The following is a 113,062-nucleotide window of genomic DNA, read 5'->3' as shown; positions in this document are numbered from 1 at the left end:
CGCCCGCGCGGCTGCGGAAGATCTCCTCCATGTCCGTCATCCGCTCGCCCAGGATCCGGCTGCCGGGGGCGATCAGGACCATCCGGCTCAGCCGCTCGCCGTGCCGCGCCGCGTACGCCAGGGCGGTGGTCGCCGCCGCCGAGTGCGCCAGCAGGGCGAACCGCTCCAGCCCCAGATGGCGGCGCAGCGCCTCCACGTCCTCGGCGAGACGGGGGAACGCGTAGCTGGAGGGGTCCGCGGCGGCAGCCGACCCGCCCGTTCCGCGGTTCTCCAGGACGACCAGGGGCCGACGGGCGTTCAGTCCGCCGAGGTCCTCGAGGTAGGAGGCGTCACGTCCCGGGCCGCCCGGCAGGCAGACCAGGGGAGCGGTGGCCTCGCCGCCGCCCGGCTCCAGCACCTGGTAGGCCAGTTCGGTTCCGTCGTACGAAGTGAAGGTCGGCATGGTCACCGATCCTCGCCCGTTCCGGGTCCGCGCGCCCGTGCGACACGCGCCGTGGATCCGGTGCCGGAAGCCGGGCAAACCTGGTGATAAGTTCACAAAACCTAACCTGGCCTGACGTCGTATCAGGCCGCTGGGCCGCTGGATCAATGGGCCGTCAGGCCGCCCCGCCATGCCGCCGCCACGGGAGCTCCGCGTGAACGCACCAAGACGACGACTTCTCCTCGCCCTGCTGGCCGCCACGGCCCTCCTCGCGCCCCCCGCCATGGCCGCCGTGCCCGTACCCGCCCCCGAGGCCGAGCAGAGCTGGCGGTTCGACCTGGCCAGCCCCGAGGCCAAGCAGGCCAACATCGCCCATGGCACGCAGGGCATCACCATCAACGACCCCAAGCTGCGCACGCCCTCCGTCCGCGGCTCGTTCGGCGTCTACACCGCGCCCGCCAAGGACCTGGGGCGCCCGCTGACCGCGTTCACCGTGGAGAGGCGGGCCACGCTCCCGGCCGGCTCCAGGCTCCTGGTGGAGTTGCGCGGCCGGAACGCGGGGGAGCCGTGGACCGAGTGGCGGGAGGCCGCGGGTCCGGGAGAGGTGATCCTTCCCCACGCGGTCACCGAGCTCCAGGTGCGCCTGACCCTCGAGGGGGCCGAGCAGGCGAGCGCGGCCGAGGCCCCCACCGTCTCCGACGTCGTGGTCCGGGCCGCCGACAAGCAGCCCACCTCCTCCGGCGGCCCCGGCGGCGCCATGGCCGAGCAGCGCACGTACCGGATCTTCGCCACCCGCGAGGGGCTGGTCGGCGGAGTCACCGCCAATGGCCATGTCATCCAGGAGCGCGACCACTTCGTCGCCCTGCCCTCGCGCCGCATGCTGGCCGGTGACGGGGGCGACGAGTACCGGGTGCGCGTGTGCTACCAGGGCCGGTGCGAGACCGCCCCGGTGTGGGACGTCGGCCCGTGGAACACCGCGGACGACTACTGGAACACCGCGTCGCGGCGTGAGAACTGGAACGACCTCCCCCAGGGCACCCCGGAGGCGGAGGCCGCCTACCTCGACGGCTACAACGACGGCCGGGACGAGTTCGGCCGCCGGGTGCAGAACGCGGCCGGCCTGGACCTGGCCGACGGCGTCTTCTGGGACGGCCTCGGGATGACGGACAACGACTGGGTGGACCTGACCTTCCTGCCCACCGTGGACGACGTGGACTCCGGCGGCGGCAAGTAGGGCGGCGGGGGCGAGTAGGGCGGCGGCGGCGAGTAGGACGGCGGTGAGTGGGCCGACGGGGGCGAGTCGGACGGCGGTGAGTGGGCCGACGGGGGCGAGTCGGACGGCGGCAAGCAGGGCGGCGGCGGTGAAGTGGGACGGCGGCGGGCAGGGCGTGGAATCCGGCCATGCCGACCGGTGCGTCGTACGTCCTCGGACCTGGTCTGTTCGACGGATGTAGTGGGCGCGGCCGGGCCCGTACTCTTTCCTGGTGACCGCCCTCGACGAACCTCGCGACGACTCCCGCGAAGCGATATCCGCACCGCCCCAGCCCGTTCCCGAAGGCGGGGCAGGCGCGGTCGTCGCCGCGGTCCCGCCCTCCGCCGAGGGCGCCGAGCGGGAGCGGCAGGCGGAAGGTGTGCTCGGCCGCACCTACCGGGCGCTCACCCTGGGCATCGTCTCCTGCGTGGTGCTCATCGCCTTCGAGGCCACCGCGGTGAACACGGCGATGCCGGTGGCCGCCGCCCATCTGCACGGGCTCTCGCTCTACGCGTTCGCCTTCTCGGGGTTCTTCACCACCAGTCTGTTCGCGATGGTGGTCTCCGGCGAGTGGTCCGACCGGCGCGGGCCCCTGGCGCCGCTGTTCGCGGGGATCGGCGCGTTCGGCGCGGGGCTCGTGGTCTCGGGCACCGCCCAGAACATGTGGACCTTCGTCGGCGGGCGCAGCATCCAGGGGCTCGGCGGCGGGCTGGTCATCGTCGCGCTCTACGTGATCGTGGGGCGCCTGTACCCGGAGCGGCTGCGCCCGGCCGTCATGGCCGCCTTCTCCTCCGCCTGGGTGGTGCCCGCGATCGTGGGGCCGCTGGTGTCGGGCACCGTCACCGAGAACCTGGGCTGGCGGTGGGTCTTCCTGGCCATCCCCGTGCTCATCCTCCTGCCCGTCGCCGTGATGCTCCCCGCCCTGCGCAGGCTCGGCCCCGCCGAGGAGCCGCCGTCGAAGGCGGTCAACCAGCGGCGCGTCCTGCTCGCGCTCAGCGTCGCCCTGGGCACCGGACTCCTGCAGTACGCGGGGCAGGAGCGCTCCTGGATCGCCCTGATCCCGGCCGCGGCCGGCCTCGCGCTGCTCATCCCCGCCATCCTGCGGCTGCTGCCGCGAGGCACCTTCCGCGCCGCCCGGGGGCTGCCGGCCGTGATCCTGCTGCGCGGTGTCGCGGCGGGCTCGTTCCTGGCGGCGGAGAGCTTTGTGCCGCTGATGCTCGTGACCCAGCGGGGGCTGTCCGCGACCCTGGCCGGACTCTCGCTCACCAGCGGGGGGCTGAGCTGGGCGCTCGGCTCGTTCGTCCAGAGCCACCCGCGCGCCGACCGGCACCGGCACACGCTGATCCGGGGCGGAATGCTCCTCGTGGCGCTGTCCATCGCGGGCGCCGCGCTGGCCCTCGTCGAGGCCGTGCCCGCCTACGCGGTCGCCGTGGCCTGGGGCGTGGGCGGCCTCGGCATGGGCCTGACGATCTCCAGCGCCAGTGTGCTCCTGCTCAAGCTCTCCCCGCCGCAGGAGGCGGGCAACAACTCCGCCTCGCTCCAGGTGAGCGACGCCCTCGGCAACATCGTGCTGGTCGGTACGTGCGGTGTGGTCTTCTCGGCGCTCGGCGGAGGCTCGGTGGCCGTGCACACGGCGGCCCCGGCCGGCCCCGCGAACCCGGGCGCGTTCGCCGGGGTCCTCCTCTCGATGACCGCCGTCGCGCTGCTGGGCGCCTACGTCGCCACCCGTCTCAACCCCCGTACTTGAGGCGGCAGTCGGGCCCGCCGCGCACCCGGGCCCGCCCTCCACGACACCCCGGCCGGCCTCGGAGGACACCCCGGCCCGACCGCGCGTGACACGGGGAACGGTAGGCTGCTCCGGTCGCTCTGCCCCCAACCGCCCCGCCGGAGACCGTGACTACTACCGCCTCCCACCATCTCTCCCCGGCCTTCCCGGGCCGGGCGCCCTGGGGCACCGCGGGCAAGCTCCGCGCCTGGCAGCAGGGTGCGCTCGACGCGTACGCGCGGCGCGAGCCGCGTGACTTCCTGGCGGTGGCGACCCCGGGCGCGGGCAAGACGACCTTCGCGCTCACCCTGGCCTCCAAGCTCCTGCACCAGCACACGGTCCAGCAGATCACGGTGGTCGCGCCTACCGAGCACCTGAAGAAGCAGTGGGCGGAAGCGGCGGCCCGCATAGGCATCAAGCTGGACCCCGACTACTCCGCGGGTCCGGTCAGCCGGGAGTACCACGGCGTGGCCGTCACCTACGCGGGTGTCGGAGTGCGGCCGATGCTGCACCGCAACCGCTGCGAGCAGCGCAAGACCCTCGTCATCCTGGACGAGATCCACCACGCGGGCGACTCCAAGTCCTGGGGCGAGGCGTGCTTCGAGGCGTTCGACCCCGCCGCCCGGCGGCTGGCGCTGACCGGTACCCCGTTCCGTTCCGACACCAACCCCATCCCGTTCGTCACCTACGCCGAGGGCAGCGACGGCATCCGGCGCAGCGTCGCCGACTACACCTACGGCTACGGCAACGCCCTCGCCGACCATGTGGTCCGCCCGGTGATCTTCCTCTCCTACAGCGGCAACATGCGCTGGCGCACCAAGGCCGGGGACGAGATCGAGGCCAGGCTCGGCGAGCCGATGACCAAGGACGCCATCGGCCAGGCGTGGCGCACCGCGCTGGACCCGGCGGGCGACTGGATGCCCAATGTCCTGCGCGCCGCCGACCAGCGGCTCACCGAGGTCCGCAAGGCCATCCCGGACGCCGGCGCCCTGGTCATCGCCACCGACCACACCGCGGCCCGCGCCTACGCCAAGATGCTGCGCGAGATCACCGGCAAGAGCCCGACGGTGGTGCTGTCCGACGACACCGGGGCGTCGAAGAAGATCGAGACGTTCTCGTCCAGTGACGACCGCTGGATGGTGGCGGTCCGCATGGTCTCCGAAGGCGTGGACGTGCCGCGCCTTGCCGTCGGCGTCTACGCGACCTCGATCTCCACTCCGCTGTTCTTCGCCCAGGCAGTGGGCCGCTTCGTGCGCTCGCGCCGCCGCGGTGAGACGGCCTCGGTGTTCCTGCCCTCCGTTCCCATGCTGCTGAGCTTCGCCAACGAGATGGAGGTCGAGCGCGACCACGTCCTCGACAAGGCGAAGAAGAAGGAGGAGGGCCTGTACGACGAGGAGGACGCGCTCCTCGCCGAGGCCAACAAGGCGGACGACGAGGCCGACGGCGAGCAGGACATGCTGCCGTTCGAGGCGCTGGAGTCCGACGCCGTCTTCGACCGCGTCCTCTACGACGGCGCCGAGTTCGGAATGCAGGCCCACCCCGGCAGCGAGGAGGAGCAGGACTACCTCGGCATCCCGGGCCTGCTCGAGCCCGATCAGGTGCAGTTGCTCCTCCAGAAGCGGCAGGCCCGGCAGATCGCCCACAGCCGCAAGAAGCCGGACAACGAGGCCGATCTGCTGGAGCTGCCCGCCGACCGCCGCCCGGTGGTCACGCACAAGCAGCTTCTGGAGATGCGCAAGCAGCTCAACACCCTGGTGGCCGCCTGGCACCACCGCACCGGGAAGCCGCACGGGGTGGTCCACAACGAGCTGCGCCGGGTCTGCGGAGGCCCCCCGTCGGCCGAGGCCACGGCAGGCCAGCTCCAGGAGCGCATCGCCAAGATCCAGGAGTGGGCGACCCGGATGGCCTGAGCTGCCGAACCAAGGGCGTGAGCGTCGCACGCTCGGCTGCTCGTCCGGAGTCGACGAGGTGGCGGGACTGTCGCCGAGTGGGCGGAGAAGCGAACCTGGAGTTGCTGCGTGAGCGTCGCACGCTCGGCTGCCCGGCTGGAGTCGACGAGGTGGCGGGACTGTCGCCGAGTGGGCGGAGAAGCGAACCTGGAGTTGCTGCGTGAGCGTCGCACGCTCGGCTGCCCGGCTGGAGTCGACGAGGTGGCGGGACTGTCGCCGAGTGGGCGGAGAAGCGAACCTGGAGTTGCTGCGTGAGCGTCGCACGCTCGGCTGCTCGTCCGGAGTCGACGAGGTAGCCGGACTTCCGCCGAGCGGGCGGAGGAGCGAACCAAATTCCCGCCGAAGTCGGGATCAAGTGGAGCGATCCTCCACTCCTGATCATCCGGATTCTGGACGAGGTCTTCCGCTGACCGGTACACCCTCATTACCTTTCAAGCACTTCACACCGTGGCAGCGCCGCCGCGGGATCCAGCTGGTGCGCACTGAGCCATGCCACCGGCAGCCACCCGCGTGGGCGATGAGCCGCCGCCCGGGGAGGCCGCCATTCACCGAAGAGGGGGGCGTCGTGACTGCGGAGACCTCCCAGACACTCGACCGAGGACTGCGTGTCCTCAAGCTGCTCGCGGACACCGACCACGGCCTCACCGTCACCGAGCTCGCCAACAAGCTCGGGGTGAACCGCACGGTGGTCTACCGGTTGCTCGCCACCCTGGAACAGCACGCGCTGGTGCGCCGCGACATGGGCGGCCGCGCCCGCGTCGGCCTCGGAGTGCTGCGCCTGGCCCACCGTGTCCACCCGCTCCTGCGCGAGGCGGCCCTGCCCGCGCTGCGCAGCCTGGCGGAGGACATCGGAGCCACGGCGCACCTGACCCTCGTGGACGGCAACGAGGCCCTCGCGGTCGCCGTCGTGGAGCCGAGCTGGACCGACTACCACGTCGCCTACCGCACGGGCTTCCGCCACCCGCTGGACCGCGGCGCCGCGGGCCGGGCGATCCTCGCCGGGCGGGCCGCCTTCGTCGGAGGGGAAGCGCCGGCCGACGGTGCCGAGGAGCGATGTAGCGACGGCCACCGCCCCTCCTTCGTCCTCACCCATGGAGAACTCGAAGCCGGCGCCAGCGGGGCTGCCGCGCCCCTGATGGGTGTGAGCGGTGTCGAGGGCAGTGTGGGTGTCGTGATGCTCGCCGACACCATCCCCGAGCGGGTCGGCCCGCGTGTGGTCGACGCCGCCCTCGAAGTCGCCGATGCGCTGCGCTGACCACCGTCGGCGGCCCCCCGGATTGCCTCCCGCCGCGGTCACCACGTTTTAATGCCTAACGTGCCTTCTCGTGTCTCCTCCCGGGTCCGGGCCCTCGCGGTCTGCGCCGCCCTGGTCGCCGCCCTGCTCGCCGTGGCCGCGTTCGCGCCGCTGCCGTACTCGATCGTGCTGCCGGGCCTGACCGCCGACACCCTCGGCAAGGACCGCGGCAAGCCCGTCGTCGTCGTCTCGGGAACGGGGACACGCCCCACCACGGGCAAGCTGCTCCTGACGACGATCGCCGCCACCCAGCCCAATGCCACGGTGAGGTTCACCGACGTGTGGCACGCCTGGTGGGACGACCAGGAGGCGGCGATGCCGCGCAGCTCGGTCTACCCCGAGGGCGACTCCGTCAAGGAGATCGAGAAGCACAACACCGCGGAGATGGCGAAGTCCCAGAACGCCGCCACGGCCGCCGCGCTCAAGCATCTGGGACTGTCCTCGAAGCAGATCCAGGTGAAGCTCAACCTCGCCGACGTCGGCGGCCCCAGCGCCGGGCTGATGTTCACCCTCGGCATCATCGACAAGATCGACGGTGACGGACGCGGCGGTGACCTCACCGGTGGCAGGACCATCGCGGGGACCGGCACCATCACCCCCTCCGGCCAGGTCGGCCCCGTCGGCGGGGTGCCCCTGAAGGAGCAGGCGGCCAAGAGGGACGGCGCCACGGTCTTCCTCGTGCCCCGGGCCGAGTGCTCGGAGGCGAAGTCCGAACAGCCCGCGGGGCTGCGCCTGGTGCCCGTACGGGGCCTCGACGACGCGATTGCCTCCCTGAAGGCCCTGAACGGGCACGGGGGCAGCGTCCCTTCCTGCTAGGCGGCGGTGCCGCCGGGGGCGTCCCGTTGGGGGGCGTCCCGGTGCGCGCCGGTTTCCGCTAGCCGCCCGAGGTGTCTGCCGCCTGGCGGACGAGGGGGAGGACGCGGTAGGTGACCGGGTTCTCCATCGCGATGGCGGTGGCGGCGCGGACGATCCCCTCGAAGACGACGACCCGGTCGATGACGCGCTGGAGGTCGGCGTTGGAGCGGGCGACGATGCGGCACAGCATGTCGCCCTGCCCGGTGGTGGTGTGCATCTCCAGGACCTCGGGGACCGTCGCCAGATGCGCGCGAACATCCGGCCCCTGACCCTGTTTGATCTCCAGCGTCGCGAACGCCGTGACCGGGTAGCCGAGGGCCGCCGGGTCCACCTGGGGGCCGAAGCCGCGGATCACCCCCCGCTCGCGCAGACGGTCCAGCCGCGCCTGGACCGTGCCGCGCGCCACCCCGAGCCGCCGCGAGCACTCCAGTACACCGATGCGCGGCTCATTGGTCAGCAGTTCGATCAGCTGTCCGTCGAGCCCGTCGATCCCCATGGCCTCTCCTGTCCCCGCCCGATCGCGTGCGAGCCGTGTGCGAGCCGCCTTGCCGGCCGGTTCCCACCGGTCCCGCCGGACGATGGTCACCCTGTACAGCCGGACGGCGAAGGACGCCCTCCCGCTGTACAGCTTGTTCAGTGATTCTGCCAACTATTGCGCACCCTGGCCGCTGGGGTGACGCTTTTGTTCAACGACGTAGCGAGCAGACGCAGCGACCAGGGGAGCCCACGATGACCGACACCGCCCAGCCCGCCACGGTCCACGCGAGCGACGCCGACCCGTTCCCGGTCAAGGGCATGGACGCGGTCGTGTTCGCCGTGGGCAATGCCAAGCAGGCCGCGCACTACTACTCCACCGCCTTCGGAATGCGGCTCGTCGCCTACTCCGGCCCCGAGACCGGCGACCGTGAGGCCGCCAGCTACGTGCTCGTCTCCGGAGGGGCCAGGTTCGTCTTCACCTCCGTGGTCAAGGCCTCCACCGAGCGCGGCCGCTTCCTCGACCAGCATGTCGCCGCCCACGGCGACGGTGTCGTCGACCTCGCCATCGAGGTGCCGGATGCCCGGGCCGCCTACGCCTACGCCGTCGCGCACGGCGCCAAGGGCCTGGCCGAGCCGTACGAGCTCGAGGACGAGCACGGCACCGTCGTCCTCGCGGAGATCGCCACGTACGGCGAGACCAAGCACACCCTGGTCGACCGCTCCGGCTACGACGGCGCCTACCTGCCCGGTTTCGTCGAGCGCGCGCCGATCGTCGAGCCCGGCCCCCGCCGCTTCCAGGCCATCGACCACTGCGTCGGCAATGTGGAGCTCGGCCGGATGGACGAGTGGGTGGCGTTCTACAACAACGTCATGGGCTTCACGAACATGAAGGAGTTCGTGGGCGACGACATCGCCACCGAGTACTCGGCGCTGATGTCGAAGGTCGTCGCGGACGGCACCCTCAAGGTGAAGTTCCCGCTGAACGAGCCCGCCATCGCCAAGAAGAAGTCGCAGATCGACGAGTACCTCGAGTTCTACGGCGGCCCCGGCGTCCAGCACATCGCCCTCGCCACCAACGACATCGTCGCCACCGTCCGGGCGATGCGCGCCGCGGGTGTGGAGTTCCTCGACACCCCCGACTCCTACTACGACACCCTCGGTGAGTGGGTCGGCGAGACCCGGGTGCCGCTCGACGAGCTGCGCGAGCTGAAGATCCTCGCCGACCGCGACGAGGACGGCTACCTGCTCCAGATCTTCACCAAGCCGGTCCAGGACAAGCCGACCGTCTTCTTCGAGATGATCGAGCGGCACGGCTCCATGGGCTTCGGCAAGGGAAACTTCAAGGCGCTGTTCGAGGCCATCGAGCGCGAGCAGGAGCGGCGCGGGAACCTGTAGCCCACACGTAGCGCCGCCGCCGCCGGGGTGGCACGCTGCGGATATGGGCGATCTCGTCGAACAGCTCCGCAGCGGCCTCCCCGCCGAGGCCGTGGTGACCGACCCGGACATCACGGCGTCCTACCGCAATGACATGGCCAGCTTCTGCGAGGCGGGCGACCCCGCCGTCGTGGTGCTGCCCCGCACGGTCGAGCAGGTCCAGCATGTGATGCGGACGGCGACGGCCCTCAGGGTGCCCGTGGTCCCGCAGGGCGCGCTGACCGGCCTGTCGGGCGCGGCCAACGCCGTCGAGGGATGCATCGCGCTGTCGCTGGTCAAGATGGACCGCATCCTCGACATCGACCCCGTCAACCGCATCGCGGTGGTCGAGCCGGGCGTCGTCAACGCCGTGCTGTCCAAGGCCGTGGCCGAGAAGGGCCTGTACTACCCGCCGGATCCGTCGAGCTGGGAGCAGTGCACGATCGGCGGCAACATCGGCACGGGCTCGGGCGGCCTGTGCTGCGTGAAGTACGGGGTCACCGCCGAGTACGTCCTCGGCCTCGAGGTCGTACTCGCCGACGGGCGGCTGATGACGACCGGCCGCCGCACCGCCAAGGGCGTGGCCGGATACGACCTGACCCGGCTGTTCGTCGGCGCCGAGGGCACCTTGGGCATCGTGGTCCGCGCGGTGCTGGCCCTGCGCCCTACGCCGCCGCCCCAACTCGTCCTGGCGGCCGAGTTCTCCTCCGTGGAGGCGGCGAGCGACGCGGTCTGCCGGATCATGGAGGGCGGCCATGTCCCCTCGCTGCTCGAGCTGATGGACCACACCACGATCCGCGCGGTCAACGCGCTGGCGAACATGGGCCTGCCCGGGTCCACCCAGGCGCTCCTGCTGGCTGCCTTCGACACCCCCGAGCCCTCCGCCGACCTGGCCGAGGTCGGCCGACTGTGCGAGCAGGCGGGCGCGGTGGCGGTGGTCCCGGCCGACGACGTCGCCGAGTCCGAACTTCTCCTGCAGGCCCGCAGGTTGTCGCTGGTCGCCCTGGAGACGCTCGGCACCACGATGATCGACGACGTGGCCGTGCCCCGCTCCAGGCTCGGACGGATGCTGAGCGGTGTCTCCGCGATCGCCGACAAGTACGGCCTGACCATTGGCGTGTGCGCCCACGCGGGCGACGGCAACACCCACCCGGTGGTGTGCTTCGACGCCGGCGACCCGGACGAGACCCGTCGCGCCCGGGAGTCGTTCGACGAGATCATGGCGCTGGGCCTGGAACTCGGCGGCACCATCACGGGTGAGCACGGAGTGGGGGTGCTGAAGAAGGAGTGGCTGGCCAGGGAGCTCGGACCCACGGGAGTGGAGCTCCAGCGCGGCATCAGGTCGGTCTTCGATCCGCTGGGCATCCTCAACCCCGGGAAGGTCTTCTGAGCGGCCCGCGGCCTAGGCGCACCCGTCGGGGCCCTCGTCCCTGCCCCCGCGACCGTCGCGCAGCCATGGATCGTCCGGGGCGCACGGGGCGAACAGCTTGTCGAGGTGTTCGTCAAGCGCCAGCCGTTCCCCCTCCTCGCCCGCGGACACCACCCGCAGGGTGCGCTCCAGCCAGGAAGCCACCGGGGAGGCGGGAGCCTCCAGCAGTGCCTCGCCGTCGGAGGAGCTCAGCGCCACACAGATGACACTCCTGCCGCTCACCTTGGCCGGCCAGATCCGGACATCGCCGTGGCCGCAGGGGCGGAAGACGCCCTCCGCGAGGAGTTCGCGGGAGAAGGTCCAGCTCACGGGGCAGGCCGAGCCCAGGTGGAAGAGGATGTGGACGGCGTAGGGGTCGTCGGCGCGGTAGCTCAGCCGGGCGGGCACCGGGATGCTCCGCTCGGGGGAGAGCACCAGGGCCAGCTCCAACTCGTGTTCGATCACACTCTCCATGGCGGTGTGGTTCCCTCCTGTGGGTGATTCCCTGAAGTGGAGAGCGACTTCACGGGATTCCCTTACGCGGGTTTCGGGCAGGGCTCGGCGGGGCCGCGCATCTGGTAGATGTGGAGCCTCAAACTCACAGCCCAACAGATACGGGATGCAGTGGACATGAGTGGCCACCCCTCCGCTTCCTCCGGCTCGAACCCCGCCCCCGGCTACTACGCGGATCCCTCCATTCCCAAGTACATCCGGTACTGGAACGGCTCGGCATGGGTGCCGGGCACGAGCCGTCCCGAGCCCGGGCCCGGAGAGGTGCTGGCGCCGCCCGCGGGCGTCGTGCCGGAGCCCAGATCCGCACCGGGCACCGCCCCACCTCCCGCGCCCGCCCCTGCCCCTGCTCCGCCTCCCGCGCCCGCTCCCGCCGGGACCCCGGACGTGGAGGAGTCGGGGCCGGTCTACCTGGACGAGGAGGAGCCGTTCGCCGAGCCGCCGTCAACCCAGTGGGCCGCGGACGCCCGTCGGCAGGGTGGAGGTCTCTCGGTCTCCTGGGGGCAGGTGGACACCACCGACTCGGCCCCCGCCGACCCGCGCGTGCGGCCCCCGGCCGAACATCCGGAGTCCACCGGGCCCCGGATGCCCGACCGTTCGGGACAGCCTGCCGGGCCCGGGACGGACGGCCGTCCGGGGCAGCCCGCGCAGTCCTCCCCGCCCTCGGCCCAGGAGGGGGCCGCGGGACCCGCGGCCGTGCCCTCCCAGCCGCTCTCCGCGCCGGCCGGCTCCCGGGCCGCCGACACCCGGGCCGCCGACGCACAAGCCGCCCACTCGCAAGCCGCCCACTCGCAAGCCGCCGGCTCCGACACCGCCCGTGCCGGGTCCGCCCAGCAGGCCCCCTCGGCGGCGGCCCAGCCGATGCCGTGGGCCCAGCAGGTGCAGCGGCTCGCCCGCCAGGAGCCCGAGTCCCAGGGCCAGGGCCAGGCGGTCGGGCAGGCCTTCGGGGAGAACGCCCTCGCCTGGCGCCCGCCGCCCCCGGACCCCTTCCTCAACGCCACCCGGGAGCCCGGCCGCCCGTCCTCCCTGGGCCGGCGCCTGGCCGCCCGGGTGATCGACTCGCTGGTCTTCGGCGCCGTTGTGGCCGCCGCCGCCGTGCCGCTGTCGGGCGCGGCCATCCAGCACGTCCAGGACAAGCTGGACGAGGCGAAGGCCACCGGCGAGACGGTCCAGGTGTGGCTGATCGACGGGACCACGGGCATGTACCTGGGGCTGCTGGCGGCCGTGGTGCTGCTGTTCGGGTTCCTCTACGAGGCGCTGCCCACCGCCAAATGGGGCAGGACCTTGGGCAAGCGGCTGATGAGGATCCGGGTGCTGGACATCGAGGGGCACGACGTCCCGGGGATCCGCCAGTCGCTGCGACGCTGGCTGGTCTACCACGTGCTCGGTCTGCTCGTGATCGGCGTGCTCGATGTGCTGTGGTGCCTGTTCGACCGGCCGTGGCGGCAGTGCTGGCACGACAAGGCGGCACGCACCTTCGTCGCCGCGGAGGGCTGAACGGGTGAAATCGGCGCCGTCCCTCTAACGGGCCGCGCCCGGGGGCGTGCCGTCGCCACCGGTGCTTCACTCCGGATATGAGCAACAACCAGCCGCCGCCGGGTGAGGACGATCCGTATCGCAAGAAGGATCCGGGCGCCCCGCAGCCGCCCCCGGACGCTCCCGCGCCCGGGGGCGGCTCGCCCTACGACCAGCCCCCTCCGGGAGCTCCGCCCCCTCCCGGCGGCGAGCCCCCGCCGGGGTGGCGGCAACCGCCGGGCGGGCAGCCCCCGCCCGAGTCTTCGCCGCAGCCCCCGCCCTCGTACGGCGGTGGGCCCTACGGGCAGCCGCCACCGGCCTACGGGCACGATCCCGCGGGCGCGTACGGGGCGCCCGACCCCCGGCTGCTGGGGATGCCCCCGCTGGGCAAGAGCTGGCGGCGGCTGCTCGCCCGCATCATCGACGCGATCATCGTGGGCATTCCGGTCAGCCTGGTCCTGTCGCTCGTCGGGCTGATCAAGTGGAGGACGCAGAACGAGGACGCGGGAACGGCGTTCACCGGCAACTTCGGCGCCGAGGTCATCTACGTCGTCGTGTACTTCGTGTACGAGGGGCTGATGCTCGCCCGCAGCGGCCAGACGCTGGGAAAGATGGCGATGAGGATCCGGGTGGCGATGCTGGACACCGGCTCCACACCCACCGAGCCGGCGGCGTGGAAGCGCGCGGGTGTCTACAGCCTTCCCACCGTGGTGCCCTGCTGCGGCGGCCTCTTCTGGCTCGTCAATGTGCTGTGGCACCTCGGGGACAAGCCCTACCGGCAGTGCCTGCACGACAAGGCGGCCAAGACCGTGGTGGTCTCCACGCAGTAGTGTCCCGCCCGGCCGGTGGCCGGGACGGGACAGACCGGTGCTCGGGGGCAGGGAACACAGGTGGGGGAAATCGGCCTAGCGGCGCAGCGAGGGCTCGCTGACCCGGGACTGCGCACCGCCGCTGCTCGGCACTGATGATGTCGGGACTGTCGTGGTACGCCGACGCTTCGCCGATGCGCGCCGGGGGGAGGGCGCAGCGGAGATGGCGACAAGCGTGCCCAGAGCGAGGCCGACGACGGCTATGACGACGACGCCGACTCCGGATCGGGCTTCTGACAGCAACAGCATCGCAAGTGTCGAGAAGACGACGGTGGCCGTACCGTAGGCAAGTTGTGCTGGGGTCGGACGCGGCATGGCGGGCTCCGTCCTGAAAAACGGGGGGAGTTGTTCGGTCAGGTCCACATGGCGGCGCCGTCTACTGACTCTACGAGGCCTGATGCCCGAGTGGAACCACAGGTAAGCGTGACCTAACGCACGGTGCCGTCGCACAGGGGGGCGCATGGGTTCACGGCACCGGAGGACGCCAAGACGGACATCTCGAATGATGGACAGTGCCCGGAGGGTCGGCGAGCCGGTGGAACCCTCGGCTCTCACTCTGGGCAGTCACGCCGGTCCTGGATCCGGTACGTACCGGGCGGGCGGTCACCCGATGTAAAGGTGCGCCGGTGAGGTCGAAGGGGCGCGCGATGGGGAGTGCGCCCCACCCTCCGATCCCCTGGCGTGATCTCAAGCGCCCCTGGGACGCGCCTCGCTGATGGCTCGAATGGCACTGGTGTCCGATAGTTGTATGGAGGCGACCGCTCACCGTACTGGCTTGGTGTGTTCAAAACAAGATCTGGCTTTTCGAACCCTCCTTCGGTCGAATAGGGCGACTCGGTCCGAAGGGGAGGACGACTCGCTTTGAACAGCCAACGGAGGATCCACAGACCCGCGCTCATGGCAGCGGCGCTGGTGGCGGCCCTCGGTGCGGCAGCGCTGCCGAGCACGGCACTCGCGTCCGCGGCACCGGAAGGAGCGGCCCACCGCGACCCGGCTGCCGCACCGGCCGACCACGGCAAGCACGTCGAGCACAACCTGCCGGGCCCGCTCACCAAGCGGGAGAACGCCAGGCGGCAGGCGGCCGTCGAGAAGCTGGTCTCGGGCGACGCCCGGATCACGCGGCGCGGCGCCTCGAAGAGCGTGAAGCTCGGCAAGGGCAAGTATGTCGAGTTCGACCGGCAGAAGACGGACAAGATCTTCACCGTGCTCGTCCAGTTCGGCGACACGGTGGACAGCACCACCATGTACGACCCGGACGGCGACGGCCCGCAGCCCCCCGTGGTCAAGTACGGCGGCGAGCCCGGCCCGCAGCACAACCAGATCCCGAAGCCGGACCGCAAGACGAACAACACCACGATCTGGCAGAAGGACTTCAACCGGAAGCACTTCCAGGACCTGTACTTCGCCAAGAAGGGCACCAGCTCCGTCGCGAAGTACTACGAAAAGCAGTCCTCGGGCCGCTACTCGGTCGACGGCGAGGTCGCCGACTGGGTCAAGGTCAAGTACAACGAGGCCCGCTACGGCTCCAACTACTGCGGCCAGTCCAACTGCTCCAACGTCTGGGACCTCGTCCGCGACGGTGTGAACCAGTGGGCCGAGGACCAGAAGGCCCAGGGCAAGACGGACGAGCAGATCAAGAAGGCGCTCGCCGCTTACGACAAGTGGGACCGGTACGACTTCGACCACGACGGCGACTTCAACGAGCCCGACGGGTACATCGACCACTTCCAGATCGTGCACGCCGGCGAGGACGAGTCCGCGGGCGGCGGCGCCCAGGGCACCAATGCCCTGTGGGCCCACCGCTGGTACGCCTACGGCAGCGACGCCGGCAAGACCGGCCCCGCCGACAACAAGCTCGGCGGCACCGAGATCGGCAAGAGCGGCATCTGGGTCGGCGACTACACCCTCCAGCCCGAGAACGGCGGCCTCGGCGTCTACGCGCACGAGTTCGGCCACGACCTCGGCCTGCCCGACCACTACGACACCACCTACAAGGGCGAGAACTCCTCGGGGTTCTGGACCCTGATGTCGAGCGGCTCATGGCTGAGCGAGGGCAAGACCGACATCGGCTCGCGCCCCGGCGACATGTCCGCCTGGGACAAGCTCCAGCTCGGCTGGCTGAACTTCGCCACCGGCAAGGCGGCCACGAAGTCCACCCACACCCTGGGCGTGGCGGAGTACAACACCAAGAACAAGCAGGGCCTGGTCGTCAAGCTGCCCAAGAAGTCGGTCACCACCACCATCGCGAAGCCCGCCGAGGGCACCAAGCAGTGGTGGAGCGGCTCGGGCAACGACCTGAAGAACACCCTCACGCGCTCCGTGGACCTCACGGGCAAGGCGAAGGCGGACCTGTCCCTCAAGGGCTGGTTCGACATCGAGCAGGACTACGACTTCCTGTACACCGAGGTCTCGACCGACGGCGGGAAGGACTGGACAGCGCTCGACGGCACCGTCGACGGCAAGGCCCTTCCGCGTGACGGCAGCGGCGCCCCGGCGCTGACCGGCGTCAGCGGCAAGTACACCGACCTCGCCTTCCCGCTGGACGCCTACGCGGGCAAGAAGTTCGACCTGCGCTTCCGCTACACCTCCGACGGCGGCGTGGCGGGCAAGGGCTTCACGGCCGACGCCATCAAGCTCACCGCCGACGGCGGCGCGGTGTTCACGGACGGCGCCGAGGGCGGCGACAACGGCTGGACCGCCGCCGGGTTCTCCCGCATCGGTGAGTCCTTCACCAAGAAGTACGCCGAGTACTACATCGCGGAGAACCGCCAGTACGTCTCCTACGACAAGGTGCTGAGGACCGGCCCGTACAACTTCGGCTGGGCGAGCACCAAGCCCGACTGGGTGGAGCGCTTCGCCTACCAGAACGGCCTGCTCATCTCGCTGTGGGACACCTCGCAGACCGACAACAACGTGGGCGACCACCCCGGCGAGGGCCTGATCCTGCCCATCGACGCGCACGCCAAGCCGCTGCACTGGAAGGACGGGACGCTGCTGCGCACCCGCATCCAGGGCTTCGACTCGACGTTCAGCCTCAAGGGCACGGACGCGCTCACCGTCCACAAGGAGGGCGTGGCCAAGAGCTGGAAGGCGAAGAAGGGCAACCCCACCTTCGACGACCGCACCGGCACCTACTGGTACCCCGAGACGCAGTACGCGAGCGTCAAGGTGCCGAACACCGACACGATCATCAAGATCCTGTGGGAGTCGAAGACCGGCCAGACCATGAAGGTCCGGGTCGACAAGTCCAAGAAGTAGGCCCGGCACAGCTCGCGCCGTGCTGAAAGCGGCCCCGGAGGGATCCCCTGGTCCCTCCGGGGCCGCTGCCGTGCCGGGCGCGGCGTGCCGGGGCAGCGGCGCGCCGCAGGGCTCGGGCGGCACCGCCGGTCACCGCGCGGTCACCATTTGCAGCGAAGCGGTGGCGCTGCGCGCCCGGCCGCCGGATCATTGGTCCATGGCCACTGGTGGAGGGTTCGTCAGGCGCCCGGACGGGAGCGTGGTCATCGCGCTGTCCCTGCCGCATCCGGGCGGGGAGGCCGGTCGGCTGCGGGTGATCGTGCACGCGGCCAACCGGCAGCGCGGACTCACCCGGCTGCGCAACCTCGGCTTCCGGGCCGTCCACCTGCGGGGCAACTCGGCCCCGCCCACCCCCGACGAGGTCAGCGCCGTGCTGTACCACCCGGAGGGGCTGGTCTGGCGTCCGGTCGACGCCGGGCCCACCGATCTGTGGCAGCCGGTCAGCACCCTCTTCCGCCCGGCCCGCTCGCACTAGGGCGGAGGACCGGGGCGAGGACCATGGCCCGGGCCGAGGGCCAGTGGCCGGGGCCGAGGCCGAGGGCCAGTGGCCGGTCGGGCGGCCGCCGGTCGGGCGGGGGTCAGGATGTCGGGCGGGGGTCAGGATCGGGTCACAACCGGGGCCGGTCCTCCATGACCGGCTCCCCGGAGAGCTTCACGCCCGCGTCCCGCATCTCGTCCAGGGCGCTGTCGGTCGTCTCCCGGGCCACGCCCGCCGTCAGCTCCAGCAGCACCTGCGTGGTGAAGCCCTCGCGTATCGCGTCCAGGGCGGTGGCCCGCACGCAGTGGTCGGTGGCTATGCCGACGATGTCCACCTCGGACACCCGCCGCGCCTTCAGCCAGTCGGCGAGCCCCACCCCGTTCTCGTCCAAGCCCTCGAAGCCGCTGTAGGCGGCCGCGTAGGCGCCCTTGTCGAAGACCGCGTCCACCGCGCCGGAGGTCACCGCGGGGGCGAAGTTGGGATGGAAGCCCACGCCCTCGGTGCCCGCCACGCAGTGAGCGGGCCAGCTGTGCACGTAGTCGGGGTGCTGGGAGAAGTGGCTGCCCGGCTCTATGTGCCGGTCGCGTGTGGCGACGACATGGGAGTAGCCCGCCGGCGCCTGGGCGACCAGGTCGGTGATGGCGGCGGCGACCTCCGCGCCGCCGGCGACTGCGAGGCTTCCGCCCGCGCAGAAGTCGTTCTGGACGTCGACGACGATCAGAGCCCGGTGCATGGTGCTTCCTTCGGGTCAGGAGCGGAAGGTGCGGGGACGGGTCGGAGGACTCGGGGCGGGGAGCCGGGCGCGGATGCCCCGCTCACGAGACTAGAGACTGGGGCCCCGGTGCGGGAGAGGGCCCTGTCCCCTGCCTCACACCACCTCGGTGGGGATGACCGGCTCTCCCTTGGAGAGCATGGTCGCGGACAGCGGCAGCGCGCCGCGGGCCTCCACGTGCCGTCTGCGTGCCGCGTCCAGGGGCTCGCGCCCGGCCGTCCCACCGCCCACCACCAGCGGTACGAGCAGCTGCTGGTCCGCCAACTCCGGCGGCACCGGCCCGGTGCCGATGACCTCCGCCTCGGCCACCCCGTGCTCGTCCCGCCGCCGCGCCGCCCATTTGCGGCCCCCGAGGCTGGTCTTGGGCCCCAGGGACTTCTTGGCCACCGGCTCCAGGGGCGCGTCCGGGTCGGTCGAGCGCGCGCGTGCCACCAGCTTGTAGACCATCGAGCACGTCGGGTGCCCGCTGCCGGTCACCAGCGCGGTGCCGACCCCGTAGGCGCCGACCGGCGCCGAGGCCAGCGAGGCCATCGCGTACTCGTCCAGGTCGCTGGTCACGACGATCTTCGTGTTCGTGGCACCGAGCTCGTCCAGCTGCTGCCGCACCCGGTGGGCGAGCAGGACCAGGTCGCCGGAGTCGATGCGGACGGCGCCGAGCTCCGGCCCCGCCACCTCCACGGCGGTGCGCACCGCCTCGGACAGGTCGTAGGTGTCGACCAGCAGGGTGGTGCCGCTGCCGAGGGAGACCACCTGCGCCTTGAAGGCGTCCCGTTCGCTGTCGTGCACAAGGGTGAAGGCGTGGGCGCTGGTGCCGATGGTGGGGATGCCGTAGCGGAAGCCGGCGGCGAGGTTGGAGGTGCTGGAGAAGCCGCCGATGTAGGCCGCCCGCGAGGCGGCGACCGCCGCCAGCTCATGGGTGCGCCGCGCGCCCATCTCCATCAGCGGCCGGTCCCCGGCCGCCACCGCCATCCGGGAGGCGGCGGCCGCGATGGCCGAGTCGTGGTTGAGGATCGACAGGATCACGGTCTCCAGCAGCACCGCCTCCGCGAATGTGCCCTCGACCCGCACGACCGGCGAGCCGGGGAAGTACACCTCTCCCTCGGGGTAGCCGTGGATGTCGCCGCTGAAGCGGTAGCCGTCCAGCCAGGCCAGCGTCTCGTCGTCCACGATGTGCTCGGTGGACAGGAAGCTCAGCACGGCGTCGTCGAACCGGAAGTTCTCCACCGCGTCCAGGACCCGGCCCGTGCCGCCGACCACGCCGTAGCGGCGCCCCTCGGGCAGACGGCGGGTGAACACCTCGAACACGGACCGCCGGTGAGCCGCCCCGCTTCGCAGCGCGGCCTGGAGCATCGTCAGCTCGTACCGGTCGGTGAACAGCGCCGTGGAGGGAACGAGGACCGGAAGCCCCAGCGCGGAGGCCGCCTCCCGTCCCCGTGCCTCGGAGAATTCGAAGCCTTGGGAGTCCATACGGTGATGCTACCCCGAATACTCGTCAGAGTGACGATTTCTGCGGTCGAGCACTGCTGGACCAACTCCTGGAGCAACGGCGGTCGGCCGCCCATGGACCAAGTGGCGGATCGTGTTGATGGATCCTCGGATCGGGCGGGGCCCGCGTCGCATCGGCGTTGCGCAGGTGGCAGCATGGGGCGTGTGAGTGTCGCCCCCATCGAGATCGAGCGCACGGAGTCCGAGCAAGCCCCGTTCGAGGTGCCGAGCCCGGACGTGCCCTGGGTGACGATCGTCCACAACGACCCCGTCAACCTCATGAGCTACGTGACGTACGTCTTCCAGGCGTACTTCGGCTACCCGAAGGACAAGGCCCACCGGCTCATGATGGACGTGCACAACAAGGGCCGCGCCGCTGTCTCCAGCGGTACGCGTGAGGAGATGGAACGAGACGTGCAGGCCATGCACGGGTACGGGCTGTGGGCCACGCTCCAGCAGGACCGCTGACGCGCGGCCCCGAAGCACGCTGACGAAACGTGGGGCGGGGCGTGCCGACGCCGCACCGCCGACCCCCATCCACGACCGGGAGACCAAGGGCCTCATGGCCGGATACTTCGAAGCCGCCCCTGGCGGCGGAGCCGCGATCGCCCTCGACGAGGTGGAGATCTCCATCCTGCGCTCCCTCGCCGTGCAACTGCTGGAGCTCATCGGGCCCGGCCCCGGCGGTGAGGGCGAGGGCGAGCAGGACCCGCTCGCCGGGCTCATGGCGGACGGTCCGAGCGCCCCGCCGTCCGATCCCGCGCTCGCCCGCCTCTTCCCCAGCGCCTACAGCGACCCGGAGAAGGAGGAGGACGAGCAGGCGAAGGCGGCCTCGGCGGAGTTCCGCCGGTACACCGAGAACGACCTGCGGGCCCGCAAGCGTGACGACGCCCTCGGCGTCGTGCGCAGCCTCGACCGCCTCACCCCCGCGGGCGACGGGGGAGCGGTGCTCCGGCTGGACGCCGAGCAGTCCCAGCGCTGGCTGGGCGCCCTCAACGATCTGCGGCTGACGATCGGCACCCGCCTCGAGGTGAGCGACGACGAGGCCGACGACCTCTTCCGGCTCCCCGACAGCGACCCGCGCAAGCCGATGGTGCTCGCCTACCTGTGGCTCGGCGGCCTCCAGGAGTCCCTCGTCGAGACCCTCATGTGAAGCGTTCGGGTGAGTTCGCCCCCTGGTCTTCACTTCGATTTGAGGTTGCTCTGAGTAACCGCAGCTGCCCCGCCGTACGGTTCCCGGTGTCCGTATAACGATCTCGGCGGACTCTCGGTAGTGAATGTCCCGGTATGGTGCGGCCGTTTCGTTATAAGCGCGCCTCGACCCACACCATGATCGTCGCTCTGCGTGGTACGAATCCCGGATCCGGTTCCCAGGGACAGGGAACAGGTCCGGCTCGGACGCCCCGGGTCGCGCATGGATGGATGAAGGGCGCTCCCCATGGCCAACAGGCCTTCGCACCACGCTCCCCCCGCGACGCACCAGTCCGGGACGACCAGTGACAGTACGGCGGAACCCGAGGAGGGCTACCAGCGAGGACTCGGCAGCCGCCAGATCCAGATGATCGCCATCGGCGGCGCCATCGGCACAGGCCTCTTCCTGGGCGCGGGAACCGCGATCTCCAAGGCCGGCCCCAGCCTGATCATGATGTACGCCATCGCCGGTGTGATCATCTTCTTCATCATGCGGGCGCTCGGCGAGCTGCTGACCTACCGCCCCGTGTCGGGCTCGTTCGCCGACTACGCGCGCGAGTTCCTCGGCCCCTTCTTCGGGTTCGTCACCGGATGGACGTACTGGCTGATGTGGGTGGTCACCGGCATGGCCGAGGTCACCGCCGCCGCCACGTACATCAAGTACTGGTGGCCGCACATCCCGCAGTGGTCCTCGGCGCTGGCCTTCCTGGTCGTGCTGTTCGCCGTGAACCTGATCTCGGTGAAGCTCTTCGGCGAGGTCGAGTTCTGGTTCTCCATGATCAAGGTCACCGCCATCATCGGCATGATCCTGATCGGCCTGGGGGTGATCACCTTCGGCTTCTCCGCCGCGGGCGACACGGCCTCGTTCAGCAACCTCTGGTCGCACGACGGCTTCTTCCCGACCGGCGTCGGCAAGTCCCTCATGACGCTCCAGATCGTGATGTTCGCCTATCTCGCCGTCGAGCTCGTCGGCGTCACGGCCGGTGAGGCGGAGAACCCGCGCGAGACCCTGCCGAAGGCGATCAACACCCTGCCGTGGCGGATCGGAGTGTTCTACATCGGCGCGCTGATCGTGATCCTCGCGGTGGTCAGCTGGACCGACTTCGAGCCCGGCGTCAGCCCGTTCGTGGCCGCGTTCGCCAAGATCGGCATCCCGGCCGGAGCCGCGATCGTCAACTTCGTGGTACTCACCGCCGCGCTGTCCTCCTGCAACTCCGGTATGTACTCCACCGGCCGGATGCTGCGCGACCTCGCGGTCAACGGCCAGGGTCCGAGGGTGTTCGCGAAGCTGAACTCCCGGCAGACCCCGGCGGTCGGCATCCTGGTCTCGGTCGCGCTGATGGGCTTCGGCGTGTGGATCAACTACGTGGACCCCGAGGGCGCCTTCACCTACATCACCTCGTTCGCCACCGTCGCCGGTGTCTGGACCTGGGCGATGATCCTGCTCTCCCACATCCGCTACCGCGCCGCCGTGAAGGCCGGGCGGGCGCAGGAGGCGTGGTTCAAGGCGCCCGGCGCCCCCTGGACCAGCTGGATCGCTCTGGTCTTCCTGGTGGGTGTGTTCGTCCTCATCGGTCTCGACAAGGACGCGCGGATCTCGCTCTACAGCGCTCCGGTGTGGTTCGCCGTCCTCGGTGTCGGCTACTACGTCCTCAGGGGCCGCAACCCCGACGCGTTCGCCCCCAAGGAGTCGATCCCGCCGGTGAAGGACCGCGAGCCCGAGTTCGCCCAGTCGTAGACCGGCGAGGACCCGGCGGCGAGGACCCGGCGGCGAAGACCATCCGCAGGACGCGCACGGCCCGTCTCACCCAGCCCCCACACGGTGAGACGGGCCGTCCGCGCATCGGAACGCGGTGCTTATCCTTTGGCCATGCTCACCATCACCCAGGCCCTCCACGACGCGATCGTCGCCCACGCCCGCGAGGACCACCCCGACGAGGCGTGCGGGGTCGTCGCGGGCCCCGCGGGCAGCGGCCGGCCCGAGCGGTTCATCCCCATGCTCAACGCCGCGCGCTCGCCGACGTTCTACGAGTTCGACTCCACGGACCTGCTCAAGCTCTACCGCGAGATGGACGACCGCGACGAGGAGCCCGTGGTCATCTACCACTCGCACACCGCCACCGAGGCGTACCCGTCGCGCACCGACATCTCCTACGCCAATGAGCCGGGCGCCCACTACGTGCTGGTCTCCACCGCCGACTGCGGCAACGACGAGGGCCCCTTCCAGTTCCGGTCCTTCCGGATCGTGGAGGGCGTGGTGACGGAGGAACCCGTCGAGGTCGTGGACGCCTACCCGGTGTGACCACCGCGGTGTCCGGATCGTGGTACGCGGCGCCTGGGCGGCGGACGGGAATCGATAGGATGACCCCATGTGTTCCCCCGACGTGAGCCACGACAGCCCGGGCAGCCTCCTGCTCGTCGCGCGCCTTCACGTCGACCTGTGCCGCCTCGCCAGCTCGATGTGTCGCTGACCGACGTCGCACGACGGACGCCGTAGAGCCGCCCGGCGCCGCACGGGCCCACTCGGAACCCCTACCTTTCCCTTCCTGGAGCACACCCATGGCCATCGAGGTCCGCATCCCGACCATCCTTCGCACCTACACCGACGGCGCGAAGGCCGTCGAGGGCAACGGCAGCACGCTGGAGGAGCTCTTCGTCGACCTCGAGGCCCGCCACCCCGGCATCCGGGAGCGCCTGGTCGACGGCGGTGAGCTGCGCCGCTTCGTGAACGTCTACCTCAACGACGAGGACGTCCGCTTCCTGGAGGGCATCTCCACGGCGCTGGCCGACGGCGACAACGTCACCATCCTCCCCGCCGTCGCGGGCGGCTGAGCCACGCCATGCGCTACGACTCCCCGCTGGCCGCGGTCGGCAACACCCCCCTGGTGCGCCTGCCCCGGCTGTCGCCGTCGCCGGAGGTCCGGATCTGGGCCAAGCTCGAGGACCGCAACCCCACCGGCTCCATCAAGGACCGCCCGGCGCTGCACATGATCGAGCAGGCCGAGGCCGAGGGCCGCCTGACCCCCGGCTGCACGATCCTGGAGCCGACCTCCGGCAACACGGGCATCTCCCTGGCCATGGCGGCACGGCTCAAGGGCTACCGCATCGTGTGCGTGATGCCGGAGAACACCAGCGAGGAGCGGCGCGAGCTGCTGAAGATGTGGGGCGCGGAGATCGTCTCCTCCCCGGCCGCGGGCGGCTCCAACACCGCCGTTCGCGTCGCCAAGGAGATCAGCGCCGAGCACCCGGACTGGGTGATGCTCTACCAGTACGGCAATCCGCACAACGTGGGCGCGCACTACGCCACCACCGGCCCCGAGATCCTCGCCGACCTGCCCACCGTGACCCATTTCGTGGCGGGCCTGGGCACGACCGGCACCCTGATGGGCGTGGGCCGCTACCTGCGCGAGAAGGTCCCGGGCGTCGTGATCGTCGCCGCCGAGCCGCGCTACGACGACGTGGTCTACGGCCTGCGCAACCTCGACGAGGGCTTCGTCCCCGAGCTGTACGACGAGTCGGTGCTCACCACCCGGTACTCCGTCGGCTCCGAGGACGCCGTGCGCCGCACCCGTGAGCTGCTGCGTGAGGAGGGCATCTTCGCCGGAGTCTCCACCGGCGCCGCCCTGCACGCGGCCATCGGCGTCGGCCGCAAGGCGGTCAAGGCAGGGGAGAGCGCCGACATCGTCTTCGTCGTGGCGGACGGCGGGTGGAAATACCTGTCCACCGGCATCTACACCGCGGAGTCCACCGAGGCGGCGGTCGAGGCACTGCACGGCCAGCTCTGGGCGTGAGGCCCGGGCCTCTCGGGCGGGCCGACCGGATGGCGTGCGGGGTGCGCACGCCGGTTCGCCCTGCCCGCTCGTACTGGTGATTCCGCCCACAACCGGCCACCCGAACGGGAGCGGGAGCGCGTCGGCGGCATACCCTCGTCTGACATGGCGGCCCGCACCCGTCGCCATCGGCTGACCCGGCCGCCCGGAATCCCCGACCGGCGCCCAGGCCGGATCCTTGGGCGCGCGCACGCGACGCAGCGCCGTGCCCCACGGGTGTCCGTCCGCGCAAGACCCCCGGACCGCCCCTGGAGGTTCTCGCACATGAAGCTCACCGTCGTCGGCTGCGCGGGGTCGTTCCCTTCTGTGGACTCGGCCTGCTCGAGCTACCTCGTCGAGGCCGACGGCTTCCGGCTGCTGATCGACATGGGCAATGGCGCCCTCGGCGAGCTGCAGCGACACTGCGGACTCTACGACCTCGACGCCGTGATGCTGAGCCATCTGCACGCGGATCACTGCATCGACATGTGCAACTACTGGGTGGTGCGCTACTACCGCCACGACGGCGCCCCGGTGGACCAACTGCCCGTGTACGGTCCCGAGGGCACAGAGGAGCGGCTGTGCAGCGCGTACGGCGGCGACCTGCCGAAGGACTCGGCGATGCGGGAGGTCTTCGACTTCCGCACGCTGCGGCCCGGCACCTTCTCGGTCGGTCCCTTCACGGTGCGCACGGTGCGGGTGGCCCACCCGGTGGAGGCCTTCGCCTTCCGGATCGAGCACGGGGACAGGTCGCTGACCTACTCCGGCGACACCGGCCCATGCGAGGCGCTGGTCGCCCTCGCCGAGGACACCGACCTGCTGCTGTGCGAGGCGTCGTTCACGCACGGCAAGGAGGACATCCCCGAGCTGCACCTCAACGGGCGCGAGGCCGGCGAGCACGCCGACCGGGCGGGGGCGGCGAGCCTGGTGCTCACCCACATCCCGCCGTGGACGGATGCCGAGCGCAATCTCGCCGACGCCCGCGCGGTCTTCGACGGCCCGGTGCACGTGGCCAGGGCGGGCGCGGTCTACGAGCTCTGAGGGGCCCGTGTGCTCCGCGAGGTCCATCGGCTCCGAAGGGTCGGCGCGCCCCGGCCGCCCTAGTATTGGTGTAGACCACGGAGCGGAACGGGAGCTGTGACATGGCCACCAAGGCTGAGAAGATCGTCGCGGGACTCGGCGGCATCGACAACATCGTCGAGGTCGAGGGGTGCATCACCAGACTGCGCACGGAGGTCCGCGACCCCTCCCTGGTCGACGACGCGGCACTCAAGGCCGCGGGCGCGCTCGGCGTCGTGAGGATGGGCAGCGCGATCCAGGTCGTCATCGGCACCGACGCCGACCCGGTCGCCGCCGACATCGACGACCTCATGTGACGGGGGACCTCAAATGGGGACCTCATATGGGGACCTCGTATGACGGGGGATCCCGGGTGAGCGGGGACACCAGGTGAGAGGGGACACCAGGTGACCGGGGACACCACGTGACCGGCGATCCCGGGTGGCATGGGGACTGCGGGGGAGATGGGACCAGGCGAGAGGGGACCTCGGGTGACCGGGGGTGCGATGACGGGTGTTCGCCCGGAGCGCGGAGCCGTCCCCGTCTATCGGTAGGGTCGTCGGCATGTCTCGTATCGACGGCCGTACGCCGCAGCAGCTCCGCCCCGTCACCATCGAGCGGGGATGGAGCAAGCACGCCGAGGGCTCCGTCCTCGTATCGTTCGGCGACACCAAGGTCTTCTGCACCGCGAGCGTCACCGAGGGAGTGCCCCGCTGGCGCAAGGGATCGGGCGAGGGCTGGGTCACCGCCGAGTACTCCATGCTGCCGCGATCGACCAACACCCGCGGCGACCGCGAGTCCGTGCGCGGCAAGATCGGCGGCCGCACCCACGAGATCTCCCGGCTCATCGGGCGCTCGCTGCGCGCCGTGATCGACTACAAGGCGCTCGGGGAGAACACCGTCGTCATCGACTGCGACGTCCTGCAGGCCGACGGCGGCACCCGCACCGCGGCGATCACCGGCGCCTACGTCGCCCTCGCCGACGCGGTGACGTGGATGCAGGAGCACAAGCTCGTCAAGGCCAAGACCCAGCCGCTGTCCGGCACCCTCAGCGCGGTCAGCGTGGGCATCGTGGACGGCGTCCCGATGCTCGACCTGGCCTATGAGGAGGACGTGCGCGCGGAGACCGACATGAACGTCGTCTGCACCGGCGACGGCCGATTCGTCGAGGTCCAGGGCACCGCCGAGGGTGAGCCCTTCGAACGCCACAAACTCAACGCGCTCCTCGACCTCGCGGTCGCCGGATGCGCCGAGCTCGACAGCATCCAGCGCGCCGCGCTCGCTGGCTGACCGACACCCCAGGGGGGGAATGATCACCATGCGTACCACCGCTTCGGCGCTCGTGGCGGGAGCCGCGGCACTGCTGCTCCCGCTCACCGCGGGCTGTTCCGCCGTCCAGACGGCACTGGACTGCGGGCAGTTGGCGGTCGATGTGACCAACGACGTCCAGCAGCTCCAGCAGGCGCTCAGCAACGCGGGCGACAGCCCGCAGGACGCCCAGAACGCGCTGAACACCCTGTCGAACGACCTCGACAAGCTGAGCGACAAGACCAGCAACGCGGATCTGTCGAAGGCCGTGGGCGATCTGCGCACACAGGTCGACAAGACCGGTGACCAGCTCGACGCGGGCAAGGTGCCCAGCGCCGACCCGCTCGTGGACGCCGCGGGGAAGATCAGCAAGGTCTGCACCGGTGACTGAGAGACCAGGGGGCCGACAGGGAGGGCAGGCGGGAGAGCGGCCGGGAGACCATGGGGGCATGACCACCCGACTCGTCCTCGCCACCCGCAACAAGCACAAGGTCGGCGAGCTGCGCTCCATCCTCACCGCGGCGGGGCTCGACGTCGAACTCGTGGGCGCCGACGCCTACCCCGAGATCCCCGACGTTCCCGAGACCGGCGTCTCCTTCGCGGAGAACGCCCTGCTGAAGGCCCATGCCCTGGCCGAGGCCACGGGCCTGCCCGCCGTGGCGGACGACTCCGGGCTGTGCGTGGACGTCCTCGGCGGCGCCCCCGGGATCTTCTCCGCCCGGTGGTCCGGCAGGCACGGCGACGACCGGGCCAACCTCGACCTCCTGCTGGCCCAGCTCGGCGACATCGCCGCCCCGCACCGCACCGCCCACTTCGCCTGTGCGGCGGCCCTGGCCCTGCCGGACGGCACCGAGCGCGTCGTCGAGGGGGTCCTCGAGGGCACCCTGCGCCACGAGCCCACGGGATCGGGGGGCTTCGGCTACGACCCGGTCCTCGAGCCCCTGGGGGAGTCGCGCACCTGCGCGGAGCTCACCGCCGAGGAGAAGAACGCCATCAGCCACCGCGGCAAGGCCTTCCGGGCGCTGGTCCCGGTGGTGAAGGAACTGCTGGGCTGACGTCGCGTACGGGCCCGTACCCAAGGTCCGTACAGAGATCCCGTACAGAGAACCCGTACAGAGATCCGTACGGAGCTACGGACAGAGAGTCCGGACGGCACAGGAGGCGCTTCCCGCCGCGAAGCGCCTCCTGTGCCGTCCGCCGTGTCCCTGTGCGCGAGGGGGGATTCGAACCCCCACGTCCGAAGACACCGGCACCTAAAGCCGTCCCGTCTACCAGTTCCGGCACTCGCGCGCCCCGTCATGCTACTGCCTGGGGCCCGCCGGGGCGCGGGCGTTCGAGCGCCGTGCCGAGGCCCGAAGGCACTGAGACCGGCGCGGCCACCGGAGAGTTGGCGCCCTCCTCGATGAGGCGCTGCGCCGTCCGCGGACGTATGTAGGGGCGGGCAGCGCTGTGGAGCGGTGCCGGACCCAACGGCCGGACGGGATGTTCGTCACATCCCGGAGGGAGTGATTCCCAGGCGGGCCAGGCGTCACAGACGTGTCACAGCTGCGTGCCGAGGTCGCCTATTTGATTGATCATGCGAAAGTGTGCGCTAGTAATGACTAGGAACGTTCTGGGCGAAACGCCCGTTGGAGGCGTCGAGTCGCCGCGGCACAACCTTCGGCTGCGGCCGAGGAGTCTGTACTGACATGAGTGACCAGGCGAAGCAGAGCAGCGCCGGCTCCGTCGCGGGACCGCCCAGGCCCGCGAAGAGCGGGCGGCCGAAACGGACCGGGTGGCGGCGCGCGCTGCCGACATGGCGCACGGTGCTGGTCGGCACCCTGGTGTTCGCCACGCTCTGCATTGGCGCGTTCGCGGCCGGCTACATGCTCGTGCACATCCCGCCGGGCAACGCCGGCGCCAAGGCCCAGAGCAATGTCTACCTCTACAACGACGGCACCGAGATCGCCCGGACCGGTCAGATCAACCGCGAGAACGTCCCCCTGAGCAAGGTCCCCAAACACGTCCAGCAGGCCGTGCTCGCCGCCGAGGACCGCAACTTCTACTCCGAGTCCGCGGTCAACCCCCTCGCGATGGGCCGCGCCGCCTACAACACCGTACGCGGGCGGGAGAGGCAGAGCGGCTCGACGATCACCCAGCAGTATGTGAAGAACTACTACCTCAACCAGGAACAGACCGTCTCCCGGAAGGTCAAGGAGTTCTTCATCGCGATCAAGCTGGACCGCGAGAAGACCAAGGACCAGATCCTCGAGGGCTACCTCAACACCAGCTACTACGGACGCAGCGCCTACGGCATACAGGCCGCCGCCCACGCCTACTACGGCAGGGACGTCGGTGACCTGACCGTGGGCCAGGGCGCCTACCTGGCGGCCCTTCTCAATGCCCCCGGCCTGTACGACGTCAAGGCCAACCCCGACAACCGCCGCGCCGCCGTCGCCCGCTGGAACTACGCCCTGGACGGCATGGTCAAGTCCGGATGGCTGTCGCAGAGCGAGCGGGACAGGCAGAAGTTCCCCGAGCCGGACGACGTCAAGCCGCCGGGCAGCCTGGCCGGCCAGGACGGCTACCTCGTCGAGGCGGTCAAGAAGTACATCATCGACAACGACATCGTCGACGAGCGGACCCTGGCCGCGGGCGGCTACCGGATCACCACCACGATCGACCGCAGGAAGCAGGACGCCTTCGTCAAGGCCGTCGACGACCGGCTGATGAGCAAGCTCAGCAAGCAGCGCAAGGTCGACAAGTTCGTCCGGGCCGGCGGTGCCTCGGTCGAGCCCAAGAGCGGAAGGGTCGTCGCGCTGTACGGCGGCGTGGACTACCTCAAGCAGTACGTGAACAGCGCCACCCGCCGGGACTACCAGGTGGGCTCGATCTTCAAGCCGTTCATCCTCGCCTCGGCCATGGACAACCTCGCCAGGACCCAGGACGGCTCCGCGATCACGCCGAACGCGGTCTACGACGGCACCAACAAGCGCCCGGTCGTGGACGGCGAGGGCACGCCCGTCGGCTTCGCCCCCGAGAACGAGGACCAGCACAGCTACGGAGACATCACCGCCGCCCAGGCCATGAACTCCTCGGTCAACTCCGTGTACGGGCAGATGGCGCAGGACGTCGGTCAGGACAAGGTCAAGAAGACAGCGATCGACCTCGGCCTGCCAGAGAAGACACCCAACCTCAACTCCTCTCCCTCCATGGCGCTGGGCGTCGCCACCCCCAGCGTGCTGGACATGACCGGTGCCTACGCCACCCTGGCCAACCACGGCAAGGCGATCGAACCCTGGCTGGTCTCGAAGATGACCAAGTCCGGCCAGCCCGTGCAGCTGCCCAACCACAACGGGCGCCAGGCCATCGACCGCGAGGCCGCCGACGCCACCACGCAGGTGCTCGAGGGCGTCATCAACGGGCCGGGCGCCACCGGCTCGGCCGCCCTCGGGCTCGGCCGCCCCGCCGCCGGCAAGACCGGCACCGCGGAGGAGGACAAGGCGGCCTGGTTCGCCGCGTACACCCCGCAGCTGGCCACGGTGGTCGGTGTGCTCGGCCAGGACCCGAACCCGCCGTACAGCCAGAAGAGGCTCTACGGCGCCGCGGGGCTCACCCGTGTCAACGGAGGCGGTTTCCCGGCGGAGATCTGGACCTCGTACATGACCTCCGCGCTGCGGGGCAAGCAGGTCATGGACTTCGACCTGCGTACCGGGGACGGCGACTTCTCCGAGGTGCCCACCCCGCAGCCGCCCAGCACCCCGGACGACTCCACGCCTCCGGACACCTCGGGCGGCACCACGGACGGCGGCTCCGGCGAGACTCCGACCACCGACGGCGGGACCACCGACGGCGGCGGCACGGACGGAGGGAGCACCGACGGGGGCACGGCAGACGGCGGGACGGCGGACGGAGGCACCACCACCGACGGCGGGACGACCGACGGAGGCACCACCACCGACGGCGGGACGGCGGACGGAGGCACGGCGGACGGCGGTACGAGCACCGGTGGGTCGAGCACCGGCGGCACGTCGAGCGGGAGCACCGGTGGCGGGGGCAGTACCGGCGGTACCGATGTCGGCACCACCACCGATCCGTCGGCCGGCAGCACGGGCGCCTGACCGGCCTCCGCGCGCTCCGGCCGTGCCTCGGCGGCCGCTGGTGGCCTTCCAACCGGTGACGGACACCACCAGCGGGCATATGAAGAAGATCCGGGCGGCGGCCCCGGGCTCGTGATGACCCGGTACGGCGCGTCTCGTCGGGATTTGTCCAGGGTACGCAACCGGGGCGGTACTCGACGGGGGACGGGCAACGGCGGTGACCGAGGTCACCGCCGTTCCGCTCCGCCGCCGTCCCCGTGGACGGCGGCGGGGATCACAGATAGAGGCCCGTGGCCCCGTCGGAGCCCTGGAGCCGCTCGGCCGCCACGGCGTGGAGGTCCCGCTCGCGCATCAGCGCGTAGTCGACGCCGCGCACCTCGACCTCGGCGCGGTCCTCCGGGTCGTACAGGACCCGGTCGCCGGGCTCGACCGTCCGCACGTTCTGCCCGACCGCGACGACCTCCGCCCAGGCCAGGCGCTTGCCGACGGCGGCCGTGGCGGGGATCAGGATGCCGCCGGACGAGCGCCGCTCGCCCTCGGGGATGTCCGTGCGCACCAGGACGCGGTCGTGCAGCATCCGGATCGGCAGCTTGTCGTCGCCGATCCCCTCGCGGCTGTTCCTGCTTCTCTTCGTCTCGGGGGACTTCTCAGTGCTCACGCCAAGACCGTACCTGGCCCCGGCGGGCCGCGGACCTTCAGGGCGCTCGAGCACGGCTGCGCGGCGCCGGGGGTGGCGCGGAAGGCGCCGCAGGGGGCGCCGCCGCTCAGCGGTGGCGGCGCCGGGCGGTCAGGCCCACGACGGCCACGACCAGCACGGTGGCGGCCACGGCGGCCGGCACGATCCTCTCCAGACGCGGGCTGCCGTCCGGGCCGACGAGCTGATTGCGTGCCCCGGTGACGGCGCGGTTGGCGGCCACGTACGCCCGTCCGGCGGTACGGTCGACCGCTGCCGCGGCCCGCGACCGGACCCCGTCCGCGATCGTCTTCGGGTGCACCCGGACCGCGATCTCGTCCAGGGTGACGGCCAGGTCCTGGCGCCTGCGCGCGATGTCCGCCTCGATCTGCGCAGGGGTTCTGACGTCCGACTCCTCGCTCATGCCGAACAGTTTGTCAGTTCGGCCGACCGAGTGCCGCGCGGCACCCCCTGCTGCTGTGAAGTTCCGCGGCGAAATGCCGGGCCGGGCCCGGATAGTCTCGGCTGTGCCACCTGTTCCACGACGAGGAGCGCATTCCATGAGCGAGCGACTGAAGCCCGGCGACACCGCCCCCGCGTTCACCCTGCCCGACGCCGACGGCAAGCAGGTCTCCCTCGCCGACCACGCCGGCCGCAAGGTGATCGTGTACTTCTACCCGGCGGCGCTGACCCCGGGCTGCACCAAGCAGGCCTGCGACTTCACCGACAACCTCGAACTGCTCGCCGGGGCGGGCTACGACGTGCTCGGCATCTCGCCCGACAAGCCGGACAAGCTCGACCGGTTCCGCGACGAGGAGAGCCTGAAGGTCACGCTGCTGGCCGACCCGGACAAGGAGGTCCTCCAGGCGTACGGGGCCTTCGGCGAGAAGACCATGTACGGCAGGACCGTCACCGGCGTGATCCGGTCCACCTTCGTGGTGGACGAGGAGGGCAAGGTCGAGCGTGCCCTGTACAACGTGCGCGCCACCGGCCATGTGGCCAAGCTCCTCAAGGACCTCGGGGTCGCCGCCGTCTGACGGCGACCCGCGGCCCGGCCCCGTTCGGCCGCGCCTTCACCGGCGGCGGAGGTTCTGCAGGGCCGCGTGGACCCGGTCGACCGCCCCGAGCGTCGTCGAGGCGTGCGCGGACAGGCGCACGCAGTCCGAACGGACCGTGGGCGCCACCCCGTGCTCGCGCAGCGCCCCGGCGACGCGTTCCGGGGCGGCGCCGGGGACGGTGAACGAGACGAGGCCCGCCCGCTCCCGCCGCGCCGCCGGGGACAGGACCAGGCCGCCGACCGCGCGCACGGTGTCGATGAGCTGGCCGACGCGTTCCTCGATGTGCCGCTCGATCGCCCGCACACCGACCCGCTCGACCAGTTCCAGGGCGGTGGCGAGGGCGGCAGCGGCGACCGGGCTGGGGTTGGTGACGGAGAAGCGGGCGGCGCCGGGGGCGGGAGTGTGCTCCACGTCGTCGAACACCCCGGCGTCCCGCACTCCGGTCCAGCCCGTCAGTGTGGGCTCCAGCCGCTCGAGGGCCCGGTCGGACACCGCCAGGAACCCCGTGGACCAGCTCGCCCGCAGCCACTTCTGGCCCCCGGTGACGAGCACGTCGGCGGCTCCCCAGTCCATGCCGGCGATCCCGAAGCCCTGGATGGCGTCCACCACCAGCAGCCGGTCGCCGACCACCTCGCGAAGCGCGCCGAGGTCGGCGCGGTAGCCGGTGCGGAAGTCCACCGCGCTGACCGACACCGCCGTCACGTCGTCGGTCAGCGCCGACTTCACGGCGTCGGGTGTCGCCCAGCCGTCCAGCGTGCGCAGCCCCGTCCGGCCGAGGGCGGCGGCGCGCCGCCATGGGTAGGCGTTGGAGGGGAACTCCCCGGCGGGGACGAGCACGGTGCCCGACGGCAGGCCGAAGGCCGCGTGGAACAGCCCCGTGGACGCGTTCGGCATCAGCACGACGTGCTCCGGGGTGGTCCCGGCCAGGCGCGCGGCGGCGGCGATCGCCCGGGGCTCGGCCCGCATGAGCTCGTCGACCGTGGTGTGGTCGGCGCGGGCGGAGGCGGCCATGGCGCGTGCGGTGGCGTCGAGGACGTCCCTCGAGGGCGGCCCGTGCCGGGCGAAGTCCAGATACCCCTCCGGCTCGTCGAAGTGTTCGGCGTAGCCGTGCAGTCCGGTCATCGTCTCTCCCGGTTTCTGGGACGGGGCTCAGAGCGCTGCGGGGGCGGCCGCCTTCAGAGAGTTCAGGTCGAGGGAGTCGGCCATGGCCTGGAAACCGCGGTCGCTGGGGTGGAGGTGGTCGCCCGAATCGTAGACCGGACGGAGCCTGGTGGGCCGCAGCGGGTCACGCAGCGCGCGGTCGAAGTCGACGACGGCGTCGAAGATCCGGCCGGAGCGGATGCGCTCGTTGACGGCCTGTCGCACCGCGTCCAGCCGAGGGCTCCAGTTCCGGTGGCCCTCGAAGGGCATCAGCGTGGCGCCGACGACGCGCAGGCCGCGGGCGTGGGCGCGGGCGGTGATCCGGCGCAGTCCGGCGGCGATCCGGTCCGGGTCCGCCTGCTGGGGCGGCTTGAGGATGTCGTTGACGCCGAGTTCGACCACGAGGACCGAGGCGCCGGTCCCGGCGGCCACGTCCCGGTCGAAGCGGCTCAGGGCCGCCACACCGTTGCCGGGGGTGCGCCGGGGCGCGTTGCTGAGGACGCGGTTGCCGCTGATGCCCTGGTTGAGCACGCCGAGACGGGGGGCGCGGGGGGTGCGCAGGAGGCGGGAGGCCAGGAAGTCGGTCCAGCGGTGGTTGGCGCCCGCGGTGGAGGTGATCCCGTCGGTGATGGAGTCGCCGAGCGCGACGACCGAGCCCGAGGCCGAGGCCGACCACACGTCCACGGCGGACAGGTAACGCCAGTACGGGGTCTGCTCGGTGAACGCCGTGCCCTGGAGGTCGGCGTGGTGGTCGCCCCGGGCCAGATAGGAGATCTGACGCGCGTGCGGGTGGTAGGTGACGGTGCCGGACCGGTCGGGTGTGTAGGTGGTCACCAGCAGGTCGGCGGAGTCCGGCACCCGCAGCCGCACCGGGTCGCTGACGGCGGATCGCCCGGCGGGGACGACCACGGCGGTCCGGCCCGCGAAGGTGAGGCGGCGCACGGTGCCGCCGGCCGCGTTGGGGCTGCTGGGCGCGGCGGCGAGGGCCACGGTGGCGCCGGTGATCCTCAAAGGCATGGTGCCGAAGACATTGGAAAGGTGGATACGGGTGGCGCTCCCGCCGACGCTGACGTGGACCACATTGCGGATGGTGATCCGCGGGTAGCCGGTGTGGGCGCCCGGTTCGAAGGTGGCCGGGGAGGCGGACCACGTGCCGACCCAGCGGCCGGAGGAGGCGGGCTCGAGAGCGGTCCGGTTGCCCGAGGCGCCCGCGCGGGGGCGTGCGCCGGTGGGGTCCGGCCCGAGGAGCAGCACCGCGGCGGCAATGGCCGTGATCGCCGACACAACGGCGGTCAGGGCACGACCCCAGGGCCTGGTCATGCGGTCTCTCCTCGGGCAGGCGGACTGGCTCCGCTGGTGGGGGGTCGCCGTCGTCGGCGGGAGGGGCGGTTCGGGCGGTGCCCGTTCACCGGTCCCATGATCCCATGGTGATCGCGGGACCTGTCCGGTGATGTCGAACGTTCACTGCACAGTGACAGACGCCGAACAGGCACTGTCTCGTTCCGTAAGTGAATGTGACGTGGACGATACGCGGGTGGAGCCGGTGGATCAGGGGCAGTCGACGAACAGGCAGAAGGGCGGCCGGAAGGGCGAGGGCCCGGACGGCGATCCGGTGGGCGCCGGGGCGGCGCGGCGCCGCAACCCCGGCCCGATGAACGAGATCAGCGAGTCGGACGAGGTCAAGCGGCGCGGTGTGCGCCGGATGAAGCTGTTCGCCACCGGACTGCTGGCCCTGGCGACCGTGGTCTTCGCCTTCGCGCGCTGGCGCGAGGCGTCGGGGGCCGGGGCGTGGGCGGGCTATGTGGCGGCCGCGGCGGAGGCGGGCATGGTGGGCGCGCTCGCCGACTGGTTCGCGGTGACGGCGCTGTTCCGCCATCCCATGGGGCTGCCGATCCCGCACACCGCGATCATCCCGACGAAGAAGGACTCGTTCGGCCGCAGCCTCGGTGACTTCGTCGGGGAGAACTTCCTCTCCGAGGACGTCATCCGCGGCAGGCTCCGGGCCGTGGGCATCGCGAGCCGCCTCGGCGGCTGGCTGTCCGACCCCAAGCACGCGGAGCGGGTCACCCAGGAACTGGCGGCGGCGCTGCGCGGGGCGTTGACGGTGCTGCGGGACTCGGATGTGCAGGCGATCGTCGGTGAGGCGGTCACCCGCAGGGCCAACGCCCAGGTGGTCGCACCGCCGATAGGCCGGATGCTGGACCGCGTCGTGGCCGCGGGAGGGCACCACCGTGTCGTGGACCTGGTCTGCGTACGGGCCCACGACTGGCTGGTGGAGCACCAGGACTCGGTGATGGAGGCCGTGACCGGGGGCGCGCCCGGCTGGACGCCGAGGTTCGTGGACCGGCGGGTGGGGGAGCGGGTCTACAAGGAACTCCTGCGCTTCGTCACCGAGATGAGGGACTGGCCGCAGCATCCGGCGCGGGGAGCGGTCGACCGTTTCCTGGCCGACTTCGCCACCGAACTGCGGTCCGACCCGGACACGATGGCGCGGGTGGAGCGGCTGAAGGGGGATGTACTGGCCCGCCCCGAGGTGCAGGAGCTGATCGAGTCGGCGTGGGGCGCGGTGCGGGAGATGGTGGTGGCCGCGGCCGAGGACCCGGACAGCGAGCTGCGCAGGCGCGCCCGCGCGGCCCTGCTGTCGTTCGGTGAGCGGATGGCCGCGGACCCCAGACTCCAGTCCAAGGTGGACGGCTGGCTGGAGGGAGCGGCCGCCTATGTGGTGACGACGTATCGGGACGAGATCACCGCCCTGATCACGGACACGGTCGCGAGCTGGGACGCCGAGCAGACCTCCCGCAAGATCGAGGCCAACGTGGGCCGGGACCTTCAGTTCATCCGCATCAACGGCACGGTGGTGGGCTCCCTGGCCGGGCTGGTCATCTACACGGTCTCGCGTGCGGTGGGCGGCTGACGCCCGCCGTCGCCGGGCCTGTCCCGGGTGCCGCCGGGTGGCTGGGCCGCCGGGCAGCGGAAAGGCCCCCGCCCCGAGGGGTCGGAGGCCTTCCGGCGCCGTGGAACCGGTCATTCAGTGCACGACCACCGGAGGAGCGGCGTCCTCGACGTTCTCACCGGTGGAACCGGCGACCACGCCGTGCTGCGGCTTGCCCGTGTTGATCAGGGTGAAGGCGATGCCCGCCGAGAGCACCAGGATGCCGACGGCCCACCAGATCGCGGTGGCGTAGCCGTGGACGGCGGCCTGGTTGATCAGCAGCTGGGACGGCCGCGGGCTCTTCAGGTGCGACTTCAGGTAGTCGGTGGTGGAGCTGGCCGCGATGGTGTTCAGCAGGGCGATGCCGATGGCGCCGCCGACCTGCTGTGAGGTGTTGACCATCGCGGAGGCGACCCCGGCGTCGCGCGGCTGGACGCCGTGCGTGGCCAGGCTCATCGCCGGCATGAAGGACGTACCCATGCCGAGGCCCAGCAGGAGCTGCGCCGGCATGACGAGGGCGGCGTAGGAGCTGTCCACCTCGAGCTGCGTCAGCAGCAGCATGCCGACCGCGGCGACGAGGAATCCGGGGCCCATGAGCAGCCTCGGCGGCACATGGTTCATCAGCCGGGCACCGATCTGCGTCGAGCCGGTGATCATGCCCGCGACCATCGGCAGGAAGGCGAGACCGCTCTTGACCGGGGAGAACCCCTTGACCACCTGGAGGTAGTAGGTGAGGAAGAGGAACAGGCCGAACATGGCGATGATGGCCAGGCCCAGCGAGAGGTAGACACCGCCGCGGTTGCGCTCGGTGAGCACACGCAGCGGCAGCAGCGGAGCCTTGACGATCTTCTCGACGAACAGGAACGCGGTCAGCAGGACCACGGAGGCGATGAACAGGCCGATGGTGACATTGGCACCCCAGCCGTCGGACTCGGCCTTGGTGAAGCCGTAGACGAGGGCGACCAGACCGGTCGTGGCCAGCACCACGCCGGGGATGTCGAGCCGGTCACGGTTGCGGCCCTCGGGCGAGTCGTGGATGAAGACGACGGCACCGGCGGCGGCGACGATGGATATGGGGATGTTGACGAAGAACGTCCAGCGCCAGTCCAGGTACTCGGTGAGCAGACCGCCGAGGATCAGGCCGATGGCCGCGCCGCCACCGGCGATCGCGCCGAAGATGCCGAACGCCTTGGCGCGCTCCTTCGGCTCGGTGAAGGTCACCGCGAGCAGTGAGAGGGCGGCCGGGGCGAGCAGCGCGCCGAAGACGCCCTGGGCCGCGCGGGCGCTCAGCAGCATGGCCTCATTGGCGGCCGCGCCACCGAGAGCCGACGCTCCCGCGAAACCGAGCAGACCGGTGATGAAGGTGCGCTTGCGGCCCCACAGGTCCGCGATGCGCCCGCCGAACAGCAGGAGTCCGCCGAAGGCCAGCGCGTAGGCCGTCACGACCCACTGGCGATTGCCGTCGGAGATGTCCAGGGCCTTCTGCGCCGAGGGGAGCGCGATATTCACGATGGTCGCGTCGAGGACGACCATCAACTGGGCCAGGGCTATGAATATGAGCGCGGTCCAGCGTTTCGCGTGCGGATCGTGGGTTTTGGTTTTGGTTAGCGGGGCGCCGGTGGAAGTGGTGGAACTCATGTGCGGAGGTCTCTCAATCGGTGTGGTGTCCACACGCCCGGTGCAGCTCGGCGAGCGTGAAAGCGGGTCCTGGCAGTTCGGAGCGCTGAGGTGCGCGCATGCCGTCCAGTAGTAGCTCCAGGTGCCGATGCGCGAAGCTCTCGAAATTCACGCAACTGCTGCCGGGCAATGGGCGGGTGAGCTGGGTCAGCGCGACCATGAGGTCACCGAGCGCCACATCGGGACGTATGAGCCCGGATTCAAGAGCTTCGAACATCATCGTGTCGAGACCGCGCATGAGACGGTCCCGAGCCATAGCGAACTCATCATCGTCGGTCATGTCGTCGGTCAGCAACGGAAATATCGCGCCCACGCGGCGGTCCACCGCTCGGTGCGCGAAACGGCGCAGCGCCATGAAAGCGTCCGGTTCCTCGGCCTTGGCCTGCTCGGCCTCCTCGGCGAGTGCGGTCATCACATCCAGGCAGACGTGCCGGATCAGGTCCCGCCGGTCGGGGAACCGGCGGTAGAGGGTCGCGTTGCCCACGCCGGCGCGGCGCGCGATCTCGTCCAGAGGGACGTCGGCGCCGTGCTCCACGAGCGCGTCGACCGCTGCGGCGAGGATCCGCCGTCGGTTGCGGCAGGCGTCCGCCCGAAGCCGGGGTTCCGAGATCTCCATGGCCGGTTAAACGGGGAGGGAGTCCCCGTTTATTTCCTTCCCCCGTTGTGACCCCCGTCACAGAAAAGCGACGGTGGCGTGGGCCTGATGCCCACGCCACCGCACGCTACTGGTGACCACTGACAATGTGCTGACAGATCCGCCCCGAGCAGGGGACTACCGGAACACCGCCCTTTCGCGCGCTACAGCGGACGCCGCTCCAGACCCTCGTTGTAGGAGTCGAGAGCGGGGATGCGCTCCGTCTTCAGCTTGGCGCCGCTGCCGCCCACTCCCGCCCAGCGCCGCAGGTCGGCCGTCGCCGCGGTGCGGTCGGCCGGGACCAGCTTGGAGATGTTCGCACCGTGGTTGGCGCCCGGGGCGAAGTACCGGGCGGAGTCCCGGGTGCCGTGGCCGAGGCGGAACGGCTCGGCGCCCCAGGGGTCGCTGTCGCCGTAGACGAACAGCAGTCGGCTGCCGTGCCCGCGCACCCACCGGTCCACGTCCGCCATCGCGTGACGCTCGAACCGCATCGGGATCTCCCGCGGCACATAGCTGCGCGGGACATAGGTGCCCGGGTAGCGCTGAAGGTCCTTCAGGAGCGGCGGGTGGATGGCCGGGGCGCCCAGCTGGGTGCCCGCCTGGTAGTAGTACGGCGTGTACGGGCTCAGGCCCTGGTCGGTGTAGGCGTCGAAGCCGGAGACGTCGTCGACGAACGAGTAGATCGCGTCGGTGGAGGCGGTCGTCGCCGGGACGTCACCGCACGCGCTCTCGCCGCTGTACTGCCGGAAGGTCCACACCAGGTCCATCACGACGTTCTCGTACGCCTTGTCGGCGCTGCCGACCACGGTGAAGGTCCGGCCCTCCGACTCGGCCCATGCCTGGTACTTCTTCACGATCTCGTCGCGGCGCACCAGGGCCTCGCGCTGGATCGCGTCGAGCGCGTCGCGGCACTCCTTGGTGCCGACCGTCCTGAAGAACTTGTCGTAGGCCGAGTCCTCGTCGTTCACCACGTCGTTCGGCGCGACATAGGCGACGGTGCCGTCCACGTCGTGCGGGTAGAAGCGGTGGTGGTAGACCGAGGTCATGCCGCCCTTGCTGGCACCCGTGGAGATCCACGGGCCCGGGTAGATCTTCTTCAGTGCCTTGACCAGGCGGTGGTGGTCGGTGGCGGCCTGCCAGATGTCCAGCTTCGACCAGTCGGCCGGCTCGGCGGGGCGCGAGGGGGTGAAGAACCTCTGCTCGACCGAGATCTGGTTGCCGTCGATCAGCTGCGTGGGCTCGGAGCGGAACGGGGCGGTCCGCACGTTGTAGCCGCTGGTGTGCAGCACCATCGGCCGCGACTGCGATTTGTGCAGCAGGGTCAGCCGCTGCTCGAAGGTGCCCTTCCAGGGCTTGCGGTGGTCGATGGGCTGCTTGTAGCTCAGCAGAAAGAAGCGGTAGCCGGGGTCCGTGGGCGATTCACTGATCACCGTCATCCCGGGGATGGCCTTGATCTTGGCGAGGATGTCCTCCTGGGACGGCCTGGCCACGGCCGGAGCGGCCGCGCCGGCGCCGAGGGCCCCTATGAGCAGCACGACCGACAGCAGCCATCTGACGAGTTTGCGGTTGCGCACGCGTCCTCCATGTCGTGAAGCGTGTCCTGCACACGGTGGGCGTGTTCAACGCCCCGCGAGACGCTACGGATCGAGCGGCCCCGCGGCTACATCGGTCGTGTAACAACGCGCTCGGGGACGCCCTCGGATCGGGGCGCCCCGGTCGCGGTCGCGGTACTTGTCCCCGCACCGGCCCCGGTCATGGGCACCCGGTCACCCGTTCGCCGGTGCCTGATCACCCGTCCGCCGCCCGGACGCGCTCAGCAGCCCGCCGACCTCCGCCCGTACCCGCCGCTCCATCGACCGGGAGAACTCCGCGCACGCGACATCCCCGGCCACCGGCCGCAGCCGCTCCACCGCCCCCGCGAGAGCGTGGGCCCGCTCAGCCGACAGGGGGAGTTCGCCCAGGACGTGATGGCGCACCAGGCCCACGAAGAGGTCGGCCATCGCGTCCACATGCGCCCGCAGGCGCTCGGCGGTCTCCAGCACGGCTTCCAGCGGCACCCCTTCACGCACCAGGGCCGCCGACCCCTCGAGCAGGCGGCGGCTGAAGTGCGTGGCCCGGCCGCCCTCGACCGTGAGGTGGCCGAGGGCGGCGGCCCGGGCGATGTCGGCCTCGGTCGCCCGGCCGCCGAACATCGCCAGCATCTCCTGCGTGGGCAGTGTCACCGGTTCCTCGTGCGACCACGCCTCGGTCATCGCCCGTTCCAGGCCCAGCAGCTCACCGACCCCGCTGCCCTGCTCCCACGCGGACAGCAGTTCACCGATGCCGGTCAGGGTGTGCCCGCGCTCCAGCAGCTCGGTGATCACCCGCAGGCGGGCCAGATGCGCCTGGGAGTACCAGGCGATCCGGCCCTCCCGGCGGGGCGGGGGCAGCAGCCCGCGCTCCTGGTAGTAGCGCAGATTGCGCACCTTGACCCCGGCTGCCCGGGCCAGCTCCTCGATCCGGTACTCGCGTCGGGGTCCCGGCCGGTCGTCGGGGGTCTGGTCGTCGGGGGCGCTCACGCGGCAGAGCCTATTGGGGCGCCTCCGGTGCGCCGGTCCTGGCGCGCTCCGCCGCGTCCGCCGCACCGCCCGCCCCGACGAGCGAGGTGTCGACGGAGGCGTCGATGTCGCCGCGGTACTTGGCGATCTGCGAGGGGACCAGGCGCCCGACCGTGCCGGGCACCGTCCATCTGATGGGCTGGAGGAACCGCACCCAGCGCTGCCCGTACACATGCGGCGCCCGGCGGGCGATGCCGTCGGCGATCCGCTCCACGGTGGGGCCGAGGGGGTAGATGCGGCCCAGCGGGAACGGCAGGGAGCCGCGCATCTTCTCCAGGCCCTCGTTGGTGTGGGAGCCGCGCACCATGTCGGTGTCGGTCCAGCTCAGATAGCCGACGCCGACCCGGACCCCGTCGCTCGCCACCTCGGCGCGCAGGCAGTGCGCGAACGCCTCCACACCCGCCTTGCTCGAGCAGTAGGCGGCCATCATCGGCGCGGGTGCCATGGCCGCGATGGAGGCGATCTGGAGCAGGTAGCCGCGCGACTTCACCAGCTCGGGCAGGAACGCTCGGGCGGTGGCGATGCTGCCCAGCAGATTCACCTCGATGACCCGGTTGAACGTGGCCGGGTCGGAGGAGGAGAACGGACCGCCCACCGCGATACCGGCGTTGGCCACCACGACGTCGATCCGCCCGAAGCGCTCGGCGACCTCGGCGGCGGTCCGCTCCAGGGCGTGGCGGTCCGTGACGTTGACCTGCCAGTGCGCGGCGTCCGGGCCGCACGAGGCGGCGACGCGCTCCAGTTCCTCGGGCTCCAGGCCGAGCAGGGCGATCCGGGCGCCGCGGGCGTGCAGCGAGCGGGCGAGCGCGGCGCCGAGGCCGCGGGCGGCTCCGGTGATGACGACGACCTGGCCGGTGAGTTCCCGCTTCATGCTCACTGGTTCTCCTTCTGCTGGGCCGGATTCTGCTCGACCGTGGGGGCGGTGGCGTCGCCGTGCACCTCGACATGGAGTCGGGTGCCGTCGGCGGAGGTGACCAGGTGCTTCTCGCGCGGGGTGAGCGTCTGCGTCGCGTACATCGCGGGGCTGCCTCCCAGGGGCCGGGCAAGCCGGCCATGGCCATGCCAGTAGATGATGGCGCGGTCGCACCGTAAACCTCGCCAATGAACACTGGCAAGGTCGGGAAAGGCCATTTGTGGGAGGGCGCGGCGGCGCATCGCTTGTCGCACGGCGGAAGTTGGGCGCCCCCGGCGCGACGAAGGGTCGCCTGGGGTGTTCGTCTCACCGCGGGCGAGCCCCTCTCCGCACTGCCACCCCCGTAGGCGGTGCGGAGAAGGGGCTCTGGTCAGCTTCGGTGATCGTTGGCTGGAAGTCGCGGTGTTTCGGGGTGGCCCGAAGGAGCAGCCGCGGACAGAATCGGGGCGTGGCCTTTCGGATCCACTTCACCGCCGAGGACCTGGCCCGCACCCGGGTCGCGTCCTCGCCATGGCCGCTGTGGGAACTGGTCATAGCCATCCGCGAGTTGCAGGTCCGCGGCAACCCCACCCGCCTCGGGGCCTGGCGCCGCCAGGTACTGCCGGAACTGCCCGCGGGGGCCCGAACCCTCTTCGAACTGGTCAAACCCCTCGGGGTCTCACCCGCCTTTCTCTCCCCCACCCGCGTCGGCACCGTCGAGGAACTCCTCGACCAGGTCCGCTCCACTCCCAGGCACGAGATACGCCGGGCGCTCGACGACCTGGCCCTCCATCAGCCCGTGCCCCGCTGGGCGCCCCGGCTCCTCGACGACCCCCGCGCGCTGACGGATTTGGCCGACACCCTGGGCGCCGTCCATGAGAAGGCTCTGGCCCCCTACTGGCCCGAGCTCAGCGACGCCGTGCGCGCCGACCGGGCCGTGCGCGGGCGGGAGTTGCTCGACGGCGGGGTCGAGCGGCTGCTCGCGGGGCTCTTCCCCGGCCGCGTCCGATGGCTTGCGCCCGTCCTCGAGCTGGACATGTGCTCCGGGCTCGACGGCGATCTGCACCTGTGCGGACGAGGACTCGTGCTGGCGCCCTCCGCCCTCGTCTACGCCGGGTTCCTGATCGAGGCAGACGCCGACCCGCCCGTCCTGGCGTTCCCCGCCCGCCACGGCCCGCGCCTGCCCCTGGGGGTTCGCGCGTCCGAGGGCGCTCCGCCGTCGCTCGGCACCCTGCTGGGCCGTACCCGCGCCGCCGTTCTCCACGCGGTGGCCGACCGCCCCGGCTGCACGACCACCGAGCTCGCCGCCAGCGCCGGGATCGCCCTGGCCAGCGCCAGCGAGCATGCCTCGGTCCTGCGGGACGCGGGTCTGATCACCACTCAGCGGCACCGCAACACCGCCCTGCACACGCCCACACACCGTGGCATGGCGCTGCTGGACGCGACGTAGAAGCGACCCGGGAGGCCGGAACACCGCGGTTACTGACCAGTCCTCGGACAGGGCTTGCGCGGCCAGGGGGGCCGCCAGAGCATGTTGGATTCCGGCTGCCGTCTCCCTCGGTGGGGTCGGCATGCCCGGAATCGACCGACCCGCTGACCGATCGCCGACCTCGGAGTGCTGTCTGTGAAGCTGTTGCGTGTCGGACCCCCTGGAGCCGAACGACCCGCGCTGCTGGACGGGAACGGAACCCTGCGCGACCTGTCGGGGGTGGTGCCGGACATCGGTCCGGCCCTGCTCGCCGAGCCGGACGGCCTCGACCGCGTGCGCGCGGCGGCCGACGCCGGACTGCCCGGGCTGGACCCGGCCGGACTGCGTGTCGGGCCGCCGCTGTCGCGTCCCGGGAAGATCGTCTGCATCGGCCTCAACTACCACGACCACGCGCGCGAGACGGGGGCCGCCGTCCCCGGGGAGCCCATCCTGTTCATGAAGGCGCCCGACACGGTCGTCGGCCCGCACGACCATGTGCTCGTGCCGCGCGGCAGCGAGAAGACCGACTGGGAGGTCGAACTCGCCGTCGTGATCGGCCGCACCGCCCGCTACCTGGAGACCCATGAGGAGGCGCTGGCGCACATCGCGGGGTACGCGGTCGCGCACGACGTCTCCGAGCGCGCGTTCCAGATCGAGCGCGGCGGCCAGTGGGACAAGGGCAAGAACTGCGAGACGTTCAATCCGCTCGGCCCCTGGCTGGTCACCGCCGACGAGGTCCCCGACCCGCAGGCGCTGTCCCTGAAACTCTGGGTCAACGGCGATTTGAAGCAGGACGGCACCACCGCCGAGATGATCTTCCCTGTAGCGGAAATCGTCCGGTACTTGAGCCGGTTCATGACCCTGTACCCAGGGGATGTCATCAACACCGGCACCCCGGCGGGTGTCGCGCTCGGCCACCCGGAGCCCAAGCCCTATCTGAGGGCGGGTGACGTGGTCGAGCTGGAGATCGACGGGCTCGGCCGCCAGCGGCAGGAGCTGAAGGACGCCTGACCGCGCCGGGGGCAGGTGAAGGACCGCCCCAGGGCGCCGATCATCGGCCAGGATGATCGGCGCCCTGCGGGCTCACCCGCGCGGGAGCCTGCCGGCCGAGCCAAAACCCGGTGGCTCCGCGGGGAGCGGGCGGAAACGGCACTGCGGATGGAGCGGGCGGCAGCGGGCTCAGAGCCGGACCGCGCGGCCCTCGGCGGCCGATCGCCCGGCCGCTTCGAGGACGCACAGCACATTCACCGCGTCCGACCCCTCGACCGGCGCGGGACCGCCTTCCCGCAGCGCCTTGGCGATGCCCCTGTAGTACGCCGGGTAGTCGCCCGGAAGGCTCGGGACCAGCCGGGTGTCCTCGCCGGCCCCCACCGTGCCCCACATCTCCTCCGGCTCCGCGCCCCAGGTGTGGTCGTGCGTAGAGACCGGGTCCCAGCCCTCCTTCAGCGCCGCCTCCTGCGGATCGAGGCCGTACTTCACATAGCCCGCCCGGCTGCCCAGCACCCGCAGGCGCGGCCCGAGCCGTGAGGCCACCGCGCTCATCCACAGGTGGGAGCGCGCCCCGCCGCGGTGCCGCAGCGCGATGAACGCGTCGTCGTCGGCCCTCGCGCCCTCGCGCCGTACGTCCACCTCGGCGTAGACCTGCTCCGGTGGGCCGAACAGCGTGAGCGCCTGGTCCACGAGGTGGCTGCCGAGGTCGTACAGCAGGCCGCCCACCTCGGCCGGGTCGCCGGACTCGCGCCAGCCGCCCTTGAGCTCGGGGCGCCAGCGCTCGAACCTCGACTCGAAGCGCAGGACGTCCCCCAGCTCGCCCTTGTCCATGAGCGAGCGCAGGGTGAGGAAGTCGTTGTCCCATCGGCGGTTCTGGAACACGCTCAGCAGGAGTCCGCGCTCGGCGGCCAGCTCCACCAGTGCCTGGCCCTCGGCCGCCGTCCCCGCCAGGGGTTTGTCCACGACGACCGCGATCCCGGCCTCGAGGGCCGCTCGCGCGAGGGGCACATGGGTCCGGTTGGGGGAGGCCACGACGATCAGATCGGGGTGTGCGGCCAGCAGCTCGTCGAAGGCGGAGAGGACGAGGGCCTCGGGGTGCTGCGCCCGGACCTGGTCCCGCCGGTCGGGGTCGGCGGTCACGACGCTGGTGAGCGCGAGGCCGTCCGTGGCTTCGATCAGCGGGCCGTGGAAGACGGAGCCGGCGAGGCCGTAGCCCACCAGGCCGACGCGCGAAGGGATGCCGATGCTCATGCGGATACTTAAGCAACACTGTTGCCAAAGTTCAAGGCGATGGGACAATGGTGGAGTGACCATAGGAATCGCCGGAGCCAATCTGCCCGCGTTGCGCAGCCACAACGACGCGGTCGTCCTCGATCTGATGCGCACCTCATCGGCCATCGACGAGGGCGGGTTCAGCCGTGTCGAGATCGCGGCCAGGACGGGACTGACTCCGCAGGCCGTCAGCAAGATCCTGGGGCGGCTCCGGGAAGAGGGAGTGGTCGAGGAGGCCGGGCGGGGCGCCTCCACGGGAGGCAAGCCCCGCACGCTGATGCGGCTGGTCCGAGGAGCCCGCTACGCCGTCGGTGTGCACATCGACCGCGACGAGCTGACCGTGCTCCTCGCCGATCTTGCCGACCCGCCGGGTATGCCGACGGTCGCCCGGACCGTCGCCTTCAACCTCGGCGCCCACCCGGAGGCCGCGCTGGCCAGGGTGATCGAGGAGGCACGGGCCACCATGCTGGGCGTCGAGGGCCTGGTGCTGGGTGTGGGCGTGGCCTGCCCCGGGCCACTGGACCACAAGGCCGGGGTGCTGCACCGGGTCACCCACCACGCCGAGTGGGACGGCTTCCCGCTGCGGGACGTGCTCGCCCAGCGGCTCGGTCTGCCGGTGGTGCTGGACAAGGACACCAACGCGGCGGTGCTCGCCGTCCTCGGTGATGTGCGCAGCGCCAACTGCGCCTATCTGCACCTGGGTACGGGACTCGGGGCCGGGCTGGTCCTGGACGGGACGCTGTACCGGGGGTCGCGCTCGGGGGCCGGGGAGTTCGGCCACCAGGTCGTCCAGCTCGACGGCCCGGTGTGCGCGTGCGGCAGCCGGGGCTGCCTGGAGGCGCTGTGCCTGGCCGCGCTCGGCGCCCGCGACGTCGTGGGCGCCGCCCATCTGCTGGGCATCGGCGCGGCCAACCTGCTGCGGCTGCTCGACATCGACCGGGTCGTGCTCGGCGGACGGGCCGTGCTCGCCGAGCCCGAGCGGTATGTGCGCGAGGTCGGCGCGGTGCTCTCGGAACGGCTCCAGGACCCGGCACGGGACACCGTCCCGGTGACGCTGGTGCCCGGGGGAGCGCGGGCGGTGGCGGACGGGGCCGCCGAGCTGGTGCTGGCACCGGCCACCAGGACGTCCCTGCCGGGCAGGGTCGGATCGTCCCCGCCGACCGCCTAGAGGCTTTCCGGCCGCCCGCGCCTTCCGGTTGCCCCGCGGCCTTCTGGATCTTCTAGATCTCGTCGACCAGGTCCGCGATCGAGTTGACGACCCGGCTCGCCCGGTACGGGAATCGGTCGACCTCCTCCGGACGGGTGAGTCCGGTGAGCACGAGCACGGTCTCCATGCCCGCCTCCATGCCCGCGAGCACATCGGTGTCCATCCGGTCGCCGATCATCGCGCTGGACTCGGAGTGGACCCCGATGCGGTTCAGGCCCTCGCGCATCATCAGCGAATTGGGCTTGCCCACGAAGTAGGGCTCCTTGCCCGTCGCCTTGGTGATCAGGGCGGCCACCGAACCCGTGGCCGGAAGGGCGCCCTCGGCGGAGGGGCCCACCTCGTCGGGGTTGGTGGCGATGAACCGGGCACCGTCGTTGATCAGCCGGATGGCCTTCGTCAGCGCCTCGAAGCTGTAGGTGCGCGTCTCTCCCAGCACCACGTAGTCGGGCGCGGTGTCGGTGAGGACGTAGCCGATGTCGTGCAGCGCGGTGGTCACGCCCGCCTCGCCGATGACGTACGCGGTACCGCCGGGGCGCTGGCCGTCGAGGAACTGCGCCGTCGCCAGCGCCGAGGTCCAGATCGACTCCACGGGCACCTCGAGGCCCATGCGGTTCAGCCGGGCGTGCAGGTCGCGCGGGGTGTAGATCGAGTTGTTGGTGAGGACGAGGAACGGCTTTCCGGAGGTCCGCAGCCGCTTGAGGAACTCGTCCGCGCCGGGGATGGGGGTGCCCTCGTGAATCAGCACCCCGTCCATATCGGTGAGCCACGACTCGACCGGCTTGCGCTCTGCCACTGGGCTGGCTCCACTTCGTGCTGTTGTCCGACAAGACTTCCAGACAGGGTCAGCCTAACGGCGGGGCGCCGCGGACGGCCGCCGCGTCCGCTGCCCGAGACACGCGCGCGCCCGGCTACCGGGACTCCAGGAGCGCGGGCAGTTCGGCCACGGAGCCGAGGACGTGGGTGGCTCCCGACTCGGCCAGCCTGCCCTTGCCGTGTGCTCCGGTCAGCACGCCCGCGACGACACTCGCCCCCGCTCGGCGGCCGGTCAGCATGTCGTAGCCGGTGTCCCCCGCCACGGCGATCCGCCGGACGTCCCGTCCGCCCGTGCGCAGCAGGGCGTGCAGCACCATGTCGGGGTAGGGGCGGCCGCGTCCGGCGTCGGCCGGGCACAGGGTGAGGTCGACCAGCCCGTGCCAGTCGAGCGCGTCCAGGACGCGGTCCCGGGTGGCCCGGGAGAACCCGGTGGTCAGCACCACCTTGCGTCCGCCGGCCCGCAATCGCTCGATGGCCTCGACCGCGCCGGGCAGGGGAGCGCAGCCACCGGCGTCGATGAGGTCGTGGTAGGCGTTCTCGAACTCCCGGTTGGCGCGCTGGGCGAGGCCCTCGTCGCCGAAGAGCTCACGGAAGACGGAGATCTTCGACTCGCCCATCGTGCGGCGCACGTAGTCGAGTTTGGCCTCGTGGTCGTCGCTGCCGGGGATCACTCCGCACCGCTCGGCGGCCACGGCGAACGCCTGCTCGACCAGCCCGCGGTCGGCGACGGTCGTCCCCGCCATGTCGAGCACCACGAGCTCGATGCGGCCGTCCGCGTCGTCCCTCCGGTCGTCCCTCTTGTCGTCCATCCTGCTGTCGTCCCCCCTCCTGTCGCCGGCCTTCTTCTCGCCGGTCCTCTTCTCGCCGGTCCTCAAGCCGTCGCTCCTGTTGGCGTCCATGTTCTCCATTCCCTTCCGGATTCCTTTCCGGATTCCCTTCCGGTCCTTCACGCCGTCGCCGTCGTCGCTGCCGTCGCCGCCGGTCCTGTCCCTCATGGCGCCGTTCACCAGCCGAGTTCGTCCGCGGTCGTCTCGGCTATCGCCGGGGAGCAGGTCATGCCGCGCCCGCCGGGGCCGGTCACCAGCCACACCGCGTCCCGTACCTCCTGGCGGTGGACCACGCGGGAGGAGTCGGCGCACTGCGCGTACACGCCGGCCCAGCGGCGGCGGATCCGCGGCAGAGGGCGGCCCAGCAGGGACGCGGCGACGGCGGCCAGGTGCTCGTACGGCTCCTCCACGACGTCGAAGCCGAACGGCTCGTCGTACTCATGGGTGTCACCGACGGTCAGCCCGCCGTCCTGGCGCTGCACCATCAGCAACTGCATCCGGTGCCGGGTGGCGACCGGTGTCCGGGGGTGTCCGGAGGTGAGCGCGTCGAGCTCGGGTCCTGAGTAGGCCGGGTAGTAGCGGAAGCTGTCGCCGTCGGCGACGGAGGTGGTGAGTGCCTCCCCGAGGGGGTCGGTCTGCATCATCTGCAACCGCACACGGCGCACCGGCAGGTCGGGGGCCAGCTCGCGCACCAGGCCGCCGGTCCAGGCGCCCGTGCAGAGCACGACCGTGTCGCCCGAGTGCACCTCGCCGCGGTCGTCGCGCACCGAGGCGCTGCCGGGCGGCCCGTCCACCGCCCGCACCTCGCGGCCGCCGAGAAAGGTGTACCGGCCCGAGGCGAGCAGCCGCTCCTTCAGGAGGCGCTGGGCGGTACGGGGCTCGACGGCGGCGTCACGCTCGCACCACAGGGCGGCCAGGTGGTCCCCGCGCAGGGCCGGGTTGAGCTCGCGGGCCTCTCGCGGTGACAGCAGTTCGAGCCCCCGGGCAGCGGCGTCGGGGCGGTCCAGGACGGCGCGGGCCACCGCGAGTTCGGCCTCGTGGCGGACGAGGGTCATGGAGCCATGGGGCCGGAAGCCGAGGCCCGGCACCTCGGTGCCGATGCGCTCCCACAGCTCCCGGCCGCGCAGGGCGGTCTCCAGCTCGGCGCCACCGGCGCGCCCGCCGACCCACACCAGGCCGAAGTTGCGCACCGAGGCACCGCGCGCCTCGGGCTCGCGCTCGAGGTGGGTCACCTCGTGGCCCCGCTGGACCGCGTGCCAGGCGTGCATCGTTCCCAGCACTCCGGCTCCCACGACTATCACTCTCATGAAGCGAACGCTCCTCACGGCGGATGACCCGCGCACGACGCGACGACCACGCCATCGTGAACAGCGCGGGTCCGCTTGGACTAGACCCGTTATCTTTTCGTAATGATAGTCGGGAGGTGACGGGGAATGCCTCAGCCCCGCAGGTGTGTGGTGAAGCTGAACCGGTCGCCCCGGTACAGGGCACGCACCCGCTCCAGCGGGGTGCCCTCGGTGTCCCGGCTGAGCCGGTGGATCAGGAGCATCGGCAGCGCCGGAGGGGTGCCGATCAAAAGCGCCTCGCGAGGCGTCGCCAGGACCGTCTCGATCCGCTCCTCGGCCTCCCCGACGGCGATGCCGAGCCGCTCCCGCGCGAAGGCGTAGAAGGAGGAGCCGGGGTCGAAGTCCCGGTCCAGGCGAGGCGCCCGGGCCACCCCCACATAGGTGCTCTCGATGCCCACGCGCTCGTCGTCGGCGAGCAGGACCCGTTCCATGTGCCACACCGGGTCCCCGGTGGCGAGGCCGAGCTGCCCGGCGAGCGAGGCGTCGGCGGTCGCGCGGTCGAGGGAGATCAGCTTCCGTCCGGGTCGGCGGCCCTGGAGCCGTACCCCCTCGGTGTAGCTCGCCAGCGACAGCGGCTGTTCGAGCTTCGGTCCCGCGACGACGGTGCCCCGGCCCAGCCGGCGTACCCGCCCCTCGAGCAGGAGCTCACGCAGCGCCTGCCGCACGGTCTCGCGGGCCACCCCGAAGCGCTCGGCGAGATCCCGTTCCGTGGGGAGCAGTCCGCCCTCGCCGAGCTCGTCGAGGACCGCCGACAGCCGGGTCTTCACGGCGTAGTACTTGGGGACCCTGCCGTGCTCGGGGATGCCGCTGCGGACCGGGGAGTCGGGCGAAGCGTCCATGGGCCGATCCTCGCACGGGCGGCCGGACCGCCCGCGTCGCCGAAGCCCGGAGCGCTCCTCCCGCACGCGTCACTCCCGCGCGTGCTGGTCGTGCTCGAGCGTGTACGAGTGGGCGCCCTGGTCGTCGATGTCGATGGTGAGGGTGCCGGTGAGCCCGATGAGCTCCCCGGTGGCCGTGCCCGGGACCACACGGACCGACATCCGCTCCCCAGGGCCGCCGGGGGCGGTGTGGTGCAGGACGAAGGTGCCCGGCCGGCCGTCCAGCGTGCCGGTGAAGCGCTCGACCGCCACATAGACGGCGGGGTTGCCCTCGCCGTCGAGCACGGTCAGCAACTCCGCGGTGCCGGTGCCCTTCAGCGCTCCTTCGAAGGTCTTCTCCACATGGACCTTGCCGAGCGTGGCGCCCTCCCGCTCGTCGTAGACCCGGTCCTCCCAGGTGTCGATGGTGAATGTGCCCGTGGCCTTCTCGCCCATGGCCGTCGCCCTTGCCCTTCGACTCTTCCCGATCCTCGGCCGGTCCGGGGGTGCCGGTCCGGCTGCCGATCAGCCTGTCACGGGGTGCCGACATCCGTCCCGAGGACGGGAGGGGCGCCGGGGGCGGGTGAGCGCGCGGGCGCGGGACCGATGGGGCCGCCGCGCGCCGCGGGACCGGGTGCGGTGCCCGGCGCGGGCGGCAGATGGGTGCGGAAGCGGACCAGGACCGCGCCGTCGAGGGCGTGGTGGACCTGCACCCCGTCCATCTGCTCGCTCAACTCCCGGCACAGCGCCGCCACTTCGCCGGACGTCGCCGGGGCGGGCAGATCGCCGCCGTGCCAGTAGGAGGCGGGCTGGTCGTAGCCGTAGTCGGTGATCGCCACCGCGCAGCGTGGACCGTCCAGGCCCAGGGTGACCCGGTAGCGCCGGGCGAGCCCGTACTGCACCAGGTAGCCGCAGGCCAGCTCCACCGCCTCGGCGACCACTTTGCCGCACTGGTCCTCGGCGCCGAGGGCGTCCAGCGCCGCGCGCGACATCCGCGCGGCGAGCATGTCGCTGCCGGGGGCTCGGGACACCGAGAACGTCCACGACAGATCGAGATCCGCGCGCCTGGCGTCGGACATCGGAAGGCGCGACGGACGCACGTGATTCACCATGAGCGGGCCACGTCCTGCGTCATCGGGGGCTGCACTGCGCGCCGGGTGCCCACCAGGCCGGATCGGGCCAGGGTCGGGCCACCGCACACTCGCCGGAGAGTGCTGCCGGGGGCACGGGCAGTACTTCCACGCTAGAACAGCCAATCGCCCTGTGGCTAGGGCGCGTTGACACCGTGTTCACACCTGGTCTACCGAGCGCGACGAGTCCGGGGGGTCGGCGAGGATGGGGAAGTGGCCGCTGAGCCTGGTGAGGTGCAGCGTCTTCAGCGTGCGCGGGTCGCTGCACACCAGCCGGACCCGGCCGGAACGGGCGCACACGCGGTTGCGCAGGCGCACCAGGACGGACAGCCCACTGCAGTCGATGAAGGTGACTTTGCGCAGGTCCACGACGACGTCGGGCTCGCTCTGGTCACTGAGGGAGTCGAGGTAGGAGGACAGACGCGGGGCGCTGCAGGCGTCGACCTCGCCGCTCAGTTCGACGACGACGGCCTCGCCCAGCAGACGCTCGCGCACTAACGGCACGGACTGCGGATTGCACATGATGACCTCGGGAAAGTGCTTGGCGTTCATGCTTCGGCTACCCGACCACGCCTCGCGCACACGGGTGGAGGCAGGCGGCGGGTCCGGATTCAAGGTCGCGGGTCCCCGTCGGCCGGGCGCAAGCCGTCCGTGTCGGCGCTGCGTGCGACCACCGATCTGGCCACATCGGCGAGTCGTTCGTTGTGCGAGCGGGCGTAGCGGCGCAGGGTCGCGAAGGCGTCGTCCACGGTCGTCCCCCAACGCTCCGAGAGGATCCCCTTGGCCTGCTCCACGATCACCCGGCTCGTCAGCGCGGTCTGCAGCTGACCCGTGAGCACCCGCCCGCGCTCCAGGGCCCGCTGCTGGAGTATGCCGATGGCCGCGGCGTCGGCGAGGGCCTGGCCTATCGCCGCGTCACCGGGGGGAAGCCCCTCCGGGTCGGTGAGGAAGAAGGCCAGCGCGCCTATCACGTCCGTGCGCAGCCGCAGCGGCACCGCCGAGGTGACGCCGACTCCGGCCGCGGCCCCCATCGGGGCATATCTGGGCCAGCGCTCCGCCGCCGCGCCGAGGCCGACGGCCTCGATCGGCGATCCGCTGTGGTAGCAGTCGTGGCAGGGACCCTCCTCGTCCTCGAGGGCGAGCAGGTCCACCAGCCACGTGCTCCCCCGGGGGGAGCAGACAGTCCGTAAATCACCGTCGGGGTCTGCCAGCAGCAGCCCCACGGCGGTCACGTCGAGCAACTCGACGCAGCGGTCGGCGAGGAGCTGGAGGTAGCCGGGGAGGTCGAACTCTTCTGCCATCGTGTCGGCCAGTTCGACGAACGTCTCGGCGAGACGCTGCTCCCGACGCAATTGCACCATTTTCGTTCACCCACAGGTCGTTACTTCTCTGCATCGGTCCCCAGTGAGGGGAAGACAGGAGGATTCCATGCCGGAGCCGCTTCCGTTGGAACACGTGCGCGCCTGGTCGTTGGGGCGGCAGGGTCTGTCCGGCCAGGGATTCGGGGGCACAGCGGGGTGTGCGGACGTGGTCGGGGCCACGGCGGGGACCGGCGGCGTGTACTCCAGTGCCCCCACCTGCTACTTGACGTACGCCGCACGGGTGCCGGGGTTCCGGCTGAAGGACCTGGACCGGGCGCTGTTCACCGAACGGAGCCTGGTCCGGTTCCGATGCTTCCACGAGATGGTGTACATCGTGCCCGCCGAGGACGCGGGCTGGATGACGGCGGCCACGAAGGCCGCCACGGGCAACACTCGCACACTTCTGAAGATGAGCGGCCAGACCGAGCGCAGTTACGAGGAATACGCGTCGGGCATCGAGGCTGCGCTGACGGGACGGGAGCCCGCCACGGTCCCCGAGATCCGTGCGGCGCTCGGCGGCAGGGAGGGCGAGCCGGGCAACGTCCTCAGCAACACGGTCGCCCTGATGTGCCGCCAGAACCGTTTGGTCCGGGCGTCCGTACGCGGCTCCTGGACATCCAACTCCCATGCCTACACCACGTGGGAGCAGTGGTTCGGTACTCAGTTGGACCTTCCCGACCCGGCAGCGTCCAGGGTCCGTCTCGCCCGGCACTACCTGTCGGCGCTCGGCCCGGCGAGCGCGGCGGACCTCAAGTGGTGGGCGGGATGGACGGTCGCGGAGACCAAGGCGGCCCTGGCCGGCCTCGGCGACGAGGCGGTGGAGGTGGTGCTCACGGGGGAGGGGACCGGGGACACCCCCGCGTGGCTGCTCGCCGAGCACCTCTCCGAGGTCCGCGAGGCACCGGAGCCGACGGGGGTGCGGCTGCTGCCGTACTGGGACCCGTACGCCATGGGATATCTCAGGACCGCCCGGCAGCGTGTCGTGGACGACGAGGACCGGGCACGCGTCTACGACAAGTCGGGCAACGGCACCTCGATCCTGCTGGTCCGGGGCAGGGCCGCCGGGGTGTGGGAGTGCGACTTCGACAAGGGGGTCCTCACCGTCCATGTGGCACCGTTGCGCCCCGCCGCCGTCCGGGGACGTGCCAAGGAGATCGAGGAGGCCGCCGCCCGCATCGCGACCATGCTGAACGCCGAAGACCTCGTCGTACGCCCGGCCCCCCCGACGGCCCCCCTGGACGAGGGCGCCCGCAACGCCTTCATGTCACCGATCAGGCTCGGCGCGGCGTGACCACTGCGGTGTGGGTCCGGGTGGGGGCGGGGGTGGGGTGGGCCAGGGGTGGGCGGTGGGGGCGGGTTCGGTGAGGGCCAGGACGGCGCAGGTCAGGCGGGTCTCGCCGGGGGGCAGCTCGCCGGTCAGGGTGGGGAGCACCGTGCGGCGGGCGATCACATTGGTGCCGGGGAGGGGGTGGACCAGCTCCCCTAGGCGGGAGCCGTCGAGGTCCTCGATGACGCACAGCCCGGCTGGGGAGGAGAACGCCGCCCGGCCGGGGCCGACCGCCGTGCGGTGGGGCGCCGGGTCCCGGTCCACCGCGAAGGCGCCCTCGGCGGTGCGCAGCGGCCGGTCGGTCACCACGCGGTGGATGCGGAAGTGCCATGGGGGCTCGGCCAGCAGCCAGGTCTCGATCTCGACGCCCGGCCACGGCGACCAGCGTGAGAACAGCCTGCCGTCCTTCGCCTCCGGGTCCTTCGGCACCTCCCGTGTGCGCCAGTGGGCGCCCCCGTCGTCGCTGAGGGCCAGGGTGCTGTCGAACGCGCCCTGGTCCAGCCCCAGGCTTCCCGCGGGCACGCTGAAGCCGAAGTACGAGGAGTAGGCGAACTTCGCGTACTTGGCGGCGCCGTGACGTGCCCAGCCGTTGTGCTGGCGTGAGCTCAGCAGGACCACATGCCGCCCCTGCTCGGCCCGCATCAGCACCGCGCCCGCGTGGGGCTGGGTGGCGGTGTCCGGCAGCTCGGGCGCCGCCTGCTCCGGCGCGGTCCAGAAGGGGTGCGCCGCGGGCAGGGCCAGCGGCAGGAAGGCCTTCATCGACCAGTAGGGGGAGCCGGGCGCGTTGTACTGCTCGGCGAGCGTCGGCTGCGGATAGCCGTAGCCGACCGTCAGCAGGCCCCGCCCGTCCCTGACCGGCTGCCGCTGCCACCACCGCAGATGGCGCAGCAGATGGCCCTTGACGGCGCCCCACGGCAGCGCCTCCACCCCCGCGAAGGCCAGTGCTCCCCAGAACGAGCCCTGCGCGAACCGGTAGGTGAGGCTGCGGCCGAACGGCACGGCGGCGCCCTCGCCGGTGAACCAGTGCTGGTAGTCGCCCGCGAAGTCGGCGGCCCGCCGCCGGAACCGCTCGGCCCTGGCCGGGTCCCGCTCCCCGTTGAGCGCCGCGTAGATCAGTCCGTAGTAGTGCATGGCGAACGGGATGTAGTAGTCGCGCTGCTCGGTGGGGCCGTCGCTGTACCAGCCGTCGCCGAGCGCGAGTCCTTCCAGGTGATCCAGCCGGGCGGTGTTGGCGGCCGGGTCGAAGGGGACACCGACGCGGTCGAGGCCCAGGCCGACGAGGACGGGGAAGAACAGCCAGTTGTTGTCGCCGGTCTCGGTGGTGAGCGCGGTGCTCAGCCAGGCCGCCGCACGGTCGCGCTCACGGCCGGTGAGCGGGTCCCAGAGCCTTTCCGGCGCCAGCGCCAGGGCGAGGCCCAGGGCGGCGCTCTCCACGATCCTCTGGTCGCGGTGCGTGGGCGGCCCCCAGTACTCGGGGTTCTCCGGGTCCGTCCCGGCCGCCAGACCGCGCTGCCACGGCTCCCAGTGCCCGAACGCCCCACCGCCCGCCGCCAGCGGCGCGAGCCCCCACAACGGACGGGCGAACGCCTCCAGTTCGGCGGCCGCGTCGTCGTACACCGCGGTGTTCGTGCCCAGCCGCAGCCGTGCCCCGCCGGGGCTGAAGTGGGGCAGCAGCGGCTCGGCGAGGTCGAGCAGCATCCGCCGCGGTTCGTCCCGGTCGGACACGGTCGGCCTCTCTCGGCGGGCAAGCGGGTACGACGAACGATGATCGGCACGGCATGGTCCTTCCCGCAACCGCGCGTCGTCCGTGAAGTGGGAGGATGGACCGATGGAACTGCCCGAGGAGCTGGGGCTCGCCTTCTCTCGCGTGCTCGCCGGACTGCCCGCCGGCCAGGTGGCCCGCGCCGTGGACCGCCTCATGGACAACTACCGCGGCACCATGGCCACCGACAAGCCGCTGCTCGCCTCACGGGCCGACGTGGCCGCTTACGCCGCCTACCGGATGCCGGCGACCTACGCGGCCGTGCGCTTCGCCCTCGGCGAGTTCGCCCGGCTCGCTCCCGAGTGGGCCCCGCGCACCCATGTGGACGTCGGCGGGGGCACCGGGGCCGCCGCCTGGGCCGCGGCCGACACGTGGCCGCGGGTGGCCTCGACGACCGTGCTCGACTGGTCGGACGCGGCCCTCGACCTCGGCCGTGAGCTGGCGTCCTCCTCACCCGCGCTCAAGAGCGCCCAGTGGCGCAAGGAGTCCATCGGCGCCGGGCTCGACCTGCCGGACGCCGACCTCCTCACCGTCTCCTACGTCCTCGGCGAGCTGACGGACGAGGACCGCGCAACGGTCGTCTCCCAGCTCATCGACCACGGCGGCGTCGTGGCCGTGGTCGAACCGGGCACCCCGGCCGGGTACGCCCGCATCCGGGAGGTCCGCGACCGGCTCATTGCGGCCGGGATGTCCGTCGTGGCGCCCTGCCCGCACAACGGCCGGTGCCCGATCGTCCCCGGCGAGGACTGGTGCCACTTCGCCGTCCGGCTCAGCCGCTCCTCCCTCCACCGCCAGGTCAAGGGCGGCTCGCTCTCCTACGAGGACGAGAAGGTCAGCTACGTCATCGCCTCCCGGGTCCCGCTGCCGAGGGCCGAGAACCGGGTGATGCGCCACCCGGGCCGGCGCAAGGGCATGGTCTCGCTCCAGTTGTGCACACGGGAGGAGGCGCTGGGGCAGGCCGTCGTGACGAAGAAGCGCCATGGTCCGCTGTACCGGCGGGCCCGCGACACATCCTGGGGGGACGCCTGGCCGCCGGTCGACAGCGGTGACGGACGCAGTCGTGAGGGAGGCATCGGTGGCCGAGGCATCGGTGACGGAGGCATGGGTGACCGAGGCACGGGTGACGGAGGCATGGGCGGCGGAGGTGACGTCGAGCAGTGACGGCTTCCCCCGCGTCCAAGGCCCGTCCCGCGTCCAAGGCCGAACCCGCCTCCCCGGCCAATCCCGCCTCCCCGGCTTTCCGTGCCGCCCCCGCCTCCTCGACGTGGGCGCAGGTCGGCCCGCTGCTGCGGCAGTGGCGGGAGCGCAGACGGATCAGCCAGCTGGAACTGGCGCTGCGCGCCGACTCCTCGGCGCGCCACGTCAGCTTCCTGGAGAACGGTCGGTCGAGGCCGAGCCAGGCCATGGTGCTCAAGCTCGCCGAGCATCTGGACGTGCCCATCAGGGAGCGCAACACCCTGCTGGTGGCGGCCGGTTACGCCCCCGTCTACGGGGAGACCTCGCTGGCCGATCCCTCGATGGACGGCCTTCGGGCCGCCGTCGAACGGCTGCTGGAGGCCCATGACCCGTACCCCGCCGTGGTCGTCGACGGCGGGTACGACCTCGTTGCGGCCAACCGGAGCATGTCGGTGCTGCTGGAGGGCGTGGCCGGGCATCTGCTGGAGCCCCCGGCCAACGCTCTGCGGATCACCTTCCACCCCGAGGGGCTGGCCCCGCACATCCTCAATCTCAAGCAGTGGCGGGAGAATCTGCTGGAACGCCTGCGCCGGCACATCGCCGTGCACCAGGCCGAGGTGCTGACGCGCCTCCACGACGAGATCAAGGACTTCCCGGCACCGCCCGGCCACCAGGACGTGGGTCAGGAGCTCGGCGAGACCTCGTTCGCCCTCCCGCTGCGGCTGCGGCACCGGGGTCGGGAGCTGGCCTTCATCGGGGCGGTCTCGACCTTCAACAGCCCCTGGGACGTGACCGTCTCCGAGCTGGCCATGGAGACATTCCTCCCGGCCAACCCGGAGACGGCGAAGGCGGTGCGGGGGTGGGTATGAACAGCCCCGCTAGTGCTTGTCGCGCAGGAAGGCGTCACCGTTGAGCCGGATGTGCTCATCCAGCGCACGGACCGCGGCGGCGACCGCCTCGGGCGAACCCTGGCCCCGCTGCTCGGCGTAGTACGCGGCGCCGAGTCTGCGCAGCAGGTCATGGCCGGTGCGTCCCGCCTGCACCTCGTCGACCTTCTGCTTGCCCTCGTTCAGAGCGCGCTGGGCCTGCTCCTTGGCGCGGTCCAGAAACCCTGCCATACCTGCCTCCTCGCTCCCCTTCTGCATGCCTTCTTCGCGGCTTCTTCCGAGGCTCCTCGCGGCTTCTCGAGGCTTCCCAGCGGCAGGCGCGGCCCGCGTGATCCGCGCGGGCCGCCCGCGGCGGGTCAGCCGTTGACGCCGAAGTCCTGCGCGATGCCCGCCAGGCCCGAGGCATAGCCCTGGCCGACGGCGCGGAACTTCCACTCCGCTCCGTTGCGGTACAGCTCGCCGAAGATCATCGCCGTCTCGGTGGAGGCGTCCTCGGTGAGGTCGTAGCGGGCGATCTCGGTGCCGCCGGCCTGGTTCACCACGCGGATGAACGCGTTGCGCACCTGGCCGAAGCTCTGGCCGCGGCCCTCGGCCTCGTAGATGGAGACCGGGAAGACGATCTTCTGCACCTCGGCGGGCACACCCTCGAGGTGCACCTTGATCGCCTCGTCGTCGCCCTCGCCCTCACCCGTGAGGTTGTCACCGGTGTGCTCGACGGATCCCTCGGGGCTCTTGAGGTTGTTGAAGAACACGAAGTGCTGCGGGGACACGACCTTGCCGTCCTCCTTGACCAGCAGGGCGCTGGCGTCGAGGTCGAAGTCCGCGCCCGTCGTCGTGCGCGCGTCCCAGCCGAGGCCCACGGTCACCGCGGTCAGACCGGGCGCTTCCTTGGTCAGGGAGACATTGCCACCCTTGGAGAGGCTGACACCCATGGTTATCTGCTCATTCCCGGTGCTGGGCGCGCACCAATCGGATGTGTGATTCGGTTGAACACTTGACTCTCTCTTTGCCCTATCCGTCCAACGATCACTACCCGTAGCGGGTTCCCGAAACCACCCGACGAGCGGATGGACCGCCCGAATGGACTGCCCGCGCGCACGGTTGGCTCCCCAAGTACCGCCCGTACCACCCCTACCGCGCGCGCTGCCCCGGCTGCCCGCGCGGACCGCCTCGCCGACGGCCGCCGGGTCGGCCGCCGGGCCTCAGCCGGTGGGGAAGTGCCGCGCCAGCTCCTCCACGACGGCGGCCGCCGCGGGCGGGACCCACCGCCTGCGGTGCCTCGCCAACCACACCCGGACATCGGGGAACGGGGGAGCCGCCGCCACCGCGAGCCGCCCCTGCCCCAGCGCCTCGTCGACGGTGGTGCGCGGCAGCAGGGTGAGCCCCAGCCCGGCGGCGACGCACGAGCGGGCCGCGTCGACGCTGCCGAAACGGGTCAGCCGGGGCCGGGCCCCCGGCACCGCCAGCAGCCGCCGCTCCAGCTCGTCGCTGTAGGAACAGCCCTGTTCCAGCAGGAAGAAGCTCTCCTGCGCCAGCTCCGGCCAATCGGCTGCGGACTTCCGGACGGCCATCGGATGGTCCGGGGCGCACACGAGGACCAGCGGCTCCCTGGCGACGGGTTCGGCGGCCACATCGGTGAAGTCGGCCTCCTCCTCCAGCAGGAGCGCCATGTCGAGCCGCCCCGACCGCAGGCCCTCGACCGCCTTCGCCGTGCCCGCCGCGAACAGCGACACCTCCACCTCGGGATGGGTGCGGCGCAGCGCGGTGACCACGCCCGGCAGCCGGGTCGAGCACAGGGACTCCGCCGCTCCCACGACGACCCGGCCCCGCACCGCCCCCTTGCCCGTCGCTGCCGCCGCCTCGCGCAGCCGTGTCTCCGCGTCGAGGACGCCCTCGGCCCGCTCCAGCAGCCTGCGTCCGCCGTCCGTGATCAGCGCCCCGGTCGGCAGCCGGTCGAACAGCCGGGTGCCCAGCTCCCGTTCCAGGGATTTGATGTGGACGGTGACCGTGGACTGGGCGAGGTGGAGCTCCGCGGCCGCGGCGGTGAAGCTCCCGGTCCTGGCGAGGGCGGCGAAGGTCCGCAGCAGGCGCGTGTCCATGCGCACAGACTATCGAGTTTCCCGATGAGACTCATCGGTATCAATCGTTGGACGCGATGGCTCCGGAGTGGAAACGTGGGGGACATGGAAACCGATGAGCGTTCCCTCACCGATGTGCTGCGCTACTCCGCGTTCACCGACGACCCCGCCGGAGGCAACCCCGCCGGTGTCGTCCTGGACGCCTCCGGCCTCGACGACCCGGCGATGCTGGCCCTCGCCGCCGAGGTGGGGTACTCGGAGACGGCGTTCATCACGGGCCGGGACGACGATGAGCGCCGCTTCCGGCTCCGCTTTTTCAGCCCTCTCGCCGAGGTCCCCTTCTGCGGGCACGCGACCGTCGCGACGGCGGTGGCGCTCGCCGAGCGCATGGGTCCGGGCGAGCTCGTCTTCGACACTCCCGCGGGTGAGATCACGGTGGCGACCTCGGCCGAGGAGGGAGCGGTGACGGCGACCCTCACCAGCGTCGAGACCCGCTCCCGGCCCGCGCGGGAGGACGAGCTGACCGAGGCGCTGACGGCGCTGCGGTGGTCGCGCGACGACCTCGATCCGGGCTTCACACCGCATGTCGCCTTCGGGGGAGTGGAGCACCTGGTCCTCGCCGCGGCATCCCGCGCCCGCCTGGCCGACCTCGACTACGACTTCGACGGGCTCGCCGAGGTGATGGGGCGCCACGGCTGGACGACCGTTCAGCTGGTCTGGCGCGAGACGCAGGACCGCTTCCACGCCCGTGACCCGTTCCCGGTCGGCGGCGTGGTGGAGGACCCCGCGACGGGGGCGGCCGCGGCGGCGTTCGGCGGCTACCTGCTCACGACCGGGCTGGTGCGCGAGCCTTCCACGATCGCCATCCGGCAGGGCGAGGACATGGGGCGCCCGAGCGATCTCCTGGTGCACCTCGACCCCGCCGACGCCCGGGTGCGGGTGACCGGCCGGGCGGTGCCCATCATCTGAACGGCCGGGGTCCGTCACGGCCGGGGTCCGTCCGAATCATCCGAACGGCCGGGGTCCGTCCGAACAGCCGGGGTCCGTCCGAAGGGGGCGGGACCGGCGCCGGATCGAACGATCCCGGTCCGGTGGCCGGTGGCCGGTGACAGAGGATCAGGGCTCCTGGTCGGGCCCGCCCCTCCAGGGGCGGCACAGGCCGAGGAAGAGAACAGTGGCGACCGCGCCGCAGCCGACCATCACCACACCCATCGGCACCGCCGTGCCCTCACCGCCCAGGCCCACGAGCGGGGTGGACAGCGCCCCGAGGAGGAACTGCACCGTGCCCAGCAGCGCGGAGGCGGTCCCGGCCGCGTGCGGGGTGCGGGCCAGGGCCTGCGCCGCGGTGTTGGGAAGCGTCAGCCCCTGGCCGCAGGCGAGGACGAACAGCGCCACCGCCACGGGCCCCAGACCCACCTCGCCGAAGACCCCGGAGGCCAGCAGAAGGAGCCCGCAGCCGCCCAGCAGGACAATGCCCAGGCCGATCGCCAGCACCGCGTCAAGCGGGACCCGGCCGACGAGGACCTTGCCGTTGATCTGCCCCATCAGCACCAGGCCCAGCGAGTTGACGCCGAAGAGCAGGCTGAAGGTCTGCGCAGAGGCGCCGTAGACCTCCTGGAGCACGAACGGCGAGCCGGAGATGTAGGCGAACAGCGCCGAGAACGAGAAACCGCCCGCCAGCACATATCCGCTGAATCCGGCGTCCCGCAGCAACTCCCGCACGGTCCGCAGGGTCTGCCCCAGCCCGCCCGGCCGACGCCGCTGCTCGGGCAGGGTCTCCTTCAACCACAGCGCGACCAGCGCGGTCAGCACGACACCGATCACCGTCAGGACGACGAACACACCGCGCCACTGGGTGAAGCGCAGCACCTGCCCGCCCATCAGCGGGGCGACGACGGGCGCCGCTCCGGAGACGAGCATGAGGGTGGAGAAGAAGCGGGCCACGTCCAGACCCGAGTACAGGTCCCGCACGATCGCCCGGGCGATCACTATCCCCGCCGCTCCAGCGAGCCCCTGCACCAGCCGGAAGCCGACGAGGGCGGGCACATTGGGCGCGACCACGCAGGCCGCCGTGGCCAGAACGTAGACCACCATGCCGACGAGCAGGGGCCGCCGCCGGCCGAGCGCGTCGCTGAGCGGCCCCACCACGAGCTGCCCCAGGGCCATGCCGGCCAGGCACGCCGTCAGCGTCAGCTGCACCTGCGAGGTGGTGGTGCGGAAGGAGTCGGTCACCTGCGGCAGCGCCGGGAGGTACATGTCCATCGACAGCGGCGCGAGCGCGGTCAGCGAGCCGAGGATGAGCGTCACCAGCAGTCCGGTCCGGCGCGCCGGGGCCGCCGCCGAGACGGGGGCGGTCACCGCGTCGACGGGCGTCGCGGTGCTCGGCGGGGGACCGGACGGCTGCTCGGGCATGGGCGCGAGGGCTCCTCTGGGCGGGGCGGGGCGGGGCAGGCGGCAGGAGGCAGGCAGTAGGCAGGCAGGGGCGGACGGGCGGTGGACGCGGGGGTTTGCCCGGCCACGGTACCCAAGGCGGCCGGGGACGAGGAAAGGCCGGGGACGAGGAAAGGTCAGGGACGAGGAGACGAGGAAGGGCCGGGGACGAGGAAGGGCCGGGGACGAGGAAGGGCCGGGGACGAGGAAGGGCCGGGAACGCCGAGGCGCCCTCCCTCCTGGCGGTGCTCACCGAGGAGGACCTGTTCGGCGGCCCGGTCGAGGGCGGTGCAGGCGCTGCCAGGCGGCCCGAACAGCCCGGACCGGACGAATGATCGACCGGTGATGGGAGAGCACCTACACTCACCGGACATGCTGCGGGTTCTGGCGGTGGACGACGAGCAGCCCCTGCTCGAGGAGCTGCTCTATCTGCTGCGCTCCGATCCGAGGATCGAACGGGCGTCGGGTGCCCTCGACGCGACCGAGGCGCTGCGGACGATCGGGCGCGCCCTCGAAGCCGGACCCGACGGCGAGGACGCCATCGACGTCGTCTTCCTCGACATCCACATGGCCGGGCTCAACGGCCTCGAAATGGCACGGCTGCTGGCCGGGTTCGCCGATCCCCCGCTGATCGTGTTCGTCACCGCCCACGAGGACTTCGCCGTCCAGGCGTTCGACCTCAAGGCCGTCGACTACGTGCTCAAACCGGTCCGCAAGGAGCGGCTCGCCGAGGCCGTGCGCCGGGTCGCCGAACTCTCCCGGGCGGGCGCCGGCCGCGGGCGCGGCGGCCAGGAGCCCGCACCGGCCGCCGCCGGAGCGCGGCCCGAGCCCGCGCACAACCGCGACGACGTGCCGGACACGGTGCCGGACCACATCCCCGTCGAACTCGCGGGCGTCACCCGTTTCGTGGAGATCGACGAGATCACCTTCGTCGAGGCGCAGGGCGACTACGCCCGTCTGCACACCAGGAACGGCAGCCATCTGGTCCGCATCCCGCTGTCCTCGCTGGAGGAGCGCTGGCGCAGCCGCGGCTTCGTCCGCATACACAGGCGCCACCTGGTGGCGCTCAAGCGCATCGACGAACTGCGCCTGGACGCGGGAAGCCTCAGTGTGCGGATCGGGGACGCGGTGCTGGCCGTGAGCCGCAGGCACGCCAGGGAGCTGCGTGACCTGCTCGTCCGGCAGGCGAAGGACCGCTGATCGTTCCCCTTCGACCGTTCACCGCCCGAAACCGGCCGTCCACGGATCGGCGGCTGCCATCGGCCGGGTTCCGCGCTCCACCGGACCTAGTGTTGAGCGCGTACGACCTGTACCGGGGGCGGCGCGAAGAAGGGGCCGAATGTCCGACATCAACGCGCTGCTCGAGGAACTGCGGCGGATCCCCGCCGACTCACCCCGCGACTCGCAGGAGTTGGCCGTCCTGCTGAACCGGATCAAGAGCATCGCGGGCCGTTGGGCCGATGTCCTCTATGAGGTGCGGGAGTCGGCGTACCGCGTCACCGAGCCGGGTGCGGCGGTGGCGCTGGAGATGGCCTTCCGCAGGGCCGAGCAGTCCTATGTGGAGCTCGAGATCGCCCACAGTGACCTGAATCGTGTGCTCAGTAACTGAGTGCTGCCGAGTAACCGAAATGTGACCCTCCTGTCTACCGCGCGACCCCCTGGCCTGCTTAGACTCCAAACCCGCCAGGTCGTTCGCGCCGGAGGCATGCCCAAGAAGAGGGGTCACCGTGTCGGTCGAGCCAGCCCCCAGGCGCGAGGTCGTCACCGGAGTGCCGCGTAGGACCGCGCGGATGGGCCGTCCGGTGCGCACGCAGTCGGAGATCAACGAGCAGACGACCCTGGGCGCCGCGTATGTGCGCTCTCTCATGCGCAGCCAACTGCGGGCCGGGCTGGCCGCGTTCGCCGTCCTCGCCGTCGTCCTCGGCTCACTGCCCGTCGTCTTCTCCCTCCTGCCGAGCGATCTGTCGCTGTGGCCCGCGGGCCCGACGCTGGTGTGGGCCGTGCTCGGCGCCGCCGCCTACCCGTTCATGATCGTCATCGCCCGCTGGTACGTGCGCCGCGCCGAGCGCAACGAGCGCGACTTCGCCGATCTCGTCGAGTGAAGCGCGGATGAACCAGGCGTACGCAGTGGCGGCGGTCGCCGTCGTGGTGCTGGCGACCGTCCTCATCGGCGCCTACGGTCTGCGTATCTCGCGCACCACCTCCGACTTCTATGTGGCCTCCCGCAGTGTGCCGCCGCGGCTGAACGCGGCGGCGATCAGCGGTGAGTACCTGTCGGCGGCCTCCTTCCTCGGCGTCGCGGGCCTGGTGCTGGCGCAGGGTGTGGACATGCTCTGGTACCCCGTCGGCTACACGGCGGGCTATCTGGTCCTGCTGGTCTTCGTGGCCGCGCCCCTGCGCAGGTCGGGCGCCTACACTCTCCCGGACTTCGCCGAGGACCGGTTGGAGTCCAAACGGGTGCGCAGGGTGGCCAGCGCGTTCGTCGTCGGGGTCGGCTGGCTCTACCTGCTGCCCCAGCTCCAGGGCGCGGGGCTGACCCTGGGGGTGGTGACCGGGGCGCCGCGCTGGCTCGGCGGGGCGCTGGTCGCGGTGGTGGTGACCGCCGCGGTGGCGGCGGGCGGCATGCGCAGCATCACCTTTGTGCAGGCCTTCCAGTACTGGCTCAAGCTCACCGCGCTCCTCGTGCCCGCGATCTTCCTGGTGCTGGCGTGGCAGGGGGACGGCGCTCCGCGTACGACCTTCGACGAGCCCGCCACCTTCCGCGAACGCACCAAGGTGACGGTCGAGCAGACCCTGAGGCTGAACATCAAGGACCCGCTCGGCGTCGCGGTGCACGGACGGATCGACGGGGTGCGGCACACCGGTGACAAGGTCGCGCTGCCACCCGGACCCCACCGCATCGACGCCGGCACGGTGCTGGAGTTCGCCAAGGGCACGGCGGTACCCGAGGCGACGAACGGGGCGTACAGCAGCGCAGGATCGCGGTGGTCCAGGCCGCTGTCCGGCAGCCGTGACGACCATCCGCTCTACGCCTCGTACGGTCTCATCATCGCCACGTTCCTCGGGACGATGGGGCTGCCGCACGTGGTGGTGCGCTTCTACACCAGTCCCAACGGGCGCGCGGCCCGCCGCACCACGGTGGTGGTCCTCGGCCTGATCGGGGCGTTCTACCTGCTGCCGCCCGTCTACGGGGCGCTGGGGCGGCTCTACGCGCCCGAGCTGTTGCTCACCGGGAACACCGACGCGGCCGTCCTGGTGCTGCCGGGCAAGCTCTTCGGCGGCGTCGGCGGGGACCTGCTCGGTGCCCTGCTCGCGGGCGGCGCGTTCGCGGCCTTCCTGTCCACCGCCTCGGGGCTGACCCTGTCGGTGGCGGGGGTGCTGACGCAGGATGTGCTGCCGTCGCTGGGGATACGCCACTTCCGGCTGGCGACGTGCCTGGCCATGGCGGTTCCGACGGCGGCCAACGCCGCGGTGAGCAATCTGCCCGTGGCGGACGCGGTCGGGCTGGCGTTCGCGGTCTCCGCCTCCTCGTTCTGCCCGCTGCTCGTGCTCGGCATCTGGTGGCGGGGGCTGACCGCGGCGGGGGCCCTGTCCGGGCTGCTGGTCGGGGGAGGGTCGGCGCTGGCGGCGGTGGCCGCGACGATCTCGGGCCGGCCGCAGCACGGCTGGCCCCACGCCCTGCTCGCGTGGCCCGCCGTCTGGTCGGTGCCGCTGGGCTTCCTGACGATGGTGCTGGTGTCGCTGGCCACCCGCGCCGCGATCCCGGCCAGCACCGGTGCCACGATGGCCCGGCTCCACCTGCCCGAGGGGGCGGCGGGACCGGTCGAGAGGGTCCAGGGGGTGGGACAGTGATCGCGCTGTGTGTGCTGGGGACCGTGGCGGCGGCCGTGGCGCTGTTCGCCGCGGGCGCGGCGTTCGGGCGGCTGAGCGCGCGCGGCGGGCGGGCCAAGGACCTGGGCACTCCCGTGGAGCGGGCCACCTTCCACACCCTGCACACCGCGTCGCTGGCCGCGCCCCCGCTGCGCGCGGGGCTGACGGAGGACACCGCGCGCAAGGCGGCGCGGCGGCTGCGCTCGCTGCTGGGCACCCACGCGCTGTGCCTGACCGACCAGGCGTCCGTGCTCGCCTGGGACGGCTCCGGAGGCCACCACCGGGCGCAGGTGATGGAGCAGGTGGGGCAGGTCCTGGAGAACGGGCGCAGCCAGGCGTTCCCCGTGACCTGCGACGACATGGACTGCCAGGTGCGGTGGGCGGTGGTGGCTCCGCTGACGGCGGACAACGGGGCGCTGGGCACCCTGGCCGCGTTCGGCTCGCGGGAGTCCGCGGTACTGGTGCGGGCGACGAACGAGGTGGCCCGCTGGGTCTCGGTCCAGCTCGAACTCGCCGAACTCGACCGCTCCCGGACCCGGCTCATAGAGGCCGAGATCCGCGCCCTTCGCGCCCAGATCTCCCCGCACTTCATCTTCAACTCGCTCGCCGCCATCGCCTCCTTCGTGCGCACCGACCCCGAGAGGGCGCGCGAACTGCTGCTGGAGTTCGCCGACTTCACCCGCTACTCGTTCCGCCGGCACGGGGACTTCACCACCCTCGCGGACGAACTGCACTCCATCCAGCAGTACTTCTCGCTCGTGCGCGCCCGTTTCGGCGAACGGCTCGACGTCACCCTCCAGATCGCGCCCGAGGTGCTGCCGGTGGCCCTGCCGTTCCTGTGCCTGCAACCGCTGGTGGAGAACGCGGTCAAGCACGGCCTGGAGGACTCGGTGGCCAAGAGCCGCATCACGATCTCGGCCAGTGACGAGGGCGCCGAGGCGGTCGTGGTGATCGAGGACAACGGGGTGGGCATGGAGCCCGAGCGCCTGCGGCAGATCCTGCGCGGTGAGGGCGGCCCGTCGAGCGGCATCGGCCTGTGCAACGTGGACGAGCGGCTGCGCCAGGTGTACGGCGACGACCACGGCCTCGTCATCGAGACCGGGGTCGGCGCCGGAATGAAGGTCACCGCCCGTATTCCCAAGTACCGGGCGGGAGTTCACTCGGGGCCGCCACTGCGCCGTCAGCCGCGCGCTGACTGATGGAACAGTCAGTCGGGGGGCGTCGGCGCGGCCCGGCGGCCAACCGCTTGTCCGGCCGGAACGACCGCCCGGCGCGGCTACCGTGCCGCTCAACGACTGCCGTGAACACGGCGCTTCAGGCGGGGATGCCCCGCTCGTAACGTGAAGGCGAGCGCGACAGGCACGAAGACGGGCAGCGATCCACGGTTGCGAGTCGGTGACATGACGATCGGTCACCGGACGGTGATGCCGCCGCGGCAGGACCTTCTCCACGTGCTGGACGGACTCGAGGCGGGCGACCGCGAAGTGCTCCGGCATCTGCAAGTCCTGCGCAGTTCACCCGCCGGGACGGCCGAGGAACCGGGCATCCGCGTGGAAGAGGTGCACCGCCGTGCCTGTCGCGCCACCAAGCCGCTCAGCGATGCCTACCGGGAGTCGGCCCAGGGGCAGGGGGCGCCCCCGCGAAGCGTCGGGCCGCGGAAGCGTCCTGCCGCAAGCGCGTCGGGCCGGAACGAGGAAGGAACGGACCGCCTTGAGGAACGCTCCGGGCTGTTCCTCTCGGTGTGCTGCCGGTCCCCGTGGGTGGGGCCGAGCAGAAAGCCCAGCAGGGGGCGTCCGTGCCGCCGTTGGAGCTCGGCGAGAGCCCGCTCGTCGGCGCGCCGTTCCGTCGCGGCGGTGCCGGAGTTCCTCGACGTCGGGGTATTCATGGAGTAATCGTCTGCGCAGAGGTCGCCGAAGGTATCCGCCACTTGGCGGATACGCCGCACGTGTCGGCGAACGGGCGAGCGGACGAGCGATCGGCAGGCGCCGCGCCCATCGTGACACCGATCGCCTCCGGTGCCTCCGCAGGCTTCTGGTCCACGCCAGTGACCAGCGCGGACGGGCTCAAGCGAATTTCTTGTGAATGCTGTCAGTTTTCCCTAAACCGCGCTGCGGGAAGGCACGGCGGTCGGAGTAGGTGAACTGGCATGAGCGCACTGGGACAACGGCCCGGCGAATGGCAGGCGATCCACATCTTTTATGCGGCGAATCCGCGTCCGCTGCTTACCCAGTGCATCGATCCACTCGTCAGCGGGCTGGTGACGGACGGCCTGCTGAGCACGTACTACTTCGTCCACTACTGGCTCGAGGGCCCGCATGTGCGGCTGCGGCTCAAGCCCCGTACCGAGGCGGACACCGCCAAGGTGCGCGCGCGGGCGGAGACGGCCGTGGCGGCGTTCCTCGAAGGCAGGCCCACGCTCTACGAGGTCAAGCCGGAATTCCTGGTCGACTTCTACGAGACCGTGTTCCAGCTGGACTACTCCGCCGCCCAGCGCGAGCGGTTGCTGGAGCCGGACGGCACGCTGCGGCTGCGGCGGAACAACACCTACGGCTTCGAGCCCTACGAGCCGGAGTACGCCAGGTACGGCGGCCCCGCGGGCGTCGAGCTCGCCGAGTGGCACTTCCGGCACTCCAGCGAGCTGACCCTCGAGGTGTGCCGGAACGTCGACCCGCGCAGCCGCACGGTCCTGATGGGCCTGTCCGCGCAGCTGATGATGGTGATGACCACCGCGTTCCTGCGCGACGACGAGGCCGTCGCCGACTTCTTCCAGCGCTACCACGACTTCTGGCGCCGCACGTTCGCCGTGGTCGGCCAGCCCCAGGACCTGGGCCACGACCGGGTCTACGACCTGCTGGCCGTGGACATCCCCCGGCGCTTCACCCAGATCCGCCGCGCGTTGGAGGAGTCGGGCAGCGGCAGCCTGCCGGGATTCCTGCGCTCGTGGGCCGAGCACTGCTCGGAACTGCGCGAGCGGGCCTTCGACCTCGCGGCCCGCGGCGATCTGGTCTTCACCTCCTGGGATCCCGCCCGCGAGGAGCGGGAGGGGAAGCCGGCGGATCCGGCCACCGCCCTCGAGCTGCTGCTCGCCCCCTATCTGCGGATGACCAACAACCGGCTGAACGTGCCCATGCGCGAAGAGGCCCGCCTGTCGTACGTGCTGGCGCGGTCGCTGCACGAGCGTCTGGCCATGGAGGCGGGGGCCTGAGCGGAGCCGGTCCCGGGCGGGCGCACGCCCGACTCGAGCCGGAATCCGGTCGGCTCGGCTCTGCTGCCCCGCGACGGCCGTGCGAATCCGGGGGAGTGGGGTGTGCGCGCGCGTTTCCTGGTACTCGGCCCGGTGAGTGTCACCGAGGGGGACGAGGTCGTCGTGCCGCGTCCCTCCAAGCCGACGACGCTGCCGGCGGCGATGCTGCTGCGTCCCGTCTCCGCAGTCTCCGCCGTCTGTGCCTTTTGCGCCGTTTGCGCCGACTTCCTGGCGCGGGCCCTGCGGGGAGCCCGCCCGTCGGGCCCACCTCCGGCGGGAACGGGGGCCGAGCCGGGTCCATCGATCCGGCGGCTGGAGCAGGCCATCCTGCGCCGGGCCGAACTCGCCCCGCCGACCTGCGGTCTCGCGCCCCCGTCGGTGGCCGGTGCGGCGACGGGCGGGGCGGGAGCGACCGCTGTTCCGGGCGGTCCGTCCACCGCGAAGGCATGCGATCCGCACCACCCGGCAGCTTGAGTTGAGCGCGAGTGGATCTTCCTACGGTCAACGCCGCAAACAGCGGCCCGAGTGGAGGTCTGGATGACCATCGTCGAAGAAGCCCGCGCCGAGACCGCCGAGACGCGAGAGCGCCCACCGGCACGTTCCGCCGCGGTACGGCCCGACATGAGCTCGGCCGTCGCGGACCTGGCGGACAAGCACGGACAGGCGCGCAGCGGGCCCAGCGAGCGGGCCACGCAGGCACAGCACGCCAAGGGCAAGCTCACCGCTCATGAGCGGATCGAACTCCTGCTGGACGAGGGCTCGTTCAGCGAGATCGAGGCGCTGCGGCGGCACCGCGCCACCGGCTTCGGCCTCGAGGCGAAGAAGCCGTACACCGACGGTGTGATCACCGGCTGGGGCACGGTCCACGGCCGTACCGTCTTCGTCTACGCGCACGACTTCCGGATCTTCGGTGGCGCGCTCGGCGAGGCCCACGCCGCGAAGATCCACAAGGTGATGGACCTGGCCCGGGCCGCCGGGGCGCCGCTGGTGAGCCTCAACGACGGCGCGGGCGCCCGTATCCAGGAAGGTGTGACCGCGCTCGCCGGGTACGGCGGCATCTTCCAGCGCAACACCGCGGCCTCCGGGGTCGTCCCGCAGATCAGCGTGATGCTCGGCCCCTGCGCGGGAGGAGCCGCCTACTCACCCGCCCTGACCGACTTCGTCTTCATGGTGCGCGGCACCTCGCAGATGTTCATCACCGGGCCCGACGTCGTGCAGGCGGTCACCGGTGAGAAGGTCTCGCAGGACGAGCTCGGCGGGGCGGACGTGCACTCGTCGACCTCCGGTGTGGCCACGTTCGCCTACGACAACGAGCAGGAGTGCCTGGAGGAGGTGCGCTACCTGCTCTCGCTCCTGCCGTCGAACAACCGCGAGCACCCGCCGACCGCCACGTCCGCCGACCCGGTGGACCGGCGCAACGACCGGCTGCTGGAGATCGTCCCGACCGACCCCTCGCGCTCGTACGACATGCGCGAGGTCATCGAGGAGGTCGTCGACGACGGCGAGTTCTTCGAGATCCACCCGGCCTGGGCGACCAATGTCATCTGCGCGCTGTCCCGGCTCGACGGGCATGTGGTGGGGATCATCGCCAACCAGGCGGCCTCGCTCGCCGGGGTGCTGGACATCGAGGCGTCGGAGAAGGCGGCGCGGTTCGTGCAGTTCTGCGACTCGTTCAACATCCCGCTGGTGACGCTGGTGGACGTGCCCGGCTTCCTGCCCGGTGTCGACCAGGAGCACGGCGGCATCATCCGGCACGGCGCCAAGCTGCTCTACGCGTACTGCAACGCCACGGTGCCCAGGGTGCAGCTCATCCTGCGCAAGGCGTACGGCGGGGCCTACATCGTGATGGACTCGCGCTCCATCGGCGCGGACATCTCGTTCGCCTGGCCGGCCAACGAGGTCGCGGTCATGGGAGCCGAGGGCGCGGCGAATGTGATCTTCCGCAGGGAGATAGCGGCCGCGGACGATCCGGACGAAACGCGGACTCGCCTCGTCGAGGAGTACCGCAGTGAACTGATGCATCCGTACTACGCCGCCGAGCGCGGTCTGGTGGACGACGTCATCGACCCGGCGAGAACCCGCGAGACCCTGATCCGGTCACTGGCGATGCTCCGCGACAAGGACGCGGCGCTGCCGTCGCGCAAGCACGGCAACCCTCCGATGTGAGCGGGGCGACGGACATGGCTGACGACGAGCGCGAACGCGAGGACGGCCGTCCGCTGCTGCGGGTGGTGCGCGGGAAACCGGACGACACCGAGGTCGCGGCGGTCGCGCTGGTGCTGGCGATCATGGCGGGGCGCGGCGGCGAGGGATCCCCGGTGGGCCCGGGGGCCCGCCGCCGGGTCGCTCGCTGGAAGGACGGCGAGAGCGGGCGCACGCCCGTTTCGTGGGCTTCCGGGAGCTGAGGAGGGCCCGCAGAGCATCCGAAACACACACGGTCGGCGAACAAGGTCGCGGAGCGGTCACGGAGGGGGCGCGGAGCCATTGCGGAGGGCCGCTCAACTGCGGATATGCACCGGACCATGACTTAGTCACGCTCTAGTTCATGTTGAGGTCACAGGCGGAGTCTCGAGGTGCACCGCTTCCGCAGGACGGCACTTGTACGCGGTCGTGGTGATCGAATCTCACTAGGGGGCGGCTTTGGCCGAGTACCGGAACTTCACCGAACTCGTGAGGGCACATGTAGCGGAACGGCCCGAACGAGAGGCGCTGGTCCTCCTGACCGGCGCGGACAACGGCCTGGCGGCGGAGCGCGTGACTTACGCGCGGATCGACGCCGAGGCGCGAAGGCTCGCCGGCTGGCTCCAGGAGCGCGGCGCGGCGGGCCACCCGGTAATCGTCGTTCAGAGCACGGGGAGACTGTTCGCCACGAGCTTTCTGGCGTGCCTGTACGCGGGGGCGATGGCTGTCCCCGCCCCGCCGCCCGGAGGCGTCAAGCACCACACCGAGCGTCTGATCGGGATCGTCAAGGACACGGCGGCGCACTCGGTGCTCACGGACACCGACGGCGCTCCCGGAGTCTCGCTCCTGCTCGCCCAGGCCGGGTACGGGAGGGTTCCCTGCCTGGCCACCGACGCGCTGAGCCAGGACACGGAGTCCACCTGGCAGGCTCCGGACCTCGATCCGAGCGACATCGCGTTCCTCCAGTACACCTCGGGATCGACCAGCGACCCGAAAGGCGTGATGGTCTCCCACGGCAACCTGATCGCCAATCAGAAGGTCATCGCCTCGGCGCTGGGCAGCGACGGCGAGACCGTGATGGGCAGCTGGCTGCCGTTCCACCACGACATGGGCCTGATCGGGCATCTGCTGCACCCGCTGTCCATCGGCGGCACCGGCGTCCTGATGCCCCCGGCGCTGTTCGTCCGGCACCCGGTGCGCTGGCTTCAGGCCATCACGGAGTACGGCATCACCTCCGGCGGCGGCCCCAACTTCGCCTACGACCTGTGCGTGCGCCGCATCACGGAAGAGCAGATGGAGGGGCTGGACCTCTCCCGCTGGGAGAACGCCTGCAACGGTGCGGAGCCGGTGAGGGCCGAGACCCTGCGGTCGTTCGCGGCCAGGTTCGCGCCCGTCGGCCTGACCCCGGGGGCGCTGTGGCCCTGCTACGGGCTGGCCGAGGCCACCCTGCTGGTGACCGGGAGCACCCCCGGGGTGGCGCCCAGGGTGCTGACGGTGGACGCGCAGGCGCTGGAGAACCACCGGGTCACCGAGGCCGACTCCGCGGCGTCCGCCGTTCCGGCGGCCACCGCCGCCGCCACCGCCGGGCCCGAGCGCGGCGAGTACCGCGAACTGGTCAGCTCCGGCAGGGTGCACGGCGACTTCGACCTGCGGATCGTCAACCCGGACAACGGCAGGCAGCTCGCCGAGGGACGCGTGGGCGAGATCTGGCTGCGCGGGGACAGCGTCGCGCGCGGATACTGGAACCGCCCGCTGGACAGCTGCGAGACCTTCGCCTCGGTGACCTCCGACGGCGAGTCGGGCTTCCTGCGCACCGGCGACCTCGGCACCGTCGTGGACGGCGAGCTGTACGTCACCGGGCGGCTCAAGGACATCATGATCGTGGCCGGGCGAAACCTCTACCCCCAGGACATCGAGCGGGTGGCCCAGCAGGTGAGCCCGCTGTTCGGCTTCTGCACCGCCTTCTCGGTGGGTGAGGACAAGGAACAGGCGGTGCTGATCCAGGAGATCCGCACCAGCGGCGCCTACGACCTCGACCTCGCGGCGCTGGCGGCGCGGGTGTACGAGACGGTGGCCAAGGAGTTCGAGATCTCCGTGGCCGGGGTGCTCCTCGTCCGTCCGGGCACCGTGCGGCGCACCACGAGCGGCAAGGTCCAGCGCTCGGCCATGCGCAAGCTCTTCCTGCGTGGCGCGATCGAGCCCCTGCACGCCCTGGTCGCCCCGGACATGCGCCGCTTGGTCGAGGCGGGCAGCTCCGGGCGGCGCGGCCGCGGCGGCGCGCAGGACCGGTCGGATTCGGGGGAGCAGCAGTGATCGGGGCGCTGCGCGGGGAACGGGTGATGGACCGGGGGCAGCGGACGCCGGGACCGGCTGAGCTGCTGGAACGTTTCCTCGGTAACCCGGGGAACCCCGACGAGGTCCTGTCCCACGCGCGCAGCGCCGCCGCCGACTCCGCCGAGGAGTTCCCGGCCGACGCCTGCTCCCTGCTGAACCTGTGGGGGCTGCACCGGCACTACATCCCCGTCGAGTACGGGGGCGAACTGGCCAGCTATCAGGAACTGCTGGCCCTGATGCGCACGGTCGCCCGCCGCGATCTGACCGTGGCCGTCGCGCACGGCAAGACCTTCCTCGGGGCGGTGTGCGCGTGGACGGCGGCCGAGCCGCGCACCGCCCATGAGCTGGCCAGGATCGTCAGCTCCGGCGAGGCCGTCTCCCTGGGCCTGACCGAGCGCTACCACGGCAGCGATCTGATGGCCAATGAGGTCTCGGCCCTCCCCGTCGCGGGCGGCTACCGCCTCGACGGGGAGAAGTACCTCATCAACAACGCCACCCGCAGCCGTGCCATCTGCCTGCTCGCGCGGACCGACCCCGACGGAGGGCCGCGCGGCTTCAGCCTCGTGCTCGCCGACAAGCGGGCGCTGGAGCCGGGCACCTACCGGCATCTGCCCAAGGTCCCCACGCTCGGCATCCGCGGCGCGGACATCAGCGGGATCGAGTTCGACGGCGCCGTGGTCCCCGGGTCCGCCATGATCGGCCCCAAGGGCGCCGGCGCCGAGATCGTCCTCAAGGCGCTCCAGATCACCCGCACCATGGTCCCCGCGCTGTCGCTGGGCGCCGCCGACCAGGCCCTGCGCCTGGCCCTGTCCATCACCCGCACCCGCACCCGCACCCGAACCCGCGAGCGCGGAGCCCGGCGCGACCGGGGCGCGCGCTGCCTCTACGACCAGGCGGTGACCCGGCGGGTGATCGGCGAGAGCTGCGCCGACCTGCTCGCCATGGAGGCGATGGCCCACGTGGCCGCCCGCAGTGTGCACCTGGCACCCGACGAGCTGAGTGTGACCTCGTCGGCGGTCAAGTACCTGGTGCCCACGGTGGTCGACGACGTGGTGACCCGCCTGGGCGGGCTGCTCGGACCGCGCTCCTACCTCGTCGAGCACAGCGCGCACGGGCTGTTCGAGAAGGTCGAGCGCGACCACCGCATCGTCGGGGTCTTCGACGGCAACACCATGGTCAACCTCTACAACCTGATCGGCCAGTTCCGGGCGCTGGCCCGCAACCACCCGGTGGAGCGGGACGGTGAGCCCCCCGCGGACCTGTTCGACCTCCAGGCACCCGTGCCGCCCGCGCGCCTGGACCGGCTCAGCCTGGTCTCGCGCCGCGGCAGCTCCGTGCTCGGCTCCCTGCCCCGGCACGCGCGGGCGCTGAAGGAGGCCGCGCGCGAGGACGCGCAGCTGGCGGGGGCGGCCGCTCTCGCCGACCGCCTCGTGACCCTGGCCGACGAACTCCACCGGTCGATGCCCCGCACCCCGTCCACCGTCACCGGCACCCCGCCCGAGACATTCGAGACCGCGCGGCGGTTCACCCTCCTCCTGGCCGCCTCCGCGTGCCTGGGCGTGTGGCGGCACAGCGGCCCGGCCCACGGGCGCCTGCCGGACGGGCTGTGGATCGAGGCGGCCCTGCACCGGATCCTGACGCGGCTGGGCCCCGTCGTCCGGGTCGAGCCGGGCGCCGCCGAGCGTGAGGACGCCCTGTTCGAGCGGGTGGCCCAGCGCCTGCTGATCCAGTACCGGGCCGGGGAGGTCTTCTCGCTGCTGCCGCACCGGACGGCCGAAGGAGCGCCATGCTGAACCCGCCCCAGTCCCTCGGGGCGCCCCCGGTGCAGGACCGGCCCGGCGGGCAGCCCCCCGCCGGGCCGGTCGAGCCCGTGGACCACGAGGAACGCGAGATCCAGCGCCGGATCGCCCTGCTGGAGTCCCGCTTCGGCGACCCCAGGGAGCCCGCCAACCCGCTCGGCGACGCCGCCCTGCTCGAGGCCGACGCCCGCGGGGAGATGCTGGAGGCCGCCGAGGACATGCTGCGGGACGTCGGCCTCAACGCCGAGTTCGTCCCCGCCGAGCTCGGCGGCAGGTTCACCCGCGTCGACACCCTCTCGAGGGTGCTGCGCACCGTCTTCCGCCGCGACGCCTCCCTCGGCATCGGCTACGGCGTCTCCTCCTTCCTCGCCGCCGTCGCCGTCTGGGCGGGCGGCACACCCCGGCAGCGCCGGTGGACCGCCGACCTGCTCCTCGGCGGCGGCAGGCTCGCCGTCGCCTACCAGGAACTCGCCCACGGCAACGACTGGGTGCGCAACGAGTTCTCCGCCGAGCGGCGCGGCGGCGGCTATGTGCTGCACGGCCGCAAGGAGGTCATCAACAACGCCGAGCGCGCCGAGGCACTGGTGCTGTTCAGCCGCACACTGCGCCGCCGCGGCAGCCGCAGCCACTCCGTCTTCCTCGTCGACAAGGCCGCCCTGCCGCCGGGCCGGCTCGCCTACCTGCCCCGCTACTCCGGGGTGGGCATCCGCGGCTGCCGGATGGACGGGCTGGACTTCGACGAGTGCCCGGTGCCCGCCGACGCCATGGTCGGATCCGAGGGCGAAGGGGTGGAGCTGGCATTGCGCTCGTTCCAGATCACCCGCAGCGCCGTGCCCTCGATGGTGCTCGCCGAGGCCGACACCTGCCTGCGCACCGTGGTCAGCTTCGCCACCAAGCGGCAGCTCAACCAGCGCACCGTCCTGGACATCCCGCACTCGAGGGCCACCCTCGCGGGGGCCTTCCTCGACCTGCTGATCTGCGACAGCCTGGCCCTGGCCGCCACCCGCGCCGTGCATGTGGCGCCGAGTGAGACCAGCGTGCTCGCGGCCGCGTGCAAATACCTGCTGCCCAAGATCCTCGGCGACACCGCCTACGACCTGTCCACGGTGCTCGGAGAGAGCTTCTACGTGCGCAGCGGAGAGTTCGGGGTCTTCCAGAAGCATGTGCGCGACCTTCCGGTGACCAGCCTCGGGCACGCCGGAACCGCCGCCTGCCAGGCCACGATCATCCCCCAACTGCCGCGCCTGGCACGGCGGGCGTGGTTCCGCGACCAGGCGGTGCCCGCCGCGCTGTTCCGCCCGCGGCAGAGCCTGGAGCCGCTCGACTACGACCGGCTGGCCCTCGCCTCCGGCTCCGACTCGCTCGCCGCGTCACTGATCGAGTCCGCCCATGTGCTGCGCATCCGTCCGGGACTCGGCCACGGCGGCAAACAGCTGAGCGAGCTCGCCGACGCCTTCGTCGCCGAACTGCGGCGCCTGCGCGAGGAGTGCTCCCGGCTCGATCCCAAGGACCGCTCGGCCCTGGCCAGCCCCTACAGCTACGCCCTCGCCGACCGGTACGCCCTGGTGCTCGCCGCCGCCGCGTGCCTGGGCGTGTGGCTGCACCACACCGCGCCCTCCCCCGGCGCGGCCCACCCCTTCATCGGCGAGCCGGTCTGGGTCACCGCGGCCCTGCACCGGCTCGGCAAGCGCCTGGGGCTGCCCGTGCCCAGGCGCCCACCGGACGTCGAGGAGCGCGTCGTCGAGGAAGTCCTCGCGCGCTACTGGGACGCCCGCAGCTTCGACCTCTACGACACACCGCTGGCCGGTTGATCGAAGGAGCACTCATGACGACCCCGGGCACCGAGCCGACCGAGAGCGCCATCCGCGAGTGGCTCGCCGAGCGCCTCGCCGAGCGGCTGGAGCTGGCCTCCTCCGAGATAGGCAACGGCGTGCCACTGGAGCAGTACGGGCTCGACTCGATGGCCGCGTTCACACTGCGCGGCGCCATCCAGGACGAGTTCGGCATCGTGATGGACCTCGCCGCCGCCCGCAAGTACTCCACCCTCGACGCCCTCGCCGGCCACCTGCACGACGAGCTGCGCAAGGCACCCCCCGGGGGGCCCCGGTGACGACCCGGCAGGGGGTGGCGGTGGTCGGACTCGACTGCCGCTTTCCCGGCGCGCCCGACGCACCCGCGTTCTGGCGGCTCCTCATGGCCGCGGCAGAGGCGGGCGGGCGTGCCGCGCCGGGCCGCCGCGGGGGCAGGCCCGCGGGGTACATCGACGACGAGGCCGCCTTCGACCACGGCTTCTTCGCCATCGACGACGCCGAGGCCGCGGGGCTCGACCCGCGCCAGCGCCTGCTCCTCCAGGCCGCCTGGCGCGCCCTGGAGGACGCCGGTCTGCCCCCGCTGTCCCTGGCCGGGCGCAGCGCCCGGGACCGCGACCGGGCCAGGACCGGGGTGTACGTGGCGACCATGGGCGACGAGTGGGGCGGCGCCCGCCTCGCCGACCCGGGGAGCCTGACCGCCCGCTCCGGCACCGGGACCGGGCACGCCATGCTCGCCAACCGGCTGTCCTACCAGCTCGACCTGCGCGGCCCCAGCCTGACCGTGGACACCGCGTGCTCCTCCTCGCTCGTCGCCGTGCACCTGGCCTGCTCCGCCCTCCTGCTCGAGGAGTGCGACATCGCGGTCGTCGCGGGCGTCAACATCCTGGTCGGCGAGGGCCTGGACCGGATCTACGAGCGGGCCGGGCTCGCCGCCGGGGACGGGCGGTGCAAGCCGTTCGCCGCCGGCGCCGACGGCATCGGCCGGGCCGAGGGCGTCGGTGTCGTGGTCCTGAGGCGGCTCGCCGACGCCGGCGACGGCCCCACGCCGTACGCCGTGATCCGGGGCAGCGCGATCAACCAGGACGGCCGCAGCAACGGGATGACCGCGCCCAGCCGCCCCGCGCAGCGCGACGTCATCGAGTCCGCCTGCCACCGCGCCGGGGTGGACCTGACCGAAGTGGGCTTCGTCGAGGCGCACGGCACCGGCACCCAGCTCGGTGACCTCATCGAGGCGGGGGCGCTGGGCGACACCTACGGCAAGGACCGCGAGGAGCCGTGCGCCATCGGCTCGGTTAAGGCCAACATCGGGCACGCCGAGGGCGCCGCGGGCATGGCCGGGCTCATCAAGACCGTGCTCGCCCTGCACCACCGGGTCCTGCCCCCTGGCAGCCGCCCCGGCACCGCTCCCGGCCCAAGACTCGACCTCGCCCGGCGCGGCCTGCGCCTCGTGGACACCGCCGTGCGGCTGCCCGACGGGCCCGTCCACGCCGGGGTGTCCAGCTTCGGCATGGGCGGCAGCAACGCCCACATCGTGCTCTCCACCGCGGTGGGCGCCCCGGACGACCAGCGGCCCGAACTGCCTAGCTCCGCCAAGGTGTTCACGCTCACCGCGGACAACCCCGAGGCGCTGCGCCGCAATCTGCTCGCGCAGGCCGACGCGCTGGAGGAACTGCCCCCGGCCCTGTTCGGGCGGGCCTGCTGGAGCAGCAACACCGTTCGCACCGGCCTGCGACAGCGCTTCGCCGTCGCCGCCGAGGAGCCCCTCGACGCCGCCCGGCAACTGCGTGAGGCAGCCCGCGCCACGGACCTGCTGGGCTACTCGGCGAGCTTCGGCAGCAGCGACGACGAGCCCTCGGTGGCGCTGGTGTTCAGCGGTGAGGGCACCCAGCGGCCCCTCATGGGTGCCGATCTGTACCGGACCAGCCCCGGCTACCGGGCCGCCTTCGACGAGGTGGCCAAGGCACTGGAGCCCTATCTGCCGGGCACCCGTGAGCTGTTGCTGGAACGGGATGTGAGGATGCATCAGACGGCGTTCTCCGGACCGGCCCTGTTCGCCCTCCAGTACGCGCTGACCGGCATGGTGAGCGACCTCGGGGTGCGGCCGGTGGCGGTGCTCGGGCACGGCTGCGGCGAGTTCGCCGCCGCCTGCGCGGCCGGGGCCCTGTCCCTCGACGACGCGGCCCGGCTGGTCACCGCGCGGGCCACCCTGCTCCAGGCGCTGCCCTCTGGCGGCGGCATGCTCGCGGTGCCCTGCCGTGCCCGTGACATGGAGGATCCGCTCTCCCGTGAGCCCTCGGTGGCCGTCGCCGCGGTCAATGGGCCCCGGGCGCTGGTGCTCTCGGGCTCCCTGGCGGCGCTGGAGCGCATCGCGGCACGGCTGCGCGGCGACGGTGTCGAGTGCGAGCCGCTTCGGGTGCAGCACGCGCACTACTCGCCCCTGGCGCGCCCGGCCCGGGAGGCGTTCGAGGCGGTGGCGGCCTCCGTCCGCACGGGCACCGCCCGCCTGCCGTTCTACTCGACCGTGCGCGGCGCCGACCTGGCCGGGCGGGCCCTCGACGGCGCCTACTGGGCCGACCAGCTCACCTCGCCGGTCCGGTTCGCCAAGGCGCTGAGCGCCCTGTACGAGAGCCAACGGCCCACCCATCTCCTGGAGATGGGGCCGGGACCGGCGCTCTCGCCGTTGATCCATCGCGTGCTGCCGCTGCCCCGTGAGGCATGCCTGACCGCGTGCGACGTCGTGGGCGGGGGCGGGCGCGAGCCCGCGCGGCTGGCCGCGGCCCTCTTCGGGGCAGGTCTCGACCCGCGCTGGGAGGAGCTGTACGCCCCCGGCGAGCGCACCGCGCACCGGCTGCCGCCGCACACGTTCTCGACCTCCTCCCGCTTCCCCTACGAGATCCAGCCCCGTGGGATCCGGGGCCACGAGGCGCACGGCATGGAGGGAACAGCCGCCGAGCCCGTGTCCGGGCCGGGCGGGGACGGCGGCGCCCCCGGCGACATGGCCTGCGCCGTCCAGGAGGCGGTCGCCTCCGTCCTCGGCCGCAGCACCGACGACGTCACCGACCAGGACCGGTTCTACGAGGATCTGGGATTCGACTCCGTGATGCTCATGGAACTGCGCCACCGCCTCGAGGAGCGGCTGCCGGGAGTCGGCGAACTGTCCCTGCCGGACATGCTGGCCGCCCTGACCAGTGTGGAGAGCCTGACCGAGTACCTGCGGTCCAGGAGTGCGGCGGTGGCGGTGTGACCTGGGTCCATGTCATCGGCGCGGGCACCTCGCTGCCCGGCGAGCCGGTGGACAACGACAGGCTCGGCCGCAGGCTCGGCATCTCCGCCCAGTGGGTCGAGGCGTTCATCGGCACCCGCACCCGCCATTTCGCCGTCGACCTCGACGACGGCCGGGTGCGGTACTCCCTCGCGGACCTGTGCACGGCCGCCGGACGGCAGGCGCTCGACGGCGCGGGGCTGGGGCCCGGCGACATCGACGCGGTGGTGCTGGCGACGGCCACCCCGGACACGCTGATGCCGACGACCGCCGCCGTGGTCGCCGACCGGCTCGGCATCGACGGTGTGCCCGCCGTGCAGATCCAGTCCGGCTGCTCGGGCGCCGTGCAGGCCCTGGACGTCGCCTCGGCGCTGCTCGCGCGGACGCGCCGCCGGTCCGCACGGGCGGCGGCGGTGCTGGTCGTGGGCGGCGACGTGTGCACCAAACACCTGGCGCTGCAAAGGGACTTCGCGGGTCTGCCACCGGCCGCCCTCGTCAACTACGCACTCTTCGGCGACGGCGCCGGGGCGGTGGTCCTCAGCGGCGAATCCGCTCGCCGCGGCGGCGAATCCGGTGGCCGCAGCGCCGTGCTCACCCATGCCTCGCACCGCACGGTGGGCGCGGGGCTGGCCCCCGGCCAGGTCGTCGAGTGGTTCGGCCCCGCCGACATCGGCACCGCCGGAGCCGGTGTCGCCGAGGACTACAAGGCGATCGAGGAACGGGTGCCGCGGATGTCGTGCGAGGCGGCGGCCGGGCTGCTCAAGGAGCTCGACTGGGCCCCGGACGAGGTGGACTTCCTGCTGCCGCCCCAACTCGGCGGACGGATGACCGCGGCCATCACCAGGCGGCTGCGCGAGGAGACCGGGCTGACCGCCGCCACCGAGATCTCGTGCGTCTCGCGGACGGGGAACAACGGCAACGCGCTGCCCCTCCTCCAACTGGCCCTGCTCCTGCCCCGCCTGGGGCCGGGCGATCGGGCCCTCGGGGTGGCGATCGAGTCCAGCAAGTGGATCACCGCCTCACTGGCCGTGGAGGGCGGGCCGGGATGAGACGGCGGAAAACCGGCGGCAACGAAGCCGGCGGTATCGAAGCCCGCGGTATCGAGGCCCGCGGCAACAGCGACAGCGCACAACGACGGCTGAAACAGCGACAGCGGCAGCAACGACAGCGGCAGCAACGGGCAGCGGCAGCAGCGGCAGCGGCAAACGGACCGGGTCCAGGCAGGGAAAGCGGAGGACGGGCGCATGCGCACCCTGAACACGGCGGCATCGGCTCATCGTCAGCACCGGTGGGCGGGGGTGACGTCATGACGCGGCCCGACGGCCGGGCGGTCGAGGTGCTCGCCGACAAGGCGCGCCGGCACACCCGGTACTTCCTGGAATGGTCCCGATCGGCCTCGCCCGTGATCCTGGCCGCGGACGTCGACATGACCGAGATCCAGCGCCACCGCGGCGAGGCCGCCGCGAGGGGCCGCCGCTACTCGGTCGTCAGCTACCTGCTGCGCGCCGGTGCCAGGGCGATGGCCGCGCATCCCGAGGCCAACGCCGCCGCCGTCGGCACGGTCGTGCCCAAGGTGGCCCGGTACCGGGAGGTCAACGCCAAACTCGCCCTCGACCGGCGCATGGACGGCCGCCGCGTCGTGCTCACCACGGTCCTGCCGGACATCGACACCCTCGACCTGGACGCCGTTCAGGAGCGGGTGGACCGCTGCCGCGACGCCGACCCGGACCAGGTCCCCGGCGCCGACGGGGTCAAGCTCCTCCAGCGTCTGCCCGCGCCCCTGGGACGGCTGCTCTTCCGCACGGCCGTCAGCCGTCCCGTGCGGCGCTCCGCCCTGCTCGGCACCTTCGCCGTCAGCTCGCTCGGCCACAGCCGGGCCGACACCTTCCACTCCTACGGCGGCACGGCCGTGACCCTGTCCACCGGGCGGATCGCCGACCGCCCCGTCGTGCGCGACGGCGCCGTGACGGCAGCGCCGGTGATGCGGGTCGGGCTCACCTTCGACCACCGCGTCATCGACGGAGCCACCGCGGCGGAACTCCTCGACGACCTCGTAGCCCTCCTGGAGGCATGCCATGTCGACCTTCCCAGGAGCACCCTGCCGAACGGGCGCGGAGCGGATCGGGTCCCCCCTGCACACTCCGGGTCCCGCGGGCCCCTGGCCGCCGGTGCGTGATGCCATGTCCCAGCGCGGAAGCGCCGTGGTGTACGCGCGGCCGCAGGGCTGGCTGCCGCCGGACCCGGACGACCGGCGGCTGCGCCCGATGCTCGGCCGGGACTGGGACCGGTACCAGAGGATGTCCCATCCCCAGGTCCGCGGCCGGTTCGTGGCCTCCCGGCTCCTGCTGAAGTACTCCGCCTGCGCGGTCATCCATGCCTCGCCCCAGGACGTCGAGCTCGCCTACAAGCCGGGCGGCCGCCCCTACCTGCGCGGCCTGGACCAGATCGACATCAGCCTCAGCCACACCGAGGGCCTTCTGCTGGTCGGCCTCACCAGGCGCGGAATGATCGGCGTGGACGCCGAACTGGCGGACCGCCAGATGCTGAGCGCGGGAGTCGCCAAGCAGGTCTGCACCGGCGCCGAGACCCGCATGCTCGACGAGGTGCCCGAGGACGGGCGCAACGCGGCACTGGTCCGGCTGTGGACGCTCAAGGAGGCCTACAGCAAGGCCATCGGCCAGGGACTGCGCTTCCCGTTCAGCCAGTTCGGCTTCGGACCGGGCGACCGCCCGGTCACCGTGCAGCGACCCAACGGATCACCCGGCACGGGCGAGGAGTGGTCGTTCGGCACCTACACCGTGGACACCGCGTACACGGTGAGCGTCGCCCTGCAGGACGCGGGGTTCGGCGACACCGACGACACGGCCGCGGAGACCATGTTGGACGAGGGCCTGCTCGACGCCCTCATCGAGACCGCGGCTGGGGTGGCTGCCTGATGCTGAAGTCAAGCGGCATGAACGAGTTCACGGCCGATGTCTGCGTGGTCGGCGGCGGGCCCGCCGGGCGTGCCCTGGCCCTGGCGCTGGTGCGCGAGGGCTGCGAGGTGGTGCTGCTGGAACAGCACGGTCCCGGGCGGCGTGCCTTCCGCGGTGAGTCCATGGCCCCCGACGCCGTACGGCTGCTCGACCGGCTGGGCGTCCTCGAACCGCTGCGCGACGAAGCGCTCAAGGTCGAGCGGCTGACCGTCGCCGACGGCGGGCGCACCGTGCTGCGCGTGGACTTCTCCACCTTCGACTACCCGTACCGCTACCCGCTGGAGATCCCGCAGCCGGTCCTGCTCGCCGCCCTCGCCCGCGCCACCGAGGCGCACGGCGGATGCACCGTCCTGGAGCGCTCCAGCGCCACCGAACTGCTCAGGGACGGCCGCCGGGTGGCGGGAGTGCGCGCGGCCACCCCCGACGGCCCGGCCGAGGTACGGGCACCGCTGACCGTGGGCGCCGACGGCCGGTTCAGCAGGATCAGGACCCTGTCCGGCCTCGCCTTCACCCAGACCCCGCTGGAGCGCGACGTGGTGTGGCTGAAGCTGCCGTTCCCCGACGCCGGGGACTGGGACCGCCTCGCCTACCAGGTGCGCATCCGCGGCGACCGGCACGGCCTGTTCCTGCCCAGCGCCGACGGCCTGCTGAGGGTGGGCCTCAACATCCCCAAGGGCGGCTTCAAGGAGCTACGCGCCCGGGGCGTCCACGCCCTGCACAAGCGCCTGGACGAACTGGCCCCCGAGCTGGCCGACTCGGCGCGCCGTGCGCTCACCGGCTGGTACGACACCGCCCTGCTCGACATCTTCAGCGTGGAGGTGCCCAGGTGGCACCTGCCGGGGCTGGTGCTCATCGGAGACGCCGCGCACACCCTCTCGCCCGTGCTCGGCCAGGGCGTCAACCACGCGCTCGGCGACGCCGCCGCCCTCGCGCCGATCGCCGCCGGGGCCCTGCGCCCGGACCAGGTCCCCGGTGCCTCCCGCGCCCTCGCGCTGGAGCGGGCCATGGCGCGCTTCCAACGAGGCCGGGAGGGCGACGTCAAACGCTCCCGTGGCCTGCAACTGCGCCAGGAGCGGGTGTTCACCTTCGCCTCACCGGTCGCAGTGGCGCTGCGCCGCGGCGTCTACCGGGCCGTCGACACCGTCCCCGCGCTGCGCAGGCGCCTGATGGAGCCCGTCTACTTCCCCGGGCAGCGCAGGGGCGCGTCCCCCGAACCCGCCGCCCCGCACTCGCCTGCCGACCCCGGCGGGACCACCGAAGGACGGAGGGCGGCATGACCGCGAGCGCGGTCGAGGAGGAACTCCTCGACGAACTGCGTGACCTGGTGATGCTGCACGCGCGCGCCCAGGGCCTGGACCCCGGGCACTGCCGCCGGCTCCTGCGCACGATCGGCACCACCGCCGGGTTCGGCACCGGCTCCTGGGCGGGGGTGTGGTGCCAGGAGGGCGACTGCCTCGCCGAGCGGGGCCAGTACCTGGAGGCATGCCGCCACTACGCGCTGGGCCGCTTCCCCTACGCCGACGGACCCGGCCGTACGAGGGCGCAGGAGAAGTGCGTCGAGACGTTCGACCACTGGCGGACGGAACAGCGCGGCATCGACCGCCTGAGCGTGGACCTCCCGCACGGGACCGTCCACTGCTGGACCGCCGGTCTCTCGCCGTCCTCGCCCAAGCCGCTCCTGCTCGTCATGGGCGGCATCGTGAGCGTCAAGGAGCAGTGGGGGCCGCTGCTCGCCGCCGCGCCCGCGCTGGGCATGGCCGTCGTCGTCACCGAGATGCCCGGCGTCGGCGAGAACACCCTGCCGTACGACGAGGACAGTCCCGCCATGGTCTCCGCCGTCCTCGACGCCGTCGCCGACCGGGCGGACGTCGGGCGCACCCACGCCGTCGCGCTCAGCTTCGGCGGGCATCTGACCCTGCGCCGCGCCCTGACCGACCACCGCATCCGGGGAGTCGCCACCGTCGGCGCCCCGCTCGGGCCGTTCTTCCTCGACCGCGAGTGGCAGCGGCAGGTGCCGGGCACCACCGTGGCCACCCTCGCCCGGCTGACCGGCACCGGGCGCGGAGAGGTCCTGGAGTCCCTGCGCGAGCGGGCCTTGACCGTGGCCGAACTACGCTCGCTGGACATGTCCGTGGCGTATGTGGCGAGCCTTCGCGACGAGATCGTCCCGCTCGCGGATGTCGCCCTGCTGCGCCGCCACGTCCGGTGCAGCGAGGCGCTGGTACTCGACGACGTGCACGGCGCTCCGGCCCATCTGGACCGGGTGCGCCCCTACCTGCTGGGCCGGGTGCTGGCCATGGCGGGAGCGAACCCGCTGCGGCGGGCGGCGTTCGGCGCCGCGCACGCACTGGCCAGGGCGAAGCTGGCGCTACGGGGGACCCGATAAGGCCGGGAGGGCCGAATGGAACGTGCACGACGGGGGACCGGAACGAAAGCCGGTGGGACCGGAGCCGCCGGGACGGGACCGGCGGGGGCGTGGACCTGGACGTCCCCGCTCGGCCGGGTGCTCAGCGGCGCGGTGGGCGTGGGAGCGCTGGTCGCCGGGGCGAGAATCGGCGGGCGGCGCAGCAAGGTGCTGTGGGCGAGCGCGGTGGCGCCCGACATCTCCCTGGTCATCGGCATCGCCGCCGCGCCCAGCTGGAAGCGGATGCCGTCCTACGCCATCGGCCCGTACAACGCGATGCACACACCGGTCGTCCCGGCGGCGATCCTGATGGCCGCGGCGCTGACCAGGAACCGCTCGCTGCTCGTGGCCGGCCTCGGCTGGCTGGGCCACATCGGCTGGGACCGGGGCTGGGGCTACGGCCCCAGGGACGCGGACGGCTACATAGCGGCCCGTCCGCGCCCCGCGGACGCCGGGCCCGAAGGCCCCGTTCACCAGGTGACCGGGAGCGCCTCCAGGCGGTTGAGCATCAGTCCGGTGCGCATCCGCACCTGATCGGCCGGAACGGCCAGGCGCAGTCCGGGCAAGCGCCTGGCCAGGGCGGACAGGGCAATCCTCAGCTCGGCCCTGGCCAGCGGGGCGCCGAGGCAGAAGTGCGGTCCGTGCCCGAAGGCCAGATGCGGCCCGTCGGCGCGCGCCGGGCAGTACGCCTCGGGGTCCGGGAAACGCAGACCGTCCTGGTTGGCGGCGCAGACGGAGGCGATCACCGCGCTGCCCTCGGGGATCACCGTGCCCGCGACCTCGACGTCCTCCAGCGTCACCCGCAGGGGGCCGCCGTCACCGATGGGGTTGACGCGCAGGAGCTCCTCCACCGCCCGCTCCAGACGCGCGGGATCGTCCGCGAGCGCCGCGAGCGAGCCGGGGTTGCGCAGCAGGGTGAACACCGCGTTGCCCAGCACCGACGCCGTGGTCTCGTACCCGGCCACCAGCAGGGTCATCAGCATCGTCAGAAGTTCCTGCCCGCTGAGCCGGTCCTCCTCGTCGTGCGCGGACACCAGGGCGCTGAGCAGGTCCTCGCCCGGGTTCTCCCGCTTGGCGGCCACCAGACCGTTGAGGTACTGGAAGAGCGAGCCGCGCAGGGCCAGCACCTCCTCCTGCGTGTGCGCGGTGATCGACAGGATCCCGGCCGACCAGGTGCCGAAGTCGGCGCGGTCGCGCGGGGGCACCCCCAGCAGCTCGCAGATGACGGCGATGGGAAGCGGAGCGGCGAAGGCGTCCGCGAGGTCGACGGGGCCTTTCCGGGCCTCCATCGCGTCGAGCAGTTCCGAGGTGACGGCCTCGATGCGCGGCAGCATCGCCTCCACCCGCCGCGGGGTGAACTCCCTGGAGACCAGGGCCCTCAGCCTGGTGTGCTCGGGCGGATCCATGGTGAACAGGCCACCCGACTCGAAACGCACGGTGGTCAGCCGCGGCGCGTCCGGGCGCACGGTCGCCGCCCGGCTGAACCGCGCGTCGCCCAGCACGGTGCGCACGTCCTCGTAGCGGCTGACGACGTATCCCTCGTCGCCGCTGGGGAAGACCACGCGGGCCACGGGCTCCTGGGCGCGCAGTTCCTCGTAGACGGCGGGAGGCTCGGTGGAGGAGGCCCTGTCGAAGGGGTACTTCCGTACGTCGCTGGTGGTCGCGGTGCGGTCGTTCATGGGCGCCTCCCGGGAAGTCGCTGTGCGGGGATGCCGCGGGGCCGGGCCTGCGACAGGCCGTGGCACAACGACCGATCATCGGTACGGGAAGCGGAAGCGCGGTCGAGTACGCCTCGAATCCGACTTGATTACCAGCGTCTATTCATCGCGATTCTGTTCTACGATCGCCGTGAAACTGAACGCCCAGGGTGATGGTCCGGCTACTGGCGAGTCGTTTGAAGTGACGGGGGGCACGGTGATCAGGATCCTTCTGGCCGAGGACATGAACATGGTGCGGGGTGCGCTGGTCGCCCTGCTGGAACTCGAGCCCGACATCGAAGTGGCGGCGGAGGTGGAGTCCGGCGACGACATCCTTCCCGCGGCCCTGAAAGCCCGCCCCGATGTGGCGGTTCTCGACATAGACCTGCCGGGCATCGACGGCATCACCGCGGCGGCCGCGCTGCGCCGCGAACTCCCGCAGTGCCGGGTGCTGATACTCACCAGCCTGGGCCGCCCCGGCAATCTGCGCCGGGCCATGGACGCGCACGTGTCCGGTTTCATTCTGAAGGACGCCCCGCCGGACCGCCTCGCGGCCGCCATCCGCGGAGTGGCGGCCGGGCAGCGGGTGGTCGACCCCCAGCTGGCCATCGCCGCCTGGGACGCGGTGGAGAACCCGCTGACCTCACGCGAGGTCGAGGTACTGCGCTTGGCGGCGGGCGGCGCAGAGGCCGTTGAGATCGCCGCCCGCCTGTTCCTGTCCCCGGGAACGGTCCGCAACTACCTGACCGCGATCGTTGCCAAGCTCAACGCTCGCAACCGCGTCGACGCGATCCGCATGGCCCAGGAGTCCGGCTGGGTCTGAGTCCGGCCGGTCCGGGCCCGGCGGCCGGGAGCGGCCGCCGGGGGGAGGCGCTCATGCCGCGGTGTGGTCGGCGGTCTTCCCGGCGGTCTCCCCGGGCACCGATTCGGCCTCCTGCGACCCATCCTCGGCCACCGTGGCCGCTCTGTCATCCGGAAAGGACACGGGGACCCTGGCCACGAGCTGGAAGCGCCCGTCCTCGCGGACACCCGCTTCCAGCGAGCCCCCGAGGATCTCCAGCCGCTGGTCCAGGTTGTCTATGCCGGTGCCCTTGCGCTCCGAGGGATGCTGAGGCCGGCGTACGCCGTCGTTCACTATGGTCAGGCAGGCCTTGCCGTCGGCGCTGGCGGCCCGGATCTCGCACCGCTGTGCCTTGCTGTGGCGCAGCACATTGGTTATGCCCTCGCGCAGCACGGTGGCCAGAACGGTGTTGGCCGCCCCGTTCAACTCCTGGATGCTCACCGCCATGTCGACGTGGATGTCCGCGGCCGACAGCACCGAGCGGGCGGAGGCGCACTCGGCGCCCAGCGACATCTGCCGGTAGGAGGTCGAGACCTCCCGCACATCGGCCAGCGCCTGGCGGGCGAGCTCCAGGACCTGCTCCAACTCCCGCTTCGCCCGAGCGGGGTGGCGGTCCACCAGCCGGTAGACCAGCTCGCTCTTGAGTGTGATGGCGGACAGGCTGTAGCCCAGCAGGTCGTGCAGATCGCGGGCGAACCGCAGCCGCTCCTGCGTCACCGCCAGCCGGGCCAGCTCCGCCCTTGCCTCATGGACCTCCCTGACCAGGTCGGACAGGCGGGAGAGCCCGTACACCATGAGGCTGGTGATGACGCTGCTGATCATGAAGTAGATCGTGTCCAGCAGGCCCGAGTGCAGGAGCAGTTGGACGCCCCCGATACTGAGCGACACGATCGCGAACACGGTCCAGGCGTACACGGGGCGCAGCACCAGGAGCGCGGAACCCGCCAGGAAGCCGGGCATACCGACCCAGCCGTTGTCCGCCACGATGAACGGGACGTACACCAGGGGGGTCTGCGCCAGCAGGACATAGGGGCCCCAGCGCCGTCGCAGCGGGCGGGTGCGCGCGGCGATCAACGATATCTGCAACGCCGTCAGAAGAGTGAGGCAGGCGATGGCGCCGATGAGCACCGGTAGACTCGGATCGCGCCTCCACAGGTTGAAGACGGCGACCGTGCAGAACCCGATGGTCACCACGAGCACGATCAGCGTGGTGAACCGCGGGACCAGGTCGGGATCCTGGAGGAACCGGGATTTCACAGGAGCCATCGATGTGTCGTCGACCTGTCGCCAGGAGCGCGGCCCCGTCCTGTCCGACGGCGTTCCTGGTGGACCGTCAGACGAACGGCTCGTGGTGCCCGACATGGATCTCCTCGCAACGATGTGGAAGCAAGCAGCCAGTGGCCGTGGTGTGGTGGCGACCACATCGAGCCTACGTGGGGGCCCCTGGCTGCGAATGCGAAACGGGCTTCTCAGCGGTCCGAAAGCGTTTGTCCGGTGAACGACCTCGCCCAGGCAGGGTCGTTGACCGGAGACTCGGTCAACGCGGAGATGTCACACCATAAACCCTCATGACTTTCGCGCATGCCCTGGTCCGAAGGTCTTGGGCCCACCAGGAATTCACCGACGCTTGACTCCTCGCGCCAGTCGAGGCGGAAGGAGCGCGCCGAGGCGTCCATGTCTCCACCGCCAAGTGCGCACGGCGCGAGCCCCATCGCGGTGGAGACGAGGTACAGCGTTTGCTGTAGAACGCCTACATCCTTGAGTATCAGGGCGTACCACATTCCGCTGTACTTCCGTGAAACCCGCCCGAATCGGGCCGTGATGGTCAGGAGCAACGGCGGAGGCTCGTGCATACCGGCGCCGACTTGGGCGCAGCCGAGCAGCCGGGTGACCGCGTGCGCGTCCTGGTCGACCAGGACCAGGCAGTGATCGCAGGGGTCATAGTAGTAGACACCGCGGTCCAGCCCTTCGCATCGGCCGACCGTGGCATAGATCTCGAGCTCGTACGAGCTTCCGCCCGTCGGGTAGGGACGGCTGGTCGTGAGATGGCGGGAGGGGGCGCTGCCGGGGACCGAGAGCTTCGCCCTTACCCGGGCCGAGCGGTAGAGCAGTTCGCCGACCTGTTCCAGAGTCAGCGCCGCCTCGCCGTACCGGCGCACGGACCTTCGGCTCTCCAGGACCGCGGTGAGCGGGAGGTCACGGGAGAGCACCTCGTCCAGAGAGGGACGCGGCAAAGCGGTGCGGGCCCCCTGCGGCACCGGCTTGAGCAACGGCTCCGCCGGCGAGCCCCCGAGCGGTGGGTGCCCCGAACCGTAGGGACCGTACCGTCCGAAGCGGCTGCGGGTGTGGAAGAGCATCTCAGCCGGTGCCCAGCCGAGCAGCGCGGGATCGGTGTCCTCGGCGAAGCGCGGTGCGCCGGCCCCCGGACGGGCCCGGCCCGGTCCCGCCCTCCCCAGGTCTTCCCGGTCCTCGCCCGAAGGTTCCGACAGCAGCACCGCGCCCGCCGCGACCAGGTAGCGGACGAGGTCGACCACCACCGGCCGGGGCAGTGCCGCCGCCGCCACGATGTCGGCCACGGTCCGCGGCTGCGCGAGGGAGAAGAGCACACGCGCGGCCTCGTTGCGGTGCAGCACCACCCGGTGCAGGGACAGCGGCGACTCCACCACCATCTCGTCGTCCTCGCTGCGCAGCGAGGCGAACCGGGAGAGCCTGGCGACGCAGTCGAGGCCCACCTCGGGGAGCCGGAACACGGCCCCCGGAGCGACGGGCACCACCGACAGCAGCGGCTGGTCGGCGTCCTCGAGGCCGAGGGAGCGCACCACGAGATGCTGGAGGTGCTCGAGGATCGCGTCGAGCCGCTCCTGGTCGCGGCGGACTCCCTCCACCTCTCCGTTCGGTCCCTCGGCGTCCTTCAGACGGGCGGAGACGGCGTTGTCCAAGGAGACCGGTCCGAACGTCATACGGCGCAGCGCCTCATGGGCCATGGCACCCAGCCGGGTCAGCCGCACCCTGCCCCAGCAGGTGTGCAGGAGCGCGGTGTCGGCCACCGTGTCCTGCTCCAGCCGCACGTCCTCGCGCAGTGACCACAGCTCCACGTGGCGCACGTCGTGCGCGTCGGCGTACGGAAGCTCGCGGTGCACGACTGCTCCTCGGGACGTCTGCGGCGGGCGCAGGACCGCCAGCGGATACAGCGAGGCAGGATTCAGACGAACATGGGAACAGGATTCAGATCCTCGTACTTCGTGGGCCATGGTCGTCTCCCGAGGCGAACCGGAACGTCGTGGAGCCTCCCGGGAGCGAACCGAGCGCGGAAGTGCCGCAATCCGGGCACAACCACCTTGACCACCGGCAGGCCGATGTCTGGCTGGGTCTGGTCGAGAACCAGCATGTCCATGCCGTTGTCCCGAACGAGGGACACGATGGCGTCGATGTCGTCCTTGAGATCGACGCGCGGAATGTAGGAGTAGTCCCAGGGAGCGCGCGGCGCGCTGTCCTCGTCCGGCAGCAGATAGGGCTGGTTGGCCACCGTCGCCTCCCGCCACCAGCGCAGGATGGTGGGGTCGCTCGCACCGTAGCCGGTGCCGTCCGGCCGGGCCTCGACCACGCTGGGCAGGAGCTGGTTCAACTCGCTGAGGGCGCGCCGCAGCGCGATGACGGGGTCGAAGTGGGCGCCGTATCCCAGCATGATGTCCTCGGGGCCGCCGGTGACTCGCCGGGACAGGGCGACCATGGCGGGAACGCCGAGGTCCGAGGTCACATCGAGGACCCACATCTCACGGCCCAACTCGGCGTAGACATCGCGCAGCTGGCCGATCCACGGGTCGGCGAAGGCATCCATGTCGACGGCGGGCTGGCGGGTGCGGTTGTACCACCACAGCGATGCCGCGTCCCGCTCCGCGAGCTCCAGGAACCCGTGCACCGTGGCGTCCTCCAGGCTGCTGCCCGAGGCATTGCCGTTGGAGTCCGCGCCCACGAAGCGCCGACCGGAGTCCATGGGGGTGTTGAAGTACAGCATGGCGGTCGGCAGCAGGCGCTGACGCTGCTCGGTGAGCGACCACACCGGAGTCCAGTCGATGGGCGTGTCCTCCTCGAAGGGCTCGCGCACCCAGTGGCCCTGGCCGTGCACCGCGTTCCACCGCTCGCGGTCCCGGAACTGCCGCTCGTCGTAGAGCTGGCAGGTGTCCGGGTGCACGGCGACATCGCCCAGGGCCCGGTAGGACTCCCTGACCCGGGGCTCGTCACCGTGGAAGTAGGCGGAGTGCCGCTCCAACGCCTCGCACAGCGCGCTCACTTCCGCGTGTACGGCGGTGACTCCCTTGCCGGCGTTCTCGTTGCGCAGCCCGGAGCGGATACCGGACAGCCCCTCCAAACCGGCCGCGACATTGGGGCCGGAGCGGAAGCAGTTGAGGAAGGCCGGCCCTCGCGGGTCGCGCCGGATGGCCTTCACCACGCCGGTGACCGGGCTGACGAGGTGGCTGTACTCGGCGAGCACCTGCTCCGGTGTCGCGGCGCGGTGGTCGTTTCCCGCGCAGTGGACCTTGGGCCGCGACCGCACCTGGAAGGGGCGGCCGACCTGGGAGGCGAGGAGGCCGGGGTCGCCGCAGGCGGAGCACTGCGGGCGGCGCTGGAGCCGGTGCAGCCCGCCGCCGAGCCCGAGGCTGTCCAGAACCCATACCGCCTGCTGGACCTCGTAGCGGTAGCCGGCCAGCCACTTGACCGCTTCGAGCGCGGCGAGCCGGGTGCCGAGTCCGTCGAGGGCGGGGATCCGGCCGACCGGTCGCGGCGCGGGTCCGGTCCGCCCGAGCGAGCGCTGGACGTGTGTCTCGGCCTGCCGGTGGCCGCGCAGCCGGTGGGCCAGGCAGTGCCAGCATCCGCCACCGGGCTGGAAGACGGGGCCGATCCACACCTCCGCCCCTTCCGGCTTGGCCAGGAGCCAGGGCCTGCCGGACGCGCGGTGCTCGGCGTCGATCCCGGCCAGTTCGTCGGCCAGGTAGTCGTCGCAGAGGACCACGGTGATGTCGGCCTGCTCGGCCGACGGTCCGCCGTCGCCGCCCGTCAGCACGCTGATGCCGCCCGCGGACAGCACGGCCGCGGCGCTGTCGGCGTCCACGGCACCCATCGTCACGAGGTTGATCCGGCCGTTCGCCACCCTGCTGCGGGCCGCGACGGTGTTGAGGCCGGCCAGCCCCCAGTACACCTCTGCCGCCAGGCTCTCCCGGTCCGGCTCCGGTTCGGGATCACGCCACTCCACCAGCCCCGCTCGGGTGAGCTGGTCCACCATCTGCCCGACCTGCTGCGGCGAGCCGCCCTCGGGCGCTTGGGACAGGAGTGTGGAAAGGTCACGCGTGCCGTCCAGGAGAGGGGCTATCTCCTCCAGCCGTCTGCCCTGGATCGCGGTCACGCCGCGCTCGGAGAAGAGGTATGTCGCCTCTCCGGGCACCACCTCGGCGCGAAGGTGCCGCTTGAATCCCAGGAGTTGGGATTCAAGCAGCACCGTGTCCTTCCGAGAGGTCACTTGGAGCGACCAGCCGAAGGACCGTCGATCAGACCGGAGAGGGACCTCTCCGGGGAGTCGTCCGGCACGTAGCAGGTGCAGCACCCTTTGATCTCCCAGGCGGCGGAGAGCGGGTCCCCGGACCAGCGGTCCAGCTCTTCGATGATCAGATCGGAGATGGCATCGCCCGACGACAGCTGCCCAACCGCGAACGACACGCTGGTCGCCGGCGGGAAGCCGGCGCCGTTCTCGAGCAGAGCAGTGCGACCTGGTCCGGCCACCGTGATCACGTCACTCATCGGATTTCCCCCTAATCACAAGCGCCGCCGGAGCGGCGGCGTCTGTCGAACAGGAGTCTGCTGTGGCTCGAGCCATGGTCACCAGTGGCGACGTCATGGCCACGGGCTGAAATCTTCACGGTGTGTGGCGGACCATGTCAGGCGCACTCTCGTGACGCGCTCACTGGCCTCAGCACTGCCCAGCGTGACATCTTCCATGCACGGTCGGTCAAGTCCGGCCGGTTCGGCGGTGCAGGCCCTCTCGAATCCCTCTGCCGGCGCTGCCGAAAAACCCTAGCCGGGGGACAACGACCATGGAGATCAGAGTTCTTGGACCGCTTACGGCTCAGGAAAACGGAGTATCGATCGTGCCCAGCGCGGGCAAGCCTCGGCAGGTCCTTGCCCTGCTCGCCATCCGCGCCAACGAGGTCATGCCGGTCCTGTCTCTGATGGAGGAGCTGTGGGGTGCCGAGCCACCGCGTAGCGCCCCCACCACGCTGCAGACCTACATCCTCCAACTCCGCCGCAGAATCGCGGACCTGCTCGAAAAGTGCAATCCCGGGAGCGGCCAGCAGGCGAAGGACGTCCTGGTCACCCGCCACGGCGGCTACCTGCTCGACGTCCAGCCGGGCTCGGTGGACGCCCACGAGTTCGACCGGTTGGGCGCCGCCGGAAGCCAGGCGCTCGAGGCCGGGGACGACGAGGCGGCCGTTCGGCTGCTGCGTGAGGCCCAGGACCTGTGGCGGGGGCCCGCCCTCGTCGACGTCCCGGTCGGCTCGCGCCTCGAACTGGAGGTCACCCGGCTCGAGGAGGACCGGCTCGGGGTGCTGGAGCGGCGCATCGGCGCCGAGATGCGCCTCGGCCGCCACCACGAGCTGCTCAGCGAGCTCGCCGTACTGGCCGCGCAGCACCCGCTGCACGAGGACCTCCAGGCGCAGTACATGATCGCGCTCTACCGTTCGGGCCGGCCGTGGCGGGCCCTGGATGTCTACACACGGCTGCGGGACACGCTCGTCGGGGAGCTCGGGCTCGAGCCCTCGCCCCGCCTCCAGCGGCTCCAGCGTGCCGTGCTGGCCTGCGACCCGGCCCTGGACGAGCGCGGTGGGCGCGGAGGCCGGATCCCCGAGCAGTTCGCCGTCTGAACGAGGCCGGACGGGTCGGGACCGGCGCTGAACCGGCCTCGGCCCAGCACCACCTGGTGCGACGGGGGAACACAGAAGACCACTGCCTGCTCCAGGCGCGGTCGATACGGGTTTGAGCCATCCTTGAGCCGACGAACCCAGCATTCGACCCAGCGTCACATTCGCCGGACCTTCCGGGAACCTGTGAGAAGGAGCAGAAGATGGGGACTCCCGAGTCTGTCGGCAGGGAACGCGCGTTTCGCGACTGGCTGATCGACCGGCTGAGCCTGTACTTGCAGCGCAGCAGGAACGATATTGCTGTGAATGTGCCGTTCGCCGAGTACGGACTGGACTCGGTGGCGGCACTCAGCCTTTTCGGGGACATCGAAGACGAGTTCGGCTTCTACCTGGAGCCGACCGTGGCCTGGGACCACCCGACGGTGGCGGCTCTGGCGGCCTTCCTCGCCGAGCAGAGCGACCCGGCCACCGCGGGCAGCCTCTGACCCCTGCGCCCATCCTTCGAGCCGCTGCCGGGCGGCCCGCGCATCCCAGGGTGCGGGGCCGCCCGGCAGCGGCTTTTCCGTATTCGGCGCTTACATGGGGCCCTGATCGGGTGTGCGGCGTTTGAGCCGTTCCCGGCGGCCGCGTGAAGATATCATGGCGTGTGGAGTTCTTTCCTCATGAAACGACCATGAAACGAGCGGGCCCCCGCGAGCGGGCACCCCGCCGGAGGCGTCGACCGGCCCTCGAGCGGGATTGGATCAAGGCATCGAGGAGCGGGTCCTAGGGGCGTTTTCGGGGCCGGACCGGGTGGCCGGATCCTTCGCCGCGCACCCGCCGGAGTCCCTGGGGGAGGTGCCGGGAAGTGCCGGAGTCGTACAGAGGTACGGAACGCAAGCGCGGACACGGCAGAGGCCGCCCCTCCCGAGGGAGGAGCGGCCTCTTCACGTGCGCCGCCAGGGACTCGAACCCCGAACCCGCTGGTTAAGAGCCAGCTGCTCTGCCAGTTGAGCTAGCGGCGCTCGCTGACAGGGGAAATACTACCTGACCATCGGGGGTGCTCCCGACCACGCCCGGGTGGCCGGAGCGGGCCGCACGGCGCCCGGCCCGGCGGGGCCGGGACCGCACGGGCCCTCGAACGCCCGCGAACTCAGATGGCCAGCGACAGCAGCAGCGGGGCCGCCCGCTGGTTCAGCAGTTCCGCCGCCTGCCGCAGCCGGAAGGCCTGGGTGGCGGGCATCGACAGCGCCAGGCAGCCGGCCGCGGCGCCCGCCGTGACGGGCACCGCCGCGCAGACGGTCCCCACGGCGTACTCCTGGAGGTCCAGCATCGGGACGGTGGAGGGGTGGGTGTCCAGCCTGGTCAGCAGGACCTTCTCGTCGGTGATGGTCCGCGAGGTGAGCCGGGCGATCCGGTGGCGCGACAGATGCTCGCGGCGGCTGTCGTGGTCGAGCTGGCCCAGCAGGCACTTGCCCACCGCGCTCGCGTGCCCGGTGGCTCGGAAGTCGACCCACTCGTTGACCTTGGGAGCCTCGGGGCCGTCGGCGTAGTCGACCAGGGTGATCTCGCCGTCGTCGTAGCGGCCGAAGTAGACCGCGGCGCAGACCTCGTCGCGCAGCTCGCCCAGGCTGGAGCGCAGCCGGTCGGCCAGCTCCTGGCGGCGGTTGGACCCGCCGAGGCGGGTCAGGGACTCGCCGACGACGAACCCTCCGCCCGGCAGCCGCCGCACATAGCTCTCCCGCATCAGCATCGCCAGCAGGTGGGCGAGTGTGCCGCTGGGCAGTCCGACCTCCCGCGCCAGCTGGTCCGCCGAAACGCCGTGATCGTGCCGGTCCACGGCTTCCAGCAGGCGCAGCGCGTACTGGACCGCGTAGACAGGCGCCATCTGTCCGTGCTCCAGCGCCACGGTGCCCCCCTCGCAGGTGTGACCGCTTGCATCGCGCCCGTCGCAGCCGGTCACCGCGCCGGAGTACGTCTCAGCGCGGCCCGGTCACTGGGCCGACCACCACCATAGCCCCAACGCGGCCGTGTGGAGAGGGCGTTGGGGCAGGCGATCCAGCGCCGGGGAGGCGGCCGGAAACGCTCCCCGGCGGTGGAGGCTCCGTGAGATTGCCGTGAGGGACCCGTAATGCTTTCGTTGGGAGGCCGTGACGTTGGCGGTGGGAGATCACAGGACGGCGCTCAGGAACTCGCGAGTGCGCTCGTTGTCCGGGTCGGAGAAGATCTTCTCCGGCGAGCCCGACTCGACCACCCGGCCCTCGTCGAACATCAGGACGCGGTCGGAGATGTCCCGGGCGAAGCTCATCTCATGGGTGACGCACAGCATCGTGATGTCGGTGGACCGGGCGATGTCCCGCAGCACGTCCAGCACCCCCGCCACCAGCTCCGGGTCGAGCGCCGAGGTCACCTCGTCGAGCAGGAGCACCCGCGGGCGCATCGCCAGCGCCCGCGCGATGGCGACCCGCTGCTGCTGTCCACGCTGATCGTGCCCTGGTCGGGCCGGATCAGCGTCATCAGCAGCCGCAGGATCGTGGTCTTGCCCGAGCCGGAGGGCCCGATCAGCGTCACATGCCGTCCCGCCGCGACGCTGAAGTCGAGCTCGTCCAGGACGGTGCTGCCGCCGAACCGCTTGACCACCTTGTCGAAGCGGATCAGCTCCTCGGTCGCGCCGGGAGCGTCGGTCGGGTGGGGAGTCGTCTCAGTGGCCAAGGCGTCGCTCCAGGGCTCGCATCAGTAGGGACGTCGGGTACGCGAGAACGATGAAGGCGATGCCGACAACGGTGAACGGCTCGACGTACTGGAAGGTCTGCGCGCCCTGGAGACGGGTGCGCTGGAGCATGTCCAGGACGGTGATGGCCGCCAGCATGGGCGTGTCCTTGAACATGGCGATCACGTAGTTGCCCAGCGCCGGGACGACCCGGCGGACGGCCTGGGGCAGGATCACGGCGATCCAGGTGCGCGAGCGCGGCAGGCTCAGCGCGTGCGCCGCCTCCCACTGCCCCTTCGGCACCCCGTCGATCCCCGCCCGGTACACCTCGGCGGTGTACGTCGAGTAGTGCAGGCCCAGCGCGACCACCCCGGTGGTCAGCGGGGAGAACCGCACACCCCAGGTGGGCAGGACGTAGAAGAGGAAGAACAGCTGCACCAGCAGCGGGGTGTTCCGGACGAACTCCACCAGCACGTTCACCGGCCAGCGCACGAAGCGCGTCGGCGTGCGCTGCAGGAGCGCCCACACCAGGCCGACCGCGAACGAGAGCAGCGACCCGAGCGCGGTGGCCTCCAGGGTCACCACCAGCCCGTCGAGCAGACGCGGCATGAAGTCGCCGACGGCGGACCAGTCCCAGGTCATGGGGCACCTCCTGTCACGCTGCCGGTGGACGGCGCGGCGGCCGCGCCGCCGGCGGAGGGAGCCGACGCCGCCGTGCCGCTCAGGGACGCCGCGGCCGGCCCGGCCGGCTCATGGACGGCGGGATCCGACACCTTCTTCTGCGGGCCCTGGCCGATCCCCGCCTTGGCGCGCCGCTCCAGCAGCCGCATCCCGCGGGTCAGCACGAAGGCGAGCACGAAGTACATGGCCAGGACGATCGAGTAGACCTCGGTGCTCTCGCCCGTGGCGAGGCGCACCAGCTGGGCGCCGAACGCGATGTCGCCGACCCCCATGATCGACACCAGGGCGGTGCCCTTGAGCAGCTCGATCAGCAGGTTGTTGAACGGCGGCAGCATCCCGGGGACGGCCTGCGGCAGCGTGATCAGCCGCATCCGCTGCCACGGGGTGAAGCTGAGCGCGACCCCCGCCTCGCGCTGCGCCGCCGGGACCGCGGCGATGGCGCCGCGGACGATCTCGGCACCGTACGCCCCGTAGGACAGGCCCAGGGCGAGGGTGGCCGCCCACATCGGGACCAACTGCCAGCCCAGGAAGGGCGGCAGGACGAAGAAGAGCCAGAACATCAGCACCAGTGCCGAGGTGCCGCGGAAGACCTCCACGTACACACCGGACAGGAAGCGCACGATCCACAGCCGCGACGTACGGGCCACGCCGGCCGTGAAGGCGACCGCGGCCGCGAGCGCGGCGCTGAAGAGGGTCAGCTGGACCGTGACCCAGGCGCCTTCGAGGAGGAGTTCCCACAGACCGGCCGTCATGACGCGCACAGCCTCTGCGCGGTGAGCCCGGTCATCTCCGTCTTCGTGAAGCCGAAGGGTCCGACGACGCGGAGCAGTTCACCGCTCTTCTTCATCCTGTGCAGCTCCGCGGTGAACGCGTCGCGGAGCCTGGTCTCACCGGGACGGAAGGCGAAGCCCCCGGCGCCGTGCGCGGGCTTGCCGCCGACCTCGGGGAGGAAGGGCTCGGTCATCTCGGCCTTGCGGCTCCTGGTCTGCTCGATCACCTTGCGGACCGTGAGGCTGGTGCCCGCGAAGACATCGGCGCGGCCCTGCTCGACGGCGAGGAGCCCGGCGAGCTGGTCGGGGTAGACGGAGATCTCCCCGCGCGGGATTCCGGCGTCGACCGCGTAGTCGATCTCGGCGTACGCCGCCCCGCTGGCGAACTTGGCCCCCGCCTTCTTCACATCGGCGTAGGTGCGGAGCTTCTTGGGGTTCCCCTTGCGGACGATGAACGCGTCCAACACCTCGTAGTCCGGGTCGGCGAAGAGCACCTGCCGGCAGCGCTCGGGGTTGATGAACATCCCGGCCGAGATCACGTCGAACTGCTGGGAGTTCAGTCCCGGGATCAGCGAGCCGAACTCGGTGGGGACGGGCTGGACACCCGGTACGCCGAGGCGCTTGAAGATGATCCTGGCCAGCTCGGGCGCTTCCCCCGTGAGCTCGCCGTCCTTGTCGATGTAGCCGAACGGGATCTCGCCCGCGATCCCCAGCCGTACCGTTCCCTGCCTGCGCAGACGCTCCAGGAGGTTGCCGCCGTCCTTGGTGTCGGCGGTGGAGACGCGGCTGCACGCGGTGGTCAGGCCGGTCAGGCCGGTGAGGCCGAGCCCGGCGAACGCGCCCGAAAGGAGGAGGGAGCGGCGCCCCGCAGGACGTCTGCCATATCCGTTCTCCCTGTGTATTTCGGAACTCATGCCCCTCCATCGGTCTTACGGCGCCGTCCGGCCCCGATGGACCCGATCCAGCCATGGCCGCGCCGCTACCCGGCTTCACCAGAGGTATTCCTGTGAATTTCTGATACGTGGCGGGACGCGCGTGAGCGGAAGGCCGTGTGCGGGGACCGGCCCGGCCGCCGGCGCCACAGGCGTACCGGCGGTGCACGGGGGTACCCAGCCTCCCGCGCGGAGTCGGCACCGCTGTGTGGAGCCGTCGGCGGCCCGGTCATGGAGCGCGGTCCGGAACCCGGTTCCGGGAGAGCGGCCATGGAACGCCATGGAACACGGTCATGGAACGGTGGGTCGCGGTCGATGTCCATGGAGTGTCCGTGCCGCTCGGGGCAGTGACGTTCCATGGAAGGAAGGCTGAACATCGTGGCCGACGACAAGTACGAGAAAATGGTGATCGACCGGGTACCCAAGGCACTCCTCATCGGAGGCAAATGGGTCCCGGCGGCCGCGGGCGCGGAGTTCGAGGTGGAGGACCCCTCGATCGCCGCACCGCTGTGCTCCGTGCCGGACGCCCGGCGTGAGGACGCCTTCGCCGCCCTCGACGCCGCCACCGCGGCCCAGGGCGACTGGGCGGCCACCCCGCCGAGGGAGCGGGGGGAGATCCTCCGCCGCGCCTTCGAGATCATCATGCGGCGCCAGGACGACCTGGCCGTCCTCATGACGCTGGAGATGGGCAAACCGCTCGCCGAGTCCCTCGGCGAGATCGCGTACGCCGCGGAGTTCTTCCGCTGGTTCTCCGAGACGGCGGTGCGCACCGACGGGACCTGGCAGGTGCCGCCGGACGGCAATGGGCGCATCGTCGTCATGCGCCAGCCGGTCGGTCCGGCCGTGCTCGTCACCCCGTGGAACTTCCCCATGGCGATGGGCACCCGCAAGATCGGCCCGGCCGTCGCCGCGGGCTGCACGATGATCGTCAAGCCCGCCCACCAGACGCCGTTGAGCATGCTCGCGCTGGGCGAGATCCTCGGCGAGGCCGGGCTGCCCGAAGGAGTCCTCAATATCCTGACGACCACCCGCGCCGCCGAGGTCGTCGAGCCGCTGCTGAAGGACGGGCGGGTGCGCAAGGTCTCCTTCACCGGCTCGACGGAGGTCGGCCGCAAGCTCATCGAGCAGAGCGCCGACCAGGTGCTGCGCACCTCCATGGAGCTGGGCGGCAATGCCCCGCTGATCGTCTGCGCCGACGCCGACCTGGACAAGGCGGTGGAAGGGGCGGTCCTGGCCAAGATGCGCAACATCGGCGAGGCCTGCACGGCCGCCAACCGGATGTATGTGCACCGGTCGCTGGCGGAGGAGTTCACCTCGCGGCTGGCCGAGGAACTGGGCTCGATGAAGGTCGGCCGGGGGACCGAGCGGGATGTGAGGGTCGGCCCGCTCATCGACCAGGCGGCGCTGGACAAGGTGGACGAGCTGGTGAAGGACGCGGTCGCGGCGGGAGCGCGCCCGCTGCTCGAGGGCGGGCCGATCGAGCACAGTCCGGGCTACTTCTACGCGCCGACGGTCCTCGCCGACGTTCCGCCGAGTGCCCGGGCGATGAAGGAGGAGATCTTCGGCCCGGCGGCGCCGGTGGCGACGTTCGACGAGGACGACGAGGTCATCGAGTACGCCAACGACACCGTCCACGGCCTGGTCTCCTACGTCTTCACCGAGAACCTGCGCCGGGCGGTCCGCTTCGCCGAGCGCATCGAGTCCGGCATGGTGGGCGTCAACAAGGGCATCGTCTCCACCCCGGCCGCCCCCTTCGGCGGCGTCAAGCACTCCGGCCTCGGCCGCGAGGGCGGGCATGCGGGCGTCGACGAGTACCTGGAGACCAAGTACGTGGCGCTGGACGTGTAGTCACGGGCAGCGCTGTCGACGGCGCCGCCGGGCAACGGGGTGAACCTGCCCGGCGGCGTTGCGCGCTACCCCAGGGCGCGGTCCAGATTGAAGGCGGCGCTGATGAGGGCGAGATGGGTGAAGGCTTGGGGGAAGTTGCCGATCTGCTCGCCCGTGGGGCCGATCTCCTCGGCGTACAGGCCGAGGTGGTTGGCGTAGGTGAGCATCTTCTCGAAGGCCAGCCGGGCCTCGTCCAGCCGCCCGGCGCGGGTCAGCGATTCGACGTACCAGAACGAGCAGATGGAGAAGGTGCCCTCCTCGCCGCGAAGGCCGTCGGGGTGGGCGTGGAGGTCGTAGCGGTAGACCAGCGAGTCGGACACCAGTTCCTGGCCCAGGGCGTCCAGGGTCGAGAGCCACTTGGGATCGGTCGGGGAGACGAACTTCCCCAGCGGCATCATCAGCAGGGAGGCGTCGAGGACGTCGGCGCCCTCGTACTGGACGAACGCCGACCGCTCACGCGACCAGCCGCGGTCCATGATCCGCCGGTAGACCGTGTCGCGGGCCCGGCCCCACCGCGCCATGTCGGCGGGCAGGCCGCGCCGTACGGCCATGCGCATGGCTCGTTCGATCGCCACCCAGCACATCAGGTGCGAATAGATGAAGGGCTTGCGCCCGCCCCGCGTCTCCCAGATCCCCTCGTCGGGCTGGTCCCAGTTCTCGCACACCCAGTCCACGAGACCGCTGACGGTCTCCCAGTTGTCGCTGGACAGCGGCTGCCCCCACTTGTCGTAGAGGTAGAGCGAGTCCAGGAGGGCTCCGTAGATGTCCAGTTGCAGCTGGTAGACCGCGGAATTGCCGACCCGCACCGGTGCCGAGCCCAAGTGCCCCTCGAGGTGGCCCAGTTCCCGCTCGGGCAGGTCGCGTCGGCCGTCTATGCCGTACATGATCTGCAACGGCCCGCTCGGGCCGTGCCCTTCGAGCTGGACGCGGTCGGACAGGAAGTGCATGAAGGACTCCGCCTCCTGAGTGAACCCCAGCCGCAGCAGCGCGTAAACGCAGAACGCGGCGTCCCGGATCCACACATAGCGGTAGTCCCAGTTGCGCTCCCCGCCGATCTGCTCCGGCAGACTCGTCGTCGGCGCGGCCACGATCGCCCCGGTCGGGGCGTAGGTGAGGAGTTTGAGGGTGAGCGCCGAGCGGTGCACCATCTCGCGCCACCGCCCGCGGTAGCGCGACGCCGCGAGCCAGCGGCGCCAGAAGCGGACCGTGGCATTGAGCTCGTCGTGCGCCTCGCGCTGCGGGCAGGACCGCGGGAAGACGTCGTCGTCGAGCCGGTCGAGGGCGAACACGGCGGACTCGCCCTCGGAGAGTTTGAAGCGCGACCACGCGTCCCGGTCGTCGCACTCGAACGGCGTGCTCGAGATCAGGGCCAGGGACAGCGACGGCGACTCGAAGACCACCTGGCCGGGCTCGACGTGCACGATGTGCGGCTGTGTGCCGTACTCGAACCGCGGGGCCACCCTGGCCCGGAAGGGCAGCGTGCCCCGCACGCACACGACCCGGCGGATCAGCCGGTGCCGGTCGGCCTCGACGGCGTGCCGGGCGTCCCCGTGCTCGACGATCGGCATGAAGTCCTGGACCTCACCCACCCCGTCCTCCGCGAAGAAGCGGGTGATCAGGACATTGGTGTCGGGGAAGTAGAACTGCTTCGTCCGGCAGGGCAGGTCGGCGGCCAGCTGGAACGATCCGCCCCGGTCGGCGTCGAGGACCGACGCGAAGACGCTGGGCGCGTCGAAGCGCCCGGGGCAGTACCAGTCGATCGTGCCGTCGGTGCCCACCAGGGCGGTGCTGCGCAGGTCGCCGATCAGCCCATGCTCGGCGATGGGCAGATACCGCTGCTCGCCCCTGCCCGGGCGCTCCGTCACATAGGCCTCAGAGGTCACATCGGCCTCCCTGCTTTCGCGGTTCGCCGGTACTCCACTGCTCCGTCGGCGTTCCCTTGCCAGCGTCTCACGCCCCGCCCATATCCCGCGCGTTCATCCGGGGGCGCAGGAGTCGATCCCCCCGGGCCAGGACCCCGCGCGGGTGGACACGGGTGATCCTTTCCCCGGCGCTCCGCGGTGGTTCCGGGTGCCTCCCGGATCGCCGAGTGCCCCGCACCGCGTCGCGGGCGTCGACCCGCCGAGCGCGCCGGACATACCGGGGGCCGTTCAGCCGCGTCTGGCGTAGCCGCGGACGTCCGCGTCGCTGTCCTCGGCCGCGGCGGTCAGTGCCTCACGCACCTGCGGCAGGGCCGAGTGGGGCAGCAGCGACTGAACGGCCGCCTTGCGCACATCGGCATGGGGATCGGTGAGCGCCGACCGCAGCGCCGGGACGGCGAGGTCGGGGGCAGCGGCGGACAGGGCGGTGGCGGCCGCCTTGCGCACCTGCCAGGCCGGGTCGTCCAGCGCGGCGAGAGCCGCGCCGTCCAGCGGGGGCGGGCAGCCGACGGGTGCCGCCGACTCCAGGGCCGCGGCGCGCACCAGCGGGTCCTCGTCGGTGAGCAGGCCCTTGAGCGCCGGGACCACGTGCTCCGGGGGCGCCGCCACACTCCCCAGTCCCTTGGCGGCGGCGACGCGCACCTCGCGTGAGGCATCGGCGGCGGCCCTGGACAGCGGCGCCACCGCGTCCACGGAGACCAGCGCCCGCACCGTCTGCACCCGCACCTCCAGATCCGGGTCGGCCAGCGTGCTCGCGAACAGCTCGGTCCCGCCCAGCCGAAGCGCCCGCAGCACCTCCAGCGCCGCCGCGCGGACCTGGGCGTCGGGGGAGGCGAGGGCCGCCACCAGCGGTTCACGCAACGCCGGTTCGGCCGGGAGGACTTCGACCAGTTCCCTCAAGGACGCGGCCGCCGCCTCCCGTACGGCCCGGTCCTCGTCCGCCAGGGCGAGGGCCAGTGCCGGTCCGGTGCCCTCGGGGACCGTCTCGGTGAGGGCGTCGACGGCCGCACGGCGCACGGCGGGGTCGCGGTCCCCGAGGTAGGGGGAGAGCCGGTTCAGATCGGGGGACTCCTCGGCCACGGCCAGGAGTTCGAGGATGCGGGGAGAAGCCGGCACCGAGGGACCGGCCGAGCGGACCGGGGCAGCGGCGCTGCCCACCGGCGCGGCGTCCCGGGGCCCGGCGGTGGCGACCGGCTCGGGGTGGACCTCCCCGATGACGTCGATGTCCCCGCCCGTTGGTGCGAAGCCCTCCACCGGGACCAGATAGGGAGCCACCGGCCGGGTGAGGAACTCCATCGCTCCCGAAGGGGACTTGCGCACATTGAGATGGGCCAGCCAGGCCCGGTCATCACGCCGAGGGTGGTCGGTCCGCTCGTGGTACAGCCCCCAGCGGCTCTCCGTGCGGGCGAGCGAGGAGCGGGCGGCGAGCTCCGCGCAGTCGCGGATGAACGTCACCTCGGCGCAGCGCATCAGCTCGTGCGGGGTGGTCGCGCCCATCGCCTCGATCTCGGTGCGCATCCGCTCGAACGACTCGACGGCCAGCGAGAGCCGGGCGCCGCTCTTGGGCGGAGCGACGTAGTCGTTCACGAAGCGCCGAAGCTTGTACTCCACTTGGGGCTGCGGAGGGCCGTCGGGGTTGCGCAGCGGCCGGTAGACCAGATCGTGCGCGGCGGCGATCTGGTCGGCGGGCAGCGCGCCGGGCGCCCGGCCCCGCAGGGTGGCGGCGTCCGCTCCGGCGAGGTCGCCGAAGACGAAGGCGCCGATCATGTAGTTGTGCGGCACGCAGGCCAGGTCACCGGCCGCGTACAGCCCCGGAACGGTGGTCCTGGCGTGCTCGTCCACCCAGACCCCCGACGCCGAATGCCCACCGCACAGCCCGATCTCCGAGATGTGCATCTCCACGTCGTGGGTGCGGTAGTCGTGCCCGCGTCCGGCGTGGAAGGTGCCGCGGGTCGGCCGCTCGGTGGAGTGCAGGATGCCCTCGAGGGCGGCCACCGACTCCTCCGGCAGATGGCTGAGCTTGAGGTACACCGGGCCGCGCTCCGAGGCGACCTCGGCCGCGAACTCCGCCATCATCTGCCCGGACCAGTAGTCCGAGTCGACGAAGCGCTCGCCGTGCCGGTTGACCTGGTACCCGCCGAAGGGATTCGCGACGTAGGCGCACGCGGGCCCGTTGTAGTCCTTGATCAAGGGGTTGATCTGGAAGCACTCGATCCCGCTGAGCTCCGCCCCCGCGTGGTACGCCATGGCGTAGCCGTCACCGGCGTTGGTGGGGTTCTCGTACGTGCCGTAGAGGTAGCCGCTCGCCGGCAGGCCGAGGCGCCCGCAGGCACCCGTCGCCAGGATCACCGCCGAGGCGCAGACGGTGACGAAGCCGCCCGTGCGGGTGTTGAAGCCTGCCGCCCCCACCGCCCGGCCGTCGCCGGAGGTGAGCACCCGCACCGGCATCACCCGGTTCTCGACGCGGATCAGCTCCCGCATCTCACGGCGCCTCAACTGCCGGTACAGGACCTTCTTCACGTCCTTGCCCTCGGGCATCGGCAGCACGTACTTGCCGGAGCGGTGCACCTGGCGCACGGCGTACTCGCCGTGCTCGTCCTTCTCGAACTTGACGCCGTACCGCTCCAGCCGCTTCACCATCGCGAAGCCCAGCGTCGCGGTCTGACGGACCGTCCGCTGGTCCACGATGCCGTCGTTGGCGCGGGTGATCTCGGCGACGTAGTCCTCCGGGGTGGCCCGGCCCGGCACGACGGCGTTGTTCACGCCGTCCATGCCCATGGCCAGGGCGCCCGAGTGCCGGACGTGCGCCTTCTCCAACAGCAGCACGGAGGCGCCGTGCTCGGCGGCGGTCAGCGCCGCCATGGTCCCGGCGGTGCCTCCGCCGATGACGAGGACGTCGCAGGCCAGTTCCTCGGTGTCGCCGAGCGGGGGGATGGTCGTCACGGGGGTGGCCTTTCAGGAACCGAGGGGGCCGAGGGATTCGAGGATTTCGCGGCGCAGCGCGGCGGTCTCCGGCTCGTTGTGCGCGGCACGGTCCCGCGGACGGGGCACATCGAGCAGGCACACCGGCCCGCGCGAAGTGCCTAGCAGGGCCAGCCGGTCGCCGAGGAAGACCGCCTCGTCCACGTCGTGCGTGACGAAGACGACCGTGGCACGGGTGTCGCGCAGCACATCCACCAGCAACTGCTGCATTCCGGCTCGGGTCTGGGCGTCGAGCGCGCCGAACGGCTCGTCCATCAGCACCGCTCTCGGTGACCCGGCCAGGGCGCGGGCGAGCTGCACCCGCTGCCGCTGTCCTCCGGAGACCCGGTGCGGCAGCCGGTTCTCACGGCCGCCGAGGCCGACCCTGGCCAGCCACTCCTCGGCGGTCCGGCGGCGCCGGGCCCGCTCCGTCCCGCGGATGGCGAGAGGCAGTTCGACATTGGACCGCAGGCTGCGCCAGGGCAGCAGGGCGTCCTCCTGGAAGACCAGCGCGCGGTCCGCGTCCGGCCGGGTGATGGGGCGGCCGTCCTCGGTGACGCTGCCGCCGAGCGGCGGCAGGAGCCCGGCGAGGGTGCGCAGCAGCGTCGATTTGCCGCAGCCGGACGGGCCGACGACGGTGAGGAGTTCACCGGGCGCCACATCCAGGTCGAGTGCTTCGAGGACGGGTGCGCCCGGACGGCCGAGCTCGGCGCCGTCGAGGCGCAGCCCGAGTCCGGGAGGGGCTTCGACGGCCCGCTCGGGCGCGGTGACGGTGGTGCCTTCGACGGCGGGTGAGCTCATCGGGATGCCCTCCGGTCGGTGCGGGGCAGCCAGCGGGTGACGCGGCGGCCGGCGAATTCCACCGCGGCGGAGGTGATCCAGCCGAGCACGCCGATCGTGGCCATCCCGACCAGCACCCCGGGGTAGTCGACGATCGTGTAGTCCTGCCAGGTGCGGTAGCCGACGCCGTACTCGCCGGAGATCATCTCGGCGGAGATCACACAGATCCACGAGACGCCGATCCCCACGGAGAGCCCGCCGAGGATGCCGGGCAGCGCCCCCGGCAGCACGACCTGGGCCAGGACCCGCCACCGCCCGCCGCCCATGGTGAGCACCGCCTCCTCCCACACGGGGGTCAGCGCCCCCACCGCGTGCCGGGTGCTGACCAGGACGGGGAAGAACGCGGCGGCGAAGGTGATGAACACGATCCCCTGCTCATTGCTGGGGAAGAGCAGGATGGCCACGGGCACCAGCGCGATGGCGGGGATCGGCCGAAGCACCTCCAGCACCGGACCGAGGATGTCCGCGGCGACCGTCGACCTGGCGATCCCGATGCCGGTGGCGACGCCCAGGACGGCGGCGAGGGCGAAGCCGGTGAGGATACGGCGCAGGCTGTCGGCGAGGTCCTGCCAGTACAGGCCGTCGCCGATGCGCTGCCCGAACTCGCGCCCCACCTCGGCCACGGTCGGCAGTTGGTCGAAGTGCACCCACAGCCGTACATCGAGGCCGGTCAGCACCTGCCACAGCCCCAGCGCGGCCAGGAGGGAGGCGGCGCGCAGGGCGTACCGGCCCCAGGGGCGGCGGTGGGCGCTCGTTGCTTCGGGCACCGCGGGGGCCGCGGTCGTCGCCGTCGCCGTCACCGTTTCGCCTCCTTCAGCGCGGCCTGGTAGGAGACCGTCCTCGAGCCCGGATGCCGGGCGGCCCACTTCGCCGCGCCGTCCGGTGTGGTGAACGGGCGCAGATGTCCGGCGTCCAGGACCCAGGTGGACTTGTCCGCGAACCAGCGGTTGCCCGTGGCCGCGTCCGGCACATAGGCGGCGGCCACCCGGTGGTCGGCCAGGTACCGCAGCAGGGAGTCGGGCGTGGCGAACGGGACGGAGCCCTTGCCGGTCAGTGCCTCGCTCGCGGTGGCCGGGTCGTTGACGTCCGTGTGGGTGAGCGGGTCGGTGCCGCTGACCGGGGCGGGGTTGGCGGTGGAGTCGAGCGCCTTGGCGTAGCCGCTGCCGAAGGCCCGTTTGATGAAGCTGTCGTCCACGAAGCCGTCCACGTCGACGGGACCGATGAGCTTCGCCGAACGCAGCACCGGCACATCCTTCTTGAGCGCCGAGACGAGTCGGGGCTTGAGTGTGGGGTCGAAGCTGGCCACACCGCCGGCCCCGTTGTAGAGGTAGACGACCTCCGGCGGAAGGCCGGTCGCGGTGGCCACCCGCCGTGCCGCCTCCAGCGGGTGGTGGTGCAGATAGCCGCCCGCCGCGATCTGGGCCTTGAGGAACGCCTCGACGACCTCTCGCCGCTGGTCGCCGAACCTCTCACGCACGGTGACCCCGTGGAACGTGGGCAGATCGAGCGCGGCTCCGTCGTACAGCGGTTTCGCCCTGCCCTGGAAGACCAGCAGGCCCGGCCACGCCACGAACTGCGAGAGGGCGTCGGCGCCACCGGACTGGAGGGCGGAGGCCCCCACGGCGGGCTGCTGGTTGAGCTTGCGGATGTCCTTGCCGGCGTCGATGCCCGCGCGCTGGAGGGCGCGGATGAGGGTGCCGTCGGCGGCCGAGCCCACGCTCGTGGACACCCTCTTGCCCCGGAGGTCGCTCAGCGAGCGCAGGGGCGAGTCCGGCCTGGTGACAATGGTGTTGAGGCCGCCGCGCAGGTTGTAGCCGGTCACCGAGACCAGCCGGGTGGGCGCCTTCATCTGCTTTCCCCTGGCGGCGTTGATCAGCAGCGGGAAGTCGCCCATCGACCCGATGTCCACCTTCCCCGCCATCATCTGGGCGGTGATGGGGGCACCGGTGGCGTAGTCCTGCCACTTCACCTTGTACGTCCGGCCCTCCCGGCGGCCGAGCTCCCCCAACTCCCGCTCGAAGTACCCGAGCGAGCGCAGCAGGGTGCCCGCGGTGACGGTGTTGATCGTCTTGGACTGGTAGCCGACGGTGACGGTGACCGTCCCGTCGTCCTGCGCCCCGGCGTCGCCGCCGCACCCGGCGAGGGGGAGGAGGAGGGCGGCGGCGGCCGCCGCGGCGAGGTGCTTGCGCGTCATCGGACTGGGACCTCTCATCGGAGCAGGTAGGGCATGTTGACGGTGACGGCGCCCGTGGGGCAGCGGGCGGCACAGGGGCCGCAGTACCAGCACTCGTCGACGTGCATGTACGCCTTGCTGGTGTCGGGGTCGATGGCGAGGGAGTCCAGCGGGCACATGTCCACGCAGAGCGTGCAGCCGTCGATGCACTTGGACTCGTCGATGGTCACGGGAACGTCGGCGCGTTGGGGCACCAGCGGCATGGGTGTCTCCAGACATCCGGGCAGCGCGGATCGGCATGGGGGCGCGGTGGACCGGGGCGCGGACCGGGGCGCAGACCGGTCGAGGGGCGACCCGGGGACGGGCAGGGACGGTCAGACGGACCGGTGCAGCAGCCCGCGCATGGTGATGCGGTCGCCGCGGAACCGGATGAACTCCAGGTCCACCGGCCGCCCGTCGGACAGATGGGTCAGCCGCTCCAGCATGAGCACGGCGGCCCCGCGCGGGGCCTGGAGGACGGCCGCGGAGTGCGCGTCGGCGTTGACGGCTTCCAAGGTGATCTCGGCGGTTCCCAGCGGCTGGCCGGTGATCTCCTCGAGCAGCCGGAAGACGTCGGTGTTCTCCAGGTCGGCCCCGAGCAGGTCGATGCCGATGTCCATCGGGATGTAGGTCAGATCCAGGGAGAGCGGCAGCGCGTCAAGACTGCGCAGCCGCTCGATACAGAGCACGTCGTCGCGGGGGGCGACCCCCAGCCGCTCGGCCACGGGCGAGGGGGCGGCAACGGGGCCCATGGAGCGGACCTCGTTGGTCACCTGCCCGTGCTGGTGCAGGGTCTCGGCCAGGCCCATCAGCCGGTCGAGCCCGTGCGGGTACTTCTGGCCCACGACGACCGTGCCCACCCCGGGCAGGCGCTCGACGAGCTGTTCGGCGCGGAGCAGGTCGAGTGCCTGCCGGACGGTGTTGCGGGAGACCCCGTACTCCGTGCCGATCCTGTCCTCGTGGGGCAGCACCCCGCCGGGAAACCCCTGGGCGAGCACCTGCCCCCGCAGCAGGTCGGCGAGCCGGCGCGCCCCGTCCGCCCGCAGCATCCGCCGCCGCGCGGCCGCGACGGGCGCGGTGTGCTCGCGGCTTCGCTCGGCGG

Annotated in this window: 103 protein-coding genes, 2 tRNA genes and 1 pseudogene (2 of these 106 only partly in view); 57 read left to right on the top strand and 49 right to left on the bottom strand. The window is 71.7% G+C overall.

Annotated elements, in window-relative coordinates; translation table 11 throughout:
- On the bottom strand, positions 1–442 hold the 5' portion of the coding sequence (locus IEY86_RS15900; RefSeq protein ID WP_189132334.1) for an alpha/beta fold hydrolase. 425 nt of this gene lie to the left of the window's left edge; the window shows 442 of its 867 coding nt (coding positions 1–442); the start codon lies at positions 440–442; its stop codon lies beyond the left edge, outside the window.
- Between the two features lie 193 nt (positions 443–635).
- Between IEY86_RS15900 and IEY86_RS15895 the strand changes: the two genes are divergently transcribed.
- The 5 genes from IEY86_RS15895 (at position 636) to IEY86_RS15875 (ending at position 7,497) form a co-directional block, all read left to right on the top strand.
- Positions 636–1,655 carry a DUF8814 domain-containing protein gene (locus IEY86_RS15895; protein ID WP_189132333.1) on the top strand — a complete coding sequence of 340 codons (1,020 nt, stop codon included), beginning with the start codon at positions 636–638 and terminating at the stop codon, positions 1,653–1,655.
- A 250-nt stretch (positions 1,656–1,905) separates the two neighbouring features.
- A complete protein-coding gene (locus IEY86_RS15890) occupies positions 1,906–3,420 on the top strand; it encodes an MFS transporter (protein ID WP_189132332.1) in 1,515 nt (504 codons plus the stop codon).
- A 146-nt stretch (positions 3,421–3,566) separates the two neighbouring features.
- Positions 3,567–5,348: a DEAD/DEAH box helicase gene (locus tag IEY86_RS15885; RefSeq protein WP_189132331.1), complete on the top strand. Its 1,782-nt coding sequence runs from the start codon at positions 3,567–3,569 to the stop codon at positions 5,346–5,348.
- Between the two features lie 604 nt (positions 5,349–5,952).
- Entirely contained in the window at positions 5,953–6,642 is a 690-nt protein-coding gene (locus IEY86_RS15880; protein WP_189132330.1) for an IclR family transcriptional regulator, read from the top strand.
- A gap of 51 nt (positions 6,643–6,693) precedes the next feature.
- On the top strand, positions 6,694–7,497 hold the full coding sequence (locus IEY86_RS15875) for a S16 family serine protease (RefSeq protein WP_373287034.1): 804 nt from the start codon (positions 6,694–6,696) through the stop codon (positions 7,495–7,497).
- Between the two features lie 58 nt (positions 7,498–7,555).
- On the opposite strand, the gene IEY86_RS15870 is transcribed toward IEY86_RS15875, so the two are convergent.
- A complete protein-coding gene (locus IEY86_RS15870; RefSeq protein ID WP_189132355.1) occupies positions 7,556–8,032 on the bottom strand; it encodes an Lrp/AsnC family transcriptional regulator in 477 nt (158 codons plus the stop codon).
- A 233-nt stretch (positions 8,033–8,265) separates the two neighbouring features.
- Between IEY86_RS15870 and hppD the strand changes: the two genes are divergently transcribed.
- A complete protein-coding gene (gene hppD, locus IEY86_RS15865; protein WP_189132328.1) occupies positions 8,266–9,408 on the top strand; it encodes a 4-hydroxyphenylpyruvate dioxygenase in 1,143 nt (380 codons plus the stop codon).
- A 43-nt stretch (positions 9,409–9,451) separates the two neighbouring features.
- The gene (locus tag IEY86_RS15860; protein ID WP_189132327.1) at positions 9,452–10,816 is read left to right on the top strand and encodes an FAD-binding oxidoreductase; all 1,365 of its coding nucleotides are present in this window, start codon (positions 9,452–9,454) and stop codon (positions 10,814–10,816) included.
- A 12-nt stretch (positions 10,817–10,828) separates the two neighbouring features.
- On the opposite strand, the gene IEY86_RS15855 is transcribed toward IEY86_RS15860, so the two are convergent.
- Complete coding sequence (locus IEY86_RS15855; RefSeq protein ID WP_189132326.1) at positions 10,829–11,308, bottom strand: SsgA family sporulation/cell division regulator; 480 nt, start codon at positions 11,306–11,308, stop codon at positions 10,829–10,831.
- A 156-nt stretch (positions 11,309–11,464) separates the two neighbouring features.
- On the opposite strand from IEY86_RS15855, the gene IEY86_RS15850 reads away from it, so the two are divergent.
- The 4 genes from IEY86_RS15850 to IEY86_RS15835 all read left to right on the top strand — a co-directional run bounded on the left by IEY86_RS15850 (position 11,465) and on the right by IEY86_RS15835 (position 17,500).
- Positions 11,465–12,841, top strand: a complete 1,377-nt coding sequence (locus IEY86_RS15850) for an RDD family protein (protein WP_189132325.1) — start codon at positions 11,465–11,467, stop codon at positions 12,839–12,841.
- A gap of 77 nt (positions 12,842–12,918) precedes the next feature.
- Positions 12,919–13,689, top strand: a complete 771-nt coding sequence (locus IEY86_RS15845; RefSeq protein WP_189132324.1) for an RDD family protein — start codon at positions 12,919–12,921, stop codon at positions 13,687–13,689.
- A gap of 900 nt (positions 13,690–14,589) precedes the next feature.
- Positions 14,590–16,986, top strand: coding sequence for an immune inhibitor A domain-containing protein (locus IEY86_RS15840; protein WP_373287033.1), 2,397 nt, complete (start codon positions 14,590–14,592; stop codon positions 16,984–16,986).
- A gap of 196 nt (positions 16,987–17,182) precedes the next feature.
- On the top strand, positions 17,183–17,500 hold the full coding sequence (locus tag IEY86_RS15835) for a hypothetical protein (RefSeq protein ID WP_189132322.1): 318 nt from the start codon (positions 17,183–17,185) through the stop codon (positions 17,498–17,500).
- Positions 17,501–17,633: 133 nt separating this feature from the next.
- Here IEY86_RS15835 and IEY86_RS15830 read toward each other — a convergent pair whose 3' ends face one another.
- Complete coding sequence (locus IEY86_RS15830) at positions 17,634–18,236, bottom strand: isochorismatase family protein (protein ID WP_189132321.1); 603 nt, start codon at positions 18,234–18,236, stop codon at positions 17,634–17,636.
- Between the two features lie 135 nt (positions 18,237–18,371).
- Entirely contained in the window at positions 18,372–19,742 is a 1,371-nt protein-coding gene (locus IEY86_RS15825; protein ID WP_189132320.1) for a nicotinate phosphoribosyltransferase, read from the bottom strand.
- A gap of 174 nt (positions 19,743–19,916) precedes the next feature.
- Here IEY86_RS15825 and clpS point away from each other — a divergent pair, with 174 nt between their 5' ends.
- From clpS to rdgB, 12 genes are all read left to right on the top strand, one after another.
- Positions 19,917–20,228 (top strand): ATP-dependent Clp protease adapter ClpS, encoded by a 312-nt coding sequence (gene clpS / locus IEY86_RS15820; RefSeq protein WP_189132319.1) that lies wholly within the window; start codon positions 19,917–19,919, stop codon positions 20,226–20,228.
- A gap of 94 nt (positions 20,229–20,322) precedes the next feature.
- Positions 20,323–20,913, top strand: coding sequence for a DUF2017 domain-containing protein (locus IEY86_RS15815; protein ID WP_189132318.1), 591 nt, complete (start codon positions 20,323–20,325; stop codon positions 20,911–20,913).
- A 405-nt stretch (positions 20,914–21,318) separates the two neighbouring features.
- Positions 21,319–22,689 carry an amino acid permease gene (locus tag IEY86_RS15810; RefSeq protein ID WP_229698469.1) on the top strand — a complete coding sequence of 457 codons (1,371 nt, stop codon included), beginning with the start codon at positions 21,319–21,321 and terminating at the stop codon, positions 22,687–22,689.
- Between the two features lie 132 nt (positions 22,690–22,821).
- Positions 22,822–23,253, top strand: a complete 432-nt coding sequence (locus IEY86_RS15805) for a M67 family metallopeptidase (protein WP_189132316.1) — start codon at positions 22,822–22,824, stop codon at positions 23,251–23,253.
- 67 nt (positions 23,254–23,320) lie between these two features.
- Complete coding sequence (locus tag IEY86_RS38075; protein ID WP_373287032.1) at positions 23,321–23,422, top strand: putative leader peptide; 102 nt, start codon at positions 23,321–23,323, stop codon at positions 23,420–23,422.
- An 88-nt stretch (positions 23,423–23,510) separates the two neighbouring features.
- Positions 23,511–23,783: a MoaD/ThiS family protein gene (locus IEY86_RS15800; protein WP_189132315.1), complete on the top strand. Its 273-nt coding sequence runs from the start codon at positions 23,511–23,513 to the stop codon at positions 23,781–23,783.
- Between the two features lie 8 nt (positions 23,784–23,791).
- Positions 23,792–24,742, top strand: coding sequence for a PLP-dependent cysteine synthase family protein (locus IEY86_RS15795; RefSeq protein WP_189132314.1), 951 nt, complete (start codon positions 23,792–23,794; stop codon positions 24,740–24,742).
- Between the two features lie 303 nt (positions 24,743–25,045).
- Positions 25,046–25,801: an MBL fold metallo-hydrolase gene (locus IEY86_RS15790; protein ID WP_189132313.1), complete on the top strand. Its 756-nt coding sequence runs from the start codon at positions 25,046–25,048 to the stop codon at positions 25,799–25,801.
- A gap of 101 nt (positions 25,802–25,902) precedes the next feature.
- Positions 25,903–26,136 carry a PTS sugar transporter subunit IIB gene (locus IEY86_RS15785; protein WP_189132312.1) on the top strand — a complete coding sequence of 78 codons (234 nt, stop codon included), beginning with the start codon at positions 25,903–25,905 and terminating at the stop codon, positions 26,134–26,136.
- 247 nt (positions 26,137–26,383) lie between these two features.
- The gene (gene rph / locus IEY86_RS15780) at positions 26,384–27,109 is read left to right on the top strand and encodes a ribonuclease PH (protein ID WP_189132311.1); all 726 of its coding nucleotides are present in this window, start codon (positions 26,384–26,386) and stop codon (positions 27,107–27,109) included.
- A gap of 28 nt (positions 27,110–27,137) precedes the next feature.
- A complete protein-coding gene (locus IEY86_RS15775; RefSeq protein WP_229698458.1) occupies positions 27,138–27,518 on the top strand; it encodes a hypothetical protein in 381 nt (126 codons plus the stop codon).
- A 58-nt stretch (positions 27,519–27,576) separates the two neighbouring features.
- Complete coding sequence (gene rdgB, locus IEY86_RS15770; protein WP_189132309.1) at positions 27,577–28,182, top strand: RdgB/HAM1 family non-canonical purine NTP pyrophosphatase; 606 nt, start codon at positions 27,577–27,579, stop codon at positions 28,180–28,182.
- Between the two features lie 153 nt (positions 28,183–28,335).
- Here the strand turns inward: rdgB and IEY86_RS15765 are convergent.
- A tRNA-Leu gene (locus IEY86_RS15765) sits at positions 28,336–28,417 on the bottom strand.
- Positions 28,418–28,815: 398 nt separating this feature from the next.
- Between IEY86_RS15765 and IEY86_RS15760 the strand changes: the two genes are divergently transcribed.
- Positions 28,816–31,227, top strand: a complete 2,412-nt coding sequence (locus tag IEY86_RS15760; protein ID WP_189132308.1) for a transglycosylase domain-containing protein — start codon at positions 28,816–28,818, stop codon at positions 31,225–31,227.
- Between the two features lie 253 nt (positions 31,228–31,480).
- Here IEY86_RS15760 and IEY86_RS15755 read toward each other — a convergent pair whose 3' ends face one another.
- Together IEY86_RS15755 and IEY86_RS15750 are read right to left on the bottom strand one after the other, a co-directional pair.
- Positions 31,481–31,783: a GroES family chaperonin gene (locus tag IEY86_RS15755; RefSeq protein ID WP_189132354.1), complete on the bottom strand. Its 303-nt coding sequence runs from the start codon at positions 31,781–31,783 to the stop codon at positions 31,481–31,483.
- A gap of 187 nt (positions 31,784–31,970) precedes the next feature.
- Complete coding sequence (locus tag IEY86_RS15750) at positions 31,971–32,303, bottom strand: DUF3618 domain-containing protein (RefSeq protein ID WP_189132307.1); 333 nt, start codon at positions 32,301–32,303, stop codon at positions 31,971–31,973.
- A gap of 136 nt (positions 32,304–32,439) precedes the next feature.
- On the opposite strand from IEY86_RS15750, the gene bcp reads away from it, so the two are divergent.
- On the top strand, positions 32,440–32,916 hold the full coding sequence (bcp, locus tag IEY86_RS15745) for a thioredoxin-dependent thiol peroxidase (RefSeq protein ID WP_189132306.1): 477 nt from the start codon (positions 32,440–32,442) through the stop codon (positions 32,914–32,916).
- Positions 32,917–32,952: 36 nt separating this feature from the next.
- Here bcp and IEY86_RS15740 read toward each other — a convergent pair whose 3' ends face one another.
- Both IEY86_RS15740 and IEY86_RS15735 read right to left on the bottom strand, forming a co-directional pair.
- Positions 32,953–34,059, bottom strand: coding sequence for an aminotransferase class V-fold PLP-dependent enzyme (locus IEY86_RS15740; protein WP_189132305.1), 1,107 nt, complete (start codon positions 34,057–34,059; stop codon positions 32,953–32,955).
- A gap of 27 nt (positions 34,060–34,086) precedes the next feature.
- On the bottom strand, positions 34,087–35,397 hold the full coding sequence (locus IEY86_RS15735; RefSeq protein WP_189132304.1) for an SGNH/GDSL hydrolase family protein: 1,311 nt from the start codon (positions 35,395–35,397) through the stop codon (positions 34,087–34,089).
- 292 nt (positions 35,398–35,689) lie between these two features.
- Here IEY86_RS15735 and IEY86_RS15730 point away from each other — a divergent pair, with 292 nt between their 5' ends.
- Positions 35,690–36,991: a DUF445 domain-containing protein gene (locus tag IEY86_RS15730; protein ID WP_229698468.1), complete on the top strand. Its 1,302-nt coding sequence runs from the start codon at positions 35,690–35,692 to the stop codon at positions 36,989–36,991.
- 114 nt (positions 36,992–37,105) lie between these two features.
- Here the strand turns inward: IEY86_RS15730 and IEY86_RS15725 are convergent, their stop codons facing one another.
- The 6 genes from IEY86_RS15725 to IEY86_RS15700 all read right to left on the bottom strand — a co-directional run bounded on the left by IEY86_RS15725 (position 37,106) and on the right by IEY86_RS15700 (position 42,934).
- On the bottom strand, positions 37,106–38,647 hold the full coding sequence (locus IEY86_RS15725; protein ID WP_189132303.1) for an MFS transporter: 1,542 nt from the start codon (positions 38,645–38,647) through the stop codon (positions 37,106–37,108).
- A 13-nt stretch (positions 38,648–38,660) separates the two neighbouring features.
- Positions 38,661–39,302 carry a TetR/AcrR family transcriptional regulator gene (locus IEY86_RS15720; RefSeq protein ID WP_189132302.1) on the bottom strand — a complete coding sequence of 214 codons (642 nt, stop codon included), beginning with the start codon at positions 39,300–39,302 and terminating at the stop codon, positions 38,661–38,663.
- A gap of 182 nt (positions 39,303–39,484) precedes the next feature.
- Complete coding sequence (locus IEY86_RS15715) at positions 39,485–40,894, bottom strand: S28 family serine protease (RefSeq protein WP_189132301.1); 1,410 nt, start codon at positions 40,892–40,894, stop codon at positions 39,485–39,487.
- A 192-nt stretch (positions 40,895–41,086) separates the two neighbouring features.
- Positions 41,087–41,878, bottom strand: coding sequence for a MerR family transcriptional regulator (locus IEY86_RS15710; RefSeq protein WP_229698457.1), 792 nt, complete (start codon positions 41,876–41,878; stop codon positions 41,087–41,089).
- 10 nt (positions 41,879–41,888) lie between these two features.
- Entirely contained in the window at positions 41,889–42,794 is a 906-nt protein-coding gene (locus IEY86_RS15705; protein ID WP_373287031.1) for a short-chain dehydrogenase/reductase, read from the bottom strand.
- On the bottom strand, positions 42,791–42,934 hold the full coding sequence (locus IEY86_RS15700) for a hypothetical protein (protein ID WP_189132300.1): 144 nt from the start codon (positions 42,932–42,934) through the stop codon (positions 42,791–42,793). Before IEY86_RS15700 ends, IEY86_RS15705 begins: the two co-directional genes overlap by 4 nt.
- Positions 42,935–43,278: 344 nt before the next feature.
- Here IEY86_RS15700 and IEY86_RS15695 point away from each other — a divergent pair, with 344 nt between their 5' ends.
- A complete protein-coding gene (locus IEY86_RS15695; RefSeq protein ID WP_189132299.1) occupies positions 43,279–44,259 on the top strand; it encodes a winged helix-turn-helix domain-containing protein in 981 nt (326 codons plus the stop codon).
- A 174-nt stretch (positions 44,260–44,433) separates the two neighbouring features.
- Positions 44,434–45,288, top strand: coding sequence for a fumarylacetoacetate hydrolase family protein (locus tag IEY86_RS15690; RefSeq protein WP_189132298.1), 855 nt, complete (start codon positions 44,434–44,436; stop codon positions 45,286–45,288).
- 168 nt (positions 45,289–45,456) lie between these two features.
- Here IEY86_RS15690 and IEY86_RS15685 read toward each other — a convergent pair whose 3' ends face one another.
- The gene (locus tag IEY86_RS15685; protein ID WP_189132297.1) at positions 45,457–46,518 is read right to left on the bottom strand and encodes a Gfo/Idh/MocA family oxidoreductase; all 1,062 of its coding nucleotides are present in this window, start codon (positions 46,516–46,518) and stop codon (positions 45,457–45,459) included.
- A gap of 55 nt (positions 46,519–46,573) precedes the next feature.
- On the opposite strand from IEY86_RS15685, the gene IEY86_RS15680 reads away from it, so the two are divergent.
- Positions 46,574–47,707, top strand: coding sequence for an ROK family transcriptional regulator (locus IEY86_RS15680; RefSeq protein ID WP_229698456.1), 1,134 nt, complete (start codon positions 46,574–46,576; stop codon positions 47,705–47,707).
- Between the two features lie 52 nt (positions 47,708–47,759).
- On the opposite strand, the gene IEY86_RS15675 is transcribed toward IEY86_RS15680, so the two are convergent.
- The 8 genes from IEY86_RS15675 to IEY86_RS15640 all read right to left on the bottom strand — a co-directional run bounded on the left by IEY86_RS15675 (position 47,760) and on the right by IEY86_RS15640 (position 54,080).
- Entirely contained in the window at positions 47,760–48,539 is a 780-nt protein-coding gene (locus IEY86_RS15675; RefSeq protein WP_189132295.1) for an HAD-IIA family hydrolase, read from the bottom strand.
- Between the two features lie 115 nt (positions 48,540–48,654).
- Entirely contained in the window at positions 48,655–49,368 is a 714-nt protein-coding gene (locus IEY86_RS15670) for a phosphonatase-like hydrolase (protein ID WP_189132350.1), read from the bottom strand.
- 194 nt (positions 49,369–49,562) lie between these two features.
- On the bottom strand, positions 49,563–50,693 hold the full coding sequence (locus IEY86_RS15665) for a TIGR03364 family FAD-dependent oxidoreductase (protein WP_189132294.1): 1,131 nt from the start codon (positions 50,691–50,693) through the stop codon (positions 49,563–49,565).
- A 131-nt stretch (positions 50,694–50,824) separates the two neighbouring features.
- Positions 50,825–51,571 carry a GntR family transcriptional regulator gene (locus tag IEY86_RS15660; protein ID WP_189132293.1) on the bottom strand — a complete coding sequence of 249 codons (747 nt, stop codon included), beginning with the start codon at positions 51,569–51,571 and terminating at the stop codon, positions 50,825–50,827.
- Between the two features lie 69 nt (positions 51,572–51,640).
- Positions 51,641–52,045: a DUF3224 domain-containing protein gene (locus tag IEY86_RS15655; protein ID WP_189132292.1), complete on the bottom strand. Its 405-nt coding sequence runs from the start codon at positions 52,043–52,045 to the stop codon at positions 51,641–51,643.
- A 77-nt stretch (positions 52,046–52,122) separates the two neighbouring features.
- A complete protein-coding gene (locus IEY86_RS15650; protein WP_189132291.1) occupies positions 52,123–52,668 on the bottom strand; it encodes a hypothetical protein in 546 nt (181 codons plus the stop codon).
- 210 nt (positions 52,669–52,878) lie between these two features.
- Positions 52,879–53,271 (bottom strand): STAS domain-containing protein, encoded by a 393-nt coding sequence (locus IEY86_RS15645; protein WP_229698455.1) that lies wholly within the window; start codon positions 53,269–53,271, stop codon positions 52,879–52,881.
- A 59-nt stretch (positions 53,272–53,330) separates the two neighbouring features.
- Positions 53,331–54,080 carry a GAF and ANTAR domain-containing protein gene (locus IEY86_RS15640; RefSeq protein WP_189132290.1) on the bottom strand — a complete coding sequence of 250 codons (750 nt, stop codon included), beginning with the start codon at positions 54,078–54,080 and terminating at the stop codon, positions 53,331–53,333.
- Positions 54,081–54,147: 67 nt separating this feature from the next.
- On the opposite strand from IEY86_RS15640, the gene IEY86_RS15635 reads away from it, so the two are divergent.
- On the top strand, positions 54,148–55,371 hold the full coding sequence (locus IEY86_RS15635) for a winged helix DNA-binding domain-containing protein (protein ID WP_189132289.1): 1,224 nt from the start codon (positions 54,148–54,150) through the stop codon (positions 55,369–55,371).
- Here IEY86_RS15635 and IEY86_RS15630 read toward each other — a convergent pair.
- Entirely contained in the window at positions 55,345–57,132 is a 1,788-nt protein-coding gene (locus IEY86_RS15630; RefSeq protein ID WP_229698454.1) for a DUF2264 domain-containing protein, read from the bottom strand. The genes IEY86_RS15635 and IEY86_RS15630 overlap by 27 nt on opposite strands.
- Positions 57,133–57,235: 103 nt before the next feature.
- Between IEY86_RS15630 and IEY86_RS15625 the strand changes: the two genes are divergently transcribed.
- Together IEY86_RS15625 and IEY86_RS15620 are read left to right on the top strand one after the other, a co-directional pair.
- The gene (locus tag IEY86_RS15625; RefSeq protein WP_189132287.1) at positions 57,236–58,330 is read left to right on the top strand and encodes a small ribosomal subunit Rsm22 family protein; all 1,095 of its coding nucleotides are present in this window, start codon (positions 57,236–57,238) and stop codon (positions 58,328–58,330) included.
- A 122-nt stretch (positions 58,331–58,452) separates the two neighbouring features.
- Positions 58,453–59,214, top strand: a complete 762-nt coding sequence (locus IEY86_RS15620; RefSeq protein ID WP_229698467.1) for a helix-turn-helix domain-containing protein — start codon at positions 58,453–58,455, stop codon at positions 59,212–59,214.
- Between the two features lie 9 nt (positions 59,215–59,223).
- On the opposite strand, the gene IEY86_RS15615 is transcribed toward IEY86_RS15620, so the two are convergent.
- From IEY86_RS15615 to IEY86_RS15605, 3 genes are all read right to left on the bottom strand, one after another.
- Positions 59,224–59,463 (bottom strand): hypothetical protein, encoded by a 240-nt coding sequence (locus tag IEY86_RS15615; RefSeq protein ID WP_189132285.1) that lies wholly within the window; start codon positions 59,461–59,463, stop codon positions 59,224–59,226.
- Between the two features lie 125 nt (positions 59,464–59,588).
- Positions 59,589–60,164, bottom strand: a complete 576-nt coding sequence (locus tag IEY86_RS15610) for a TerD family protein (protein WP_189132284.1) — start codon at positions 60,162–60,164, stop codon at positions 59,589–59,591.
- A gap of 270 nt (positions 60,165–60,434) precedes the next feature.
- Positions 60,435–61,331 (bottom strand): LysR family transcriptional regulator, encoded by an 897-nt coding sequence (locus IEY86_RS15605; RefSeq protein WP_189132283.1) that lies wholly within the window; start codon positions 61,329–61,331, stop codon positions 60,435–60,437.
- Between the two features lie 84 nt (positions 61,332–61,415).
- Between IEY86_RS15605 and IEY86_RS15600 the strand changes: the two genes are divergently transcribed.
- The gene (locus tag IEY86_RS15600) at positions 61,416–62,279 is read left to right on the top strand and encodes a PhzF family phenazine biosynthesis isomerase (RefSeq protein ID WP_189132282.1); all 864 of its coding nucleotides are present in this window, start codon (positions 61,416–61,418) and stop codon (positions 62,277–62,279) included.
- 147 nt (positions 62,280–62,426) lie between these two features.
- Here the strand turns inward: IEY86_RS15600 and IEY86_RS15595 are convergent, their stop codons facing one another.
- A complete protein-coding gene (locus IEY86_RS15595; RefSeq protein ID WP_189132281.1) occupies positions 62,427–63,722 on the bottom strand; it encodes a Bcr/CflA family multidrug efflux MFS transporter in 1,296 nt (431 codons plus the stop codon).
- Between the two features lie 390 nt (positions 63,723–64,112).
- Between IEY86_RS15595 and IEY86_RS15590 the strand changes: the two genes are divergently transcribed.
- The 5 genes from IEY86_RS15590 (at position 64,113) to IEY86_RS15570 (ending at position 68,809) form a co-directional block, all read left to right on the top strand.
- Positions 64,113–64,940, top strand: a complete 828-nt coding sequence (locus tag IEY86_RS15590; RefSeq protein WP_189132280.1) for a LytR/AlgR family response regulator transcription factor — start codon at positions 64,113–64,115, stop codon at positions 64,938–64,940.
- 139 nt (positions 64,941–65,079) lie between these two features.
- The gene (locus tag IEY86_RS15585; protein ID WP_189132279.1) at positions 65,080–65,349 is read left to right on the top strand and encodes a hypothetical protein; all 270 of its coding nucleotides are present in this window, start codon (positions 65,080–65,082) and stop codon (positions 65,347–65,349) included.
- 118 nt (positions 65,350–65,467) lie between these two features.
- Positions 65,468–65,842, top strand: a complete 375-nt coding sequence (locus IEY86_RS15580; RefSeq protein ID WP_189132278.1) for a DUF485 domain-containing protein — start codon at positions 65,468–65,470, stop codon at positions 65,840–65,842.
- Between the two features lie 7 nt (positions 65,843–65,849).
- The gene (locus tag IEY86_RS15575) at positions 65,850–67,592 is read left to right on the top strand and encodes a sodium/solute symporter (RefSeq protein ID WP_189132277.1); all 1,743 of its coding nucleotides are present in this window, start codon (positions 65,850–65,852) and stop codon (positions 67,590–67,592) included.
- Positions 67,589–68,809 (top strand): sensor histidine kinase, encoded by a 1,221-nt coding sequence (locus IEY86_RS15570; RefSeq protein WP_373287030.1) that lies wholly within the window; start codon positions 67,589–67,591, stop codon positions 68,807–68,809. The genes IEY86_RS15575 and IEY86_RS15570 overlap by 4 nt, the downstream gene beginning before the upstream one ends.
- Positions 68,810–69,213: 404 nt before the next feature.
- On the opposite strand, the gene IEY86_RS15565 is transcribed toward IEY86_RS15570, so the two are convergent.
- A complete protein-coding gene (locus IEY86_RS15565; RefSeq protein WP_189132357.1) occupies positions 69,214–69,495 on the bottom strand; it encodes a hypothetical protein in 282 nt (93 codons plus the stop codon).
- Between the two features lie 261 nt (positions 69,496–69,756).
- On the opposite strand from IEY86_RS15565, the gene IEY86_RS15560 reads away from it, so the two are divergent.
- The 15 genes from IEY86_RS15560 (at position 69,757) to IEY86_RS15490 (ending at position 88,154) form a co-directional block, all read left to right on the top strand.
- Positions 69,757–70,815 carry a lantibiotic dehydratase C-terminal domain-containing protein gene (locus IEY86_RS15560; protein WP_189132276.1) on the top strand — a complete coding sequence of 353 codons (1,059 nt, stop codon included), beginning with the start codon at positions 69,757–69,759 and terminating at the stop codon, positions 70,813–70,815.
- A 102-nt stretch (positions 70,816–70,917) separates the two neighbouring features.
- Positions 70,918–71,328: a hypothetical protein gene (locus tag IEY86_RS15555; RefSeq protein ID WP_189132275.1), complete on the top strand. Its 411-nt coding sequence runs from the start codon at positions 70,918–70,920 to the stop codon at positions 71,326–71,328.
- 63 nt (positions 71,329–71,391) lie between these two features.
- A complete protein-coding gene (locus tag IEY86_RS15550; protein ID WP_189132274.1) occupies positions 71,392–73,020 on the top strand; it encodes an acyl-CoA carboxylase subunit beta in 1,629 nt (542 codons plus the stop codon).
- A gap of 14 nt (positions 73,021–73,034) precedes the next feature.
- The gene (locus IEY86_RS15545) at positions 73,035–73,259 is read left to right on the top strand and encodes an acyl-CoA carboxylase subunit epsilon (protein ID WP_189132273.1); all 225 of its coding nucleotides are present in this window, start codon (positions 73,035–73,037) and stop codon (positions 73,257–73,259) included.
- A gap of 235 nt (positions 73,260–73,494) precedes the next feature.
- Complete coding sequence (locus tag IEY86_RS15540) at positions 73,495–75,348, top strand: fatty acyl-AMP ligase (RefSeq protein ID WP_189132272.1); 1,854 nt, start codon at positions 73,495–73,497, stop codon at positions 75,346–75,348.
- Entirely contained in the window at positions 75,345–77,162 is a 1,818-nt protein-coding gene (locus IEY86_RS15535) for an acyl-CoA dehydrogenase family protein (protein ID WP_229698453.1), read from the top strand. The genes IEY86_RS15540 and IEY86_RS15535 overlap by 4 nt, the downstream gene beginning before the upstream one ends.
- Positions 77,156–78,979: an acyl-CoA dehydrogenase family protein gene (locus tag IEY86_RS15530; RefSeq protein WP_189132271.1), complete on the top strand. Its 1,824-nt coding sequence runs from the start codon at positions 77,156–77,158 to the stop codon at positions 78,977–78,979. Before IEY86_RS15535 ends, IEY86_RS15530 begins: the two co-directional genes overlap by 7 nt.
- A gap of 14 nt (positions 78,980–78,993) precedes the next feature.
- A complete protein-coding gene (locus IEY86_RS15525) occupies positions 78,994–79,278 on the top strand; it encodes an acyl carrier protein (RefSeq protein ID WP_189132270.1) in 285 nt (94 codons plus the stop codon).
- Entirely contained in the window at positions 79,275–82,223 is a 2,949-nt protein-coding gene (locus tag IEY86_RS15520) for a type I polyketide synthase (protein WP_229698452.1), read from the top strand. The genes IEY86_RS15525 and IEY86_RS15520 overlap by 4 nt, the downstream gene beginning before the upstream one ends.
- Positions 82,220–83,290, top strand: a complete 1,071-nt coding sequence (locus tag IEY86_RS15515; protein ID WP_189132269.1) for a 3-oxoacyl-ACP synthase III family protein — start codon at positions 82,220–82,222, stop codon at positions 83,288–83,290. Before IEY86_RS15520 ends, IEY86_RS15515 begins: the two co-directional genes overlap by 4 nt.
- 257 nt (positions 83,291–83,547) lie before the next feature.
- Positions 83,548–84,417 carry a 2-oxo acid dehydrogenase subunit E2 gene (locus tag IEY86_RS15510; RefSeq protein WP_189132268.1) on the top strand — a complete coding sequence of 290 codons (870 nt, stop codon included), beginning with the start codon at positions 83,548–83,550 and terminating at the stop codon, positions 84,415–84,417.
- Positions 84,418–84,421: 4 nt separating this feature from the next.
- Positions 84,422–85,177, top strand: a complete 756-nt coding sequence (locus IEY86_RS15505) for a 4'-phosphopantetheinyl transferase family protein (RefSeq protein WP_229698451.1) — start codon at positions 84,422–84,424, stop codon at positions 85,175–85,177.
- Positions 85,177–86,493 carry an FAD-dependent oxidoreductase gene (locus IEY86_RS15500; protein WP_229698450.1) on the top strand — a complete coding sequence of 439 codons (1,317 nt, stop codon included), beginning with the start codon at positions 85,177–85,179 and terminating at the stop codon, positions 86,491–86,493. Before IEY86_RS15505 ends, IEY86_RS15500 begins: the two co-directional genes overlap by 1 nt.
- Positions 86,490–87,602: an alpha/beta fold hydrolase gene (locus IEY86_RS15495; protein WP_189132266.1), complete on the top strand. Its 1,113-nt coding sequence runs from the start codon at positions 86,490–86,492 to the stop codon at positions 87,600–87,602. The genes IEY86_RS15500 and IEY86_RS15495 overlap by 4 nt, the downstream gene beginning before the upstream one ends.
- A gap of 15 nt (positions 87,603–87,617) precedes the next feature.
- Positions 87,618–88,154 (top strand): DUF4260 family protein, encoded by a 537-nt coding sequence (locus IEY86_RS15490; protein ID WP_229698449.1) that lies wholly within the window; start codon positions 87,618–87,620, stop codon positions 88,152–88,154.
- On the opposite strand, the gene IEY86_RS15485 is transcribed toward IEY86_RS15490, so the two are convergent.
- Positions 88,091–89,299: a cytochrome P450 gene (locus IEY86_RS15485; RefSeq protein ID WP_189132265.1), complete on the bottom strand. Its 1,209-nt coding sequence runs from the start codon at positions 89,297–89,299 to the stop codon at positions 88,091–88,093. The two genes, IEY86_RS15490 and IEY86_RS15485, sit on opposite strands and share 64 nt — an antisense overlap.
- Before the next feature lie 235 nt (positions 89,300–89,534).
- Between IEY86_RS15485 and IEY86_RS15480 the strand changes: the two genes are divergently transcribed.
- Entirely contained in the window at positions 89,535–90,140 is a 606-nt protein-coding gene (locus tag IEY86_RS15480) for a response regulator transcription factor (protein ID WP_189132264.1), read from the top strand.
- Positions 90,141–90,191: 51 nt separating this feature from the next.
- Here IEY86_RS15480 and IEY86_RS15475 read toward each other — a convergent pair whose 3' ends face one another.
- From IEY86_RS15475 to IEY86_RS15460, 4 genes are all read right to left on the bottom strand, one after another.
- Positions 90,192–91,424 (bottom strand): sensor histidine kinase, encoded by a 1,233-nt coding sequence (locus IEY86_RS15475; protein ID WP_189132263.1) that lies wholly within the window; start codon positions 91,422–91,424, stop codon positions 90,192–90,194.
- A 203-nt stretch (positions 91,425–91,627) separates the two neighbouring features.
- Positions 91,628–93,298, bottom strand: a complete 1,671-nt coding sequence (locus tag IEY86_RS15470) for a SagB/ThcOx family dehydrogenase (protein ID WP_189132262.1) — start codon at positions 93,296–93,298, stop codon at positions 91,628–91,630.
- Between the two features lie 62 nt (positions 93,299–93,360).
- On the bottom strand, positions 93,361–95,652 hold the full coding sequence (locus IEY86_RS15465; RefSeq protein ID WP_229698448.1) for a TOMM precursor leader peptide-binding protein: 2,292 nt from the start codon (positions 95,650–95,652) through the stop codon (positions 93,361–93,363).
- A gap of 17 nt (positions 95,653–95,669) precedes the next feature.
- Complete coding sequence (locus IEY86_RS15460) at positions 95,670–95,951, bottom strand: hypothetical protein (RefSeq protein ID WP_189132260.1); 282 nt, start codon at positions 95,949–95,951, stop codon at positions 95,670–95,672.
- A 293-nt stretch (positions 95,952–96,244) separates the two neighbouring features.
- Here IEY86_RS15460 and IEY86_RS15455 point away from each other — a divergent pair, with 293 nt between their 5' ends.
- Together IEY86_RS15455 and IEY86_RS15450 are read left to right on the top strand one after the other, a co-directional pair.
- Positions 96,245–97,072: an AfsR/SARP family transcriptional regulator gene (locus IEY86_RS15455; protein WP_189132259.1), complete on the top strand. Its 828-nt coding sequence runs from the start codon at positions 96,245–96,247 to the stop codon at positions 97,070–97,072.
- A gap of 200 nt (positions 97,073–97,272) precedes the next feature.
- Positions 97,273–97,554 carry an acyl carrier protein gene (locus IEY86_RS15450; RefSeq protein ID WP_189132258.1) on the top strand — a complete coding sequence of 94 codons (282 nt, stop codon included), beginning with the start codon at positions 97,273–97,275 and terminating at the stop codon, positions 97,552–97,554.
- 446 nt (positions 97,555–98,000) lie between these two features.
- On the opposite strand, the gene IEY86_RS15445 is transcribed toward IEY86_RS15450, so the two are convergent.
- The 6 genes and pseudogenes from IEY86_RS15445 to ehuB form a co-directional block, all read right to left on the bottom strand.
- A tRNA-Lys gene (locus IEY86_RS15445) sits at positions 98,001–98,073 on the bottom strand.
- 128 nt (positions 98,074–98,201) lie between these two features.
- Positions 98,202–98,957: an IclR family transcriptional regulator gene (locus tag IEY86_RS15440; RefSeq protein ID WP_189132257.1), complete on the bottom strand. Its 756-nt coding sequence runs from the start codon at positions 98,955–98,957 to the stop codon at positions 98,202–98,204.
- Positions 98,958–99,218: 261 nt separating this feature from the next.
- Positions 99,219–99,760: pseudogene (locus IEY86_RS15435) on the bottom strand (amino acid ABC transporter ATP-binding protein).
- A complete protein-coding gene (ehuD, locus tag IEY86_RS15430; protein ID WP_189132256.1) occupies positions 99,750–100,400 on the bottom strand; it encodes an ectoine/hydroxyectoine ABC transporter permease subunit EhuD in 651 nt (216 codons plus the stop codon). Before ehuD ends, IEY86_RS15435 begins: the two are co-directional and overlap by 11 nt.
- Positions 100,397–101,191, bottom strand: coding sequence for an ectoine/hydroxyectoine ABC transporter permease subunit EhuC (ehuC, locus tag IEY86_RS15425; RefSeq protein WP_189132255.1), 795 nt, complete (start codon positions 101,189–101,191; stop codon positions 100,397–100,399). The genes ehuD and ehuC overlap by 4 nt, the downstream gene beginning before the upstream one ends.
- Entirely contained in the window at positions 101,188–102,123 is a 936-nt protein-coding gene (gene ehuB / locus IEY86_RS15420; protein WP_189132254.1) for an ectoine/hydroxyectoine ABC transporter substrate-binding protein EhuB, read from the bottom strand. Before ehuB ends, ehuC begins: the two co-directional genes overlap by 4 nt.
- A gap of 375 nt (positions 102,124–102,498) precedes the next feature.
- Between ehuB and IEY86_RS15415 the strand changes: the two genes are divergently transcribed.
- Complete coding sequence (locus tag IEY86_RS15415; protein ID WP_189132253.1) at positions 102,499–103,989, top strand: NAD-dependent succinate-semialdehyde dehydrogenase; 1,491 nt, start codon at positions 102,499–102,501, stop codon at positions 103,987–103,989.
- Between the two features lie 65 nt (positions 103,990–104,054).
- On the opposite strand, the gene IEY86_RS15410 is transcribed toward IEY86_RS15415, so the two are convergent.
- From IEY86_RS15410 to IEY86_RS15380, 7 genes are all read right to left on the bottom strand, one after another.
- The gene (locus IEY86_RS15410; RefSeq protein ID WP_189132252.1) at positions 104,055–105,911 is read right to left on the bottom strand and encodes a glycoside hydrolase family 15 protein; all 1,857 of its coding nucleotides are present in this window, start codon (positions 105,909–105,911) and stop codon (positions 104,055–104,057) included.
- A 267-nt stretch (positions 105,912–106,178) separates the two neighbouring features.
- Positions 106,179–108,890, bottom strand: a complete 2,712-nt coding sequence (locus IEY86_RS15405) for a fumarate reductase/succinate dehydrogenase flavoprotein subunit (protein ID WP_189132251.1) — start codon at positions 108,888–108,890, stop codon at positions 106,179–106,181.
- Positions 108,891–108,902: 12 nt separating this feature from the next.
- Positions 108,903–109,709 carry an ABC transporter ATP-binding protein gene (locus IEY86_RS15400; RefSeq protein WP_189132250.1) on the bottom strand — a complete coding sequence of 269 codons (807 nt, stop codon included), beginning with the start codon at positions 109,707–109,709 and terminating at the stop codon, positions 108,903–108,905.
- Positions 109,706–110,515, bottom strand: a complete 810-nt coding sequence (locus IEY86_RS15395; RefSeq protein ID WP_189132344.1) for an ABC transporter permease — start codon at positions 110,513–110,515, stop codon at positions 109,706–109,708. The genes IEY86_RS15400 and IEY86_RS15395 overlap by 4 nt, the downstream gene beginning before the upstream one ends.
- A 29-nt stretch (positions 110,516–110,544) precedes the next feature.
- On the bottom strand, positions 110,545–111,942 hold the full coding sequence (locus IEY86_RS15390) for an ABC transporter substrate-binding protein (protein ID WP_189132249.1): 1,398 nt from the start codon (positions 111,940–111,942) through the stop codon (positions 110,545–110,547).
- Between the two features lie 14 nt (positions 111,943–111,956).
- The gene (locus IEY86_RS15385; RefSeq protein WP_006376935.1) at positions 111,957–112,184 is read right to left on the bottom strand and encodes a 4Fe-4S dicluster domain-containing protein; all 228 of its coding nucleotides are present in this window, start codon (positions 112,182–112,184) and stop codon (positions 111,957–111,959) included.
- A gap of 111 nt (positions 112,185–112,295) precedes the next feature.
- On the bottom strand, positions 112,296–113,062 hold the 3' portion of the coding sequence (locus tag IEY86_RS15380) for a GntR family transcriptional regulator (protein ID WP_189132248.1). 4 nt of this gene lie beyond the right edge of the window; only the last 767 of its 771 coding nucleotides appear in the window; the start codon falls outside the window, past its right edge; the stop codon is at positions 112,296–112,298.

It is taken from the genome of Wenjunlia tyrosinilytica, from assembly GCF_014646055.1.
In the GTDB taxonomy this organism is placed as follows: Bacteria; Actinomycetota; Actinomycetes; order Streptomycetales; family Streptomycetaceae; genus Wenjunlia; species Wenjunlia tyrosinilytica.
Note: the sequence above shows the minus strand (reverse complement) of the source record. Positions and strands in the feature narration are given on the sequence as shown.

What these genes read in the sequence shown, in the direction of transcription:
- IEY86_RS15685 (WP_189132297.1), bottom strand. Translation starts at nt 46,518, where the DNA reads ATGAGCATCGGCATCCCTTCGCGCGTCGGCCTGGTGGGCTACGGCCTC.
- IEY86_RS15785 (WP_189132312.1), top strand. Translation starts at nt 25,903, where the DNA reads ATGGCCACCAAGGCTGAGAAGATCGTCGCGGGACTCGGCGGCATCGAC.
- ehuD (WP_189132256.1), bottom strand. Translation starts at nt 100,400, where the DNA reads ATGACCTGGGACTGGTCCGCCGTCGGCGACTTCATGCCGCGTCTGCTC.
- IEY86_RS15385 (WP_006376935.1), bottom strand. Translation starts at nt 112,184, where the DNA reads ATGCCGCTGGTGCCCCAACGCGCCGACGTTCCCGTGACCATCGACGAG.
- IEY86_RS15600 (WP_189132282.1), top strand. Translation starts at nt 61,416, where the DNA reads ATGGAAACCGATGAGCGTTCCCTCACCGATGTGCTGCGCTACTCCGCG.
- IEY86_RS15855 (WP_189132326.1), bottom strand. Translation starts at nt 11,308, where the DNA reads ATGGAGAGTGTGATCGAACACGAGTTGGAGCTGGCCCTGGTGCTCTCC.
- rph (WP_189132311.1), top strand. Translation starts at nt 26,384, where the DNA reads ATGTCTCGTATCGACGGCCGTACGCCGCAGCAGCTCCGCCCCGTCACC.
- IEY86_RS15830 (WP_189132321.1), bottom strand. Translation starts at nt 18,236, where the DNA reads ATGCACCGGGCTCTGATCGTCGTCGACGTCCAGAACGACTTCTGCGCG.
- IEY86_RS15610 (WP_189132284.1), bottom strand. Translation starts at nt 60,164, where the DNA reads ATGGGTGTCAGCCTCTCCAAGGGTGGCAATGTCTCCCTGACCAAGGAA.
- IEY86_RS15500 (WP_229698450.1), top strand. Translation starts at nt 85,177, where the DNA reads ATGCTGAAGTCAAGCGGCATGAACGAGTTCACGGCCGATGTCTGCGTG.
- IEY86_RS15590 (WP_189132280.1), top strand. Translation starts at nt 64,113, where the DNA reads ATGCTGCGGGTTCTGGCGGTGGACGACGAGCAGCCCCTGCTCGAGGAG.
- IEY86_RS15640 (WP_189132290.1), bottom strand. Translation starts at nt 54,080, where the DNA reads ATGGTGCAATTGCGTCGGGAGCAGCGTCTCGCCGAGACGTTCGTCGAA.
- IEY86_RS15790 (WP_189132313.1), top strand. Translation starts at nt 25,046, where the DNA reads ATGAAGCTCACCGTCGTCGGCTGCGCGGGGTCGTTCCCTTCTGTGGAC.
- IEY86_RS15660 (WP_189132293.1), bottom strand. Translation starts at nt 51,571, where the DNA reads ATGGACGCTTCGCCCGACTCCCCGGTCCGCAGCGGCATCCCCGAGCAC.
- IEY86_RS15650 (WP_189132291.1), bottom strand. Translation starts at nt 52,668, where the DNA reads ATGTCCGACGCCAGGCGCGCGGATCTCGATCTGTCGTGGACGTTCTCG.
- IEY86_RS15670 (WP_189132350.1), bottom strand. Translation starts at nt 49,368, where the DNA reads ATGGACGACAAGAGGGACGACCGGAGGGACGACGCGGACGGCCGCATC.
- IEY86_RS15850 (WP_189132325.1), top strand. Translation starts at nt 11,465, where the DNA reads ATGAGTGGCCACCCCTCCGCTTCCTCCGGCTCGAACCCCGCCCCCGGC.
- IEY86_RS15700 (WP_189132300.1), bottom strand. Translation starts at nt 42,934, where the DNA reads ATGTACGCGACGCAGACGCTCACCCCGCGCGAGAAGCACCTGGTCACC.
- IEY86_RS15740 (WP_189132305.1), bottom strand. Translation starts at nt 34,059, where the DNA reads ATGACCGGACTGCACGGCTACGCCGAACACTTCGACGAGCCGGAGGGG.
- clpS (WP_189132319.1), top strand. Translation starts at nt 19,917, where the DNA reads ATGGGGCGTGTGAGTGTCGCCCCCATCGAGATCGAGCGCACGGAGTCC.
- IEY86_RS15645 (WP_229698455.1), bottom strand. Translation starts at nt 53,271, where the DNA reads ATGAACGCCAAGCACTTTCCCGAGGTCATCATGTGCAATCCGCAGTCC.
- ehuC (WP_189132255.1), bottom strand. Translation starts at nt 101,191, where the DNA reads ATGACGGCCGGTCTGTGGGAACTCCTCCTCGAAGGCGCCTGGGTCACG.
- IEY86_RS15810 (WP_229698469.1), top strand. Translation starts at nt 21,319, where the DNA reads ATGATCGCCATCGGCGGCGCCATCGGCACAGGCCTCTTCCTGGGCGCG.
- IEY86_RS15755 (WP_189132354.1), bottom strand. Translation starts at nt 31,783, where the DNA reads ATGCTGCACGACCGCGTCCTGGTGCGCACGGACATCCCCGAGGGCGAG.
- IEY86_RS15775 (WP_229698458.1), top strand. Translation starts at nt 27,138, where the DNA reads ATGCGTACCACCGCTTCGGCGCTCGTGGCGGGAGCCGCGGCACTGCTG.
- IEY86_RS15750 (WP_189132307.1), bottom strand. Translation starts at nt 32,303, where the DNA reads ATGAGCGAGGAGTCGGACGTCAGAACCCCTGCGCAGATCGAGGCGGAC.
- IEY86_RS15560 (WP_189132276.1), top strand. Translation starts at nt 69,757, where the DNA reads ATGAGCGCACTGGGACAACGGCCCGGCGAATGGCAGGCGATCCACATC.
- IEY86_RS15615 (WP_189132285.1), bottom strand. Translation starts at nt 59,463, where the DNA reads ATGGCAGGGTTTCTGGACCGCGCCAAGGAGCAGGCCCAGCGCGCTCTG.
- IEY86_RS15525 (WP_189132270.1), top strand. Translation starts at nt 78,994, where the DNA reads ATGACGACCCCGGGCACCGAGCCGACCGAGAGCGCCATCCGCGAGTGG.
- hppD (WP_189132328.1), top strand. Translation starts at nt 8,266, where the DNA reads ATGACCGACACCGCCCAGCCCGCCACGGTCCACGCGAGCGACGCCGAC.
- IEY86_RS15720 (WP_189132302.1), bottom strand. Translation starts at nt 39,302, where the DNA reads ATGGAGATCTCGGAACCCCGGCTTCGGGCGGACGCCTGCCGCAACCGA.
- IEY86_RS15805 (WP_189132316.1), top strand. Translation starts at nt 22,822, where the DNA reads ATGCTCACCATCACCCAGGCCCTCCACGACGCGATCGTCGCCCACGCC.
- IEY86_RS15725 (WP_189132303.1), bottom strand. Translation starts at nt 38,647, where the DNA reads ATGAGTTCCACCACTTCCACCGGCGCCCCGCTAACCAAAACCAAAACC.
- IEY86_RS15475 (WP_189132263.1), bottom strand. Translation starts at nt 91,424, where the DNA reads ATGGCTCCTGTGAAATCCCGGTTCCTCCAGGATCCCGACCTGGTCCCG.
- IEY86_RS15390 (WP_189132249.1), bottom strand. Translation starts at nt 111,942, where the DNA reads ATGACGCGCAAGCACCTCGCCGCGGCGGCCGCCGCCGCCCTCCTCCTC.
- bcp (WP_189132306.1), top strand. Translation starts at nt 32,440, where the DNA reads ATGAGCGAGCGACTGAAGCCCGGCGACACCGCCCCCGCGTTCACCCTG.
- IEY86_RS15595 (WP_189132281.1), bottom strand. Translation starts at nt 63,722, where the DNA reads ATGCCCGAGCAGCCGTCCGGTCCCCCGCCGAGCACCGCGACGCCCGTC.
- IEY86_RS15835 (WP_189132322.1), top strand. Translation starts at nt 17,183, where the DNA reads ATGGCCACTGGTGGAGGGTTCGTCAGGCGCCCGGACGGGAGCGTGGTC.
- IEY86_RS15455 (WP_189132259.1), top strand. Translation starts at nt 96,245, where the DNA reads ATGGAGATCAGAGTTCTTGGACCGCTTACGGCTCAGGAAAACGGAGTA.
- IEY86_RS15510 (WP_189132268.1), top strand. Translation starts at nt 83,548, where the DNA reads ATGACGCGGCCCGACGGCCGGGCGGTCGAGGTGCTCGCCGACAAGGCG.
- IEY86_RS15635 (WP_189132289.1), top strand. Translation starts at nt 54,148, where the DNA reads ATGCCGGAGCCGCTTCCGTTGGAACACGTGCGCGCCTGGTCGTTGGGG.
- IEY86_RS15870 (WP_189132355.1), bottom strand. Translation starts at nt 8,032, where the DNA reads ATGGGGATCGACGGGCTCGACGGACAGCTGATCGAACTGCTGACCAAT.
- IEY86_RS15575 (WP_189132277.1), top strand. Translation starts at nt 65,850, where the DNA reads ATGAACCAGGCGTACGCAGTGGCGGCGGTCGCCGTCGTGGTGCTGGCG.
- IEY86_RS15605 (WP_189132283.1), bottom strand. Translation starts at nt 61,331, where the DNA reads ATGGACACGCGCCTGCTGCGGACCTTCGCCGCCCTCGCCAGGACCGGG.
- IEY86_RS15490 (WP_229698449.1), top strand. Translation starts at nt 87,618, where the DNA reads ATGGAACGTGCACGACGGGGGACCGGAACGAAAGCCGGTGGGACCGGA.
- IEY86_RS15665 (WP_189132294.1), bottom strand. Translation starts at nt 50,693, where the DNA reads ATGAGAGTGATAGTCGTGGGAGCCGGAGTGCTGGGAACGATGCACGCC.
- IEY86_RS38075 (WP_373287032.1), top strand. Translation starts at nt 23,321, where the DNA reads ATGTGTTCCCCCGACGTGAGCCACGACAGCCCGGGCAGCCTCCTGCTC.
- IEY86_RS15825 (WP_189132320.1), bottom strand. Translation starts at nt 19,742, where the DNA reads ATGGACTCCCAAGGCTTCGAATTCTCCGAGGCACGGGGACGGGAGGCG.
- IEY86_RS15875 (WP_373287034.1), top strand. Translation starts at nt 6,694, where the DNA reads ATGCCTAACGTGCCTTCTCGTGTCTCCTCCCGGGTCCGGGCCCTCGCG.
- IEY86_RS15585 (WP_189132279.1), top strand. Translation starts at nt 65,080, where the DNA reads ATGTCCGACATCAACGCGCTGCTCGAGGAACTGCGGCGGATCCCCGCC.
- IEY86_RS15460 (WP_189132260.1), bottom strand. Translation starts at nt 95,951, where the DNA reads ATGAGTGACGTGATCACGGTGGCCGGACCAGGTCGCACTGCTCTGCTC.
- IEY86_RS15545 (WP_189132273.1), top strand. Translation starts at nt 73,035, where the DNA reads ATGGCTGACGACGAGCGCGAACGCGAGGACGGCCGTCCGCTGCTGCGG.
- IEY86_RS15565 (WP_189132357.1), bottom strand. Translation starts at nt 69,495, where the DNA reads ATGAATACCCCGACGTCGAGGAACTCCGGCACCGCCGCGACGGAACGG.
- IEY86_RS15485 (WP_189132265.1), bottom strand. Translation starts at nt 89,299, where the DNA reads ATGAACGACCGCACCGCGACCACCAGCGACGTACGGAAGTACCCCTTC.
- IEY86_RS15845 (WP_189132324.1), top strand. Translation starts at nt 12,919, where the DNA reads ATGAGCAACAACCAGCCGCCGCCGGGTGAGGACGATCCGTATCGCAAG.
- IEY86_RS15795 (WP_189132314.1), top strand. Translation starts at nt 23,792, where the DNA reads ATGCGCTACGACTCCCCGCTGGCCGCGGTCGGCAACACCCCCCTGGTG.
- ehuB (WP_189132254.1), bottom strand. Translation starts at nt 102,123, where the DNA reads ATGAGTTCCGAAATACACAGGGAGAACGGATATGGCAGACGTCCTGCG.
- IEY86_RS15655 (WP_189132292.1), bottom strand. Translation starts at nt 52,045, where the DNA reads ATGGGCGAGAAGGCCACGGGCACATTCACCATCGACACCTGGGAGGAC.
- IEY86_RS15530 (WP_189132271.1), top strand. Translation starts at nt 77,156, where the DNA reads ATGCTGAACCCGCCCCAGTCCCTCGGGGCGCCCCCGGTGCAGGACCGG.
- IEY86_RS15760 (WP_189132308.1), top strand. Translation starts at nt 28,816, where the DNA reads ATGAGTGACCAGGCGAAGCAGAGCAGCGCCGGCTCCGTCGCGGGACCG.
- IEY86_RS15400 (WP_189132250.1), bottom strand. Translation starts at nt 109,709, where the DNA reads ATGAGCTCACCCGCCGTCGAAGGCACCACCGTCACCGCGCCCGAGCGG.
- IEY86_RS15815 (WP_189132318.1), top strand. Translation starts at nt 20,323, where the DNA reads ATGGCCGGATACTTCGAAGCCGCCCCTGGCGGCGGAGCCGCGATCGCC.
- IEY86_RS15800 (WP_189132315.1), top strand. Translation starts at nt 23,511, where the DNA reads ATGGCCATCGAGGTCCGCATCCCGACCATCCTTCGCACCTACACCGAC.
- IEY86_RS15495 (WP_189132266.1), top strand. Translation starts at nt 86,490, where the DNA reads ATGACCGCGAGCGCGGTCGAGGAGGAACTCCTCGACGAACTGCGTGAC.
- IEY86_RS15735 (WP_189132304.1), bottom strand. Translation starts at nt 35,397, where the DNA reads ATGACCAGGCCCTGGGGTCGTGCCCTGACCGCCGTTGTGTCGGCGATC.
- IEY86_RS15550 (WP_189132274.1), top strand. Translation starts at nt 71,392, where the DNA reads ATGACCATCGTCGAAGAAGCCCGCGCCGAGACCGCCGAGACGCGAGAG.
- rdgB (WP_189132309.1), top strand. Translation starts at nt 27,577, where the DNA reads ATGACCACCCGACTCGTCCTCGCCACCCGCAACAAGCACAAGGTCGGC.
- IEY86_RS15505 (WP_229698451.1), top strand. Translation starts at nt 84,422, where the DNA reads ATGTCCCAGCGCGGAAGCGCCGTGGTGTACGCGCGGCCGCAGGGCTGG.
- IEY86_RS15450 (WP_189132258.1), top strand. Translation starts at nt 97,273, where the DNA reads ATGGGGACTCCCGAGTCTGTCGGCAGGGAACGCGCGTTTCGCGACTGG.
- IEY86_RS15625 (WP_189132287.1), top strand. Translation starts at nt 57,236, where the DNA reads ATGGAACTGCCCGAGGAGCTGGGGCTCGCCTTCTCTCGCGTGCTCGCC.
- IEY86_RS15860 (WP_189132327.1), top strand. Translation starts at nt 9,452, where the DNA reads ATGGGCGATCTCGTCGAACAGCTCCGCAGCGGCCTCCCCGCCGAGGCC.
- IEY86_RS15415 (WP_189132253.1), top strand. Translation starts at nt 102,499, where the DNA reads ATGGAAGGAAGGCTGAACATCGTGGCCGACGACAAGTACGAGAAAATG.